Genomic DNA, 115,343 nt, shown 5'->3' on the forward strand with positions numbered 1-115,343 from the left:
GGCGCGATGGCGTCGAGCGGTCGGCCGACGGCGTCGATCGCATTCACGCCGAGCATGCCGGCCATCGACGCATTGATCGCCTCCACCCGGCCATCGAGGTCGACGGCGGCCACGCCTTCGTGCAGATGTCGGAGCACGGTGTCGAGACGCTCGCGCCGCTGCGCTTCGATGCGTCCGAAGCGCGCGACTTCCAGCGCCGTGTCGAACGCCGCGCGCACCGAGTCCTGCGAATAGAGAAACACGCCCGTGAGCCCCGCGCGCTCGGCCAGTTCGGTCACCAGGCCGGGGCCGACGATGACTTCCATGCCTTCGTCGCGCAGTCGATGCACGAGGTCTTCGGCGTCATGCGCGTCGTGATAGGCATGCTGCGGGATATCGAGATGAAACGCGCTCTTGAAGCGTTCGAATTCGGCGGCCGGGCGTGCATACGACACCAACGCGATGCGCGACGCAGGCGATGGCGAGGGCAGTGCGCGGCGCGCCCGGGCGAGCGCGTGCATGACATCGAAGCCGGTGACTTTCACGAGCACGACGGGCAGTGCGACGCGCTCGCGCAGGAATGCGCCATTCGAGCCCGCCGCGACGATACCGTCGACGCTGCCCGCGGGCAGCCGCGCCAGCGCGTCGATCACGGCTTCGTAGCCTTTGTCGATGATCTGGACGTCGGCGACGGCCGTGTAATCGGGCACGATGTCGCGATAGAGTTCGCCGAGCTTGCTGATGCCCACCGCCCAGATCACCGGCTTCCTGACGGCGGTGACGGTCGACTGCGCAAGCGCCGTGCGCAACAATCCGCCGGAGGCGGGCAGTGGCATCGGCACACGGGCGGACAGGTCGGTAGCGTTGGGTTTCGGCATGGCGCGGCTTGTGGAAAAGCGAGGGCGACGCGTCAGTCTGGGCGCGTGGAACAGCAATGATCGTAGCATATTGCGACAACGCGTTTCATATTTCGTTTCAAATTGAAATGTTTTGCGACGTGGTCGCAGCGCGGCGCACGGGGTTCGCCTTGACGTAAACGTCAGGTGCGCGAAGAATTTCCTTTGATAAATGAACGCGTTACGCATTGGTGCGCCGCGTGCGACGCCCGGTGCGATCAGCCTGCTCCGGCGTCTGGCACGCTCATTGCTATAACAAGCCACTGCATTTCAACCCAGCGCGATCCGGCGATTTCCGACCGTTCGTCGCGCGTGACACGACCGAGGGATTCACGTGACGCAAACCATTCGTTCGGCCGGCGCCGCCTTCCGCGAGGCCGTCAAGACCGAGCAACCGTTGCAGGTTGTCGGTGCGATCAACGCCAACCACGCCCTGCTGGCCAAGGCGGCCGGCTTCAAGGCGATTTATCTGTCCGGCGGCGGCGTCGCGGCCGGCTCGCTCGGGTTGCCCGATCTGGGCATCTCCACGCTCGACGATGTGCTGACCGATGTGCGCCGCATTACGGACGTCTGCGACCTGCCGCTGCTGGTCGATGTCGACACCGGGTTCGGTCCGTCGGCGTTCAACATTGCACGTACGGTGCAGTCGCTCATCAAATTCGGCGCCGGCGCCATGCACATCGAGGATCAGGTCGGCGCGAAGCGTTGCGGCCACCGTCCGGGCAAGGCGATCGTGACACAGCAGGAGATGGTCGATCGCATCAAGGCCGCGGTCGACGCGCGCACCGACGAGAACTTCGTCATCATGGCGCGTACGGACGCGTTGGCCGTGGAAGGTCTGCAGGCGGCCATCGACCGCGCTTGCGCGTGCGTGGAAGCGGGCGCCGACATGATCTTCCCGGAAGCGATGACCGAACTGCCGATGTACCGCCAGTTCGCCGATGCGGTGAAGGTGCCGGTGCTCGCCAACATCACCGAGTTCGGCTCGACCCCGTTGTTCACCGTGGAAGAGCTCAGGAGCGCGCAGGTCGGGTTGGTGCTGTATCCGCTGTCGGCGTTCCGCGCGATGAACAAGGCGGCCGAGAACGTGTACCACACGATTCGTCGCGACGGCACGCAAAAGGCCGTGCTCGACACCATGCAAACCCGCGCCGAGCTCTATGAGAGCATTGGCTATCACGCGTACGAGCAGAAGCTCGACGCGTTGTTCGCGCAACAGAAATAACCGAATCCCTGATCTGGAGGAATGAGCATGAGCGAGACGACCGCCACCGGCTTCAAGCCCAAGAAATCCGTCGCCCTGTCGGGCGTGACCGCCGGCAACACCGCCTTGTGTACGGTGGGCCGCTCGGGCAACGACCTGCACTATCGCGGCTACGACATCCTGGATCTGGCGCAGACCTCGGAGTTCGAGGAAATCGCGTATCTGCTGGTCTACGGCAAGCTGCCGACGGTGGCTGAACTGCGTGGCTACAAGGCCAAACTCAAGTCGCTGCGTGGCCTGCCGGCCGCGGTGAAGGAAGCCCTCGAGGCCGTGCCCGCCGCCGCGCACCCGATGGACGTGATGCGCACCGGGGTGTCGGTGCTGGGCACCGTGCTGCCCGAAAAGGACGATCACAACATTCCGGGCGCGCGCGACATTGCCGATCGCCTCATGGCGAGCCTGGGCTCGATGCTCCTGTACTGGTTCCACTACAGCCAGAATGGCGTGCGCATCGATGTCGAGACCGACGACGACAGCATCGGCGGCCACTTCCTGCACCTGCTCCACGGTCGGAAGCCGTCGGATCAGTGGGTGCGTGCGATGCACACGTCGCTGATCCTGTACGCCGAGCACGAGTTCAACGCATCGACCTTCACCGCTCGCGTGATCGCGGGCACGGGTTCCGACATGCACTCGGCCATTACCGGCGCCATCGGCGCACTGCGCGGTCCGAAGCATGGCGGCGCCAACGAAGTGGCGTTCGAAGTGCAAAAGCGTTACGACTCGCCGGACGAGGCCGAGGCCGACATCCGCAAGCGTGTCGAGAACAAGGAAGTGATCATCGGCTTCGGTCACCCCGTCTATACCGTGAGCGACCCGCGCAACAAGGTCATCAAGGAAGTCGCGCATCAGTTGTCGAAAGATCAGCAGAACACTGCCATGTACGACATCGCCGAGCGTCTGGAGTCGGTCATGTGGGACGTCAAGAAGATGTTCCCGAACCTCGACTGGTTCAGCGCCGTGAGCTATCACATGATGGGCGTGCCGACCGCGATGTTCACGCCGCTGTTCGTGATCGCCCGTACGTCGGGTTGGAGCGCACACATCATCGAGCAGCGCATCGACAACAAGATCATTCGCCCGAGCGCCAACTACACCGGTCCGGAAGATCGGAAGTTCGTACCGATCGAGCAACGCTGAGCCGTCCATGAACACCGAATACCGTAAATCGCTGCCCGGCACGTCGCTGGATTACTTCGACGCCCGCGCTGCCGTCGAGGCCATCGCGCCGGGCGCCTACGACACCTTGCCCTACACGTCGCGCGTGCTCGCCGAGAACCTCGTGCGCCGGTGCGATCCGGCCACGCTGGCCGAGTCGCTCAGGCAACTGATCGAGCGACGCCGCGACCTCGACTTTCCGTGGTTTCCCGCCCGTGTGGTGTGCCACGACATTCTTGGCCAGACGGCGCTCGTCGACCTCGCCGGTCTGCGTGATGCGATTGCCGCGCAAGGGGGCGATCCGGCGCTCGTGAACCCGGTGGTGCCCACGCAACTTGTGGTCGATCACTCCCTGGCGGTGGAGTGCGGCGGTTTCGATCCGGATGCCTTCGCCAAGAACCGCGCCATCGAAGATCGCCGCAACGAAGACCGCTTCGACTTCATCAACTGGACGAAGAAGGCGTTTCGCAACGTCGACGTGATTCCGCCGGGCAACGGCATTCTTCACCAGATCAACCTGGAGCGCATGAGCCCGGTGATTCAGGTGACGGACGGCGTGGCGTATCCCGACACGCTCGTGGGCACCGATTCGCATACCCCGATGGTCGATGCCCTCGGCGTGATTGCCGTCGGCGTGGGCGGGCTCGAAGCGGAAAGTGTGATGCTTGGGCGTGCCTCGTGGATGCGTTTGCCGGACATCGTCGGCGTGGAGCTCACGGGCAAACCGCAGCCGGGCATCACCGCCACGGACATCGTGCTCGCGCTCACCGAATTCCTGCGCAAGGAAAAGGTGGTCTCGGCCTACCTCGAGTTCTACGGCGAGGGCGCGGCGAATCTCACGTTGGGCGATCGGGCCACGATCTCGAACATGGCCCCCGAGTTCGGCGCCACGGCCGCGATGTTCTACATCGACGCGCAGACCATCAAATATCTGAAGCTCACCGGTCGCGACGACGCGCTCGTCGCGTTGGTCGAGACCTACGCCCGGCAGACCGGCCTGTGGGCCGACAGCCTGAAGACGGCGGTGTACGAGCGCGTGCTCCGGTTCGATCTGTCGAGCGTGGTGCGCAATATTGCGGGGCCGTCGAATCCGCACAAGCGCGTGCCCACGAGCGAGCTGGCAGCACGGGGCATCAGCGGCAAGGTGGAGAACGAGCCGGGGCGCATGCCCGACGGCGCGGTCATCATTGCCGCGATCACGAGCTGCACGAACACCAACAACCCGCGCAACATGATCGCGGCGGGGTTGTTCGCGCGCAATGCGAATCGCGCCGGCCTCGCGCGCAAGCCGTGGGTGAAGAGCTCGCTGGCCCCTGGCTCCAAGGCCGTTACGCTGTATCTCGAAGCGGCGGGGCTGCTGCCTGAGCTGGAAAAGCTCGGCTTCGGCGTGGTCGCGTACGCTTGCACGTCGTGCAACGGCATGTCGGGTGCGCTCGACCCGGCGATCCAGCAGGAGATCATCGAGCGCGACCTTTACGCGACCGCCGTGCTCTCGGGCAATCGCAACTTCGACGGCCGCATCCACCCGTACGCGAAGCAGGCGTTTCTCGCATCGCCGCCGCTGGTGGTGGCCTACGCCATTGCCGGCACGATCCGCTTCGACATCGAAAAAGACGTGCTCGGCGTGGACGCCGACGGCAAGCCGCTGCGGCTGGCCGACCTGTGGCCGACAGACGAGGAGATCGACGCGATCGTCGCCAGCAGCGTCAAGCCGGAGCAGTTCCGGCGCGTGTACGAACCGATGTTCGCCGCGTCGGTGGCGCAGGGCGAGCGCGCCGAGCCGCTGTACGACTGGCGCGAGAAGAGCACCTATATTCGCCGGCCACCATACTGGGAAGGCGCGTTGGCCGGTGAGCGCAAGCTGCGCGGCATGCGGGCGCTGGCCGTGCTGGGCGACAACATCACGACCGACCACCTCTCGCCGTCGAACGCCATCATGGCCGACAGTGCGGCGGGCGAGTACCTGGCGAAGATGGGCCTGCCGGAAGAGGACTTCAATTCGTACGCCACACATCGCGGCGATCACCTGACGGCGCAACGCGCCACGTTCGCCAACCCGACGCTCAAGAACGAGATGGTCGTGGTCGACGGTCAGGTCAAGGCGGGCTCGCTCGCGCGCATCGAGCCGGAAGGCAAGATCACGCGCATGTGGGAAGCCATCGAGACCTATATGGCGCGCAAGCAGCCGCTCATCGTGATCGCCGGGGCCGACTACGGTCAGGGCTCGTCACGGGACTGGGCGGCCAAGGGCGTGCGTCTGGCCGGCACCGAGGCGATCGTTGCGGAAGGCTTCGAGCGTATTCACCGCACCAACCTCGTGGGCATGGGCGTGTTGCCGCTCGAGTTCAAACCGGGTACCAATCGCAAGACGCTCGGCATCGACGGCAGCGAGACGTTCGACGTGATCGGCGAGCGCACGCCGCGCGCCGAGCTGACGCTGGTGATCCACCGCCGCAACGGCGAGCGCGTGGAGGTGCCCGTGACCTGCCGTCTCGATACGGCGGAGGAAGTCTCGATTTATGAGGCGGGCGGGGTGCTGCAGCGCTTCGCTCAGGACTTTCTGGAATCGTCGCAAGCGGCGGCCTGAGGAGAGACGTGATGGCGCATCAGCCACAAATCCGCATCCCCGCCACGTATATGCGCGGCGGCACCAGCAAGGGCGTGTTTTTCCGGCTTCAGGACCTGCCGCCCGCGGCGCAGACGCCGGGCGCGGCGCGCGACGCGCTGCTCATGCGTGTGATCGGCAGCCCCGACCCGTACGGCAAGCAGATCGACGGCATGGGCGGCGCCACGTCGAGCACGAGCAAGACGGTCATCATCGCGAAGAGCGAGCGCCCCGGGCACGATGTGGACTACCTGTTCGGGCAGGTCTCGATCGACTCGAAGTTCGTCGACTGGAGCGGCAATTGCGGCAACCTGTCGGCGGCCGTCGGCCCGTTCGCCATCAGCGGCGGGCTGGTCGATCCGGCGCGGGTGCCGTGCGATGGCGTGGCCGTCGTGCGTATCTGGCAGGCGAACATCGGCAAGACGATCGTTGCGCACGTGCCGATGACCGACGGTGCGGTGCAGGAGACGGGGGATTTCGAGCTCGACGGCGTGACCTTTCCCGCCGCGGAGGTGCAGCTGGAATTTCTCGACCCGGCCGCCGAGGAAGACGGTGACGGCGGCGGGGCGATGTTCCCGACAGGCCATCTCGTCGACGACCTCGAAGTGCCCGGCGTGGGCACGTTCAAGGCCACGATGATCAATGCCGGCATTCCGACCATCTTCCTCAACGCGGAGGATATCGGCTACCGCGGCACGGAATTGCAGGACGCGATCAACGGCGACCCCAAGGCGCTCGCGATGTTCGAGACGATCCGCGCGCACGGGGCGATTCGCATGGGACTGATCAAGGACGTGTCGGAGGCGGCCATCCGCCAGCACACGCCCAAGGTCGCGTTCGTGGCAAAGCCGGCGAGCTACACCGCGTCGAGCGGCAAGGCCGTCGACGCGGGCGACATCGACTTGCTGGTGCGCGCGTTGTCGATGGGCAAGCTGCACCACGCGATGATGGGCACGGCGGCGGTCTGCATCGGGGCCGCGGCCTCGATTCCGGGCACGCTCGTCAATCTGGCGGCCGGCGGCGGGGCGCGTAACGCCGTGCGCTTCGGGCATCCGTCGGGTACGCTGCGCGTGGGTGCCGAGGCGAAGGAAGTCGGTGGCGAATGGACGGTCACGAAGGCCATCATGAGCCGCAGCGCGCGCGTGTTGATGGAAGGATGGGTGCGCGTTCCGGGGGACGCGTTCTGAAGGTGAACCGCTGATGTGTTGACGGAGGTGGACAATGTCCTCAGGCATCTCGAACGTGCGCCCCGCACCCGACAAGGTTCTCACGGATATTGTCGACTACGTCCTCTCCTACGAGATCCGCAGCGATCTGGCCTTCGAGACCGCTCGCTATTGTCTGATCGACACGCTCGGCTGCGGCTTCGAGGCGCTCTCCTATCCCGCCTGCACCAAATTGCTCGGGCCCATCGTGCCGGGGACGGTCGTGCCCAACGGCGCGAAGGTGCCCGGCACGCCCTATCAGCTCGATCCGGTACAGGCGGCGTTCAGCCTCGGGGCGATGATTCGCTGGCTCGACTTCAACGACACCTGGCTGGCGGCCGAGTGGGGACATCCGTCCGATAACCTGGGCGGCATTCTGATGACCGCCGACTGGCTGTCGCGCACGGCCGTGGCGCAGGGGCTGCCCGCGCTCACGATGCGCCATGTACTCACCGCCATGATCAAGGCGCACGAAATCCAGGGCTGTCTCGCACTGGAAAACGCGTTCAACCAGGTCGGACTCGATCACGTCGTGCTGGTGAAGGTGGCGTCGACAGCGGTCGTTGGGGAAATGCTCGGCCTGTCGCGAGACGAAATGATCAATGCGCTGTCGCTCGCGTTCGTCGACGGTCAGAGCCTGCGCACCTATCGACATGCCCCGAACACCGGCAGCCGGAAGTCCTGGGCGGCAGGCGATGCGACCAGCCGCGCGGTGCGTCTCGCGCTCATGGCCCGCACCGGGGAGATGGGGTATCCGTCGGTGCTCACGGCCAAGCCATGGGGCTTCTACGACGTGCTGTTCAGGGGGCGGCCGTTTGCGTTCCAGCGACCGTACGGGACCTACGTCATGGAGAACGTGCTGTTCAAGATCTCGTTTCCCGCCGAATTCCATGCGCAAACGGCCGCCGAGGCGGCGATGACGCTGCATGGTCGCCTGCAGGCGATGGGGCGCAGTGCGCAGGACATCGCTTCGGTTGTCATTCGCACGCATGCGGCGGCGATTCGCATCATCGACAAGCAGGGGCCGCTTGCCAATCCTGCCGACCGCGATCACTGCATCCAGTACATGGTGGCGGTGCCGCTGTTGTTCGGGCGGCTCACGGCCGATGACTACGAAGACGGGGTCGCGGCCGATCCGCGTATCGACGCGTTGCGTGCGAAGATCGTCTGCCAGGAAGACCCGCGGTTCACGCGCGACTACCACGATCCGGACAAGCGCTCGATCGCCAACGGATTGACGGTGACGCTCGCCGACGGTACCCGGCTCGACGAAGTGCTGGTGGAGTATCCGATTGGCCACAGGCGCCGTCGGGCGCAGGGCATGCCGCTGCTGGTGGAGAAATTCAAGACGAACCTCGCGCGGCGCTTCGCCGCGCGACAGCAGACGCGTATTCTCGACGTTGCGCTCGATCAGCAGCGACTCGAGGCCATGCCCGTGCACCAGTTCGTTGATTTGCTGGTGTGACCGCCGAGCGCGACAGCGTGCCGCCGCGCCGCCGTCGAAGCGAGGCGCGATGAACGGCGCGACAAGAAGCGGCGCGCGATGTGCCCGATGTGCGCCGCGGGGACTCAGGCCTTGTGCGAGTAGCGCAGGCGGGCCATTTGCTCGGCGCTGTCGGTCAGCAGGCCGGCGGCATCGGCGATGGCCTTTTCCAGCGTGGTCGGCCCGAACGTCAGCGAGAAGCAACCGGAGAATACGCGCGACAGGTTCTCGAGCGCGCCGCGGTCGATGGCGCCGGACAGCAGCGAGGCCGTCGCCCCCGCCTTGATCGCGATTTGTGCGGCGATCATCGGGGTCTTGCCGGAGAGTGTCTGGCCGTCGCTGCGACCTTCGCCGGTGATGAGCCAGTCGGCACCTTCCACCGCCTGCGGCAGGCCGACGCGCTCGGCCACGACCTCGGCGCCGGAACGGAACTGCGCGCCCAGCAGATGCAGAGCGAAGCCCAGTCCGCCCGCTGCACCGGCGCCAGCACGGCTGGCCGCCTCGTTGGCATTGAACGCGCGATGCGCATGTCCGGCGAAGTGCGCGATGGCGCGGTCGAGCGGTTCGATCTGCGCTTGGCTTACGCCCTTCTGCGGCCCGAAGATCGCCGTGGCGCCCTGCGTGCCGTTGAGCGGATTGTTCACATCGGACATGGCGATCAGTTCGCAGTCCTTCAGACGTGCGTCGAGACCGTTCAGATCGATGGAGGCGACCCGGTGCAGGGCGGCCGGCACCGGCGGCACCACCTCGCCCGCATCGTCGAGAAGTCGCGCACCGAGGCCGACGAGCAGGCCGGCGCCGCCGTCGTTCGTGCTGCTGCCGCCCAGGCCGATGAGCACGCGGCGCGCACCGGTGTCGAGCAGGGCGCGCAGCAATTCGCCAAGGCCCACGGTCGAGCGTTCCGCCACGGGCGTCTGCATGCCGACCGGATCGGTAATGCTCACCACGTTGGCGCTCTCGAGCACACCGGTGCCGTCGGGCATGACGCCGTACTCGGCCGTCACCGACGCCTGACCCGCGCCACGCACCGACAGCGGCACGCGGCGTCCGCCGGCCGAGAGCAGGGCGTCGAGCGTACCCTCGCCGCCGTCGGCCATGGGGCGCAGCCGCAAATCGGCCTGCGGCAACGCACGCGCGATGCCTGCGGCAATGGCGCGCGCCACTTCCGGCGCACTCAACGAACCTTTGAACGAATCGGGGGCGATGACGATGATCGGGGCTTGCGCGTTGCTGGACATGGAAATCGGGACAGTCGCAAAAATGGATACGGATTGGCGGCGCTCGCGCGCCCCACGGGTGCCAACATTCGGCCCGCGCGTCGTTGTCGCTTTTGGCGTACCGGCCGGACGGTCAATCCGGGGCCCGGTGGGCGGGGTGCACTTCGGCTCGCGGCAGGATCGTGCGCGAGGCGCAGCGGCGCAGTGTGACAGAAACCAGCAATATACGCGATTCGGGCCAGCGCGCATTGCGCGAATTGCCATGCTATGAATAACACGGGTAAGATGAGCGCCAACTGGCGGTGCGTGGCAGGCGATACACCGGCGGCGCCAGTGCCGAATTCGGCAGCACTAACGAACATGACGGCGTGCGTTGCGGCCTGACACGGATGCATCAAGACATCGCGTGGCCGCAGCCATCGGGCGCCGCGACCAGATACCAGGTTGTCGTCACCACGGCGCCCGCCCGCGCGGCCGGCGCCGCACAAGGCGCGTGCGGCAACCGTTTGCGAGCGTGGAGCAGGGCATGAACCGGGGAATGGGCAGGATTTCCATGACGATGCGCGGGGCAACGCGCAATGTTGCAGGGGCGCTGGCGCTGGCCATGTGGCTGACCGGTTGCGCACCGACGGCACCCGTCGTGGCGAAGGAAGAACCGCCGCTGGGCAGCGTCGCCGACGTTGCACCGGAAAATGTAAAAGTCGAGACGTTGCCGGCCTATCGCGACACGGTCGAGGATGCCCGCGCGAACGGCGCGGTCTGGCAGGGATCGTCCAAAAAGACGTATGTACGCGTGAGTGCCTGCACGGCGAGGCTGTGGAAGAAGCAACTGCCGTACGCGCGTTTGCAGCGCAGCAAGGCGGGTGCCGGCCAGACGCTGCAACTCTCTTCGTCCGAAGACGGCGTACTCGCCATTCTCGACCTGGCGCCGCACCGACCGGGCAGCGAAGGCTCGCTCTATCTGGGCGCCACGGGCCCGCAATCGCTTGCCGACGCCGTGCGTCAGTGCCTCTGAGTTGGTCCTCGCGAGTCGCCGGGGGATTCCGGCCCGGCGCGCGCGACACGCCACCCCTCACCCGGTCGCGCGATATCGCGCCATATTGAGCTAGCCTCCCGGACCACGCCGATGGCCGCGCCGGCTGTCACGGTGCCGTCACCGACATGCCATACAACGGCGGGGTATCATGACGGCAAACGCGCGGCCGCCCGGGCCGTGCGAAGGCTTTTACTGCGTGTGTTCCGATGTCCCATACCGAATCCGCCGAAACTGTCGCGCCCACCGGTGCCTCCGAGGCGCTCGCTGTCGGCGGCGACACCGCGCCCGCTTCGCTGAACCCGCGTCAGGAAGCGCTCTTCGATGCGGTTCGCCGTGACGGTTTTCTCACGGTCGACGAGCTCGCGGTGCGTTTCGACGTCACGCCGCAAACGATCCGTCGCGATATCAATTTCCTGGCCGAGCGCAAGTGGGTGCGGCGCTATCACGGTGGCGTGGGGTTGCCGGGCGGCGCGGAAAACGACGCCTACGACGCCCGCCAAACGCAACTCGCCGACGAAAAGCGCCGCATCGCCGTGCGCCTTGCCGAACAGATTCCCGATCACGCTTCGCTGTTCATCAACCTCGGTACCACGACCGAAGCGGTCGCGCGCGCGCTCTCGCGCCATCGCGGCTTGCGTGTCATCACCAACAACCTGCACGTGGCGGCCATGATGAGCAGCTACGCGGATGCCGAGGTCATCATTACCGGTGGTGTCGTTCGCGCCCGTGACCAGGGCGTGACCGGCGAAGCGACGCTCGATTTCATCCGACAGTTCAAAGTCGACTTTGGCATTGTGGGCATCTCGGCCATCGATGCCGACGGCACGCTGCGTGACTTCGATTACCGCGAAGTGCGTGTTGCCGAGGCCATCATCGCGCATTCGCGGACGGTGTTTCTGGCCGCGGATCACAGCAAGTTCGGCCGCCCCGCGCTCGTCCGCCTGGGCCATTTGTCGCAAATCGATGCGCTTTTCACCGACCGCCCGGTGCCACCCGGCATGGCGCAGGTGATTGCCGAGGCCGGCACCCTGGTCCACGTGGCAGACGACGCCTGACCCCCCGGCGCGAACTCGCGCATCGGTACCGCAAAATGCGCGAATCCGAAACTCAAGTCGCGTGATCTGTTAGAATTCGAACATTGATGTTCGTAAGTGAACGTAATTGAGCACAAAACGAACGCAAAACGAACATCAATCGAACATTTTCGAACTTTCACAGATTTGACGCCCATTTCCCGGGAGTGACGCCGTGCAGACACCTGCCCAATCGCCATCGGACAACCCGCTCGCGCCCTACGACCTGTTGATCGTGGGCGGAGGCATCAACGGCACGGGCATCGCGCGCGACGCGGCCGGGCGCGGCCTTCGCGTGCTGCTCGTCGAGCAGGACGATCTCGCCTCGCACACGTCGTCGGCCAGCACCAAGCTGATTCACGGCGGGCTGCGCTATCTCGAGTATTACGAATTCGGTCTGGTGCGCAAGGCGTTGCAAGAGCGTGAGGTATTGCTGCGCGCGGCGCCGCACATCATGTGGCCATTGCGCTTTGTCATGCCGCACATGCCGAATCTGCGCCCGGCGTGGCTGATTCGCGCGGGCCTGTTCCTGTACGATCATCTGGCGCGACGCGAAATCCTGCCCGGCTCGCGCGGCATCGATCTGCGCCGGCATCCGGCCGGCGCGCCGCTGCGACGCGATCTGACGCGCGGTTTCGTATACTCCGACGGCTGGGTGCAGGACGCGCGCCTGGTCGTACTCAATGCGCAGGATGCCGCCGAGCGTGGTGCGACCATTCTCACGCGCACGCGACTCATCGGCGCCGAGCGCGGCGACACGCTGTGGATCGCCCAGTTGGAAACCCCGGAAGGCACGCATCAGACCGTGCGCGCGAGGGCCATCGTCAATGCGGCGGGGCCGTGGGTCGGACATTTGCTGGGCGATGTGCTTCACCAGCAGGCAACGCACCGCGTGCGCATGGTCAAGGGCAGCCACATCGTCACGCGCAGACTGTTCGATCACGATCACGCCTACATCTTCCAGAACCCCGACAAGCGCATCATCTTTGCGATTCCGTACGAGGGCGAGTTCACGCTGATCGGCACGACCGATATCGAATACCACGGCGACCCGGCGAAGGTGGCGATCGACGATGAAGAGATCGCTTACCTCTGCAAGTCGGCGAGCGAATATTTCACCAAGGCAATCGCGCCGGCCGACGTCGTATGGACCTACGCGGGCGTGCGGCCGCTGATGGAGGAGGAAGTCTCGAATCCGTCGGCGGTCACGCGCGACTACAAGCTCGAACTCGACGCCCCGGTCAGTCGCGCGCCCCTGCTCTCGGTCTTCGGGGGCAAGATCACGACATACCGGCGCCTGGCCGAGGAGGCCATGTCGCACTTGCGAGGCCCCCTCGGGTTCACGCACGGCGACTGGACGGCGGCGGCACCGTTGCCAGGCGGCGACATGGCACAGCCGGACGCCGGCGCCTTCGCGGCGTCGCTACAGGCGCAACTGCCGTGGTTGCCGCGGACGCTCGCGCAGCGCTATGCACGCACGTACGGCACGCGCACGCACGTCCTCGTCGGTGAAGCCAATTCGCTCGACGGTCTGGGCGAGTGTGTCTGCGGCGATCTCTACGACGCCGAGCTGCGCTATCTTGTGCAGTACGAATGGGCTTGCACCGCGCAGGACGTGCTATGGCGTCGCACCAAGCTGGGACTGCATGTCGGTCCGCAAGGCGAGGCCCGCGTGCGGGAATGGTTCGCGCAACACAGGGAAATGGCCGCCTGAGTGCCGTTACCAGCGAAGAGACAGGAGGCAAGCACGATGGCAGGGGGCAAGTACATCCTCGCGTTCGATCAGGGCACCACCAGCTCACGGGCGTTGCTGTTCGATCGCGACGGACGTGTCGTGTCGACCGCGCAGAAGGAGTTTCGCCAGATTTATCCGCATCCGGGCTGGGTCGAACACGACCCGCGCGAGATCTGGGCAACGCAAGCCGGCGTCGCCGCCGAGGCGCTCACGCACGCCGGCGTCGGCGGGATCGACATCGCCGCCATCGGGATCACCAACCAGCGAGAGACGACCATCGTGTGGGATCGTCGGACCGGCGAGCCCGTCTACAACGCCATCGTCTGGCAGGACCGGCGCACCGCGGACTTCTGCGACGGTTTGCGCGCGGGCGGCCACGAGGCGCTCGTCTCGAGCCGCACGGGTCTTCGGATCGACGCCTACTTCTCGGGCAGCAAGGTGCGCTGGATTCTCGATAACGTCGACGGTGCGCGCGACGCGGCCGAGGCCGGGCATCTCGCGTTCGGCACGGTCGACAGCTGGCTCGTGTGGCATCTCACGGGCGGTGCACTGCATGCAACCGACGTATCGAATGCGTCGCGCACCATGCTTTTCAACATTCACTCGCTCGAATGGGACGACGAACTGCTTGCGCTGCTCGGCGTGCCGCGCAGCATGTTGCCGGACGTGCGTTCGTCGAGCGAAGTCTACGGCCATACGGCGACGCCGCTGTTCTCCGCGCCGGTGCCGATTGCCGGCATCGCGGGCGATCAGCAGGCGGCGCTCTTCGGGCAGATGTGTCTCGCGCCGGGCATGGTGAAGAACACATACGGCACCGGTTGCTTCATGGTGATGAACACCGGCGACAAGCCCCAAGTGTCGAGCCATAACCTGCTCACGACCGTGGCCTGGAAGATCGGCGACCGTGTGGACTACGCGCTGGAGGGCAGCATCTTCATTGGCGGCGCGGTGGTTCAGTGGCTGCGCGACGGACTGGGCATCATCCGGCATTCGCGCGACGTCGAGGCGCTCGCGACCAGCGTGCCCGACGCCGACGGCGTGGTACTCGTTCCCGCCTTCGCCGGTCTTGGCGCACCGCACTGGCAGCCGCGCGCGCGCGGCACGCTGTTCGGCGCCACGCGCGGCACGACGGCCGCGCATGTGGCGCGTGCGGCACTCGACAGCATCGCCTTCCAGACGCTCGACGTGCTGCGCGCCATGGAGGCGGACGCTGGCATGCAGGTGGCCGAGCTGCGCGTGGACGGCGGGGCGGCCGCGAACGATCTGCTCATGCAGTGGCAGGCGGACCTGCTCGGCGCGGATGTCGTGCGGCCGGAGGTCATCGAAACGACGGCCGCCGGGGCCGCCTATCTGGCGGGGCTGGCGGTCGGCTTCTGGCCCGATATCGACACGCTCGAGCGTCAGTGGAAACTCCAGCGACGCTTCTCGCGCCATTTGTCCGAGGACGAGATTGCGCGGGCGGTGAGCCGTTGGCAGCGCGCGGTACGCGCGGCGAAGTCCTGGGCGGAAGACGCCTGAGCAAGCGCCGTCGTCAGCGCAGCGCCCGGCCCGGTGCGACGTGGCGGCGGTCGCCGGCGGCATCGTGACGCCGGTGCCGCCAGCTCGCGCATCGTTCGCGCGGATGGCGTCGGTCCGATTTCGCTGATTTCGCCGATCTCGCCGGGCTCGCCGGTGAGAGCGAGCGGGCGCAGGGACTCAGGGCGCAAGGCCCGGTTCGGCGCATTTGCATGATCCCCTCCCTGACGGTGTCGGCCGTCGATTTCCAGCACGAGGTGCAATCCGTCCGCGCTCGGGGCGCTCCCGGCGAAGGATAGGCATCGGGCGTGCCGGGGCCATGTGGCGTTCATGGCTTGATTCCCGAGACAGTCGACTCAGCGAAGAGGCTTCCCCGAGAGCGGACGGCTTGCCCCATGCTTTATGCGAGAAGCATGCCAATCGATGCAAGCCGATGAATTCAATGGGGAATTCACCATTCGAAACGCGTGGGTCGTCAGTGTGCGCGCGAAAACGTTTCAGGATTGAAAGGCTGCCTGAGCGGCTCGCGGAAGATGTTGCATCGCAGGGATTCGATTGCCGAAGGGACGAGCGGCGAGAAGGGCAATACCGTATCGGTGACGGCAAATTAGGCAATGGACTTGACAGTCAATGCCGGCGGGCATTTGCGACGTCGGAAGGTGACTTATGCAAAGGGTTATCAACAGATGTTGTGGATATCCTTGACGGTCCCGCGCGGCAGGCCCGCCCCGGCCACGAGACCGGAGCGGGCCGTGCGGCACCGCGGCACCGCGGCATCGCGGCATCGCGGTGTCAGGCGGCCGGTGCCTTGCCGATCGTGAAGGCGATCTCACCGACGCCGGCAACGCCCGCGCTCACCTTGTCGCCGGGTTCGAGCGGTCCCACGCCGGCCGGCGTGCCCGTGAAGATCAGATCGCCCGGTGCCAGTCTGACGCTGCGCGAGATCTCGGCAATGAGATCGGGCACGGACCAGATCAGTTCGTTGAGGTCGCCCGTCTGACGATTCTCGCCGTTCACGTCCAGCCACACGCGGCCTTCCTTCGGATGACCGACCTGCGCGACAGCGTGCAAGGGGCCGCACGGCGCCGAGGCGTCGAACGCCTTGCCCCAGTCCCATGGGCGGCGCGTGTCCTTGGCCTGCTGCTGCAAGTCGCGGCGGGTGAGATCCACGCCAACGCCATATCCCCACACCAGCGACAGCGCCTGGTTCGCGTCGACGTTCTCGCCCGGGGCGCCAATGGCCACCACCAGTTCGATTTCGTGATGCAGCTCGCGGGTGAGCGGCGGGTAGGGCAGCGTGCCGCTGGCGGGCACCACGGCGTCGGCCGGCTTCATGAAGAAGAAGGGCGGCTCGCGGTCCGGATTGCTGCCCATCTCGCGCGCGTGGGCGGCGTAGTTACGGCCGACGCAGAACACGCGGCGCACGGGAAAGCGGGCATCGCTGCCCGCCACGGCGACCGACGCCTGGGGCGGCGCCGAAATGACGAATTGGCTCATGAGAAGACTCGGGTCCGGTATGCAACAAAAGCGGAAACAACAACCAATGAAACAGCATGGGCGCTGCCGATCGACAGCGCCCCGAATTACTTGGCAAAAACCTGCGACATGTCCGCAAACGCCTTGAACTCCAATGCGTTGCCTGCCGGATCGTAAAAGAACAGCGTGGCCTGCTCGCCCACCTGGCCGGCGAAGCGGATGTGCGGCTCGATCACGAAGCGCGTGCCTGCCGCGCGAAGCCGGTCGGCGAGCGCGTGCCATGCGGGCATGTCAAGGATAACGCCGAAATGCGGCACCGGCACTTCGTCGCCGTCGACCGGATTGGTGATGCGCTTGCCGGCATCCTCCGGCGAAAGATGGGCGACCAGTTGATGGCCGAAGAAGTCGAAGTCGATCCAGTGGTCCGAGCTGCGACCTTCCTCGCAGCCCATCACGCCGCCATAGAAGCGGCGCGCGGCTTCGAGGTCGTCGACCGGGAACGCAAGGTGAAAGAGCGGTGTTGCCATGAAGGACTCCCGTGCAATGTAGGGTTGGATCGCAAACGCGCCGCGGGGGCCGAAGCGGGTCATCCCCACCGGCTTCGTCGCGAAACGTGGTTTTGCGGTAAATTCTATCCATCGATAAAAATAATAAAAAACGAATAATTCGGCGACTCAGTCACAAAATTTTCGATCAATGATCCGATATCTCAAAACCTTCGTCACGGCCGCCGAAACCGCGTCGTTTTCGGCGGCGGGGGCGCGTCTGGGGTTGACGCAGTCGGCGGTCAGCGCCCAGATCCAGCGTCTGGAAGACGATCTCGGCGTTGCGCTGTTCGAACGCACCGGTCGCGCGGTATCGCTGTCCGATGACGGCCGCCGATTGCTCGCACAGGCGCAAGGCGTGATCGCGGGCTATCAGGCCATGCGTGGCGAGGCAGGCGCGCGCGACGCGCAGGCGACGCTCGCGCCCATTCACGTCGGCGCGATCCTGACGGTGCAGCTCGGGCTGTTGCCGGGCGCCGTGCAGCGATGGACGGCACTGGGGGCGATGCCGCACCTGAACATCGTGCCGGGCATGTCGGTGCAGTTGCTCGCGCAACTCGACGCCCGGGAACTGGATCTGGCGGTCATGATCCGGCCGCGCATCGGCGTGCCCGCCGACATGAAGTGGCTCATGCTGATGCGCGAGCCGTACGTGGCGATCGCCCCGAAGGGCACACGTGGCGACGTCGCGCATTGGGCCGGGTCATTGCCGTTCGTGCGCTACAACCGACGCTCGTACGGTGGCGATCTTGTGGAGCGTTACCTGAAGCGTCACCGGCTGTGGGTGCGCGAGGGAGTGGAACTCGACGAGCCTGAAGTGATTCTTCGGATGGTGCGTGCGCGACTCGGGTGGTCGATCGTGCCGGCCACGCTCATTGGCCTGCCCTCGCACGGCAACGCGGCGGACAAGCCGACGCGAACCGGTGTTCAGGTGTTGCCGCTCGCGGGTGAGCCGCTCACGCGAGAACTGGGGGTGCTCGCGCGTCAGTCGGCACTCAAGCGCGCACCGGTCGCCACGCTGATGAAATGCCTCACCGAGGCCGCGCACTCGCTGGGCTAGACGGACGGGCGGGCTCGGGGGCCGCGACTGCCGCATCGTCGGCTGCCGTGGTGATCGGTGCGCCGCCCAGGGCCTGCCACAACGCCGCCGTGTCGCTCAGGCGTGCGCCCTGGGCGTCGAGCCGGGCGCGTGTGGCATCGAGCGCCTGACGCTGGGCGTCGAGCAGCGCGAGATGACTGATGCCGCCAGCCCGGTAGCGCTCGCGTGCGATCCGGTAGGCGGTCTCCGCGCGCTGTGCCGCGTCTGCGCGTGCGGCGAGCGTGGCCGCATCGGCTTCGAGCGCCCGCATCGCGTCGGCTACCTGCGCGAGGCCGAGTAGCACGGTGTCCTGATACGACGCGAGCGCGGCGTCGTAGGCCGCCACGGCCGCGCGCCGCTGGGCGCGCAACTCGCCGCCGCGAAAGAGCGGCTGCAGCAGGTTCATGCCGATATTCCAGATGTTGATACCGTCGCCCAGATCGGCCGTGCGCATGCGCTGCGTGCCGAAGCTGCCCGATAGCGTGAACTGAGGATACAGGTTGGCGGTGGCCACGCCGACATCGGCGCTGGCCTTGTGCAGCATCGCCTCGGATGCCCGGATGTCGGGCCGTCGCCGCGCGAGCGTCGAAGGCAGGCCAACGGGCACCGTCCGCGGCAACTGCAGCGTTGCGAGGTCGATGGTGGGTGAGGTGAATGCCCCTGGCGGCTGGCCGAGCCACCGAGCGAGTTGATGATCGTACTGGGCGATCTGCGCGCTCAGGGCGGGGAGTTGAGCTTCCGTTTGCGCGACGAGCGCCGCTTGATTCTGCACATCGAGCGTGGCTACGCCGCCGGCGCGCTCACGCGCTTGCGTGATGTCGAGCTGGACCCGTTGCGCGGCCAGCATGCCTTCGAGCGCGGCGCGTTGCGCACGGGCGCTGGCCTGCCGCAATGCGGTGGTGACCACGTTGCCGGCGAGCGAGAGGCGCGCCGCTTCGAGTTCGAATCGCTGATAGTCGACCTGCGCGGCGAGCGATTCGAGGGCGCGTCGGTTGCCGCCGAAGACATCGAGCGTATACGAGATGTTCACGCTCGCGTTGTAAAGCGTGAATGGGCCGGGGCTCGGTACGCTCGTGATGCCAAATGACGCAAGATCGACCTGTTCACGCGTGCCGGAGAGTTTCAGGTCCGCCGACGGCAGCAAGCGTGCTCCCGCCTGCGCGCGGTAGTTCTCCTGCGCCTCGCGCAGCTTCGCCTCGGCCTGCCGGAGCGTGGGACTGTCGGCAAGCGCCTGCGCGACGAGTGCGTTCAGCGGGGGCGAGCCGAAGCGCGTCCACCAGTCTGCCGGCACGTCGACATCGGTGGCGAACGTCTGCGCTTCGCCCTGGGAGGTGGGCAGGGCGCGCGCCTGCGCCGTTGCCGTGGGTTGCCTCTCGCTCGTGTATTGCGCCGTGGCGGGCGCGTCGGGCACGCGGAAGTCGGGGCCAACCGCACAGGCCGACAGGGCCGCGCTCAATCCGAGCGCGAGGGTACCGATGCGCGGGCGGCGCGGTATGGGCCATCGGCAAGCGCGTGTGACTCGCATACGGGCCTCAGTCGAGCGTTCGTTTGTAGAACTTCACGGCCACCGCCATGAGCAGTGCGGAGAACACCAGCAGCGGCCACAGGTCGTGCCAGGCGTCGCCCCAGCCGTTCCCTTTGAGCAAAATGCCGCGAACGAGCCGGTTGAAGTAGGTGAGCGGCAGCAGGTTGCCGATCGCCTGCGCCCACGCTGGCATGCCGCCGAACGGGAACATGAAACCCGAGAGCAGCATGCTGGGCAGGAAGTAGAACACGGTGAGCTGCATGGCCTGCAACTGGTTGTCTGCGAACGACGAGAGGGCGATGCCGACGGTCAGATTCGCCGCGATGAACACGAGCGCGGACAGGTAGATCGCGATCACGCTGCCTTCGAACGGCACATGAAAGACAAAGCGCGCGGCAATGAGGATGATGCTCGCCTGAATCAGCCCGATGGCGATGTACGGCACGATCTTGCCGGTCATGACCTCGATGGGCAGCACGGGCGTGGCGAGCAGATTCTCCATGGTGCCGCGCTCGCGCTCGCGCACGATGGCCAGGCCGGTCATCATCGCGAGCGTCATGGTGAGAATCACACCCATCAGGCCCGGAATGATGTTGTACTGGGTAATGCCCTCGGCGTTGTACATGCGGTGCACCTGCACGTCGAAACCGCCCGGCGTGCCCGCCAGCGGCGCCAGCGCGCCGGTCAGGTCCTTCTGCGCGACGGATTGCGCGATCGCCGGCAGCGCGCCGAGCGCGGAGGCCATGGCCATCGGATCGGTCGCGTCGGCTTCGACGAGCACCGCGGGCCGCTCGCCTCGCAACAGCCGCCGCGTGAAATCGGCCGGGACATTGAGCACGAACTGCACGCGGCCCTGCGCCAGCGCCGTGCGTCCGGCGGCCTCGTCGGTCAGCGTCTCGGTGAAACGGAAGTATCCAGAGTGCTCCATCGCGGCCACGAGGCTGCGCGTGAATTCGCTCTGGTCCTGAAGGATGACGGCCGTGGGCATGTGTTTCGGATCGGAGTTGATGGCAAAGCCAAACAACGCCAGTTGCACGAGCGGCACGCCCACGATCATGGCGAACGTGACGCGGTCGCGCCGCAATTGCAGGAACTCCTTGCACACGATGCTCCACCAGCGCGCGATGGAAAATCCCAGCGGCGTACTCATGTCCCGTCCCCGAAGTTGTCCCTGGCGTGACTCATCAGAAAGATGAAGACATCCTCCAGGCTCGTGTCGATCGGGGCGGCGTGCAGGCCGCGCTCACGCGCGAGACCCTGCAGCAACCGCGCAAGCGCGTCGGCGTCCTGTCCGCTCACATGCAGGGCATTGCCGAAGGCAACAGTCTGTGCCACGGCGGGCTGCTCGCGCAGTTCGCGCGACAACTCGACGAGGTTCTCGCCATGCACCGTCCACGTGGTCAGATGCTGCGCGGCGATGACCTCCTCGGCCGTGCCTTGCGCGAGCAGCTCGCCGTAGGAGATGTAGGCAAGTTTGTGACAGCGCTCGGCCTCGTCCATGTAGTGCGTGCTGACGAGTACCGAGATGCCGCGCGCGGCGAGCGCGTGCAGTTCTTCCCAGAAGTCGCGTCTCGCGGTGGGGTCGACGCCCGCGGTCGGCTCGTCGAGCAGCAGCACCCGAGGCTCATGCAGCATGCATGCGGCCAGGGCCAGGCGTTGCTTCCATCCGCCCGAGAGCGAACCGGTCAGTTGCTTCGCGCGCGCCTTGAGCCCGAGTCCTTCGATGGCGCGATCGACGGCTTCGCGGCGGTTTGCCATACCGTAGACGCGCGCGACGAAGTCGAGATTCTCGCGAATCGTCAGGTCTTCCCAATACGAAAAGCGTTGCGTCATGTAGCCCACGTGTCGCTTGATCTGGGCGCTCTCGCGCACGATGTCGTAGCCGAGACACGTACCGCTGCCGCCGTCGGGCGTGAGCAGGCCGCACATCATGCGGATGCAGGTCGTCTTGCCGCTGCCGTTCGGCCCGAGAAAGCCGAAGATCTCTCCGCGCCTGACTTGCAGCGAGACGTTTTTCACCACGTGCTTGTCGCCGAAATGCTTGTCGAGGCCGCGAACGTCGATGGCGAGGTCGTGCCCGCCATGCCTGTCCGGCGATTCCCGCATGTCCGGCATGTCCGGCATGCCCCGTGAACCGGTGTTCGGATTCATGGGCGGCTCACCTGTACCGGCTGGCCGGGGTTGAGCTTCGCGGCGTCGGGCACGGCGGGGCGGGCTTCGATCATGTACACGAGCTTTTCGCGCGTGTCATTGCTGTAGATGACGGGCGGCGTGTATTCGGCTTGCGCGGCGATGTACGTGATATGCGCGTCGATGCCGCCGCCGCATCCGTCACAGGCGACGTGCACTGTCTGCCCGGCGCGTAACGTGCCGAGCGAGGCTTCGGGCACGAAGAAGCGCACCTTGATGTTGCCCGGCGGCAGCAGGCGCACGACGGGGCTGCCGGCGCCGACCCATTCGCCCACACGATACAGCGTGTCGTATACGCGCGCCGCGGCACCAGCCACCGGATGCTTCTGCGCGAGCTGCCAGTCGGCCTGTGCGAGCGAGGCACGCGCGGCGTCCACCTGTGCCGCTTGCGCCTGACGCTGGGCCTCGCGTCCGGGCAGGTGTGCCACGGCCAGGCTGCTCTGCAATTCCTGAACGCGCGCGATGCTGCTGCGCGCGTCGGCCCGGCTCGCGTCGAGCTGCTCGCGGGAAATGCCGCCGGCGGCGTATTGCGACTGATCGCGGTCGAATTGCGCGACCGACTTGTCTCGCACGGCGACGGCCTGTTTGAGTTGAGCGCTCGACACGGCGATTTCGTCGGGTCGCTTGCCGGTCGCGAGATCGCGCAATTGTGCTTCGGCATTGGCGAGCGTATCGCGCGCGTGGGATTGCGCGGCCTGCTCATAGGTGGATTCGAGCGCGAAGAGCGGATCGCCGGCCTTCACCTGCTGGCCGCGCGATACGGCAAGGGTCTGCAAGGTGCCAGCCTGCGACGAGGCGACGTTGACGAACTCGCCTTCGACGTAGCCCTGCCACGGCTTGTTGCCCGGATCGCCGCAGCCGGCGAGCACAGCGAGCGCGGACAGCGCGGCAAGGCGGATCGTGAGATTGCCCGGGATAGTGCACATGCGGGGGATGGCCGGCATGACGCGCCTCATGCGTTGCGGTTCGTTGCGAAGTGGGATTGCAAGGTTGCGATGGTTCGATGTCACATTAGCGCAAAATCGGCGGCGACGGCAATCCGTGGCGACGCAGGCATGTCGCAGCGAGCGCCTTGCGCGCCGTGGGGGCATCGATGCGCGTGCCGGGACTCTCTGCTATTGTGCGCACATGTCCGGCAGCGCACGGGGCGCGCGAGCGGCAGCGGCGCAGCGCACCGGACCTCATGCAAGGAGCTTGATTCATATGTCTCACGACACGTTCGACGAAAACGACTGGAAGCGATTCCTCAAACACATCGGCGAAGACCCGAACCGCCCCGGGCTTCACGAGACTCCGGCGCGGGTGCAAAAGGCGTGGCGTCAATGGACGGCGGGGTACGCGCAGGATCCGGCCGAAGTGCTCAAGGTCTTCGAGGATGGTGCCGAACAGTACAACGAGCTGATCGTCGTGCGAGGCATTCCCGTGTACAGCCACTGCGAACATCACCTCGCCCCGTTCTTCGGCAAGGCCACCATCGGTTACCTGCCCAATGGCAAGATCGTCGGACTCTCGAAGCTCACGCGTCTGGTCGACTGCTTCGCGCGCCGTTTGCAAGTCCAGGAGCGCCTGACCACGCAGGTCGCCGAAGCGCTCATGACCCATCTGCAACCCAAGGCGGTGGGGGTGGTGGTGTCGTGCCGTCACATGTGCATGGAAAGCCGGGGCATTCGCACGGCCGGCGAGGAAACGGTAACTTCGGCCATGCTTGGCGAGTTGCAGCCGAACCTGGCATTGCGCACCGAATTTCTCGCGCTCGCTCGCGACAAGTAATCGCCGCGCACCGACGACCTCGACAAGACAAAGCGCCGGCCGCCTGTGTGCGCCGGCGCTTTGTTTCATGTGTCGATGCGACTCGCCGGTGTTCGCCTATCGGCTGCGACTATCGGCCATAGCGCGCGACGATGGTCGAGCCGTTGAGGGTGTGTCCGGCGAGCGCCACGGAGAGCCCGGACGCGTCCAGTCCGGGCGGCAGACGTCCCGGATCGAGATCGGTCGCCGTCACGGTGATGATGTAGTGATGCGGCGAATCGCCGACCGGCGGGCAGGCCCCGCGATAAATCGTCGCACCGCTCACGTTCTTGCCCACGGTGATGTGATCGCCCGACTGGTTGCCCGCACCGGCGGCGAGCGACGCGACGGTCGCCGGAATGTTGTAGGCAACCCAATGCACCACGCCGCCACCTTTTGCCCCGTCGGGGTCTTTCATCGTGACAACCACGCTCCGGGTGGCCTGCGGAAGGTTTTTCCACTCGATCGGCGGGCTGACGTTCTGACCGCCGCAATCGCCGAGGCCAGCATGAATCGCCGGCAGCATGCCGCCGTCGGCGAACGCGGGGGACGAAACACTCATTCCCTCGGCACGTGCCACGCCGGCGCCCGCGGCGAACGTCGCGACCAGGACCGCGGCGGCGACGTTCAGGCGTCGTACACCGCGCGTCGGATGCGCAGAGCAAAGTCCATTCATTAGCATGCCTCCTATTTGGCAGATGCGATGATGAGCTTGAATGGTAGTGCAAGCAGGGCGGTCCCGGCCACCCCCGCGCACCACAGGACAACGAACCATCCCCAGCGAATCATGGCGAGTTGCCAGGCGCTGCGCGCGACGCTTCGCTCGCGCTGCCTGCGCACGTCGGGGCGCACGAGATCAGTGATAGTGCGCATCGTGAGCCACCTTGCCGCGAAAGACCCAGTACGCCAGCATCGTATAGCCGAGGATCACGGGAATGATGAACGCCGCACCCCACATCGTGAACGACAGACTCGAGTGCGGTGCCGCCGCATCCCACAGGGTGACGCCCGGCAGGATCGCGTACGGATAGGCGCTGATGAGCAACCCGCTGTAGCCGAGAAACACCAGCCCGATCGCGAGCCAGAAGGGCGTGGCGTCGTGCGCGCGGCGCAGCACACGTCGCATGACGAGCGCGGCGCCGGCCACGAGGAAGGGTACCGGCAGGCAACGCCAGAACCACTGGCCGTCGAACCAGCGTTGCGCGACCATGGGCACCCGCAGCGGCGTCCACAGCGAGACGACGGCCATGACGGCGACCAGCGTCATCGTCAGCGGCCACGCAAGCTGGCGCAGGCGGCGTTGCAGGTCGCCTTCGGTCTTGCCGATGAGCCAGCATGCACCGAGCAGCGCGTACGTCACCAGCAGGCCGAGACCCGTGAAGAGGTTGAATGCGGTGAGCCATCCGAAGGCGTCGCCCGAAAACTGGCCGTTCTCCACCGGGATACCGGACAGATAGGCGCCGAGCGCGACACCCTGAAAGAGCGTGGCGCCGGCCGACCCGCCGATGAACGCCAGATCCCACCACTGTCGCGTGCGGCGTGACTTGCCGCGAATCTCGAATGCCACGCCCCGGAAGATCAGGCACACCAGCATGAGCACGAGTGGCAGGTACAGGGCGGAGAGCAGCACCGAATACACCATGGGAAACGCGGCGAGCAGGCCGGCGCCGCCCAGTACGAGCCAGGTTTCGTTGCCGTCCCACACCGGCGCGACCGAGTTCATCATCGTGTCGCGCTCGCGTGCGTCGGGGAAGAACGGGAAGAGAATGCCGATGCCGAGGTCGAAGCCGTCGAGCACGACATAGAGAAAGAGGCCGAGCGCGATGATGGCGGCCCAGGCTAAGGTCAGATCCATGAGAGGTCTCGCAAGGTTCAGTGTCGTCGGTGGTGCGAAGCGCGGTCAAAGCGCGCGGGCCGTGTCGGTATCCAGGCGTGCGGACAAGCCTGACATCGCCGGCGCGGCCATCACGGCCTGCGGCACGTGGCGCTCGTCGTGCGCGGCGCCGGACTGGCTTGATTCGTTCGATGCATCGCCGGACAGTGCCGGGCCGCCACGCAGAATCTTCAGCAGGTAGTACACGCCGGTGCCGAACACGAGGAAGTACGCGAGCACAAGCACGAGCAATGAGACCTGCACCTGCTGCGCGCTCACCGGCGACATGGCGTTTGCGGTGCGCATCACGCCATACACGACCCATGGCTGGCGTCCGGCCTCGGTGGTGACCCAGCCCGCGAGCAGGGCGACGAAGCCGGTGGGCGAGAGCAGCAGCATGGTGCGGGCGAAGCCGCGCGAGGCGAAGAGCGTGCCGCGACGGCGCAGCCACAGGGCGGCGAGCGCCGCGGCGATCATGGCCACGCCGAGGCCGACCATGATTCGGAAGCTCCAGAACACGAGCGGCACGTTGGGGCGTTCATCCTTCGGGAATTCCTTCAGGCCGCGAATTTCGCCATCCCAACTATGCGTGAGGATCAAGCTGGCCAGATGCGGCACCTCGACGGCGTAGCGGGTCGTCTCGGCCTGCATGTCGGGCCAGCCGAACAGGTTGAGCGGCGTGCCGCCGGACTTCGTCTCCCAGAGGCCTTCCATCGCGGCGAGCTTCGCGGGCTGATGCTCTCGGGTGTTGAGTCCGTGAAGGTCGCCGACGAAAGCCTGCAGCGGCGCGAAGATCAGCAGCAGCCACATGGCCATTGAGAACATGGTCTTCACGGCCGGATCGCGACGTCCGCGAAGCAGGTGCCAGGCGCCCGTGCCGGCCACGACGAGGGCGGCAACCACGAATGCGGCGATACTCATGTGCGCAAGACGGTAAGGAAAGGACGGATTGAAAATCACGTCCCACCAGGAGAGCACCACGACACGGCCGTCGACGATCTCGAAGCCTTGCGGCGTTTGCATCCAGCTGTTCGACGCTAGGATCCAGAACGTGGAGATCAGCGTGCCGAGCGCCACACACAGCGTGGCGGCGAAGTGCGCGCGAGGACTCACGCGGTTCCAGCCGAACAGCATGATGCCGAGAAAGCCGGCTTCGAGGAAGAACGCGGTCATGACCTCATAAGTCAGCAGCGGACCGGTCACCGCCCCTGCGAAGCTCGAGAAGCCCGACCAGTTCGTGCCGAACTGATACGCCATGACCACGCCCGAGACCACGCCCATGCCGAAGCACACGGCGAAGGCCTTCGACCAGAAGCGGCACAGCTCGAGATAGTGCTGTCGACGTGTTTTCAGCCAAAGCCCTTCGAGCACGGCGATGAAGCTCGCAAGGCCAATGGAGACGGCGGGGAAAACGATGTGAAACGAGACCGTGAACGCGAATTGCAGGCGCGCGAGGTCGAGGGCTTCCGAAACGGCAGTCATGTTGCGCTCTATGTATGCAAATAAACCCTGTCTTGTATGGTGTCGATGTCATCCAAACACCATTTGTTTGCTTGCATATTAGGGGTTGCTGCGGTGCAGCACGCGTGACAAGTCGTCACATGTGGCGCATTGACGCGCCACCGTCTGCGACGATCGGCGGCGATACATGTATGTTTTTGAAAGGAATTATGTGCGCGTCGGATGCGACGTCATGTCACATGGCGGCGGGCAGGGCGAGGCGGCGCTTTAGCTGAGCAACCCGGCGGCGATATTGATCGACAGGCCCAGCACGGCGAGATTGAAGAAAAACGAGAGGATGGCCTGCGCGAGCGCCGCGCGTCGCATGCGGCGCGACTTGAGCGAGACGTCGGCAGTTTGGGACGCGACCGCGATGGTGAACGAGAAGTACAGGAAGTCCCAGTAATCGGGGTCGCAGTCGCGGTCGGGCCAGCCGAGCGCGTAGGGCGTTTCGGTATCGGTGAAGTAAAGGCGCGCGTAATGCAGCGTATAGATCGTCGGCACCAGGAACCATCCGGCGATGAGCGTGGCGGCGGCAAACAGCACGTGCTCGGAGGCGTGTTGCGAGCCGCCTGCCTTGGCGCTCGCGAGAATATGGACGATCGCCGCCACACTGGCGATGGCCGACACGCTGACCAGCGTGAGCACGAGGGCGGCGCTCTGGTCTTCCTGCTCGGCAAAGCGCTCGATGCTGCGTCTGGGCGACGTGACCATCATGAACCAGATCATCGCGAGATAAGACCAGGCGCCAGCGTTCCATCCGATCAGGGTGCGCGTGATGGGCGTGAATTCGCCGCTCACGGCCACCTGGACGAACAGTCCGGCGATCACGCCGATGACGATGGCGATCAGCAGGCGGGGATGAAAGCGCAGCAAATGCGGAAAGAACTTGGCGTTCATGGGCAGCGCCGGAGCGAAAAGGTGCGAACGTTTCGATTATCCACGAAGGTCACGTCGAGCAGGACTTGCGACGGTACTTTCGTGAGTCAGAAGGCTGCATGGATCGTCGCGTGAGGCGCGATGGCGGCGGACAGCCAGCGCGCCACGAGATCGCGCAGACGCCGAAATCCGGCATGAAAGATCGGCATCGATGGCGCACGCAATTGGTGCGCCGCCGCATCGAGATGCGGCACGACACCCTCAAGCGGAACACGAATGCCGCCTTGCCTCGTGCCCCGGGACGCGCGGCGGCAGGTCCGGCTCAGGGGCGACCATGTCGCGAAGACCGGCGTGGACAGGGCCGCAACGCCATTTGGGACGCCCGCCCGTCGCAGCGCTGGCACGCCACTTGCTAGTCCATGTGCAAGGCCAAAGGCGGCCGAGTGAAGACAAGCGAATTTTCTGCACCGCACGCATGACCCTGCGAGAGCGGGGATTTCGGGGCAACGGCGTCCCGAAGCCAAAGGCCTGTTCGTCAGGCGCTCGGCTTCGGGACGCTTTTTTTTTGGCACACGAACACGAGGGTTCCCATGAGCACGCTCACGCAATCGTTGAAAAGTGGCAACTGGCGCGCGCTGGTTGCGTGTTTTCTGTACTTCGACACCGGCTTCACGGTCTGGGTGATGCTCGGCCCGCTGGCCCCGTTCATCGGCAAGGACATTGCGATGACCCCGGCGCAAACCGGCTTTCTCGTGGCGGTCCCGGTGCTGGGTGCGGCGATTCTGCGCGTCACGCTCGGCAACCTCTACCAGGCGTGCGACGGTCGCAAGATCGCCCTGATGGGCCTGGCGCTTTCGGCGATTCCATCGGTGGTGCTGCTGCTCATGCCGGGTACGCCGTCGTACACACTGCTGCTCGTGCTCGGCGTGTTTCTCGGCGTGGGTGGTGCCAGCTTCGCGGTGGCGCTGCCCATGGCGGGCAGTAACTATCCGCCCAAGGTGCAGGGGCTGGTGCTGGGGCTTGCCGCCGCCGGCAACGTCGGCGCCGTGCTCGACGGGTTCATGTTCCCGGGACTGGCCGAGCACTTCGGCTGGGCACGCGCCGCCGGCGCGGCACTGCCGCTGCTTGCGCTCGCCGCGCTGGCGCTGGTGTTCTGGGCGAAGGATCAGGGCGTGAAGTCGGGGAGTGCTCCGCGTGCGTTCACCAGCTTCTTCATTACGGTATTCGGCCTGATCGCGCTCGTGCTCTGCGTGCACGCCGGTGCGTTCGGCGAAGGCAAGGCCGGCGTGCTGCTGCTGCCCGTGCTCGGGGCGCTGCTCGCCATCGCCGTGCTGCCGCGCCACTATCGCGGCGTGCTCACCGAGCGCGACACGTGGGTGATCATGCTGGTCTACAGCATCACGTTCGGCGGCTTCGTGGGCATGTCCTCCTACGTCACGACGCTGCTCATCTCGCTGTACGGCATGCCGCGCATCGAAGCTGGCCTGTTCATGTCTTTGCTGGCCTTCCTCGGTGCCCTGGTGCGTCCGATCGGCGGACTCGTCGCCGACCGGATCTCCGGCGTGCGCGCGCTCGTGCTGCTGCTCGCGGCGATCTCCGTGATCGACTTCGTATTTGCTGCATGGATGCCGCCGCAGGGCGCCGGGATCGCCCTGCTCGTGCTCGTCTACCTGTGCTTCGGGTTGGGTAACGGCGCGACGTTCCAGCTCGTGCCGCAACGCTGGCAAGGCAAGACCGGGCTCATGTCGGGCATTATCGGCGCGGCCGGTGGCATCGGAGGCTTCTATCTGCCGGTGATCATGGGCATTGCGAAGGAATCGACCGGTAGCTACCAGATGGGCTTTGCGACCTTTGGTGCCCTGGCGGCGCTTGCCTTCGTGCTGGTCGTGGCGCTGCGCACGCACTGGATGTCGTGGGCGCTGCCGAAGGAGGTCGCCGGTGGGGCGGTGCTCGCGGGCGGCGTGGCGCACGTGGAGTAAGGCGCACGCGTGGCAGCCGGCGCGGCCCGTCGATCCCCCGCCAGGGGTGCGACGGGCCGGTCCGTGGGCGATAGATGGATTCTGGATGGCGCGGGGCGCTTCGCATAGACTGTCGGGCAACATCGAAATCCCGCAGGAGTCATCATGCGTCTGGGCGTCCCCAGCCTCTCGGCGTTGCAGGCCTTCGAGGCCAGCGCCCGTCATCAGAACTTCGCCCAGGCCGCACTGGAACTCGCACTCACGCACGGCGCGGTTTGCAAGCGCGTGGGAGAACTGGAGAAGCACCTGGGTGTGGCACTGTTCGAGCGCGTCAAGCAGCGGCTCGTGCTCACGCCCGCCGGCGCCGAATACGCCAAGCGCATTCGCGTGCACCTCGACCAGATCCGGCGCGACACGCTCGACGTGGTGCAGCAGGGCCGCGAGACGGCGCTGGAAATCGCCGTCGGGGTGACGTTCGCCGCGCAATGGCTCATTCCCCGGCTCGACGACTTTTACGCAAACACGCGCGACGTCCGCCTGCATATCCTCGGACGCGATCAACCCGTGTTCTTCGACGACTGCGCGTTCGACGCGACGATCTACTTCAGCACACGCCTGTGGCCCGGCATGCCCGGCAATGCGCTCATCACCGACGATTCGCTGCTGCTCGTGGCCGCGCCGCGTCTGCTCGACGGCCGCTCGTCGCTATCGCTCGAGGACATCGCCGCCGCGTCGTGGATCTGTGCGCGCGATCTGCCGCGCGTATGGGATGACTGGCTCGCGTCGCTATGTCCGCCGCAGGCCGCCGAGGTTCGGCCGCAACGCAGTGCGCAGCGCTACGACATGTTCATCATGGCCATCAACGCCGCGGTTGCCGGTCTCGGCGTGGCATTGCTGCCGCGCGTGCTGATCGAGCGGGAACTGGCCAGCGGCGCGTTGGTGCAGGCGCACGCGCACACGCTCGCCAATCCGCAGACGATCTACTTTTCCCATCCCGCGCAGCGCAGCGACTGGGCGCCGCTGCGCCAGTTCGATGCGTGGCTGCGTCGCGCGGTGGCGTCCTATCGGGCCAGTCGCGTTGCGTACGCCGACAATTCGGGGCTTTCGCGCAACACCTGTTCGTAGAGCCCCTGGAAGCCGAGCCATGCCACATAGTCCGAGCCGAGCAGGCGGAAGACCTCGCGGGCCTCGGCATCGGGCAGCACTTCGAGCGGTCCTGACGCTTCCGCGAGCAACTGCACCTGCGCGCATCGCTCCATCGCGAGAAAGCGGTAGGCCGCGGCATCGACCGACGAGCCGACGGTGAGCAGCCCGTGGTTGAGCAATACCGCGGCGCGCTTGTGCCCCATGGTCTGCGCAATGCGACGCCCCTCCTCGGCGCCCAGCACGAGCACGTCGCCGCGAAACAGCACGTGGTCGTCATGGAACAGGCAGGCCTCCTGATTGATCGGCGCCAGTGCGCGAGCGCGCGCGGAGAATGCGCGGCCGTGGGTCGTATGGGTATGAGCGGCGGCGGTGACATGGGGCAGCGTGGCGTGAATCCCGGCGTGGATCGCCATGGCGGCGGCGTTGACGGGACCTTCGCCGTGGTGCAGGCCACCGGCTTCGTCGACCAGGATCAGGTCGTCCGGGTGGATCGAGGAGAAGTGCTGCGCGTAGCGATTGACCCAGAAGCGGTCGGCGAACTCGGGGTCGCGCACGGTGATGTGTCCCGCGATGCCTTCGGCCAGTCCAAAGCGCGCGAAGATCCGGAATGCAACGGCCAGACGCAGCTTCCGGTCGGCGCGCGTCTCGTCGAACGTCTCGAAGATGCGCGGCTTGGGCAGCGCGGCACCGAGCGGTGTGGGAATGGCAAAGGCATCGTGCGGCGGGGTCATGGTCACTCCGTGGGGTCTGGGCGCCGAGTCACGTGTGCCATCGACGGCGACGCGGTGCATCGGCAGGGCAACCCATTGTCTCCGGGCGATGAACACGCCGTCCATCGACGAAAAGTCACTGGTCATGCACCGCGCGCCAGACCGCGCCCCCGCGTCTTTACCGGCCCGGCTGGAACAATCCGTTGAGTGTGGCCCCGCTGGCCGCGCCGTCGAAACCGTCGAAGCGACCCTCGGCGAGCGCCTGTGCCGCGTGCATGAAGCCTCCCCAGGCCGCACGGGCGAGGGCGCCGCCCACGCTGACACGCCTCACGCCGAGATCGGCCAGGTCCTGCAACGTGAACGGCGAGGTCGCGCCCACCAGGACATTGACCGGTTTGGGCGCGACGGCCGTCACCACCGTGCGAATCTGTTCGGCTGACTGAATACCTGGCGCATAGAGACAGTCGGCGCCCGCGTCGGCATAGGCCTTCAGTCGGGCGACGGTATCGTCCAGGTCCGGTACGCCGGCGAAGAAATTCTCCGCGCGTCCGACGAGCAGCGTGTCGCCGCCGGTCTCGTCGATCGCGCGTCGCGCTGCCCTCAGCCGTGCCACGGCCTCGTCGATGGGGAAAAGCGGGGCGTTGGCGTCGCCGGTCGAGTCTTCGATGGACAAGCCCGCGACGCCAGTCGCCACGGCCATCTTCACGCTGTGCGCCACCTCGTCGGGCGTGCTGCCGAAGCCGCTCTCGAAGTCCGCGTTTACCGGCAGGTCGGTGGCCTCCACGAGCGTGCGAAAATGCGCCAGCACGCTGTCGCGCGTCACACCATTGTCGGGACGGCCTGTCGACCAGGCGAATCCGGAGCTGGTCGTGGCAATCGCCTGGAAACCGGCGTGTTCGAGATACCGGGCACTGCCCACGTCCCACGGATTGGGGATGACAAAGCAACCGGCCAGATGAAGTTCGCGAAACAAGGCGCGTTTTTCGGCAATGCTGCGAGGCATGATGGGTCTCCTTGGAGGGGCGCAATGCCGTTCGGGCTGCGCTCGAGATGCCCGATCATCGCGGTTTTCCGGCGCACTCGCAAGGCAAGCCCCGACGCGATTCCGGCAATGGTGACCGTCGGTTGGTATTGTGAATGGCGCCGACGCTGGGGCGTTCAGGTGCGACGAGGTATCCTGTCGGGCGAATGCGGGACGTCGGTGTCCCGCGACAACTCAATTCCCGATTAGCGTTTCGAACCTGTATTTCCCGATGATTGGATCCCTGAAGTGGTGGACGACGGTGGGCGCGCTCGGCGGCCTGTTGAGCGCGGCCGGGTGCGGCACGCCCGTGCGCATGCGGCCCGGGCCGGATTACGCGGCAATGGGTGGCGCGGCGGAAGTGCGTGGCGACTGGGACACCGCGCGCCGCGACTTCGGGCAGGCAGTGCTCGTTGCGGACCAATCCGGATGGCCGGCCTCGCAGCGCGCGGCCATGCATTACGACTATGGGCGCGCGCTGGGCGTGACGTGCTTTTACACGGAAGCCGAGCGCGAACTGAGTCTCGCCTACGATCTCGACATTCTCACGAACCGTTATCGGTATCCGGCGCTCATCGAGCTGGCGCGTCTGTCGCTGACTCAGCGACGGTTCGCGCAGTCCGCGAAATATTTCGGACGGGCGCTCGCGACGCTCGATCGCATCGACGCGTCGCGCCATGCACCGTTCGCATACGTCGAAATGCTCGACGACTACGCGCTGGCGCTCGGCGGCGCGGGCGACGCCGAGGGCGCGGCGCGCATCATCGACCGGGCCGCGAAGGTGCGTGCGCGTCTCGACGCCGCGGACCAGCGGCAGGCAACTTCGCGCACGCCGTACGGTACCCGCTGTGGGAAGGTGGCCGGGGCTGACGAATCGACGCCGGCGGCAGGGCGTACACGATGAACCACTTGCGCGTTTCGCTGGAGCACCTGAACGAGTTCGACGAAATCGTCGACGTGCGCACACCGCTCGAATTCGACGACGACCACATTCCCGGTGCGATCAACACGCCGGTACTCAGCAACGAGGAGCGCGTCACCGTCGGCACCCTGTACAAGCAGGTCTCGCCGTTCGACGCCTCGCGGGTCGGCGCGGCCATGGTCGCACGCAATATCGCTCACCATCTCGATACGACGTTCTCGGGACGGCCGCGCAACTGGCGGCCGCTCATCTATTGCTGGCGCGGTGGAACGCGCTCGGCGTCGATGACCTTGATGATGAACATGATCGGCTGGCGCGCCCGTCAGCTCGAAGGCGGTTACAAGACCTACCGGCGCGATGTGGTGGCTTCGCTCGATGCGCTGCCGCCCCGGCTCGACTATGTTGTCCTTGCCGGGCACACCGGTAGCGGCAAGACGCGTCTGCTGCATGCACTGGCGGATGCCGGGGCGCAGACGCTCGATCTCGAGGGGTTGGCGCGGCATCGCGGTTCGTTGCTCGGCGCCGTGCCCGACCGGCCACAGCCGTCGCAGAAATCGTTCGATACGGCATTGGTTTCGGCGTTGCGCGGCTTCGATCCCGCACGGCCGGTGTTCGTCGAGGCGGAAAGCCGGCGCATCGGTCTGATTTCGCTGCCGGAATCGCTGATGACCGCGCTGCGCACCACGGCGGCGTGCATCGAGGTGAACGTCGCGCGCGACGAACGCGTGGATCTCCTGATGCAGGAATATGGCCATCTGCTCGCGCAGCCGGACTACTTTCGTGCACAGTTGCTGCGGCTGGTGCCTTTGCATGGGCGTGCCGTGATCGACCAGTGGCTGACGCTGCTCGATCGGGGGGACCATCGTGCCCTGTCGGAGGCGCTCATTGTCAGGCACTACGACCCGGCGTATTCCCGGAGCTCGCGCAAGATGTTGCAGGGCCTCGCGCAGGCGGTACCGTTCGCGTTCCACCCATCGGCGCAAGACCTGCGTGCGCAGGCGCAGGCCTTGCTGGCGATCACTTTGCCGACAGGCAGAGCCGAGCCTGCAACCGCGCCGGCGGCGTCGAGCGGGGAGCGTTGAGCGACCGCTCGAATATCCGGAAGCCGGCGGTCTCCCGTCCGCTTGCCGGTGGCCATGGCGAGAACGGTCACTGATCGAGGAACATCCTTTTTCGAATGATGGCGTGCACGCCCCAGTTACCGTTCACGACCTGCGTCACGCCGAAATCGACGGCGATCGAGAGGATCGCGGTAGCTTCGTCTTCGGTGAGGCGCTTGACCTGCATGAGGAATCGGCGCGCCTTCAGGAAGGCGTCGCGCAGCGCGCTGTCCAGCGTCGATTTCATGTAGATCTGGCTCTGGGCCTTCTGGCCGAGTTCGGCCAGGTGGTTGGGCGAGCTGAAGCCGTGAATGATCCACTCCGTGGGCGTTTCGACGAGCGGGTAGGTCAGGTCGGCATACGGCGCGCTCGCCTCGATGGCGGCCTTCTTGTGAAGGATCAACTGGACGTTGCCCGTCAATGAGCATTCGATGGCGGTGCCGCCCAGTTCGGCGTCGCCCTGCGACGCGTGCGGGTCGCCGATCGACAGCAGCGCGCCGGGCACGGCGACCTTGAGGAACACGCTTGCGCCGCGCGTCACGCGCCAATTGTCGAGATTGCCCGCGTAGCTCGAAGGCGGGATCGAATCGATCAGGCCGTCCTGCGCCGGTGCCACGGCCAGCACGCCAAAGTGTGGGCGCAGCGGAATTTCCACGTTCCTGAGCGTGCGGTGGTTCTTTGTGATGCGGGTGTGATCGACCGGCACCCCGGGGTAATCGATGGTCGGATGCACGACGCCAAACGGGTCTTGCTGCGGTGTCCAGCGAAAGCTGTAGAGGGCGCGGGCCACATCGCCGTCGCCGTCTTCGTGACAGTCGATCTCGAACACGGTCACGACTTCGCGCTCGCGCGGCAGCGTGAGCATGTCCTGATAGTGAAAGCCCCACCAAGTCGACGCATGACTGCCGAACGCCTTGCCCGCGTAGTCAGGGTTGGCGCTCGGCCGTGGGCGCAGATCGAGGATGCGGACCTCCAGCACGTCGCCCGGCATGGCGTCCTCCACGGCGATCGGGCCGGTGCAGATGTGCACGCCGAACCCTTCGCCGGCGCCGCGTCCGTACACGGAGGCATCCATCGGGCCGGCGCCGCGACGATCCACATTCTTCTGCGTGGCGGTCCAGTGGAACACGCTCTGCGCGCCCGGATCGCCCTGGATCATGCGCTCCCAGTCGTCCGTCGCGTGCTGCGTCAGCGTTTCTACGGTCACCGTGTCCCCGGAGCGCACGGTCAGTACGGGCGGCAGGTCGTGGCTCAGATAACCCCAATGCACGGTGTCGCACGTGGCGCGCAGGTAATGGTGCCGACCGTCGTCGTGCGGCACGGCACGGTATGGGTCGATATCGGCCGCGCAAGACGCTTCGACGTCTTCGCCTTCGTCGTTGCCGACACGTTGTTCGGCACGCGCGACAGCCTGCGCGCGTTGGGCGATTCCGGCCGGCACGTCGGGATGCCCGCGTGAGATGCGCGCACGTTGCGGCAGCGCCCGCGCGCGCATCGCCTGGTCGCGGCTGGCTTTCGGCGAGAGTCCGAACCGCTCGCGAAACGCCTGGCTGAAATACGATGGATCGTTGAATCCCCACCGGTAGCAGATGTCGGAGACCGACAACTGATCGTAGGCCGGGTTGTGCAAGTCGGCAAAACAGCGCTGCAACCGGCTGTGCCGCAGATACGACGAGAAGCTGTGGCCGGACCCTTCGAACAGCTTGCGCAGATATCGATCCGAGACGTGTTCGTCCCTTGCGATGGCGCACAGCGAGAGATCGGGTTCGGCAAGGCGCGCCTGAATGCGATGGCAGATGCGCTCGAACGCGATGGCACGGGAAGTCGAAAGTCCCGGAGCGGCCTGCGGCTTGACGGCGGCCAACGCCGACGCAAGGCATTCGAGGATGACGCTCTCGACCGGCGCGAGCACATGCGGGTCGGCGTCCTGCATCGATTCGAGCCTGGCGGCCAGTCCGCCGAGCAGTCCGCCGAACAGCGGCGCAACGCCCGCGGGCAGCTTGCACGTGTGCACGGGCGGCGCGCTGCCCAGGCGCGGCGCGATCAGCGCGTGCCGCACGTGTACCGAGACGAGACGAAACGGTGTGCTCGCCACCAGGTCGGCGCTTTCGTTACCGGGGATGCAGGCGATGTCGCCGGCCGCGAGCCGCTCGCCGTCACGGGTGCCTGGTCCGGACAACTCGGCCTGTCCGTCGAGCAGCATGATAAGCAGGAAGCCACGTTCTCCGCCCGCGCGCGCGGTGACGATCTGCGGCGTTGACGCAATGACGGACAGCTCGATACCAGCCGGCGTGCGATGCGTGAGCAACGTGCCATGCAGCGGCTGCCCCGGTGTGGGCGAGCGAAAGTGCAGGCGCGCGTCGAGCAGACGTGCCTGCCATGCCGGCCCGCGCTGATCGTGGGCGTAGGACTCGGTGGAAAAGTGCGCGCGATCCAAAACCCGGCCTCCTTCGGAAAGTGCCGGCGACGCGGCCCCGGCGCCGACGTCCTGCAATCACACATCGGGCGCCGGGGACGTCGCTCAGGCGTCAATAGTGCAAGGGTGTCAGCCGATGTGCAACTGCCCCCGCATGGCGGCGACGAAAACGAAGCCGACGAATGTGCCGACGATGGCGAAGATGCCCCCGAGTACGTTCGGCGCCGGAATCGGTGCGCGCACGCTCGTGTAGAGCACCCCCGTCACCAGTCCCACGGCCGCGGCTTGCAGTTCGGTGGCGCCCAGCGTGATTTCGACCATGGCAGCCTCCTCACGAAGCACGCGCCGAACCGACGCCGGGCGAGCCGTCGGCCGGCGGGCGTCCGAAGGTGACCGAGCGGCGCCGCGCGTTCACGATCAGATAACCCAGGTACGTGAAGATGATGGCGAAAATGCCGCCGAGTACGTTCGGCGCGGGAATCGGCAAATCGAGCCACGAATAGAGCGTGCCGGTCACCAGTCCGACGATCAGGGCCACAAGCTCGTTGCGCCCGACATAGACATATTGCATGGAAGGACCTCCTGTTGCCGCGGGCGGGGATGGGCCGCCCGCGACGTTCATGACTTCGACGATTTGGGCGGGAACATGCTGCGCGGCATGGTGCAGTGCACCCCCTGGGTGCCGTCGACCACCTGCGTGACCCCGAAATCCGCCGCCACGCTCATGAGCGAATAGGCGTCGTCGCGCGACAGGCCCTGTTGGTCCGTGAGCAGATGGATCATGTCGCGCGCGGCGTTCTTGCCCGCTTCGTCAAGATCCTGGTGGAAGCCGTGCACGATCCAGACGTCGGGTGTTTCCAGCAGGGGCGACGGGAACTCGAAGTCCTTGCGCAGCACGACCTGGAACAACACGTTGAGCGACGCCTCGATGGCGGTGCCGCTGATCTCTCCGTCGCCCTGCGAGATGTGGGGGTCACCGATGGAGAAGAGGCCACCGTCGACCTGGACCTTGTAATACATGGTCGCGCCGGCGCCGATACGCCAGTTGTCGATATTGCCGCCATGCAGGCCGGGCTCGACGGTCGAGACGCGGCCCTGAGCGTCGGGTGCGACGCCCGCCGTACCCAAGTGCGGGCGCACCGGCACGCGCACGCCGGCGAGCGCCGGTTCCTTGCAGCATTCGCGATGATCGACGACCTTGCCCGGCGTGGTGAGCTTGCCCGGATAGTCGAACGCGAACAACGCATGGGCGGTGTTCGAGCTGTTGTCGAGCTCGTAGATCGTCACGCGCTCCTTCTTGAAGTCCTCGTACAACTGCCCCCAGTGCGCCGCGACGTTGGCGCCGAAGCGAAAGCGCGGGATCATCTGGAGGTAGCGCACTTCGAGCATGTCGCCCGGCTTGGCGCCTTCCACGTAGATCGGACCGGTCATGATGTGCACGCCGGGATTGCGATCCTCGTGGGGAATCTTGTCGTAGATGGCGCGAACGGCGTCGTCCATCATCAGATCGGGCGCGTCGCCCGCATGATGGGTGACCGCCTCGGCGCGGATGAAGTCCCCGCTCTTGATGGTCAGTGCCGGTTTCTGAGTCGCGTTGAAGTAGCCCCAGTGCACTGTCTCGGGCGTTGCGCGAAGGTCGTGAAGCATGCCGTGTCTCCTGAGAATTTTTGTCTGACTGCCGCAAACCGTGTTCACGGTGAAGTCATGGTAGTGCCCGACAAAATGCACAATTAGGAGCGTTTGACATCTTCTCTGTTGCTGGGAGGAACTAACGTTTACCCCCGATACCACTGATGTCCCGATCGGCAAAGGCAACGCCGCGGCGGATCGACCGTCGGTCTCAGGTGCCGAACTGGGCGATCATGCGCTGCTTCGTGTACGCCACGAAGGCCGTCGCCAGTTGCGATGGCGGGTGCTGGTTCGACGTGACGAGCGAGAAGCCCGAGTGCACCGTGGGCTCGAACGGTTTGACGACCACGCGGCGCGCCGCATAAGTGGCGGTGATCTGATCGATGATCGCCACGCCGGCGCCGTGCTCCACGAGCACGCAAATCGCCGCCGACAACTGCGACTCCGCCGACATCACCCGGTCGATCTGGCGCTCGGCGAAGATCCGGTCGATGTACATGCGCCCGTCGAACTCCTTCGGATAGGAGACGAACGACTCGTTGTGCAGGTCCTCCGGGTAAATCACGTCGCGGGACGCCAACCGATGCCCGCGCGGCAGGATGCAGCGCATGGGCGCGCGGTGCAGCGGCTCGATGTCCACGCCCGCGTGCGTGAGCGGATGGGCGATGAAGCCCACGTCGCACCGCCGCCCGACCACCATGTCCACCACGATGCTCGACGCGTGGATGAGCAGCGTCGTGCTGATGCCGGGGTGCTCGCGCATGAACCCGGTGAGCGTGGTCGGCAAGAACTCGAGCGCGAGCGCCGGCGCCCCGGCGATGTGCAGCGAGCCGCGCCGCAACGACTTGATCTGCTCGGCCGTTTGCGCAATGCGATCGATCCCGGCGAACGAACGCTCCACCTCTTCGAATAACACCATCGCCTCGGGTGTCGGATTCAACCGGCCGTTGATCCGGTCGAATAAGGAAAACCCTACGTCGGTCTCCAGATCGTTGATCAGACGCGTGACCGCCGGCTGCGAGATATGAAGCATGTCAGCCGCGCGCGTGACCGTCTGGCGCAGGATCAGCGCACGAAATGCCTCCAGTTGCCGAATCTTCATCGAATCCTCGCAAGGCTCGCCCATAACATTTGCGTATGGGTGGGTAAAAAAATGTGATTTGACCGTGGGCGAGTCGAAAATGACCCTACGAAAACAACGCAACAGTTTGAGTTTTTCTCGTAATACCGGCCCATAACATCACATAACACCGCTTCACGCAAGGAGCCTCTCGATGAAGACTGTCGTTCCCCAAACCCTTCGCAAACTCCGTCGCACCGCCGTCCTGTCGGCTGGCGTGGCTGCATTCGTATTCGGCGCTTGCCCCGCCCACGCCGACACCACGCTTTACGTCGGCGCCTACGGCGGCTCGTTCGAGCAGATGCTCAAGAAGGACATCATTCCGGGCTTTGAAAAGGCGAACCCCGGCACGAAGGTGGTGATCGTGCCCGGCGATTCGACAACGACACTCGCGAAGCTTCAGGCACAGAAGGGCAAGGCCGGCATGGACGTGGTTTTCCTCGATGACGGTCCGATGTATCAGGCGATCCAGATGGGGTTCTGCGGCAAGCTCGCCGACGCGCCGATCTATCACGATCTGTACGACATCGCGAAGTTCAAGAGCGGCAACGCGGTGGCCGCGGGCCTGATCGCCACGGGCATCGCCTACAACACGCGTCTGTTCCAGGCCAAGGGCTGGCCCGCGCCGACCTCGTGGAAGGAACTGTCCGACCCGAAGTACAAGGGCAAGCTCGTGATGCCGAGCATCAAGAACACCTATGGCCTGCATGCGCTGATCGTCGAGTCGAAGCTCAACGGCGGCAGCGACGCCAACATCGAGCCGGGTTTCCGCGAGATGGAGAAGATCGCGCCGAACGTGCTGTCTTTCGATCCGTCGCCGGGCAAGATCGCCGAGCTGTTCCAGTCTGACGAGGTTGCGATCGCGGTGTGGGGCAACGGCCGTGTCCAGGCCTTGCGCCAGCAGGGCATTCCGGTGGAGTTCGTCTACCCGAAGGAGGGCGCCGTCGCGCTCGCCATGGGGATGTGCGTGGTGGACAAGTCGGCCAACGACGCGCTCGCGCAGAAGTTCGTGCAGATGATTCTCACCCCGCAGACCCAGGCGCTGCTCGCCGAGAGCCAGGGCGTGGCGCCGTCCAACAAGAAGACGCAGTTGTCGATGGCGGTGGCCGCGCGCGTGCCCTCGCCGGCGCAGATCGACAAGCTCGTGCGCGTGGACTGGGACGTCGTGAACGCCAAGCGCGCGGAATGGACGCAGCGCTGGAACCGTCAGATCGAGCGCTGAGCGCAAGGAGACCCCAGGCGTCATGAGCACCTGCACCCCATATTTGCGTCTCGAGCAACTCGGCAAGCGTTACGGTGAAACGGCGGCGGTCGAAGGCGTCGACCTGTCGATCGCGCAGGGGGAGTTCATCTCCCTGCTCGGGCCGTCCGGCTGCGGCAAGACGACCACGCTGCAGATGATCGCGGGCTTCGTGGCACCGAGCACCGGTCGCATTCTGCTCGAAGGTCGCGATCTCACGCCGGTGCCGCCGGAAAAGCGCGGGCTCGGCATCGTGTTTCAGAGCTACGCGCTGTTCCCGCACATGACGGTGGCGCAGAACGTGGCGTTCGGTCTGGACATGCGCCGCGTGGACCCGGGCGAGAAGCGGCGTCGCGTGCAGGACGCGCTGGATCTGGTGCATCTCGGTGCGCACGCGGGCCGCTATCCGCGCGAGCTATCGGGCGGGCAGCGTCAGCGCGTGGCGCTGGCGCGTGCGCTGGTCATCGCGCCGCCGGTGCTGCTGCTCGACGAGCCTCTGTCCAATCTCGACGCGAAGCTGCGCGAACAGATGCAGGACGAGTTGCGCGCCATTCAGCGCCAGGTCGGCACGACCACCATCATGGTGACGCACGATCAGGCGGAGGCGCTGGCGATCAGCGATCGGGTAGTGCTGCTCAATGCCGGCCGGGTCGTTCGCATCGACACGCCGCATGACGTCTACGAAGACCCGCGCGCCACATTCGCCGCGCATTTCATCGGGCAGACCAATCTCATCACTGGCCAGCTCGACGTGCGCGGCGACGTGGCGGTGCTCGACGCTCAGGGGCATCGGCTTGCCGTCACGGCCGCGCATGCGACGGCCGCGGGCGGACCGGCGACGTTCAGCCTGCGTCCCGAGCGCATCCGTCTCACGTCGGCGACGGCGGGGCGGGTGGCCGGACGCGTGGGCCAGCGCAGCTTCCATGGCAATCACTGGGTCATCACGGTGGCAACGGCGCTTGGCGAGTTGCGTGTGCTCGTGTCCAACGACGGCGTGGCGGCGGCCAACGATGGCGACGCCGTCGGGCTCGACTGGGCCGACGACGCGCTGCGTCTCGTGAGGGAGGGCGCATGAACGCCGCAACCTCCACGCCTCCGGGCACGCCCGCCGTGCGGCAAGGAAAGGCGTCGCCGACGGTTTCGCCCGAGGCCGCCGGTCAGCGTCGCGCCGCATGGTCGCTGGTCATGCCCGCCACCCTGTACTTTCTCGTGCTGCTGGCGGTGCCGCTGGTGCTCACGTTCGTGTTGAGCCTGCACGGCTTCGATCCGAACAGCGGCGGCATCCTGCCCACGGTGTCGCTGCAGCATTACGTCGACATTCTCACCGACAGCTACTTCTACGAAATCTTCCTGCGCACGTTGCTCCTGTCGGTGGGCGTGACGCTGCTTTGCGTGCTGATCGGCGTGCCGGAGGCGTACTTCCTCTTTCGCATGCGCGATCCGTGGCGCTCGCTGTGCCTGGTGCTGGTGCTCGGGCCGCTGCTGATCTCCGTCGTGGTGCGCACGCTGGGCTGGTCGATCCTGCTGGGCCGCGAGGGGCTGGTGAACCTGGTGCTCACCAAGCTCGGACTGATCGCGCATCCCTTGCAGATGCTGTTCACGATGGGCGCGGTCACGGTGGCGCTCGTGCATGTGCTCGTACCGCTCATGGTGTTGTCGGTATGGACCTCGCTCACGCGGCTGGACCCCGCGGTCTCGCACGCGGCGCGTTCGTTGGGGGCGGGGCGGGCGACCGTGATGTGGCGCGTCGTGTTGCCGCAGATCACGCCGGGCATCCTGTCGGGCAGTCTCATCGTGTTCGCCCTGACGGCCAGCGCATTTGCCACGCCGGCACTCATCGGCGGACGTCGCCTCAAGGTCGTGGCGACCACGGCGTACGACGAGTTCCTCGGCACGCTGAACTGGCCGCTTGGGGCCGCCATCGCGATCGTGCTGCTGATCGTCAACGTGGCGATCATCAGCGGCTACAACCGTGCGCTCGAAAAGCGCTTCACGCGCCGGCTCGGCTGAGGGAGGGACGATGAACCGACAAGATCCTCAGTACGACCGCAATGGTCTCGGGGCCATGGTGTTCCATGGGCTGTTCCTGCTTTTCATTCTGGCGCCGCTGGTCGTGGTTTGCCTGGTCGCCTTCACGCCCGACAACTTCCTCTCGATCCCGACACAGCACTTCTCGTTGCGCTGGTTCGCGTCGCTCATGGACGACGAGGACTTCCAGTCGGCGTTGCGCACGAGCCTTTGGCTCGGGGTGGCGTCGGCGAGCGTGTCGACCGCGCTGGCCGTGCCCGCGGCGATGGGGCTTGCACGCTACCGTTTCCCGGGGCGCGATGCGATCAATTCGTTCCTGCTCTCGCCGCTGATGATTCCGCCGGTGGTGCTGGGCATCGCGTTCCTGCGACTGTTCACGTTGCTCGACATGGGCGGATCGTTCGTGAGCCTGGTGGCGTGCCATGCGTTGCTCATCTTCCCTTACGCGTTGCGGCTGATCATGGCGGCGCTGGTGGGGCAGGCGGACGAAGCCGAACGCGCGGCGCGCTCGCTCGGCGCCGGGCGCTGGACCACGTTCCGTCGCGTCACGCTGCCGGCGATCCTGCCGGGGGTCGCGGGCGGGTGGGTACTGGCGTTCATCAACAGCTTCGACGAGTTGACGGCCACGATCTTCGTGACGTCGCCCACGACGATCACGCTGCCGGTGCGCATCTACATGAACATGAGCGAGACGGTCGATCCGAGCGTGGCGGCGATCTCCACGCTGCTCATCGGACTGACGCTGGCGGTGATGCTGGTGCTCGACCGTATCTACGGATTGAACAAGGTTCTGGTTGGAAATCACTAAAACATGCAAAAGACATACGATATCGCCGTCATCGGCGGCGGCCTCGTCGGCATGGCGATAGCCTACGGACTCGTCAAGCGCGGACAACGCGTGGTCGTGTGCGATGGCGAAGACAATTCGCTGCGCGCCGCGCGAGGCAACTTCGGGCTTGTCTGGGTGCAGGGCAAGGGCGCCACGTGCACCGATTACGCCCGCTGGTCGCTGCACTCCGCCAACACATGGCAGGGGTTCGCCGACGAGTTGTTCGCCCGCACCGGCGTGTCCGTCGGGTTCGAGCGGCCCGGAGGCTTCAATATCGCGCAAACGCCCGAAGAGCTGGCGATCAAGGTCGAGAGCATGCGCAAGCTGCAGGAGTCGGAGCCCGCGCTCGCGTACGACGTGCTCGATCACGAGGCGCTGGCCGAGCGGCTGCCGGCGATCGGCGCGGACGTGGCGGGCGCCATCTATTCGCCCAACGACGGTCACGTGAGCCCGCTCTATACACTGCGTGCGCTGTTCGACGCGTTCGAGCAGGCCGGCGGAGAGTATGCGCCGAACGTGCGTGTGACCGATATTCGCCAGGTGGGCAGTGCGTTTCGCGTGAGCATGGGCGACATGTCGCTGGAGGCCGGGCGCGTGGTACTCGCCGCCGGGCTCGGCAATCGCGACCTCGCCCCGATGGTGGGGCTCTCGGCGCCCGTCAAGCCGCTGCGCGGACAGATTCTCGTCACCGAGCGGGTCAAGCGATTTCTCGACTACCCCACGATCTATGTGCGTCAGACGGTCGAGGGCTCGGTCATGCTGGGCGACTCCGCCGAAGACGTCGGCTTCAACGACGGTGTAACACCGGATGTGCTCGCCGACATCGCCCGCCGCGGCATCGCACCCTTTCCGATTCTCAAGGACGTGCGCGTGGTGCGCGCGTGGGGAGCCCTGCGTGTCATGACGGCCGACGGTCTGCCGATCTACGAGGCCTCCGAGGCTTGCCCCGGTGCCTATCTCGCGACCTGCCATAGCGGCGTGACGCTGGCCGCTGCTCACTGTGAAACCATCGCGCCGTGGATTCTCGGCGCCGAGCGCCCTGCGCTTCTGGATCATTTCTATGCCAAACGTTTCGCTGCTTAAGTCGCTGGCGCGCAAGGATGGCGCGACCGTGCGAATGTTTATCGAAGGCACGCCGCTCGACGTGCCGGCCGACATGAACGTGGCCGCCGCGTTGCTGTTCGCGGGCGTGACGGCGTGCCGTACCACGCCCGTGAGCGGTAGCGATCGTGCACCGTTCTGCATGATGGGGGTGTGCTTCGATTGTCTCGTCGAGATCGACGGCGTGCCGAACCGGCAGGGCTGCATGACGCCCGTGCGTGAAGGCATGCAGGTGCGCCGCATGGATGGCGCGAGGAGTGTCGCATGAGCGTGAAACTTGTGGATTTGTTGGTCATCGGGGCGGGACCGGCGGGACTGGCGGCTGCGCTCGAAGCGAAGCGTCACGGACTCTCGCCGCTCGTCGTCGATGAAAATGCGCTGCCCGGCGGCCAGATCTACCGCAGTGTCAGTCGCTCGCCGCTGGCCGACCCCGGGGTGCTCGGGCCCGACTATCTGCACGGGCGTGCGCTCGTCGATGCATTCATGGCGGCGGGCATCGACTATTGGCCGCAAACGCTCGCCTGGCAGATCGGCGCGGACAAGCGGGTGTCGGTCACGCGCCAGAGCGCGGGCGGCGGCACGTTGCAGATCGAGGCGGGCGCCATCGTGCTCGCCGGCGGTGCGCAGGAGCGGCCGTTCCCGATTCCCGGCTGGACGCTGCCCGGCGTGATGGGCGTCGGGGCTGCGCAAACGCTGCTCAAGGCCTCGGCACTCGTGCCGGACACGCCTGCCGTACTGGCGGGATGCGGGCCGCTCCTTTACCTGTTCGCGTGGCAACTGATCAACGCGGGCGTGCCCGTGCGGGCCATTCTCGACACGGCGCAGGCCGGCGGCCGACGCGAGGCGCTGCGTCATGCCGGCGGTGCGCTCAAGGCGCCGTCGTACCTCATGAAGGGCTTCAAACTGCTGCGCGCGATCCGCGCGGCGGGCGTGCAGCACGTGAAGCATGTCGAGTCGCTGCGCGTGAACGGAACGCAGCGGGCCGAGAGCATCGAGTATGTCGCGGGCGGGCGAACGCTGCGAATCGACACCTCGCTGGTGCTGTTGCATCAGGGCGTGATTCCGAACACGCAGGTCACCCGTTCCATCGGTTGCGAACACCTGTGGGACGAGGCGCAGTTGTGCTGGCGTCCGGAGACGGACGCCTGGGGCGAGACGAGCCTGCCGGGCATTTTCGTGGCAGGCGACGGCGCGGGCATCTCGGGCGCGCTGGCCGCGGAGCCGTCCGGGCGACTGGCCGCGATCCAGGCCGCCGTGAAGCTCGGCAAGCTCGACGGGGCGAAGCGCGACTCGCGTGCGCTGACCCTGCGTCGCGAGCTGGCCTCGCACACCGCCATTCGCCCGTTCCTCGACGCGCTTTATCGTCCGGCAGACAGCTTCCGTGTGCCGCCCGACGACAGCACGATCGTGTGCCGATGCGAGGAGGTGACGGCGGGCGACGTGCGGCGAATGGCGAAGCTCGGCTGCGTTGGCCCGAATCAGACGAAGACATTCTCGCGATGCGGCATGGGACCGTGCCAGGGCCGCTTCTGCGGTCTGACAGTGGCCGAATTGCTGGCGCAGTCGCAGGGATGCGCGGTGCCCGACGTGGGCTATTACCGCATTCGTCCGCCGATCAAGCCGGTAACGCTCGGCGAGCTGGCCGTGGCGGTCGACGCGCCCGAGTTCCTGAGCGAGCGGGCAGGTTTCCCCAAGTAAGCGATGCGGCGTGGCCGCCGCGCGCTTACGCTTTTTATTCTTTCTGGAGATGTAGTCAATGAGCGATATTCAGCGCCATCATACGAACGCACGGATGAGCCGTGTCGTGGTGCATAACGGTACGGTGTACATCGGCGGCCAGACGGCGGACGATCGCAACCAGGACATCACGGGCCAGACGCAACAGGTGCTGGCGAAGATCGACGGCTATCTGAAGGACGCGGGCATCGACAAGTCGCGTCTGCTCTCGGCGCAGGTGTGGCTCAAGGATATCGAATCGGACTTCGCGGGCATGAACGCCGTGTGGGACGCGTGGACGAGCCCCGGCAATACGCCCACACGTGCGACGGTGGAGTCGCGTCTCGCGGCACCGGACCTGCTGGTCGAAATTGCCGTGATCGCCGCGGCGAAGTAAGAGGGCAGACGCATCATCGATGCGTTGCCGGGCCCGCAGCCACCTGCGGGCTTTTTTTCGCATGGTGCCGCGCGGCGCCGGGGCGAGCGCGCCGTCGGCGGCGCCCGAAGGGCAGGCAAGAAGCGCTGGGGCGAGGCCTCGTCCGCTACATCCCGAATTCGCGAAGGCCTTCCAGGTCGAGAATCGTCAGGACACCGTAATCCACCTTCACGAGCCCGGCCTGCTCCAGCACCTTGAGCGCGAGGTTGACCCGCTGGCGCGACACCCCCGCCAGATAGCTAAGCTCCTCCTGTGAAATCTGGACCGTATTGTCGTCGGACGGATACAGGTTCGGGTTGAACATCGACGACAGCGAGCGCGCCACGCGCGCGTCGGTGTCGAGCAGGCGCTCGTGTTCCACGGCCGCGATGAACTGGCCGAGGCGCTCGTTGAGTTGAAGCGTCAGGAAACGGTTGAACGGGATGCTCGTGTCGAGCAGCCAGTCGAACGTGGCAATCGGCATGTGCGCCACGACCGAGTCGCGCAACGCCATCACGTCGTACTTGCGGTTCTCGCGCTTGAGCACCGACCCTTCGCCGAACCACGCACCGGCCGGCACGCCGGTGAACGTCACGGACTTGCCGCTCGCGGAGGCCGTCGCAATCTTCACCAGTCCTTCGATGACACCGAACCAGGCGTGCGACGGGTCACCCTTGCGACACACATACGCACCGCTCTCCACCGGCCGCACCTGAATTTCGGCGACCACGCGCCGGCGCTGCTCCGGTGTCAGTCCTTGCGCCCATGCGCTGCGCTGCAGCAGGGTTTCGAGTGACATATAGGGACTTTCCCTTGATTGTCGTCCTGGTGACAAATCCGCCGTGGGTCATGAGGTATCTTCGCCTTGCCCGATGACGGCCTGGCCCACCCTCATGACGCTGCCGTACGGCGCCGAGGCACCAGTATAGAAGCTGCCCGCCGCCGGGCATAGCCGTCGCCGAAATCGCAGTCTGCGTCAGATCAATTCGAATCGAAGAGGTGTCGACCACAGACGCCCACAGCGTTAGGGATGCGTGCCTGAAAGCCTCACATGCACGCGCGCCGACCGAGCCACGCCACTCCCCCTCGACGAGCGTCGAATGGTGGCGAGACACAGGAGACAGGCATGCAGGAGCGGACCACCTTTCCGCGGTTGTTGCTGGCGCACGCCGCAACGCGCGGCACCCGCACGGCGTATCGGGAAAAAGATCTGGGAATCTGGCAGTGTTGGAGCTGGCAGGAAGCCGCACACGAAGTTCGCATGCTGGCGTGCGCGCTGGCCGCCGCCGGCTTCCGTCGCGGCGACAATCTCGCCATCGTGGGCAACAATCGCGTGCGTTTGTACTGGGCCATGACGGCCGCGCAAGCGCTCGGCGGTGTGGCCGTACCGCTGTACCAGGACGCGGTCGCCGCCGAAATGGTGCACGTCCTCCAGGATGCCGAGATCGATTTCGCCATCGTCGAAGATCAGGAGCAGGTCGACAAGTTGCTGGAACTGCGCGATCAGGTGCCGCGGCTGTCGAACATCATCTACGAAGACCCGCGAGGCCTGCGCGGCTATGACGCCCCGGGTTTGCGCGCCTACGAAGCCGCGCTCGAGCAGGGGCGCGAGTTCAACGCGCGGCATCCCCGCTTTTTCGACGACGCGGTGGCCGCCGGCGATCCCGACGACACCGCCACCATCCTTTACACCTCGGGCACGACCGGCAAGCCCAAGGGGGTGTGCCATTCGCATGCGGGGCTCATCGGTGCGGCGTATCACGGCAGCACCTTCGATCGGCTCGGCCCGGGCGACGAAGTGCTGTCCTATCTGCCGATGGCGTGGGTCGGGGATCATCTCTTCTCGTATGCGCAGGCGCTCGTGGCGGGTTTCACCGTCAATTGCCCCGAGTCGCCCGACACGATCGCCACCGACATGCGCGAGATCGGCCCGACCTACTACTTCGCGCCGCCGCGGGTCTATGAGAACGTGCTCACGCAAGTGATGATCCGCATGGAAGACGCGAGTGGCCTCAAGCGCAGGATGTTCTCGCACTTCATGGACGTGGCCAACCGTTGCGGCGCGGCGGTGCTCGACCGCCGTCCGGTCGCGCTGCTCGATCGCGTTCAGTACGCGATCGGCAATCTCTGCGTGTATGGCCCGCTTCGCAACACGCTCGGCATGAGCCGGATTCGCACCGCCTACACGGCGGGCGAGGCCATCGGCCCCGATCTGTTTCGCTTCTATCGCGCCATCGGCGTGAACCTCAAGCAGTTCTACGGGCAGACGGAGACGTGCGCATACGTCTGCCTGCAACCGGATCGTCAGGTGCGATTCGACAGCGTCGGCCCGGTCGCCCCGGGCATGGAAATCAGGATCGGGGAGAGCGGCGAGGTGCTGGTGCGCGGCGTGGGACTGCTCAAGGCGTACTACAAGCGCCCCGACGCCACGCGCGAGGCGCTGGACGACGACGGCTATTTCCGCACGGGCGATGCCGGCATCATCGACGACGACGGCCACCTGCGCATCATCGATCGCGCCAAGGACGTCGGCAAGCTCGCCTGCGGCTCGCTCTTCGCACCGAAGTACATCGAGAACAAGCTCAAGTTCTTCTCCTACATCAAGGAGGCGGTGGCGTTCGGCGACGGACGCGACGGCGTTTGCGCCTTCATCAATATCGACTTTGACGCCGTGGGCAACTGGGCGGAGCGGCAGAACCTCGCTTACGCCGGCTACATCGACCTGGCTACCCATGCCCGCGTGGCCGAGCTGATCCTCGGTTGCGTGGAATCCGTGAACGCCGATCTCGCCCGGGAAGCCGCCTTTTCATCCGCGCAGATTCAGCGCTTCGTGATCCTGCATAAGGAACTCGATCCCGATGACGACGAGCTCACTCGCACGCGCAAGGTGCGACGCGCATTCATCGCCCAGAAGTACGAGGTACTGGTCGATGCGTTCTATTCCGGCAAGTCGACGCAGTTCATCGAAACGCGCGTGAAGTTCGAGGACGGACGCGAGGGCAGCGTGAGCGCCACGCTCGCGATTCATCCGGCGCGCGTGATCGGCGCCCGGGCCCCCGTCGACGATCCTGCGCCTGTGAAGTTGCGCTGCGCGGCCTGACGCTTTCGCGATGTCGCATCGACCGAACCCGCTCCGGTTTCATCCCGGCACACTGCAGGAGATGGCATGAAGGACAACCGCAAGACCGGCGACGTATTGCTCGATTTGCAGCACATCAGCCTGTCGTTTGGTGGCGTCAAGGCGCTCACGGACATTTCGTTCGACGTTCGCGAGCACGAGATCCGCGCGATCATCGGCCCGAACGGCGCGGGCAAGAGCTCGATGCTCAATGTGATCAACGGCGTGTATCACCCGCAGCAAGGCGCGATCGTCTTTCGCGGCAAGCCGCGCCAGCGCATGCACCCAACCTCGGCGGCCCGCCACGGCGTGGCCCGCACTTTCCAGAACATCGCCCTGTTCAAGGGCATGACCGTGCTCGACAACATCATGACGGGGCGAAACACCCGCATGCGCGCCGGGTTGCTCGCCAGCGCCATCTGGTGGGGCAAGGCGCGCGAGGAAGAGATGGCGAACCGCGCCAAGGTCGAAGAGATCATCGACTTTCTCGAGATCCAGCACATCCGCAAGACCCCGGTGGGGCGTCTGCCGTACGGCCTGCAAAAGCGCGTAGAACTGGCGCGCGCGTTGGCCGCCGAGCCCGAATTGCTGCTGCTCGACGAGCCCATGGCGGGCATGAACCTCGAAGAGAAGCGAGACATGTGCCGCTTCATTCTGGAAGTCAACGAAGAGTTCGGCACGACCATTGTGCTGATCGAGCACGACATGGGCGTGGTGATGGATATCTCGGATCGCGTGGTGGTGCTCGACTACGGGAAGAAGATCGGTGACGGCTCGCCCGACGAGGTGCGGTCGGATCCTGAAGTCATTCGCGCCTATCTCGGTGCCGCGCACGGCCAGCCGGCCGCCGCCTGAGACGAATCGGGAAAAGTGGCGCCAAGCGCAAGCGGGGGGGAATCCGGAAGCAACGAAGCAGGAGCCAGGCAGGAGCCAAGCGGGTACCGCCCGCGTTGGGTGACGGCGCCGGGTGTGGGTAAATGGGGAGACATCGATGCAGTTCTTTCTGGAAATTCTGATCGGCGGGTTGCTCTCCGGGGTGATGTACTCCCTGGTGGCGCTCGGCTTCGTGCTGATCTTCAAGGCGTCGGGCGTATTCAACTTCGCGCAGGGCGCGATGGTGTACTTCGCGGCGCTGTCCGTGGTCGGCCTCATGGAGCGCGGGCTGCCACTGTGGGCCGCGGCCGTCGGGGCGTTTGCGGTGATGGTGCTCATGAGCGTGGCCACGGAGCGCTTTGTGCTGCGCAAGCTGGTGAACCAGTCGCCCATTACGCTCTTCATGGCGACCATCGGCCTGTCGTTCTTCCTCGAGGGGCTCGCACCGCTGCTGTGGGGCAACGAGGTGCGTCCGCTCTCGCTGGGCATCGTGGACGAGCCGATCGCGTCGATCCTGGATTCGACCGGCATCCTCGTGAGCCGCTTCGATCTGGCGGCCGCCGCGATCGCGGCGGTGCTCGTGGCGTTGCTCGCGCTGTTCTTCCGGGCCACCAGTATTGGCCGGGCGCTGCGCGCGGTGGCGGACGATCATCAGGCGGCGCTCTCGCTCGGCATTCCGCTGCAACGCATCTGGGTGGTGGTATGGAGCGTGTCGGGCTTCGTCGCGCTGGTCGCCGGCATGCTCTGGGGGTCGCGCAACGGCGTGCAGTTCGCGCTCACGATGACGGCGCTCAAGGCCTTGCCCGTGCTGATTCTCGGCGGATTCACCTCGATTCCGGGCGCGATTGTCGGCGGGTTGATCATCGGTGCGGCCGAGAAGCTTGCCGAGATCTACGTGCCGCAACTGCTGCAAAGCCAGTTCGGCGGGAACTTCGGCGGCATCGAGGGCTGGTTCCCGTACGTGTTCGCGCTGCTGTTCCTGCTCGTTCGCCCGGAAGGGTTGTTCGGGGAGCGGCACATCGATCGCGTTTGATCGCCGACATCGACCACGCATCAGCCAATATCGCAGGGGCCAGACATGTTTTATCGCGAAGCGGGGCAGTTCAAGACCTCATATGAAGCGGATAGCCAGATTTTCCCGATCCGGCAGGACCGGCTGACCGTCGGCGCGTTGCTGGCGGTGGCGTTTGGCGTGCTGCCGTGGATTGCCTCGGAATATTGGCTCACGGCCATTCTCGTGCCCTTCCTCGTGTTCTCGCTCGCGGCGCTGGGGCTGAACATCCTCACCGGGTATGCGGGACAGTTGTCGCTCGGCACGGCGGCGTTCATGGCGGTGGGGGCTTACGCGTCGTATAACTTCCAGTTGCGTATCGAGGGCATGCCGATTCTGGCCTCGTTCGCGCTGGGCGGGGTCTGCGCGGCGCTGGTGGGCATTGCGTTCGGCCTGCCGTCGCTGCGCATCAAGGGGTTCTATCTGGCCGTCGCCACGCTCGCCGCGCAGTTCTTCGTGCTCTGGGTGCTGACGAAATTCCCCTGGCTTTCCAACAACAGCTCGTCGGGGGTGATCACCGCGCAGAAGATCTCTGTGTTCGGGTTCGACGTGGACACGCCGGTGCGCAAATACCTCTTCGTGCTGGGCGTGGTCACGCTCATGGCGCTCGTGGCGAAGAATCTGGTGCGCTCGCACATCGGTCGCGCCTGGATGGCGGTGCGCGACATGGACGTGGCGGCCGAGGTCATCGGCATTCCGCTCATGCGGGTGAAACTGCTGGCGTTCGCCGTGAGCTCGTTCTACTGCGGCGTGGCCGGCGCGCTCTACGCCTATTGCTATCTGGGCTCGGTCGAGCCGGATGGCTTTTCCCTCGACCTGTCGTTTCGCATCCTGTTCATGATCATCATCGGCGGGGTGGGGAGCATTCTCGGCAGCTTTCTTGGCGCGGCCTTCATTCTGCTGCTGCCCATTCTGCTCGACAGCACCTTGCCTCCCGTTGCCGCATTCCTGCACTTGCCCTTTACCAACGCCACCGTCTCGCACATCCAGTTGATGATGTTCGGCGGTCTCATCATCTTTTTCCTGATCGTCGAGCCGCACGGGCTGGCGCGGCTTTGGCAAATCGCCAAGGAGAAGCTGCGCATCTGGCCTTTCCCGCACTGAAGTCCACCCGGACGGCGCGCGAGACATCGCGTGTTGCCGGCGCACGTTTTGCCACAGATAAAACCACAGACGGAGACACAGCATGAACACGAAACAGTTGACGGCATCGTTGGGCGTGGCGCTCGCGCTCGGCATGGGCGCGGCGGGCACGTCGCTCGCCCAGTCGAATGACCAGTTCATCGCACTCGCGGATTACCGCGTCGGTCCGTATGGCGCGAACGGTCAGTCGTTCTACGGCGGGTTCATCGACTATCTGCAGTACGTGAATATGAAAAACGGCGGTGTGAACGGTGTGAAGCTCACGTGGGAAGAGTGCGAGACCGAGTACAACAACGCCAAGGGCGTGGAGTGCTACGAGCGCCTCAAGGGCAAGAATCCGGTCACCAAGGGCACCGCATATCACACCATGGCCACCGGGATCTCATATGCGCTGATCGACAAGACGGCCACCGACCAGGTGCCGCTCGTGATGATGGGCTACGGCCGCACCGACGCCGTGGACGGCTCCGTGTTCCCGTGGGCTTTCCCGCTGGTCACGACCTATCAGATGCAGGCGTCGGCCATCATCAAGTTCCTCGCCGACAAGAACGGCGGCTCGCTCGCCGGCAAGAAGATCGTCTACCTGTATCACGACTCGGCTTACGGCAAGGAGCCGATCGTGGCGATGCAGGCCGAATCGAAGATCCACAAATTCACCTTGGTGGAGATTCCGGTGGCGCATCCGGGCAATGAGCAGGGGGCGCAGTGGCTGCGCATTCGTCAGGAGAACCCCGACTACGTGGTCTTCTGGGGGTGGGGCGTAATGAACCAGACGGCGCTCAAGGCCGCGCAGAAGGTCGGCTATCCGCGCGAGAAGATCATCGGCAGCTGGTGGGCTGGCTCGGAGGAAGACACGATTCCCGCCGGTCCGGCCGCCAAGGGCTACATGAGCGCCACGTGGAACGTGGCGGGCAAGCAGGTGCCGTTGATCGCCGACATCGAGAAGGTGGTCTACGGCGCGGGCAAGGGCAACATGCAGGACCCGTCGAAGGTGGGCTCGGTACTCTATAACCGGGGCGTGTCCGCCGCGGTCGCCACCGTCGAGGCGCTCAATACGGCGCAGAACAAGTTCGGCAAAGGCAAGGTGATGACGCCCGTGCAAGTGCGCTGGGCGTTCGAAAACCTGAATATCGACGCCGCCCGGCTCAAGGCGATCGGTGCGACCGGCCTGCTGCCCGACATCAAGACGAGCTGCGAGGATCACGAGGGCTCCGGGAAGGTTCGCATCCAGCAATGGGACGGCGCCAAGTGGGTCATGGTGTCCGACTGGATCGAGGGCAACCGCCGTCTGATTCACCCGCTGTTCGAGGCGTCGGCCAAGCAATATGCCAAGGAGAAGGGCATTACGCCGGCCTGCTACAAGATGTGATCGACGTCGTCGCCCGCGCCGGCAGCGGGGCTGTGCACCACGGCGTGGGCGACGTGCGCGCGACAGGCAGGGTCGCCATCATCGGGACCCGGTGGCAACGATTTCGGAGTCAGGCATGGAAGCGAGTTTGCGCGTCAACAATATCGAAGTCATCTACGACCACGTGATTCTGGTGCTCAAGGGCGTTTCGCTGACCGTGCCCGCGGGCAAGATCGTGGCGCTGCTCGGCGCCAACGGCGCGGGCAAGAGCACGACGCTCAAGGCGATTTCCAACCTGCTGCATGCCGAGCGCGGCGAGGTGACGAAGGGCACCATCGACTATCGCGGTGAACGGGTCGAGAAGCTCACGCCCAACGGGCTGGTCAAGCGCGGCGTGATTCAGGTGATGGAAGGGCGTCACTGCTTCGGGCATTTGACGATCGAGGAAAACCTGCTCACGGGCGCCTATGTCAGGCACGCGTCGCGCAGTGCGCAGCAACAGGCGCTGGAGCGCATCTACGCGTACTTTCCGCGTCTCAAAACGCGCCGCAAGTCGCAAGCCGGTTACACGTCGGGCGGGGAACAGCAGATGTGCGCGATCGGGCGCGCCATGATGGCGCAGCCGTCGATGATTCTGCTCGATGAGCCATCGATGGGACTCGCGCCGCAGATCGTCGAAGAGATCTTCACGATCGTGCGCGACCTGAATCAGCGCGAGAACGTGAGCTTCCTGTTGGCCGAGCAGAACACCATGGCGGCGCTGCGTTATGCGGACTACGGCTACATCCTCGAAAACGGGCGCGTGGTGATGGACGGCGACGCGGCGTCGCTGCGCGACAACGAGGACGTGAAGGAATTCTATCTGGGCATCGCCAAGGACGGCGCCAACAGCGCGGGCAGCTTCCGCAACGTCAAGAGCTACCGTCGACGCAAGCGCTGGATTGCCTAGGCAGCCCGGCAAGCGGCGCGATGCACACGACAGACCGTTAATCCCCAACGAATTTCCGTCTCTATGAACGACTACTTCGACACGCTGGAAACCCGTGCGCCGGAGGTTCGCGAGAAGGCGCTGCTGGCGGCGTTGCCGGCGCAGGTCTCGCACGCGCGTGCGAACGCGGCGTATTTTTCCCAAGTGCTCGGCGATGTCGATCCGGCGGCGATCGGCTCGCGCGCCGCGCTCGCCGCGCTGCCCGTCACACGTAAATCGGATTTGTCGGCGTTCCAGCGACGTCATCCGCCGCTGGGTGGACTGAATGCGACCCCGATCGGCGCGCTCGCGCACGTCTACCAATCGCCGGGCCCGATCTACGAACCGGACGGTCGGGGCAGCGACTGGTGGCGCTTCGCGCGTGCCATGTTTGCTGCGGGGCTGCGCCCGGGCGACCTCGTCTACAACACGTATTCCTATCACTTCACCCCCGCGGGCATGATGATCGAGACGGGCGCGACGAGGCTGGGGTGTTGTGTATTCCCGGCCGGCGTCGGGCAGACGGAGTTGCAGCTCGAGGCAATCCGCCATCTGATGCCGGTGGCCTATGCTGGCACGCCGTCATTCCTGAAGATCCTGATCGAGAAGAGCGAGGCCGCCGGCGTCGACATCGGTTGCATCCGTCGCGCAACCCTTTCTGGCGAGGCCTTGCCGCCGTCGTTGCGTGCGTGGTTCAACGGCCGGGGCATTACGGCGCGTCAGTTGTACGGCACGGCGGATCTGGGCCTGATCGCTTTCGAGAGCGACGCGCAGGCCGGGCTGATCGTCGACGAGAACGTGTTGGTCGAGCTGGTCGAGCCGGGCGGAACGAAGCCGGTGCCGGACGGTGAGATCGGCGAAGTGGTCGTGACGAACTTCAATCCCGACTACCCGTTGATTCGGTTTGCCACCGGCGATCTCTCCGCGATAGCGCCTGGCGTCAGCCCGTGCGGGCGCACGAATATGCGTTTGACGGGATGGTTGGGACGGGCCGACCAGACGGTCAAGGTGCGGGGCATGTTCGTGCATCCCGGCCAGGTCGGCGAGATCGGGAAGCGGTACCCGGAGCTGGGGCGCGTTCGCTTGCGCGTGGAGGGGCGCGTCGGCGAGGATCGCATGCGGCTGCTGTGCGAGACGAGCGAGGCCCCGCCGGAGGGGTTGGCGGCGCGCGTCCAGGAGACGCTGCGCGACGTGACCCGCCTGCGCGGCGAAGTCGACTTCGTGGCATTGGGCTCGCTGCCGGCCGACGGCAAGCTCGTGGAGGACGCCCGGGCCTACGATTGACCCGTCCGGCGGGGACCGTCGACCGATACCCGGGGGCTCGCGCAAGGCGCGATTCGACGGCATCTCGCCCATCCGAATGATTGGCTGTGCGCCGGAGGGGATTTCGTTAGAATCTGCTTTCGATGTTCGTATTCGCCAATTATCGGAGGCTGACGTGCCAGGACTACTTCCCGATGTCGACCGCGAGGGACTCCTCGAATATTCGGTCGTGTACACCGACCGGTCGATCAACCACATGTCGCAGCGCTTTCAGGGCGTCATGCGCGACATTTCCGATGGCCTGAAACGGGTCTACAACGCGAATTCGGTCATCGTCGTGCCGGGCAGCGGGACTTTCGGCATGGAGGCCGTTGCCCGCCAGTTCGCGACGAACAAGAAGTGCCTCGTCATTCGAAACGGCTGGTTCAGCTTCCGCTGGTCGCAGATTTTCGACATGGGCGGTATTCCTTCCGAGACCCTCGTGCTCAAGGCGCGGCCGGTCGAGTCGGGCAGACAGGCGGCCTACGCGCCCGCGCCGATCGACGAGGTCGTGGCCGCGATCAGGGCGAACAAGCCGGACCTGGTGTTCGCCCCGCACGTGGAAACCGCCTCGGGCATGATGTTGCCCGACGACTATCTGCGCGCCGTCGCCGATGCCGTGCATGCCGTTGGCGGCATGTTCGTCCTCGATTGCATCGCATCGGGCACCGTGTGGGTCGACATGAAAGCGGTTGGCGTGGACGTGCTGATCAGCGCGCCGCAAAAGGGTTGGAGCGCTTCTCCCTGTTGCGCGCTGGTGATGCTCAGTGCCCTGGCGCGCGAGCGCATCGAGGGCACGACGAGCACGAGCTTCGCCTGCGATCTTCGACAGTGGCTGCAGATCATGGAAGCCTACGAGAAGGGCGGCTTCGCATACCACGCCACCATGCCCACGGACAGCCTCGCGGTATTGCGCGACGTGATCAAGGAAACCGAGGCTTACGGATTGGAAAAGGTGCGTGCCGAGCAGTTGGAACTCGGCAGGCGCATTCGCACATTGCTCGCGGCCAAGGGCTTCCGGAGCGTGGCCGCCGAAGGTTTTCAGGCGCCGGGGGTCGTGGTCAGCTACACCGACGACGATGGCATCCGCACCGGCAAGAAGTTCGCCGACGCCGGCTTGCAGATTGCCGCGGGCGTACCACTTCGCGTCGATGAGCCGGAGGACTTCAAGACGTTCCGCATCGGCCTGTTCGGTCTGGACAAGCTCCATGACGTGGAAGGCGCGGTGGCGCGATTCGCCAAGGCGTTGGACAGCGTCGCGTGATTGCCGGCGGGCGCGCAAACCTGTGCGCCTGAATCGAATGTCGTACAACCTCACGGAGCGGCAACGATGTCCTGGAAGCCCGAAAGCTATCCCTCGATGAGCCCTTACCTGATCTGTCCGGATGCCGAGGCATTGATCCGGTTCGTCGAGACTGCGTTCGGCGGTGTGCTGCTGCGCCGCTTCGACCGGCCCGACGGTTCGCTCATGCATGCGGAAGTCAGGATCGACGACAGCGTATTGATGCTCGGCGGCGGGGTGACCGAGATTGTCGCGACCGCGCCGCACATTCACCTCTATGTGCCGGACGTATCGGCCGTTTTCGCGCGGGCTGTGGCCGCAGGAGCGACGGTCGTGCAGGCGCCGCTGCGCAAGCGGGAAGACGACGATCTTCGCGGCGGTGTTCAGGACGCCTCCGGCACCACTTGGTGGATCGCTTCGCAGTAGCCGTCGCCAGGCGCTCACGCAGGACAGTCGAGCGCTTTGTCTGCTCCCTCCCATGCCCGCCGACTGGCGGGCATTTTCTTTGGCGCCGCGCCGATGCTTTATTTTTTTCCTTTTGACACTTTATTTTCGTTTACATAGTTTACTGAAACATAAGTTCCAAAAGCAGGATGCCCCGTGATAAGCGCGACGCAAACAGCGCAAGCGGCGCAGACGATGGCAGCATGCTGGGACCCGCAACTTTGCGCCCGCCGGAAACGGATGGGCCGATTGGAAAACACCATGAACGGCACGCTTCAAGACCGCATCCTGCAACTGCAAGACGACTTCACGCCCAGCGAGAAACGTCTTGCGGATGTGACGCTCGCGCACTTGTCGCAATTGGCGTCGTATTCCGCGACCGAGCTCGCGGAGATGGCGGAAGTCTCGAAGGCTTCGGCGGCGCGCTTCTTCAAGCGTCTGGGCTACGAGACATTCAACGAATTGCGCACCCGCATGCGCGAGGACGCCGACCACGGGTCGCCGCTCTTCGCGCTGGCGGGCATCTCCACGCCCGAGACGGCGGGCGACACGCCGGAAGGCGCCATGGGCGCGCATCTGGCGGCCGACCTTCAGAACCTCGCGCACACGTTCGAGCGCATTGCCGCGGCCGACCTGGACCGCGCGGCGGAGATCGGCGCGAATGCGCGGCGCGTCTTCATCGCGGGCTTTCGCAACGGCCGCGTGCTCGCCCAGTACATGTGGGCATTGCTTACGCAGGTGCGAGACGGCGTGCTGCTGGTGCCGGGCGCGGGCCTGAACCTGGCGGAAGACCTGGCCGACATGTCCGCCGACGACGTGCTCGTCGTCATGGACTTTCGCCGCCGCGTCACGCTGCTGCGCCCGATGGTCGAACACGCCAACCGCGTTGGCGCTCGCGTGGTGATCCTCACCGATCCGACCGCCACGGAGCTGCCGGCGCGCAGCGACATCGTGCTGCGCTGCGTGAATCGCACCGCAGGCATGTTCGATTCCTACGTTGCGGCGATGAGCGTCATCAACCACCTTTGCACGCGCCTTGGGCTGGCCCTTGGCGATGCGGCGCGCGAGCGGCTTGCCCACATCGAGCGCCTGCATGACGACTACGGCGACTTGCGCCGCTAGCCGGTATCGACACCGACAGATCCATTCAGAAACCGAGGAGCACATATGACCCACCCCCTTCCCAATCTGCGCCTGCAGTGTTTCGCGAACCCGGCCGTCGAGCCTGGGGCGCGTTATGGCGACGCGCGCCGTGCCATTCTGGGAGGTGACGCGTTTGCCACCGCCGCGCGTGAAATCACGCGCTGGCCGGGCTACGCCGAGACGCCGCTCGTCGCACTCGACGGGCTGGCGCGCGCGGCGGGCGTGGCGCAGATCCGTTACAAGGACGAGGCGGGACGCTTCGGCCTGGGAAGCTTCAAGGCGCTGGGTGGGGCGTACGCCGTGAGTCGCCTGCTGATCCGCGAAATCGAAGCCCGCACGGGGCAACAGGGCGTGAGCGTGGCCGACCTGCTCTCGGGACGCTTCGCCGATCTGACCCGCACGCTGTGCGTGACGTGCGCCACCGATGGCAACCACGGGCGCTCGGTGGCATGGGGGGCGCAGCGCTTCGGCTGCCAGTGCGTGATCTACGTGCACGCGACGGTCAGCCAGGGGCGCGTCGACGCCATTGCGCATTACGGCGCCGAGGTCGTGCGCACGGCGGGCAACTACGACGACGCGGTGCGCCAGGCCGCCGACGACGCTTCGCGCCTGGGCCGCTTCGTGGTATCGGACACGTCGTACCCCGGCTACATGGAGGTGCCCAAGGACGTGATGCAGGGCTACGCTGTCATGGCCGACGAAGCGCTGCGCCAGTTCCGCGACGCGACGGGGCAGCTGCCGACGCACGTATTCCTGCAAGGCGGCGTGGGCGGCCTGGCCGCTGCCGTGCTCGCCCATTTCTGGGAAACGCTCGAAGTGCGCGGCGAGGCACGTCCGAGATTCGTCGTGGTCGAGCCGGACAAGGCCGCATGTCTTTACGAGAGCGCGCGCGCCGGGGAACCGGTGGCCGTGCATGGCGAGCTCGATACGGTGATGGCCGGGTTGGCCTGTGGCGAGGTGTCGTTGCTGGCGTGGGAGATCCTGCGCCCGGGCGCGCACGCGTTTCTGACCATCGACGACGCCTCTGCGCTGGAGACGATGCGCATGCTCGCGCAAGGCCGCTTCGGCGACGCGCCGATGGTCGCCGGCGAATCGGCCGTGGCCGGGCTGGCCGGGTGCCTGGGCGCTGCCGCCGATGCGCACGCGCGGGCCGAACTGGGGCTCGATGCCTCGAGCCGCGTGCTGGTCTTCGGCAGCGAAGGCGCCACGGATCCGGTGCTGTTCGAGACGATCGTCGGCATGCCTGCCGAAGCCGTGACAGCGGCTGCCGTCAAGCGGGCCGCATAGCCGCATAAAGGCACAAGCGCATCAACGCATCAACGCATCAGCGAATTCAGGGCACGAACGCATCATGAGCATGCTTTTCAACACTTCCGGGGCTGGCGCAGTGGCGGCGGACCCGAATATGCCGCCGGTCCCCCGTATCGACTTGCCGCGCCTGCTCGGGCGTATCGCCGCGCTGGCGCAAGTCGGCGCGATCGACGGAGGCGGTTGCTGCCGCCTGGCACTGAGCGACGCCGACGGCGAAGGTCGCCGTCTCGTCGAGGGCTGGATGCGCGAGCTCGGGCTCGCGGTGAGCGTGGACGCCATCGGCAATGTCGTGGGTGTGCGCGCGGGAAGCGAGGCCGGCCCGCCTGTGATGACCGGCTCGCACATCGACACCGTTCGAACGGGCGGGCGATACGACGGCAACCTCGGCGTGCTTGCCGGCCTGGAGGTCATTGCGTCGCTCAACGATGCAGGCATCGTCACGCGTCGCCCGCTCGCGGTGGCCTTCTTCACGAACGAGGAGGGTGCCCGTTTCTCGCCGGACATGATGGGCAGTCTCGTCTACGTGGGCGGCATGCCGCTCGACGAAGCGCTCGACACGGTGGGGATCGACGGCACGTCCGTGCGCGAGAACCTCACGCGCATCGGGTTCGACGGCACGCATGCGGTCGGCGCGCCCGACGTCCACGCGTTCGTTGAACTGCATGTGGAGCAGGGGCCGGTGCTGGAGCACGAGGGCGTCACGATCGGCGCGGTCACGGGCGTGCAGGGCATTCACTGGACCGAGTTCACGGTCGAGGGCGTGTCGAATCATGCCGGCACCACGCCGATGCGCATGCGTCATGACGCGGGCCACGCCGCCTACGCGATCGCCGCGTACGCACGCGACGTGGCCCGCGAACTGGGGGGCGCGCAGCTGGCGACCGTTGGCCATGTCACGGTGTCGCCCAATCTGGTCAACGTGATTCCGAACCGGGCCGTCTTCACTGTCGACCTGCGCAACACCGACGGCGATGCGCTCGCCGAGGCCGTGCGCCGTGTCTTCGCGAAGGCCGACGCCGTGGCCGAGGCCGAAGGCGTTCGCATCACACGACGCTCGCTGGCGGATTTCGCTCCGGTGCAGTTCGACGAACGCATCGTCGAGCGGGTGGAGGCGCTCGCACGAGAGCGCGGCCACTCGGTGCGCCGCATGCCCAGCGGTGCGGGGCACGACGCGCAGATGCTCGCGCGGGTCTGCCCTGCCGGGATGATTTTCGTGCCGAGCGTGAAGGGCCTGTCGCACAACGTTGCCGAATTCACCCACGACGCCGATATCGACGCCGGGGCCAATCTGCTGCTCGCGCTCATGACGGAACTTGCCGCCTGAACCCGCCGCAGCCGCACCACCCCTGGAGGAGGCGTCCGGTACGCCGGACGCGCAGGGTTTCGAAGAGATTCATCAAGGAGATAACGTCATGTCCCGTATCGTCAACGTCGCCGCCGCGCAGCTCGGACCCATCCAGCGCGCCGATTCCCGTGCCGACGTGATGGAGCGCCTGCTCGCTCACCTGCACAACGCGCACGCGATGGGCTGCCATCTCGTCGTCTTCCCCGAACTGGCGCTCACGACCTTCTTCCCGCGCTGGTACATGGAAGATCCGGCCGAGATCGATGCCTTCTACGAGCGCGAAATGCCTGGCCCGCAAACGCAGGTGCTATTCGACACGGCCAGACGCCTGGGCATCGGGTTCTATCTCGGCTACGCCGAAATCGCGCTCGACGACGCCGGTTGTCCGCATCGCTTCAATACGTCGATCCTGGTCGGCGCCGACGGCGGCATCATCGGCAGGTATCGCAAGGTGCACCTGCCGGGCCATGCGGAGAACGAGCCGTGGCGCGCGTTCCAGCACCTGGAGAAGTACTACTTTGAACCGGGCGATGCGTTCGGTGTGTGGCGCGGCTTCGGCGGCGTGATGGGCATGGCCCTGTGCAATGACCGTCGCTGGTCGGAGACCTATCGCGTGATGGGCCTGCAGGGCGTGGAGATGATCCTGCTCGGCTATAACACGCCGGTTCACAATCCGCCCGCGCCGGAACACGACGATCTGTCGATGTTCCACAACCAGTTGGTCATGCAGGCCGGCGCGTACCAGAACGGCACGTGGGTGGTCGGTGTGGCCAAGGCGGGCAAGGAAGAGGACTGCGAGATGATCGGCGGGAGCTGCATCATCGCGCCCTCGGGCGAAGTGGTGGCCGCCTGTTCGACCAAGGGCGACGAGCTGGCCATCGCGCGCTGCGACCTCGACCTGTGCAACTCGTACAAGAGCACGACCTTCAATTTTGCAAAGCACCGCCGTCCCGAGGCGTATCGCATGATCGTCGAACGACGCGGCGCCGTGGTTCCGCAGGCGTGAGCGCCCGCGCCCAGGGCGCAGGACGCGCAGGCGTCTGACACGGAGGCACGCGGCAGGCACCGCGACGTCTCCCGGTTCATCCCAACCCCCATCACAGCCATGCAGGCCGCGAGGCCCGCAGGGGAACGTGTTGCCCGAAGCTTATGCCGAAGTCTTCGTGCGCATCACGCCTGGCCAACAGTTCGTCACGATATTTTTCGCGCTGGAGCCTATGATGAAAAACGCACCGTCCCCTGCATCACTTGCGGGCAACTCGCCCGGCCAACCCATGCATGCCGATTCCCGTGTCCTGAGCGACGCCGCCGACAATGCCCTGTACCGCCGCGTCGCATGGCGGCTGGTGCCGTTCCTGATGCTCTGCTACGTCGCCGCGTTCCTTGACCGGGTCAACGTCGGCTTCGCCAAGCTGCAGATGCTCGACGATCTCGGCTTCTCCGAGACGGTGTACGGCCTCGGCGCCGGCATCTTCTTCATCGGCTACTTCCTGTTCGAAGTGCCGAGCAACGTGCTGATGCATCGCATCGGCGCCAAGAAGACCCTTGCACGCATCATGATCCTCTGGGGGCTCATTTCCGCGGCCATGGCTTTCACGCAGACGCCGACCCAGTTCTACGTGCTGCGCTTCCTGCTCGGCGCGGCCGAGGCGGGCTTCTATCCCGGCATCATCCTGTACCTCACGTACTGGTTTCCGTCGGCGCGTCGCGGCCAGATCGTGGCGATCTTCATGACTGCCGTGCCGTTCGCGGGCATTCTCGGCGGACCGCTCTCGGGCTGGATCATGCAGTCGTTCCACATGGGCCATGGCTTTGCGGGCTGGCAGTGGATGTTCGTCATCGAGGCCGTGCCGTCGATGGTGCTGGGCGCCGCCGTGTTGTTCTACCTGGACGACCGCATTGCCGATGCACGTTGGCTCTCCGACGCGGAGAAAGCGCGCCTGGCGCACAACGTCGCCGCCGAAACGTGCGAGAAGACCGAACACGTGTCGCTGTGGAAGCTGCTGCAGGATCGTCGCGTACTGCACATGGCGCTGATCTGCTACTGCACGGTATCGAGCCTGTCGGGCCTGGCCTTCTGGATTCCCTCGGTGATCAAGTCGACCGGCGTGAAGTCCTTGCTCGAGATCGGCCTGCTGACCGCGGTACCCAACGCGTGTGCGGTCGTGTCGATGGTGCTGGTTTGCCGTCATTCCGACAAGACGCGCGAGCGCCGCTGGCACATGGTGATTCCGTTCGTCGTGGGCGGCGTCGGGCTCATCCTGTCGACACTGTTCGGCCATAACCCGCCGGTCGCCGTGGCGATGCTCTCGGTGGCCGCGGCCGGTTGCATGGTCTGCTCGCCGCTCTTCTGGAGTCTGCCGACGGCCTTCCTCGAGGGGCGCAGTGCGGCCGCGGGCATTGCCGGCATCAACGCCTTCGCCGGACTGGCCGCCTTTGTCAGCCCGTACGTCATCGGCTGGATCAAGGACACGACCGGCTCGACGGATTGGGGTATGTACTTCCTTGCGAGCTTCGCGTTCATCGGTGCCATCCTGGTGTTGCGCGTGCCGGCCCGGCTGGTCAATCGCTGAGACGAAGGAGACGCTAGGTCATGACGATCGATGTCATTGCGTTGACGCAGGAGATGGTGCGCACGCCGAGTTTCTCGGGTGACGAGGCAGGCATGGCGGCGCTGGTCGAAGCGCGTATGCGCGAGCTCGGCTTCGACGAGATCCATCGCGACGAGAACGGGTCGGTGCTCGGGCTGATCGGCCCGGCGGGCGCGGACGTCGCCGTGCTCTTCGACGGCCACATGGATGTGGTGCCGGTAGTCGGCGAATGGTCAGTCGCGCCGTTCGGCGGCGAAATCCGCGATGGACGCCTCTATGGGCGTGGCAGCACCGACATGAAGGGGGGCGTCGCGGCCGCCATGTGCGGCGCGGCGCAAGCCGCGGCGACGGGGCGACTCACCCGCCGGGTGGCGGTATCGGCAAGCGTGATGGAAGAGGTGATCGAAGGCTTCGCGCTGGCGCCGGTGCTCGACCGATGCGCACCCGCCGCCGTGATCATCTGCGAGCCGTCGAAGCTCCAGATCAAGTCGGGGCAGAAGGGACGCATGGAGATACTGCTGACGTTCGAGGGCACGCCCGCACATGCGGCGTCGCCCGAGGTCGGCGTCAATCCGTTGCACGCGGCGGCTCGCGCCCTGATCGCCTTGCAGGATCTGCCGTTGCCCACGCATGCGTCGCTGGGGGACGCCCTGCTGGTGCCCACCGACATCGTCTCCACGCCGTACCCGTCGATATCGATGATACCGACGGCGACGACGATTCGTTTCGACCGCCGCACGCTCCCGGGCGAAACGTCGCAGGACGTGCTCTCGGCGATCGAGGCGCGCTTGCGCGCCGAGGGGCTGACGCGCTTCACGCTCGCGGTCACGGGCGACAAGGTGAGGACGTTCACGGGGTGCTGCGCGCGACCGTTCCGCTGGCTGCCTGCGTGGCAGATCGCCGATGACCATGCGCTGGTCTCGGCGGCCGGCCGCGCGGCGCAGGCGGCGGGGCGCGTGGCCACGCTCGGTACGTGGCGCTTTTGCACCAACGGATCGGAATCGGCCGGGCGACGCGGTATTCCCACCATCGGGCTCGGGCCGGGCAACGAAGAGGATGCGCACACCATCGACGAGTCGATCGCTCTGGAGCAACTCGAAGGGGCGCGCGACATCTACCGGGAGCTCGCGCTCGAACTGGCGACGGGGTGAGGTCCGGCGATGGGGGGCGCGCCGCATGCCCCGCTGCATGCCCCGCCGATGGTGCGGGGCATGCGGTTGCCGCTCAGCGGGTGCCGGATGCGATGGGGTGGTCGAGATCGAAGCAGCAAATCTCGCCATCGCGACGCACCCAGGGTTCCAGCGACTTGGGCACGAACTGGCAGCGGCCCGCGAAGCGTGTCGCGCGCTTAGCACGCAGCAATCGTTCCAATCGCCCTTCGCCCTGAAGATCGATGCCGAACCCGGGCGTGAAGATGTAATCCGGCTCGAGCGGCTCCCGAAGCCCGGTAAATGCACCCAGGGCGATCGGGTCGACCAGCATGCGCTGTCCCCCGGTTGGCGAAATCCCGCACTGTGCCGCCACACGGCGAATGTCGGTGCGCGCGGCGGCGTATCGAAACGTCGGCACGGAGAACGGCTGAGCGCGCAATGTCGGGTCCGCGTGCAATGCCACGTCAAGCATGCGCGGTGCAACCGGATTTGCCAGTACCACGGCACTCGCCAGCAGCACGCCGAAGGCGGCGCAGGCACAGATGCCGGCCACGTATTTCGCGCATTCCCGCCAGGGCCACAGGGAAACGCTCATGACGACCAGCGCCGCGGCCAGGAACATCATCGGCACGCCCGTGTAAAAGTTCCACAAGCGAAATAGCGACGCCTGCCCGAGGAAGGCCGCCCAAAGCGAGAGCAGCAGCCAGCCCCGCGGGTCGCGAGCACGGGCGATCAGCCAGCGCACGAGCGCGATGGCCGGCAATGCGCACGCCATGACGAAGACGATCCGCGCGGCACCGTCGATAGCGGCGTTCGTCAACTGGACGAACGGCCTGTCGGTCAGGCCGGGCATGTCCGCGAGCCAGGCCGATTGATAGGCGTTCTGGAACAGACCGTGTCGCCAGATCTGCGCCGAGGTGACGCTGAGATTGGCCCACACGGCATTGACGAAGTCGATGGGCGACGTCAGCAAGAGCGATGGCGCGACGGTTTGCCTGGCGAGATAGTCGGCGAGGAGCGGGGCTCCCGGGCACCGTGTCATGGAGGTGAAGAAAAGCAGGCTCTGCGCGGTGCAGGCAATCACGAATGCCGCCGTGATCCAGCAAAGCACGCGATGACGGCGCCCGAACGTCAGGCATGCGCTCGCTACCGCGAGCGGAAAGAAGAACAGCGCTTTCGGGTGCAGGTAAAAGAGAAAACTGGTTGCCGCCATGAAGCCGATGGCGACCGCCAGCGCGTGACGCGGACGCGTCAGAGACGACGAGAGGGCGGGCGCGCAGCAATAGGCCGCAGCCATCAGGATCACGATCTGTTCAGCGCGAACCATGGGGATGATCAGCCCCTGAACCCCCATGGTTCCCACACTGACGACGAACACGAAGCCGATACGGCGAGCCCATGGCGACGTCAGCCATGCGCACATCCAGCGCCAGATCGCCCACAGGCATAGCGCCCAGGTCACTATGCCGATCATCCGCAGAACCCAGGGCTCGAGCACGTGATAGACCACGCCCGACACCACGGCACCCGGATACAGTGACCAGGGGACGGGAAACAGAAACGTGTCGCCGCATTGCGGCAGGAGCGTGTTGAGACGCTTGGCGTTGACGAAGAACATACCGCGCATCATGACCGATGCACTTTCGTCGCCGTATATCGGCACAAGGGCGGCCAGCACGAGCACCAGCACGGCGATGGCGACGGCGAGCAAAAACAGGACGCGCGTCGCCCCGCCGAAGAGCGGGTGCGCGTCATGCTGAACTGAACTCATTGGCACATTGGGCAAGGATTGGAGCAGGCGCCCCCAAGGGAGATGAGGACGCGGCGGGGCCGGGCGTTGCTACTGGCGCAGCAATCGATCCAGATCGGCGACGATCTCGCCCTGGGTCTCGGCATCCAACCCGATCCAGAGCGGCAATCGAACCAGTTGTCCGGCCCGTTGCTCCGTCGTCGTCAATTCGCCATGAGTGCGTGCGTAACGGCGCCCGGCCGGCGAGTCATGCAGGGGCACATAGTGAAAAACGGCGCTCGTGTTTCGCTTCGCGAGCCCGTCGATGACACGTTGGCGCTGTTCGATATCGCTCAGCAGCACGTAATACATGTGCGCGTTGTGTTGGCAGGCCTCCGGCACCACGGGCCGGCGCAGATAGCCTTGACGCTCAAGCGGCGCAAGAAGCGAATGATACCGATCCCAGATGCGCAGTCGTTCCGCCGTGATTTCCTCCGCGTGCTCGAGCTGGGCCCACAAGAAAGCCGATACCAGTTCGCCCGGCAGATAGGACGATCCCACTTCCTGCCATGTGTATTTGTCGACCTCGCCTCTGAAGAAGCGGCTGCGGTCGGTGCCTTTTTCCCGAATGATCTCGGCGCGCACGCCAAGGGCGGCGTCACGAACGAGCAAGGCACCGCCTTCGCCCGAAATGACATTCTTGGTCTCGTGAAAACTGAAAGCGCCGATGTCGCCGATAGCGCCGAGCGCCCGACCCTTGTAGGAGGCAAGCACTCCCTGTGCCGCGTCTTCGACCACCATGAGGCCATGGCGTTTTGCGATATCGAGAATGGCGTCCATCTCACACGCCACGCCGGCGTAATGCACGGCCACGATGGCTCGGGTACGAGGTGTAATGGCCGCTTCGATCAGGCGCTCGTCGAGATTCAGCGTGTCCTCGCGAATGTCGACGAACACGGGAACGCCACCGCGCAACACGAAGGCATTGGCCGTCGAGACGAAGGTGTACGAGGGCATGATGATCTCGTCGCCAGGCGCGATATCGAGCAGCAGGGCCGCCATTTCGAGCGCCGCGGTGCACGAGTGCGTCAACAGGGCCTTGGCGCACAGCGTCCTGGCTTCGATCCAGCGATGGCATTGCTTGGTGAACGGGCCATCACCGGCGAGGCGCCCGTTCTGATGTGCCTGCCCGATGTATTCCATTTCGCGGCCGGTCAGATGGGGCCAATTGAATGGGGTTTTCTTACCCGCTTCCATTTGTTGACATTCCTTCGTCAAGACGTATGGCTCAACCCTTGGCGGCGATGAGCGTGCCACAGGCAATCAGGGCGATACCCAGCAACTTTTGCGTCGAAATCGGCTCGCTCAGCAACCATGCGCTGAGAATGAGTACCACCGCGAAATTCAGGCTCGTAAACGGGTAAGCGTAGCTGAGCTCGAATTTCGTCATCGCCGCCATCCAGGCCAGCGCGGCAAGAAAGGCCGCGATGAATCCCGAGAGAATAAACGGATCGAGGAAAAGCGAGAACAGAAAACGAACTTTCTCGAACGTCTCGGCGGGAAGACTTCCGAACTTGGCGATACGCCATTTGAGCACTACCTGGCCGTAGGCCGTCAGTATGATCGTCGCAAAAATATAGACGTAATCGAATGCGCGGTTCATGTCCAGGACTCCATCACAGCGAGTCCGAAGCCAGTCAGCCCGTAGCCGTCGCCATTGAAAAGCATATATCTGCGCCCCCGATGGTCGAATACGTGGGGGTACTCGATCATCTCCGCATCCCATTCGCCCGGGGAGGGCGAAAGGTCGACGCACCCGTCGTGGCGCGTCCACCGAATTCCGTCGGCGGAGCGCGCGTAACCTATCCGGTAGCGTTGGCCGCGGCAAGAGTACCACATGTGCCAGACGTCTCCCTCACGTATGACGCTGGGACGCGAAATCGCATATTCGGAGGTGTCGGCGTAGTCGATCGCTATCGTGCCGTCACGCCGCCAGTTCACGCCATCGGGAGATTCCGCGTATTTGATGTGATACCTGTGCTCGGGCTTTCCCTGCCGGATGCGCCACTCGGTGCAGGACAGGTACCACATGCGCCAGACATCATCGCCCGGCATGACGCAGCAGCTCGCCACAAAGTGCGGCTCATGCATCGACCGGTCCACGACGGGGCCCGCGAATCTGCGCTGAAACGCCGTATGTTCCCCAGCTGGCGCGGTCGCCAGTCCGATGGCATTGCGAAAAGGGACGGTGACGCCGAGATTCCAGCCTATGTAATAGAGATACCGCTGGCCTTGCCAGGTCGCGAGCCAGGTCGCCATGGCGCCGCTGTCGTCGAATTCGCCCGTCGCCCCCGGTGTCAACACGGGGGTACGCCCGATATCGAGCACCCGTTGCGGGTGCTCGGGGTCGAAAACGAGAAACCCTGTATGACTGCGATTATCGCGATCACGACTGCTGAAATACACGCGAACATTGCCGTCCGGCAGGGGTTCTGCGATGGGTACCGCGGCGTGAGACGCCATCCAGTCCGTTTGGCCGTCGGGAACGAAAACGCGCCCGAGCTTGCGCCATCGTTGCAGGGGAGGGCTCATATTTTGCGCAACCGAGAGCTTGGCACGCGGGAGCGCTCCGTCGCATTACCGATGTAGACGCCTTCGGGTGCCGCATCTTCGAGCAGCAACGCCTGTGCGCCGATCACGCAACGGTCGCCAATGCGAATGTGGTCGCGCAGGGTCGCGTTCACACCGATGAAACACTGCTCGCCGATGACCACGCCGCCCGAAACCACAACGTGCGATGCCAGGAAGCTGTGACTGCCGATACGGGAGTGGTGCCCGATGTGATTGCCGCTCCAGAGAGTGACGTTGTCTCCAATCTCGACGAACGGCTGGATGGTATTGTCCTCCAGCACAAAGCAGTTCTCGCCGATGCGGTCGTCGTTAAGTACCGTTGCGCGCGAACTCACATAAGATGCCAACCGGTAGCCGACGGCCTTGGCAAGCTCGTAGCGGGCTTTGCGCAGGCCGTTGAGCTTTGCGTAGCTCAATGCGACGAACAGGTCGAACTGCGCCGGCGGATGCGTATGCGCGATGGTCTCGAAGTCGACCACTGGCAGACCGCAAAAGACATCGCTGGTCCGGTAGGCTGCGTCCACGGCGAATGCGGCAATCTCACGGTCGGAGTCCGACGTGAAGTAGTAGTGGGCCAACTGTGCGATGTCGCCGGTGCCGAAAATAACGAGCGGCTTGTTCATGTTCTCACCAGCATCGTGAATTCGTATAGGTCGTAGTCGTGCAGCAAGGCAACGTTGCGCGAGAACCGGCGTTTGCACAGATCGAACAGCCAGCACGGGTCCGCGTAATACAGGTCGGGCCGCATATGGTCGGCGTCGGAGTACGACGTCAGGCAGTTGAACGCGAACCCCTTGCGGCTCGTCGCGGCCATCTGTTCCAGCGTCCTGACGATGTATTCGCGCCAATCGGCATCGGATTGGTCCAGCCGCACATTGAAGATGCCGCTCGCCACGCTGTAGTCGGCGATACAGCCATCGCTCACGTCTGCGAGGAGTTCGACGTTCGGCGCGTGCGCGAGGCGGCCCGCCGCGGCATCGAGCATGGCCTGGGAGACGTCGATGCCGCGATAGAAAAAGTCGTCTCGCCGAGCCGCGAGAAAGTCGTAGAGCGCGCCGTAACCGCACCCGATGTCGTGAATCAGATAGGCGCCTTCGTTCGGCAGGATCCGGCAGAGTTGCTCGAATCGGTGCACTTGCCCGGCCTCGCTATTCCAGTCCACCCCGCGAGGCGTGTCGCCATGCTCGGTGATCTTGCGCGAGTAATATGCCGAGACTTCGTCGAGCAGTTTAGTGTTTGGCGCCATGAATTTCTCTGATGATCGTGTACGGCCGGCGTTTCGTTTCCGAGAATATCTTGGACAGGTAGATGCCGACCACACCGATGAAGGAAATGATCATGCCCCCGAGCAGCCAGATGGAGGCCATGACGGACGTCCAGCCGCTCAGCGGGCGCGAGAGCATCGACCACTGCACCAACAGCACGATGATGTAGATCGTGGCAAGACATGAAATTGCGAGACCGCAATAGAAGATGGCCACGAGCGGTACGTTGGAGAACGAGGTGACCGAATTCACCAGCAGCGCCAGCTTGCGACGCAACGTATAGGTGGTTTCGCTCGTGCTGTGCTTTCGGAGCATCAGCGGGTGCTGCACGAAGCCCGTGATGTGCCACAGGCCGGCGATGAAGACCTCGCGCTCGTCGTGCAGAACCAGGGCGTCGACGTATCGGCGCGTCATCAGGCGCGCGGTCAGCACGTCCTCGGGCAGCGCCATTCGGGTCAGCATTTTGAACAACCGGTAGAAAAGTCGTCCGCTCCATCGCTCGAACCGCCCGCCTTTGCGCTGCGCCTGAACGCCGTAGACGACGTCGCACGGCTGCGACGCCATCGCCTCCCAGAAGCGGGCCAGGTCCTCTGGCTCCTCTTCGAGGTCGATATCGATCAGGAACACGCGGTCGCCGCGCGCTTGCTGCAAGCCGGTCATCATGGCCTTGTGATGGCCGAAATTGCGCGACAGATCCACCACGACAAGATGAGGATTGTCCCGAGTCAGGGCAACGGCGACATCGCAACTGTTGTCAGGCGAACCGTCGTTGACGAGCACGATTTCAAAGTCTTCCCCGACGAGGCGCCGCGCCGCGTCGCCGATACGCTCGCAGAATTCGGCGACGTACGCAGACGATTGATACATGGTGCTCACGATGGAGAGTTTCATGGGCGCACGTACCTCATGTAGGTCTTGGCGGACGGTCCACAATTGAACAGCAGATCGACGATGGACACGGTGTGTGTGAAGTCGCCCCAGAGCTGCGGGTAGGCGGGGTAGCCGGCGTAATCGAACCAGGTCAGGGCAATGCCCCGCGCCTCGAACAGGCTGGCATCGACATAATCCTTGGCGGACGGTCCCGAAACGTACTCGCTCGCGCCAAGCTGGGCGCACAGATCCACCAGGCGCTCGGTCTTCCCGTCCGCGAGGGTGTAATCGGACGAACTTGTGATGTGCGTGGAAATCCCGAGGTAATCGCAAACCCCGGTCAGCAGATCGCGGTTCAGCGGTGACAGATGGGTGTATGACCGCTCCAGGTAGATGGGGCGAAGCCACTCGGCGATGGCGTCGAAATGCGTAGCGCGCCGGTAGTTCTGTTCAATGGTGCGCCAGTGTCGCGCGGCTCAGTCGCTCCCGTCGATCTCGGTTTCCAGGATGGTCTGGTGGTATCGGCCCTTCACGACGACGGGAACGGTCAGCCACTGCAGCCCCTGGGGCGTTTTGATCTGGTTCCGATTGCGCCAGTCGCGACGTGTGTACTGCATGTCGTCATAGAGCACAAACTCGTCCACGGCCGCGATGAGGTCGAAGTACCCTTTCCATGGCAGATAGTTGGACTGAATGATGGCAACTTTCTTCATTTCACCCGCAGTATTCCCTGATTTTGTCGCCGCAGGCTGATTCGCCCAATCCCCGGGCATCTCGCAGACGGCTGTACTCACGGGTCACGCGACCCGTTGTTGCCGACATTATCCAATAAATCGTTTGCCTGACGGCGGGCGGCGCGCGCAGGGGCCATCGCCGCGGACGCCAATGACGCAAGTTCACTGGTGTTCGACGGAACGCGAACCGGGAGCTGGACAAGCAAATGGCGCCGCGAACGTTCTGTTCGCGGCGCCATTTGCTTTGGCTACGGGGTGGCAGCGGCCTGACGCGGCGGCGTGGAACCCACGCCGCGCATCAGCCTCGTGCTCAGGCCTGCACCGTGTCGGCGACGGCCTTGAAGTCCTCGATCTGATCGAAGTTCATGTACTTGTAGATCTTGTCGCCATTGGTGTTGATCACGCCGATGTCGGCCATGTACTCTTCCCTGGACGGGATCTTGCCAAGACGCGAGCAGATCGCCGCCAGCTCCGCCGAGCCGAGATACACATTCGTGTTCTTGCCCAGGCGGTTGGGGAAGTTGCGGGTCGAGGTCGACATTACGGTCGCGCCTTCGCGCACTTGTGCCTGATTACCCATGCAAAGCGAGCAGCCCGGCATTTCCGTGCGTGCACCGGCCGTGCCGAACACCCCGTAGTGACCTTCTTCCGTCAGTTGCTTCTGGTCCATCTTCGTCGGCGGCGCGACCCACAGCTTGACCGGAATGTCGCGCTTGCCTTCGAGCAGCTTTGACGCGGCGCGGAAGTGACCGATGTTGGTCATGCACGAGCCGATGAACACCTCGTCGATCTTGGCGCCGGCGACGTCGGACAGCGTCTTCACGTCGTCCGGGTCGTTCGGGCAGGCCACGATCGGCTCATGGATGTCGGCCAGATCGATTTCGATCACCGCGGCGTACTCGGCGTCGGCATCCGGCGAGAGCAGCTTCGGATCGGCCAGCCACTGCTCCATTGCCGTGATACGGCGTTGCAGGCTGCGCGGATCCTGGTAGCCCTGCGCGATCATCCACTTCAGCAGCGTGACGTTGCTGTTGAGGTACTCGATGATCGGCTCCTTGTTCAGATGCACCGTGCAACCGGCGGCCGAGCGCTCTGCCGAGGCGTCCGACAGCTCGAACGCTTGCTCGACCTTCAGGTCGGGCAGGCCTTCGATCTCGAGGATGCGGCCCGAGAAGATGTTCTTCTTGCCTTGCTTGGCAACGGTCAGAAGCCCCTGCTTGATGGCATACAGCGGAATCGCGTTGACGAGATCGCGCAGCGTAACGCCCGGCTGCATCTTGCCCTTGAAGCGCACCAGTACCGATTCCGGCATGTCCAGCGGCATGGTGCCGGTGGCGGCCGCGAAGGCGACCAGGCCCGAACCGGCCGGGAAGCTGATGCCGATCGGGAAGCGGGTGTGCGAGTCGCCGCCCGTGCCGACGGTGTCGGGCAGCAGCATACGGTTCAGCCACGAGTGAATCACGCCGTCGCCCGGGCGCAGCGCGATACCGCCGCGCGTGGCGATGAAGTTCGGCAGCGTCTGGTGCGTCTTCACGTCGACCGGCTTCGGATACGCGGCGGTGTGGCAGAACGACTGCATCACCAGGTCGGCCGAGAAGCCGAGGCACGCCAGATCCTTGAGTTCGTCGCGAGTCATCGGACCGGTGGTGTCCTGCGAGCCCACCGACGTCATCTTCGGCTCGCAATAGGTCCCCGGACGGACCCCTTGCCCTTCGGGCAGACCGCAGGCACGGCCGACCATCTTTTGCGCGAGCGAGAAGCCCTTGCCGCTATCGGCCGGTTGCTGCGCCAGACGGAACAGCGTGGACGGCGGCAGACCCAGCGCTTCGCGGGCCTTGGCCGTCAGGCCGCGACCGATGATCAGGGGAATACGGCCGCCGGCGCGCACTTCGTCGAACAGCACGTCGGACTTGACCTGGAATTCGGCGATCACTTCGCCGTTCTTCAGGGCCTTGCCCTCGTACGGACGCAGCTCGACCACATCGCCCATTTCCATCTTCGACACGTCGAGCTCGATCGGCAGCGCGCCGGCGTCTTCCATCGTGTTGTAGAAGATCGGAGCGATCTTGCTGCCCAGGCACACGCCGCCAAAGCGCTTGTTCGGAATGAACGGGATGTCCTGGCCCGTGAACCACAGCACCGAGTTGGTGGCGGACTTGCGCGAGGAACCCGTGCCGACCACGTCACCCACATAGGCGACGAGATGGCCCTTTTCCTTGAGCGATTCGATGAACTTGACCGGGCCGCGCTTGCCGTCTTCTTCCGGGGTGATGCCCGGACGCGCGTTCTTGAGCATGGCGAGCGCGTGCAGCGGGATGTCCGGGCGGGTCGTGGCGTCCGGGGCCGGAGAGAGGTCGTCGGTGTTGGTTTCGCCCGGCACCTTGAACACGGTGATGGTCAGGCTTTGCGGCACTTCCGGGCGGCTCGTGAACCACTCGGCGTCGGCCCAGCTTTGCAGCACGGCGCGGGCGTTGGCATTGCCCTTGTCGGCCAGCTCCTTCACGTCATGGAACTGATCGAACATCAGCAGGGTGTTCTTCAGCGCGTCGGCCGCGACCGTGCCGACTTCGGCATCGGACAGCAGTTCGATCAGCGGCTGGATGTTGTAGCCGCCCAGCATGGTGCCGAGCAGTTCGGTGGCGCGGGCGCGCGAGATGAGCGAGCAGGCGGTTTCGCCCTTGGCCACGGCGGCCAGGAAACCGGCCTTCACGCGGGCGGCTTCGTCCACGCCGGCGGGCACGCGATGGGTGATGAGATCAAGCAGCGTTTGCGCTTCGCCGGCCGGCGGATTGGTCAGCAGCTCGACCAGTTCAGCGGTCTGCTGCGCCGTCAGCGGCAAGGGGGGAATACCAAGCGCGGCGCGGGCGGCCACGTGAGCACGATAGTTTTCGAGCATGAGAAGACCTGCTGGTGGTGCGTTTCGGGGGAGGGTGTCAGACCTCCAAGGCTTTTTCCAATACTGCTTTTGCCCGAGATTTTAGTCCCTATGCCAGGTGCGGTCAAATGTCTTATGTCTTATATAAGAGTTGAGGCTGTGGTGGAAGGCGCGATGAGCTTCGACAGAAACCGTTCGCATCGGGCGATCTCGGCCAGCGCCACGAATTCGTCGGGCTGATGGGCCTGTTCGATGCTGCCGGGGCCGCAGACCACCGTCGGGATGCCGGCGCGCTGGAAGAAGCCGGCCTCCGTGCCGTAGGAGACCTTGCGGGCGGCGGTGTCGCGCGTGAGGGCGTGCATCAACTGCACGAAGGGCGCCGACGCGGGCGCTTGCATCGACGGCGGGGCGGCGATCTTCGTGAACCGGATCGTGGCGTTCGGATGCACCCGTGCCATCTCCGGAATGAGGGTCTGCGCGGCGAACGCCTCGATCCGGGCGAACACGGCGTCGGCGTCGACACCGGGCAGATTCCGGTATTCGAAGACAAATTCGCACGCGGCGGGAATCGTGTTCAGGGCGATCCCCCCTGAGATCGTGCCGGTCTGCGCCGTGCTGAACGGGACATCGAAACCGTCGTCGTAGGGACCGTTGGCCGCAAAGGCGTCCGCAACATCGCGAATGTGGCAAATCAGTCGCGCCGCATACTCGATGGCGTTGACTCCGCGCGGTGTGAGCGAGGAGTGCGCCGCATGCCCGTGAACGCAGCAACGGTAGATATTGATGCCCTTGTGCGCGACGATCACGCGCATGCCGGTCGGCTCGCCCACCACGCAGCCTTGCGGCCGGATATTGCGGCGCGCCATGGCGGCGAGCATGGGCGAGACGCCGAGGCACCCGACCTCCTCGTCGTACGAGAAGGCGAGATGGACCGGCACCCCGGGTGGCGTTGCGCACCACGCCGGCACCCGACTCATGACGGTGCCGATGAAGCCCTTCATGTCGCACGCCCCGCGCCCGTAAAGGCGACCGTTTCGCACTGTCGGCGAGAACGGCGGGCTGTGCCAGTCCTGGCCGTCGACCGGTACCACGTCGGTATGCCCGGACAGTACGATGCCGCCTTGCGTGCGGCCGTCGCTCGCCGGCAGGGTGGCGAAGAGGTTGGCCTTGGCGCCGCTCGCGTCGTAGTCGAGCCAGGCATGCACCCCGTGGGATCGGAGGTCGTCGCGAACCGCTTCGATCAGGCCGAGATTGGACTGGCGGCTTGTCGTATCGATCGCGATCAGGCGCGAGATCCATTCGATGGCGGCGCTCGACGCCGGTTGCCCGGGCTCGTCGCGACATGAGGCGGAGACGGTGTCGTTGTCGGTGGACGGGGGGATGGGTTTGGACGATGCCATGGGGGGAGTTCCTGTCGCGGGCGTCAGATCAATGCCGAGTGCGCCGTCTCGTGCGAGAGCCGCGATGCGACGAGGCTTGCGAGCGCCCCGGCGGCGATGTACCAGGTGAGCGAGAGCACATTGCCGGTGGTCCCGATGAGCCATGTCGCGACGAACGGGGCGAAGCCGCCGAAGATCGTGACGGACACGTTGTAACTCAGCGAGATGGAAGTGGTGCGCACCGCGGCCGGATACAACTCGACCTGCCAGGCCGGGGCGGGTCCCGTCATCATCGCCATGAAGGTGGCGAGCAGGCACAGCGCACCGAGCACCGGCAGCGTGTGCGGATGGGCCGACATGAAGGCGAACAGCGGGTATGTGCCGACGAGAACGCACAGTGCGCCGGCGCTCATGAGCGGACGACGGCCCCACCGATCGGATAGTCGCCCCATCACCGGTGACAGGACCATGAAGCAGGCGATCTGCAGGCTCACGGCGGCCAGCGCCTCGCTCGCGGGCAGTCCCAGCGTGCGCGTCAGGTAGATGGGCATGTACAACAGGTAGAGATAGTTGGTGACGGTCCAGCCGATCGTGAAGAGGCTGCCGATGCCAAGGGCGCGGCGCTGCTCGCGCAGTGCGGTGCGAATGGGCGATGACGGAGACGTCCCGGCTTGCGCGCCGCCGCGCGGCGGCTCGTCGACGTTGCGCCGCAGCCAGAAGCCGAAGGTGCCGATGACGACCGCGCCCAGCACGAACGGCACGCGCCATCCCCAGTCATTCAGGGCCTGTGTCGACATGAACCAGGTCATGACGCCAGCGGTGAGCGAGCCCAGCAGCAGCGCGACGGCAAGGCTGGCCTGCTGCCAGCTGCCGTACAGGCCGCGACGGTGCGCAGGTGCGTATTCGACGATGAAGCTCGTGGCGCCGCCCCATTCGCCGCCGGACGCGAAGCCCTGCAATACGCGCGCGATCACGATCGATATCGAGGCATACACGCCCGCCGTGTCGAACGCGGGCGTGAGGCCGATCATCGCCGTGCCGATCGCCATGAGCAGGATCACGACCAGCAGGGCGGCCTTGCGTCCCGCACGGTCGCCGTACGCCCCGAGAACGGCGGCACCCACCGGGCGCGCAACGAAACCCACGCCGAACGTGGCGATCGCGACGAGAAATGACGTCGATTCGCTGGCCGCCGGGAAAAAGTGATGGGCGATTTGTGGCGAGAAGTAGGCGTAGAGCACAAAGTCGTACCACTCGAGGATGTTGCCGAGCGAGGCGGCCACGACTGCGCGTCTGGCCTGTGTCCGTGTCGTGCGGCGGGTGCCTGTCGGACATGGCCTATCGGCGGCGCTACCCGGGATGTCGGTGACGGCGGCAGGAAGATGGGTGTCGGCCGGCGCGGCGGCGTGTGGCCAGTTGTCATGCGCTTGCGAAGGGTTCGAGTTCATGAGGCAACCTGATGAGTGGACAGGGAAGTACGCCCGTGAAGGGACAGGCCGCGTCCGAGGCTCGGACCGGCGCTGGCGACGACGGGAGGGGAATGCGGCCGGCCTTGTGGCCGCTGGTGCGCGAGGGGCCCGATGGCCGCCGATGGCGCGCGAACGCTTCCGCGGTGCTAGTGGCGCATCGAGCGGAACGCGTCCACGACCCGGTCGAGGTCGCCGTCGGACAGCGCGAGTGACGCCTGCAGCCGCAAACGGGCCTGACCCTCGGGAACGACCGGGTACGAGAACGCTTGCGCCAGAATGCCGTGCTGCGCGAGCGCCGACGCGGCGGCCTGAGCACGTGCCGACGTTCCGAAGCGGACCGGCACGATCGGATGGTCGCCAGGGATGACATCGAAGCCTGCCGCTGTCAGGCGCTCGCGCAAATAGATGCTCATCGCTCGCAGGCGCGCGAAGTCGATCTGACCTTGTTCGATCAGGTCCAGGACGCGAAGCGCGGCGGCGGCGATCGCGGGCATCAGGGCATTGGAGAACAGATAGGGGCGTCCGAACTGGCGCAGCGTATCGACCACGGCCTGCGGCCCCGCCACGAATCCGCCTGCCGCGCCACCCAGTGCCTTGCCGAGCGTGCCGACGAAAACGTCGACCGCGGCGGACTGCGCCTGCGCCTGGGCGGTTCCGCGCCCCGTCTCGCCGATGACCCCAATGCCATGCGAGTCATCCACGACGAAGAGTGCCTGGCGCTCTCGACACAGCGCGGCCAGGGCCTGGAGCGGTGCCTGCGTGCCATCCATGGAGAACACGCCGTCGCTCACCAGCAGACGTGCGCGGGCGTCGTTCGCTTCGTCGAAGGCCCGCGCGGCGCTGTCGACATCGCGATGCGCGTAACGAAAGCGGGCGGCCCGGCTCAGGCGTATGCCGTCGATGATGCTCGCATGATTGAGCGCGTCGGAGAACACGGCGTCCTCATCGCTCAACAGCGCCTCGAAGAGCGCGCCGTTGGCGTCGAAAGCCGAAGGGAACAGCGCGCATACCTCGGTGCCGAGAAAGTCGGCCAGCCGTTGCTCCAGTTCCCAATGCAGCGCATGCGTGCCGCTGATGAAGCGAACCGAGGCCATGCCCAGGCCGAAGCGCGAAATGGCTTCCGTCGCCGCCTCGACGATGCGGGCGTCGCCAGCCAACCCGAGGTAATTGTTGGCGCACAGATTGAGATACCCGCGTGGCGCCTCGGCGGCGCTCGTGTGCGCGGTGATGCGGCCGCCCTGCGGCGAGCCGATCGCGATCTCGCGCTTGAGGGCGTGCCGCTCGACGAGCGCTTGCCGGCGGGCTTCGAGACGGGAGCGCAGCGCCTCAGCGAACACGATCCGCCCCGTCGTAGTCGACCGCCAGCGTCCAGGCCGGATCGTCGTGCCAATCCCAGTAGGTGCGAAAGATCGTCCGGGTCAGCTCGCCCGGCATGCCATCGCCGACGGCGACGTCGTTCAGGCGCGTGACCGGCATGATGCCGCCTGCCGTCGACGTGATGAAGATCTCGTCGGCGTGACGCAGTTGTGCTTCGCTCACGTTGCCCGCGTGCACTTCGATGCCGAGTCGTTCGGCAATGTCGAACACCGTACGGCGGGTGATGCCATGCAGCACACCGCGCTCGGGCGTGTACAGGGCGCCTTCCTTGACTGCGAAGATGTTGAAGCCCGGGCCTTCGGCAACGTTGCCGTCCATGTCCTTGATGACGACGGTCTCCGCCCCGGCGTCGAACCCCTGGAATTGGGCGGTGACCAGATCGAGCCAGTGGTAGTTCTTGATCTGCGGGTCCACCGACTCCGGCGGGATCCGACGTACGGTATCGATCAGGTGCAGATGCAATCCTTCCTTGAGTTGCCGGGCGTTGGCCACCGAACCGTAGGGCACGGCGAACGCGACGAACTGGTTCGCGGCGTCGCGCGGGTCGCGGCTGAATGTCGGCGAGAGGCCGCGCGTGCACAGCATCTCGACGTACGCGTTGCGCAGCCCGGAGCGTCGGACGCACTCGACGAGGATGTCGCGCAGCGCGTCGTCGTCGTACGCCACTCGCAAGCGCAGCTTCTCGAGCGAGCGGCGGAATCTCGCGATATGCAAATCCAGCCGGAAGAACCTGCCATTCCAGACGTGCACGGTGTCGTAGGTCACGTCGGAGTGCAGCAACCCCCAGTCGAGCACGGAGATGCGGGCCTCGGACATGGGAAGGTATTGGCCGGCCATGAAGGCCGTGCCCGGGGGGTAGGTCAGACCGTCGATGCGGCCAACGTCGGGGCGGGTCATCACGTCTCTCACAGAGGTTGAGGAAAGTAGTCGACTTGTGCGGCGAAGGCCGCGCGGTGCGCCTCGAAGACCGTGCGGTGCACGACGGCGTTTTCGCCGACGGCGCGATCGAACGAGAGCTTGCCGTCGAGATGGTCGATCTCGTGTTGCAGCAGTTCGGATTCCGGGCGGCCGAGCGCCTGCCGGAGATGCCGCTCGCCGCGCATGTCCAGAAAGTCCACGGAGATCGACGCGAAGCGCGCCACCCGCACGAGCATGTCCGGAAAGCACATGCAGTCGTCCCAGAGCGTCATGCGTTCGCTGCTGGTCCACACGATCTGCGGATTGACGATGACGTCGGGCCATCCCGGCATGGCCAGTCCGATCATGCGTTTGCGAATGCCGATTTGCGGCGCGGCGATGGCGCGTCCGAAACCGTGTTCCGCCCGGAACGCCCGGATCGCCTCGCCCAGCGCGTTGGCTTCACGCACGACGACGGGGTCGTCCAGACGCGTGACCTCGGCGGCCACTTCGCGCAGGCCGGGCGATCCGACCCGGAGAATGTCGAGACTCATTTCGATACCTCGGTCAAAGCCATTTTCTTGCCTTCCTTGTAGGTGGAGATGGTGGCGGCCGGCTGGCGCAGATCGCCGCGCTCGTCAAATGCGATCTGCCCTGTGACACCGCTGAACGAAACGTGATGTAGCGCTTGCACGATCTTGTCGGGGTCCGTGGATTGCGCGGCGACGGCGGCGCGATAAATTGCGGTCATGGCGTCGTAGGCATAGGGGGCATAGAGCTGGACCGGCTCGCCGTACTTCTGGCGGAACTTCGCGGCGAACGCCGCGCCGCCCGGCATCTTGGCGAGGCTGCGTCCCCCGTCGGCACAGAAGAGATTGCCGTCGAGCGCGGCGCCCGCCAGCCGGATCATTTCAGCGGTGCAAAGTCCGTCGCCGCCGACCAGTGGCGCGGCAATCGAATATTGACGCATCTGCTTGAGCATCGGCCCGCCCTGGGCATCCATGCCGCCGAAGAAAATGGCGTCCGGATTTTCACGTTTGACGCGGGTCAGCACGGCCGAGAAGTCGAATGCCTTGTCGGTGGAATACTCGCGCGCCACGATCTTCGCCCCGGCCTTCTCGGCCTGGCGGGCAAAGACTTCGGCGATGCCCTGTCCGTAGGCGGTACGGTCGTCGATGACGGCGATGCGCCGCGCACGCAACTGCGTGGCGACGTATTGCGAGAGGGCCTGCCCGAGGTAATCGTCGTTGGCCAGCATGCGGAACGTCGTGTCGAAACCGAGGCGCGTGAACTCTGGGTTGGTGGCCGACGGCGTGAGTTCGGCGATGTGCTGTTGGGCGTAGATACGCGCCACGGCGATGGAGGTACCGGAGTTCTGATGGCCGATCACGGCACTCACGCGGTTGTCGGCGAAGCGTTGGGCCACGGTGGTGGCGATGCGCGGGTCGGCGCCGTCGTCCTGCGCGTCGAGCGCGAACTGGACCGGCTTGCCGCCGATGACCGGATGCGTGGCATTGATCTCGTCCATTGCCAGGCGAATGCCGCGCTCGCTGTCCTTGCCGAAGTGCGCCTGAGCGCCTGTGAGTGCGCCGGCATAGCCGATGGTCACCACCGTTTGCGCGTGCACGCTCAGGGTGCAAAGCATGGCCGCGGCGGCGGCGGCAAGGGCTTTCGGGAACATGATTTTCTCCATGGAATCGATCGGGTGGCGATGCTACGATTCTAGGGACCGGTCGCGAAATTCAATATTCGCGCGGATCATGTTTGCTTAACCGGATTTCTTTTTTCAGGGTGTTTGCGAAATATGAGTCAGAACCCCGCCACGCCACTCGACGAATACGACCTGCGTATTCTTTCTCTGCTGCAAGTCGATAACCAGATCAGCAACCAGGCGCTGGCCGCCGAGGTGAATCTGAGTCCGCCAGCCTGCCTGAGGCGGGTGAGGCGGCTGCGCGAAGAGAAGTACATCCAGAAGGACATCTCGGTCGTGGATCCCAACAAGGTGGGGCTGCCTATCATGATGTGGGTGTTGGTCCAGGTCGAGCGCGAGCGGCTCGACCTGCTCGACGAGTTCAAGCGGTTCCTTCAGTCCGTGCCGGAAGTGATGCAGTGTTATGTCGTCACGGGGCGCGCGGATTTCGCGATGATGATCGCCGTGCGCGACATCGACCATTACGAAGCGTTTGCGACGCGCGTCTTTCGTCAGAATCCGAATATTCGGCACTTCGAGACAATGGTGGTGATGTCACGCGTGAAGTTCGGCATGTCGCTTCCGCTTGACGAGGCGCGCGAGTGAGCGGCACGTCGGGCCGTAACCGAACGTGTGCCGATCGCGGCCGGCGTGGGGTAGGCGTGGATTAGTACGATTTTCTGGATGATCCATCCAGACTCAAGTTGTTTATGCAAGTGCGCCGAGTGTCTACATTGGAGTCTCCCCTTCAGCAAGGAGCATTTCATGGCAGACCACGCAATTCAGGGCAAGGTGGTATTGATTGCCGGCGGCGCGAAGAATCTCGGCGGGCTGATCGCCCGCGATCTGGCACGGCACGGCGCCAGGGCCATTGCGATCCATTACAACAGCGCGGCGAGCGCGGCGTCGGCACAGGAGACGGTTGCCGAGGTCGAAGCCCTGGGGGCCAGGGCGGTGGCGTTTCAGGCGGATTTGAGTGCGGCTTCGGCCGTCGAGACCCTGTTTCGCGATGCCACCGATGCGGTCGGACGGCCGGATATCGCCATCAACACGGTGGGCAAGGTGCTCAAGAAGCCCCTCGTCGAGATCACCGAAGCGGAATACGACGAGATGAGCGCGGTCAACGCGAAGGCCGCCTTTTTCTTCCTGAAGGAAGCGGGCAAGCATGTAAACGATCATGGCAAGATCGTCACGTTGGTGACCTCGCTGCTCGGCGCATTCACGCCGTTCTATGCGTCGTACGCCGGAACCAAGGCGCCGGTGGAGCATTTCACCCGCGCGGCGGCCAAGGAGTTCGGTGCGCGCGGCATTTCGGTGACTGCCGTGGGACCGGGGCCGATGGACACGCCGTTCTTCTACCCCGCCGAGGGCGAGGATGCCGTGGCGTATCACAAGACGGCGGCCGCGTTGTCACCGTTCAGCAAGACAGGACTGACCGACATCGAGGACGTCGTGCCGTTCATTCGCCACCTGGTAAGCGATGGATGGTGGATCACCGGTCAGACGATCCTCATCAACGGCGGCTACACGACCAAGTGAGTGCGCGCCCGGTCCGTGATCGCGGGACCCACACGACGGCGGCGCGAACTGACGTTCGGGCACGAGCCGTCGTGCCGGCGCTCATTCGGGGTCGGGGCGGATCGATTGGGGCGTGATAAAAGGCGGACATGGATAGATTCGATCGATACCGGATCTTCGTGAAAGTGGCGGAGATGGGCAGCTTCATCAAGGCGGCGCACGCATTGGAGGTGCCGCGCGCGTCCGTGTCCGCCGCGATTGCGCAGTTGGAGGCGCAGGTCGGCACACGCGTGCTGCATCGAACCACTCGGCGGGTCACGCTCACCGCCGACGGCACGCAACTGCTCGAGCGCGTACGGGGATTGCTGGCCGACGCCGAGGAAATCGACCTGTTGTTTCACGCCAGCCAGCGCCAGGTATCCGGCCAGTTGCAGATCGACGTTCCCAGCCGGATCGCGCGTCGGCTCATCGCGCCGGCGCTGCCGACGCTGCTGCGCCGGCATCCGCGCCTGCGCCTGATGCTGCGATCGAGCGATCGTGCCGTCGATCTGGTCCAGGAGGGCGTGGACTGTGCGGTACGCGTGGGCCTGTTGCACGACAGCAGTCTGGTCGTGCGGGCGCTGGGCGCGATTTCGCTGATCAACTGTGCAAGTCCCGGCTATCTCGAGGAATTCGGCACCCCCCGTCGCCCGGAGGACCTGCTCGCCGGGCATTGCGCCGTCGGGTACGCGTCGCCGACAACCGGGCGCGAGTTGCCGTGGGAGTATCGCGACGAAGGCGGCGTGGCGCGTGCCCTCGACGTTCCCAGTCAGGTGGTGACCAACAATGCCGAAAACTACATCGCATGTTGTCGCGCGGGCCTGGGGCTGATCCAGATTCCGCGTTTCGATGTGCAATATCTGCTTGATTCCGGCGAACTTGTCGAGGTCATGCCCGAAGCTCGCGCGGCGCCCATGCCGGTCTCGTTGCTTTACCCGCACCGCCGCCAACGCTCGCGACGCCTGACCGTGTTTCTAGACTGGTTCGAGGCACTGATGCAACCGCATCTGGAGGCGTGACCTTCGCGCCCGTCAAGGGGGCGGCGAACCCGGGCGAGCGAGGGTGGCGAATTACCTTCCTTTGTATTACATTCGGTGTCCGATGCGCCCGTCTACGCGGTCGCGTCGTCCCAGCGCTCGACAATTTCAATTCGAACGGCATCTCAGAGCACTGGTGTTCGAGAACTGCCGTACTGCGGGGGAAAGGCCGAATCTTCTCGGTCGCCGGTCGCCATGCACGGCGCAAAACGAGAGGATATCCGTGGTCTCACGCAAACCCAGGCGCGTATCGCGCCGTGTCAAATCCGCCCAGCCTCCGTCCGCGACGCCCGCGCTGCACGACGTTCGCCATCCATTGTCGCGGCCGACGCGGCATGCCATGGGGGCACGAATTGTTCGCACTGCAACCAGTACGGCGGTCGCACTGGCGCTCGCGGGCACCGCGCCGTCCCTATGGGCCGCCGGGACTTGTACCGTCAGCGACATCAGCGGCTGTGGTGCGGCGGGCGGCGACGGAGCCTCGGGACGCGGCGGACCGGGCGGCGCGGGCAATGGCCAGGGGGGCGGTTCGAGTACGATTGATTCGAACAGCGTGACGGTACAGGTCCCCGGAGGCTGGGCGCCACAGGGGACGGGCGGCACGGGGGCTTCCGGCGACGGCGGCACGTCTTCGGGCGGAGCGCCTGCACAGGTCGTCTTCTCCAGCGGCTTTGTGGTCAACGGGCCGGTTGTCGGCCCTGGAGGCCTCGCCGGGGCCGATGGCACCAATTTTGCATCCGGCGGGAACGGCGGCGGCGCAGGACTCTATTACCTGGGTGACGACATCACCGTCTCGTCGGCGGGCGCGATCGTCGGCGGCGCGGGTGGTCAGGGCGGCAACGCCTCGGCAGGCGTCGGCAACGGCGGCGGCGGCGGTGGCGGCGGGGCCGGGATGATCTCTGCCGGCGTCGTGACATCGATCAGCAATTCGGGGACGATTTCGGGCGGCGCTGGCGGTAACGGCGGCGCCGGCGGCTTCAGCGGCGGCGGTGGCGCTGGCGGGGATGGGATATTGTCGCTCCAGGGAAGCGCCAACATTTTCAATATCGGAACGATCTCGGGCGGTGCTGGAGGCGCTGCGGGTAGTGCCACGTTCGCTGGAGGCACGGCGGGTAGCGGCGGTATCGGCGTCAATCTCGCAGGAACACGCAACTCGGTCGCCAACATCGGGACGATCTCGGGCGGTGCCGGTCTGGTGGGCGGCGTTGGCGTGCGCACGCGCGGCATGGACATCATCACCAACGCTGGCGTCATCATGGGTGGGATGTCCAACGGCGGCGCGCCGCGAGCCGCGGCAATCGAGTTTGGCGGCCTGAACAACGGTCTGAACCTGCTGACCGGCTCGGCGATTCTCGGCGACCTGCTGTTCGATGCGGGTGCGAGCGCGACCATCAGCGCCAGCAATGCGGGGCTGACGTTGAACAATGCCGTCGTGCTCAGCGACGCGGCGTCGAATGTGATCTTCTCCACCGCGACGAACAGCCTGACGATGTCGGGCGTGGTCTCCGGCGCGGGCGCACTGACGCTCGGGGGGATCGCCTCGAAGGCGTTGACGCTCACGTCGGCCAACACTTACACCGGCGCCACCACGATCAACAGCGGCACGCTGGCCCTGTCGGGCAGCGGCAGTGTCGCCGCTTCGGCAGGGGTCACCGTCGTCGGCGTTGGCGGCGTGGGGGCGTGTTCGACATTTCGGGCGTGAGCGCCGGTGCGTCGATCCAGGCGCTTTCCGGGGGGGCGCCGTGCAGCTCGGCAGCCAGACGCTATCGCTCACGAACGCGGCTGGAACCTTCGACGGTGTCATCGGCGGCACCGGTGGCATACGTCTTGCCGGCGGCACACAGACGCTCACTGGCGTGAACACCTACTCGGGCGCCACCACGATCAACAACGGGGCGGCGCTGGCACTGAGCGGCGGCGCGAGCATCGCGTCGTCGAGCGGTGTGGCCAACAATGGCACGCTCGATATTTCCGCCACGACGAATGGTGCCTCGCTGACGGCCCTGACCGGGCCTGGCTCGGTCGCGCTCGGGGCGCGCACGCTGACGCTCACGAATGCGTCGGGTGTATTCTCCGGCGCGATCGGCGGCACGGGCGGATTGACGCTGAACGGCGGCACGCAGACGCTGGCCGGCGCCAACAGCTACACCGGCGCGACCACGATCAACGGCGGCACGCTGGCACTGGCGGCGGGCGGACAGTTGTCGTCGGCCACGACCCTCTCCCTGGTCGGCAGCGGTGCGACATTCGACGCGTCCGGCGCGGGCGCGCAGACGCTCTCCGGCCTGTCCGGAGGGGCAGGCACAAGCGTCGCCATAGGCACGAGCACCCTGACGCTCGAGACGGCCACCAACACAACGTATGCCGGCGCACTCACCGGCAGCGGCGCCTTCGTCAAACAGGGGGCCGGCATGCTCGTGCTCAATGGCGCGAGCAATGCATTTACCGGGGCGACCACCGTGGGTGCGGGCACGCTCGAGGTCGGCGATGCCGCTCACGAGAGCGCGGTACTGGGCGGCAACGTGGCGGTCGGTTCGCAGGGCACACTGCGCGGTCACGGCACGATTCTGGGCAGCGTGACCAACAGCGGGATCGTGGCGCCGGGCGGTTCCATCGGTACGCTGAGTGTGGGCGGCAACTACACCCAGGCGTCGAACGCGACGATGGCCATCGAGGTCAGTCCGACAGCGGCGTCGCTGCTCAAGGTGTCGGGCAGCGCAACGTTGAATGGCGTACTTGCCATCACGTACGATCCGGGCACCTACCGGTCGACGCGCTACACCGTGCTGAGCGCCGCGAACGGTGTGAGCGGACGCTTCTCGTCGGTAACCGAAGCGTTGTCGGCCGGTGCCGACCTCGGTAATTTGCGCTCCGCCCTGAGCTACGGCGCGAACGACGTGACGCTCGCGCTCAACGCGCCGGGGACCGCGGACCCCGGGGCCGTCGATCCGTCAGGAGGCGTTGTCATCGCGCCGAAGAACACCAGCATTTTCACGGCCTTGGGGACCGCTTCGCTGATGAACGCCCAGTCGGCGACGGCGGCGGTGCTCGACCAGGCCACGCGCCGCACTGTGGAGACGGGATTGGCCACCGGTGATGCGGCATCTGGCGGCCCTTCGGTCTGGGCGAACGCGACAGGACTTCACGGCCGTCTGTCGGGTTCCGACGGTCAGCCCGGTTTTCAGGAGAACCGTTACGGCTTCCTTGCGGGCGCGCACAAGCGCGTGGAGCGCAACACGTTCGGGCTGGCTGGCGGCTATTCGCACGCCGATCTCTCGGAGACGGGGACGGCGAACTCGGGCACGATCGACACGCTTCGGCTGGCCGCGTACGCCAGTCGCGAAATGGGACCGATCGATGTTGCGGCAACGGTAGGCTACGGGCTCGATTTCCTGTCGCAAAAGCGCCCCTTCGCAGGCATCGGAACCGCGCAAGGGGACCATGTCGGACAGGAGTTCACGGCGGCGGCGCAGGTGAGCGCGCCGATGTCGATTGCCGGGATAGTCGTCACGCCGCGCGCCGGCCTGCGCTACGCCTATTTTCATGCGAACGGTTTCGACGAAAGCGATGCGGGCGGGCAGAATCTGCGCGTGGGCACGGACAATACCCGCAGCCTTCAGCCGTTCGTTGGCGTGACGCTCGACAAGGCGTTCGGAGATGCGCTGCGGCCGATGCACGTGCAGGTTCGCGCGGCGTATGCACATGAGTTGCTCGATGCCGGTCGGGCGATTACCGTGGCGTCGCAGGACGGCACGATCTTCGTCGCACCGGGCACGCATCTGGCGCGCGGCTATCTGACGCTCGGCGCCAGCTTCGGTGTAACGCTCGCCAGACACCTGGACGTCTCGCTCGCGTACGACGCCCTCGTCAACACCGCACGGGCGTCAGCGCAGGCGGGAAGCTTGAAGGTGACCTACCGGTTCTGATCGCAAGCGGTCGATCAAGGGGCGGCGAACCGACGTCAGGCGCCGCCCCAGTGTCGCCGCGCGGAGCGACAGACTCTCCAGCGTCGGCGGGAAGATCGGGCAACGTCGTTCTCACGACGCGCACCGCCCGAATCATGCGAATCGCGGGAAGCGCCGGAATCGCCGGAAGCGCCGGAATCGGAGGAAGGGCCGGCTCAATCGACGATGAATAGCCTTGCGCCCGATTTCGTATACGACTGATGCGCTTCCGCCCCGTCTCCTACCTGGTAGCTCATGCCCGGCGTCAGGACGAACTTGCGTCCGTCTTCCAGCGTGGTTTCCAGCTCGCCATCGAGGCAAAAGAGAATGTGCCCCTTGTGGCACCAGTGATCCGCCAGATAGCCCGGCGAGTATTCCACCATCCGTACGCGGATTTGATTCGGCGCCTCACCAAAATGACGGGTGCGCCAGTAGGCGACGCCGGTTTCCCCACGGTGTTCGGTTTTCTCGACGTCCGCCCATTGCGTCGTGCCGAACGCAAATGCATCCATTTTCATTCTGTAGCCTCCGGTTGATGTCGCGAGCGCGTGCGTTCGTGCGTGAGCGAACGCGTCGCGCGGACGTCACGCTGCGATTCATTCGATCGATTCGCGACGACAGAGATTACTACACGAATGCTGCGCCGGCTCTCGGCCGGGTCGGCGAATACGCACGATCTTGCGAGATAACGATGTTGCGTTGTCCGACGGTCTTGCCAATGGGCGAATGTCGTAGCGCGTAGTCGGTGAGTGCCCGCCGAGGATGTCGTCGAACGGCGGGCGCTCACGCAAACTCAGACGTACGGTGCCAGGCCGTTGCCGAGCGACCAATTGGCCTTTTCCACCTCGATGAGGCTCACGAAAACGTCCTCCGGCCGAATGCCGGGGCTTTGGCTGAGCAACTCCGCGGTCCGTTTGAACAGCGCCAACTTCTGGTCGAGGGTTCTCGTGTTGTTGGCGGTGATCTGGATGAAGACGAGATCGTCGCTTCGGGCGATGCCGAGATACGACGGGCTGTAGCGGAAGTTTGGGGCATCGTGCTCCGTGATAGTCATGAATTGATCGTCTTCGGGCACGTTGAACGTTTCGTGCATTGCGCGACAAACGTTGTCGAGGATGGCCTGTCTGTAGGCTTCCGACTTTCCGGCGCGTAATGCGACATGGGCGAGTGGCATCGGGGGCTCCTTTTTGCGTGAGGGGTCAGCGGGAAGCCAAAGATTAAGGGCTATCTGTTATATTGAAAATCTATTAATTCTAATTTCAAAGATAAGAATTGGAAATGATTCAACGTCCTCTCGATCTTGATGCCGTCCAGGCTTTTGTTCACATTGCGGAGCTCGGCAGCTTTACGCGTGCGGCGGAAGCGATGGGGGCGACGCAGGCCGCCGTCAGTTTGAAGCTGCAACGACTGGAGGAAAGGCTCGGCTGCCGGTTGGTCGAGCGCACGCCGCGGCATGTCGAGTTGTCGTCGCAGGGGCTTTCGTTCCTCGAAAATGCCCGAGAACTGCTGGAGGTTCACAATCGCGCGCTTGCCGGGTTTGCGCAGCGTCGGCAGCGTCTTGTTATCGGAATCAGCGACCATGTCGCGGGGCCGGATCTTCCGTCGTTGATCGCGCGCATGAATGCGCAGAATCCGCAGTTGCTGATTGAGATTCGGATTGGTTCGTCGGGTGATTTGCTTCAACGGTTCGACCGGCGGGAGCTCGACGCGGTGATCGTTCGTTTTCACGCGGATCGAAGCGACGGAGAAACGTTGGCGGACGAGACATTCGGATGGTTCGCTGCGCCGACGTGGGAGCCTCGTGCCGGCGAGCCCTTGCCGCTCGTCACGCTGGCCGAGCCGTGCGGCGTGCGCGCGATGGCAGGTCAGGCGCTCGATGCGGCGGGGGTGCCGTGGACCGAGGCGTTCGTTGGCGGCGGCGTTGCAGCCGCTGCGGCGGCCGTCGTGGCCGGGCTTGGCGTTGCGGCATTGGCGCCTCGGATGTTGCCTTTGGGCGCCGTGGACGTGGGCGCGAGGCTTGGGCTTCCGGATCTGCCGCGGTTGCCGGTGGTGCTTCACTCCCGGGTGAGCGACAGCCGACAGCGCGACGCCCTCGCCACGCTCGCCGCGGCGTTCAGGAGCGTGGCGCGGAGGTGAGGGACGGGGCGGCGCGCACGCCGTTCGGACCGAAACCGGTGGTGGCGCAAACGTATGCGACGATCAATGACCGCGAATGTCAGTGAGGGCTACCGTTAAAACCAGGAAATTCTGGCGGAGGCGGTGAGATTCGAACTCACGGAAGGGTTACCCCTTCGCTGGTTTTCAAGACCAGTCCATTAAACCACTCTGGCACGCCTCCGAGGCGTTGCGCACGACGGGCTGTCGCGGCACAGGCGCCGTCCGACGGGACGGCTGGGGATGCGTGCGGTCCGGGAAGATTCGGCGTCGGGTGCCCAACGCAGACCGGTACCGCACGGCAGCCGGCATTATACCCGCTCATCACGTCGTGTGGAGCTACCTTCTCACCGAAATCACCTCGCACCCCGCTCAAATCCTAGTGTTTCCCCCGGACACCCCTTGTTTTGTCCGCCTCCGGCATGCATCATGCTTCAAGACGTGCGGTGAACGCCCTTCGCGTTCCCGTGCGAGGCCAGACATGACCCGGAGACAGCGCATGGATGCCGACACCTCCCGCGCCCACGCCAAAGAGACGTCGAATGACGCCAGCGGTGAACGCGCGACCGACGGGCAAACCGCCCAGACCGCACAGCCTTTCGCGTGGCAGATTCCCACGCTCTACAACATCGGCGTCGACGTATGCGACAAGTGGGCCGATGGCACGAATCGCCTGGCCCTCATTCACGAAAGCGCCGACGGCTCGCACGTGCGCCTCACGTTCGATACCCTCAGGCAACTCTCGAATCAACTCGCCAACGAATGGCGCGCCAACGGCGTCAAGACCGGTGACCGCATCGGCATCTTCCTGCCACAGTCGCCCGCCACGCTCGTCGCCCACGTTGCCGCCTACAAGCTCGGCGCCATCGCCGTGCCGCTCTTCACGCTCTTCGGTCCCGAAGCGCTGGCCTATCGGCTACAGAACTCCGGCGCAACCGTGCTCGTGACCGACCTCGCGAGCGTCGGCAAGATCGACGACATCCGCGCCGAATTGCCCGATCTGCGCCTGGTCTATGTCGTGCACGACGACCTTCCCGAAGCGCACCATCACGTGACGGACGATCAGGACTGGGGCGTGGCCGAAGACGGCCTGCTCGCACTCTGGCCGGCCATCGCCTCGCGTGACGCGCAATTCGAACCCGTCCAGACCCGCGCCGACGCGCCGGCGCTGATCATCTACACCTCCGGCACGACCGGCAAGCCCAAGGGCGCACTGCACGCGCATCGGGTCCTGCTCGGCCACCTGCCCGGCGTCGAAACGTCGCACAACGGGTTTCCTCAGGCGGGCGACCTCATCTGGACGCCCGCCGACTGGGCCTGGATCGGCGGACTGCTCGACGTGCTGCTGCCCGCGCTGCACCACGGCGTGCCGGTGCTCTCGCGCCGCTTCGAGAAGTTCGATCCCGTCGCCGCCTTCGACCTCATGGCGCGCCACGGTGTGCGCAACACATTCCTCCCGCCCACGGCGCTCAAAATGCTGCGCACCGTGGCGTCACCGCGCGAGCACTGGCCCCTGCAACTGCGCTCGGTCGCCAGCGGCGGCGAGTCGCTCGGCCCTGAACTGCTGGCCTGGGGGCGCGAGCATCTCGGCGTCGAGATCAACGAGTTCTACGGCCAGACGGAATGCAACATGGTGGTGTCGTCGTGCGCAGCGGAATTCCCGGCGCTGCCCGGCGCCATCGGACGCGCAGTCCGCGGCCACGACGTCACAATCGTCGACGACGACGGCAAGCCGCTGCCCGTGGGCGCCGTCGGCAACATCGCAATCGCACGCCCCAACCCGGTCATGTTCCTCGGCTACTGGCACAACCCCGACGCCACGATGGAAAAGTATCGCGGCGACTACCTGCTCACAGGCGATTCGGGATTCGTCGACGAACAGGGATACATCACCTTCACCGGGCGCTCGGACGACGTGATCACCAGCGCCGGATATCGAATCGGTCCCGGGCCGATCGAGGACTGCCTGATCCGCCATCCGTCGGTGCAGTTCGCCGCCGTGATCGGCGAGCCCGACGCGCTTCGCACGGAAATCGTGAAGGCCTTCATCGTGCTGCGCGAAGGCTACGAGCCGTCCGACACGCTCGCCAGGGAAATCCAGGACTTCGTGAAGCACCGCCTCGCGGCGCACGAATACCCGCGCAAGGTCGTCTTCCTGCCGGAGCTGCCGATGACCGTCACCGGCAAGATCATTCGAAAGGCATTGCGGGAGATGAGGACGGCACCGGGTTGAATCCGGCGCCGGCGAGGATCACGCCGGGTCGCGATCGAGGAACATGCCCTGCAGGTCGTTCAGGAAACGCTGTCCGAGCTCGGTCGGCGCGATGCGCTGCGGATCGTCGACGATCAATCCCTTCGCGACCGCCTCGCTCAGCGCCTTCGCGATGCGCGCCATCGGCAGCCCGGTGCGATCGGCGAACAGCTCGCTCTTCACGCCGTCGGTCAGTCGTAACGCGTTGAGCATGAACTCGAAGGGCAGGTCGCGCGCGTCGACCTCCCGTTCTTCCTGAATCGCGTTGCCGGCGGCCGCCGCTTCCATGAACCGCTGAGGATGCTTGTGCCGGATCTGGCGCAACACGCGGTGCGGGAACGAGATCTTGCTGTGCGCCCCCGCGCCGATGCCGAGATAATCGCCGAATTCCCAGTAATTCACGTTGTGCTTCGCGCGCCGATGCGCCCGCGCATACGCCGACACCTCATAGTGCCCGTAGCCGGCCGCGGCCGTGCGCTCGGCGATCCAGTCCTGCATGTCCGCGGCGGTGTCGTCGTCGGGCACGGTCGGCGGATACTTGTGGAATTGTGTATTCGGCTCGAGCGTCAGGTGATAGAGCGACAGATGCGGCGGCGCGAACGAGAGCGCCGTCTCCACATCCTGCCGACACTGCGCCAGCGTCTGGTTCGGCAGCGCGAACATCAGATCGAGGTTGAAGTTTTCGAAGTTCGCCTGCGCGATCTCGATGGCGTGGCGCGCTTCGTCGCCATCGTGAATGCGCCCGAGCGCCTTCAGATGCTCGCTGTTGAAACTCTGGATGCCGATCGACAGGCGATTGACGCCGCTCGCGCGGAAGCTGCGGAACTTGTCCGCCTCGAACGTGCCGGGATTCGCCTCCATCGTGATTTCGGCGTCGGCGTCGAGCGGGAGCAGGGCGCGCAGGTCCGAGAGCAGCCGGTCGAGGCCGGCTGCCGAGAGCAGGCTCGGTGTGCCCCCGCCGATAAAGACGGTGTGCACCGGACGTCCCCACACCAGCGGCAGCGCCTGCTCCAGATCCTGGCGCAGGGCGTCGAGATAGGCTTGCTCCGGAAACGCCTGCGCACCCCCGTCGCCGCGCCATTCATGCGAGTTGAAGTCGCAATACGGACACTTGCGCACGCACCACGGAAAATGCACGTACAACGACATCGGCGGCAATGCCGGAAGACTGATCTGGCCGGGCCGCAGGAAGGTCTGCACGGGCAACGTGGAGTGACTCATACCGCTTACGCCTCCCGGCCCAGCTTCTCGAGCAGCACGCGCAGGGCGCGGGCACGATGGCTATGGGCGTTTTTCACGGCGGGGTCGAGTTCGGCGGCGGTCTGATCCAGCGAGCGAATGAGGAAGTGCGGGTCGTAGCCGAAACCGTGCGCGCCGCGCGGCGTGTCGACAATCTCGCCGTCCCAGCGCCCCTCGGCAATGATCGGCTGCGGGTCGTTCGCGTGACGCACGAGCACCAGTGCGGCGAAGTAATACGCGTCGCGATAGCCGGGCGTGTCCGCGTGCGGGGCGAGTTGCTCGATCAGGTGACGATTGTTCGCGGCGTCGGATTTCTCGCGCCCGGCGCGAGCCGCATAACGCGCGGAATACACGCCGGGCGCACCGCCCAGAATCGGCACGCACAGGCCGGAGTCGTCGGCCAGCGCGGGCAGGCCGGTTGCCGCGGACGCGTGTCGAGCCTTCGCGAGCGCGTTTTCGATGAAGGTGACGTGCGGCTCCTCTGCCTCGGAAACGCCTAGCATGCCCTGCGGAATCAGCTCGATACCCAGCGGCTCGAACAACGACGCGAATTCGCGCAGCTTGCCCGGGTTGTTCGACGCCAGCACGATCTTCTGCATCGCCATCGTCAGGCTCCCAGCGCGCGCTTCTGCGCGTCGATCAACTGACGAATGCCGGCGTCGGCCAGATCGAGCAGGGCGTTGCTCTGCGCGCGTGTGAAGGGCTCGCCCTCGGCCGTTCCCTGGATTTCGACGAAGCCGCCTTCGCTCGTCATGATGACGTTCATGTCGGTGTCGCAGGCGGAGTCTTCCGCGTAGTTCAGGTCCAGCACCGGGTGCCCCTGGTACAAACCGACCGACACGGCGGCGACGTGCGCGCGAATGGGCGACGATTCGAGCTTGCCCTCGGCAATGAGTTTCGAGACGGCGTCGTGCGCCGCCACGAAGGCGCCGGTGATCGACGCGCAACGCGTGCCGCCGTCGGCCTGGATCACGTCGCAATCGATCTGGAGGGTGCGCGGGCCGAACTTCTCGAGATCGAACACGGCGCGCAGCGAGCGGCCGATCAGGCGCTGGATTTCCTGTGTGCGTCCGCTTTGCTTGCCGCGTGCGGCCTCACGGTCGCCGCGCGTGTGCGTGGCGCGCGGCAACATGCCGTACTCCGCGGTGAGCCAGCCCTGTCCGGAGTCGCGCAGGAATCCCGGCACTTTCTCTTCCACGCTGGCCGTGCAGATGACCTTCGTCTCGCCACATTCGATGAGCACCGAGCCTTCGGCGTAGCGGGTGTATTGGCGGGTGATGCGCACGGGGCGCAATGCGTCGAGCGCACGGCCGTCCGGTCGGGTGATGGGCGTCATGTGTGGGTGTCCTGCGAGGTGAATGGATGCGGCAATACCCGAATGGTATCGCTAAACGCCGCAACCTTGGCGGCACGCGCCGCCGCCGCGCGCCGATTCCTGAGCGAAGGGCCGGAAAATGCGATAATCGCGGTTCATCCATTGCATGCGAATCCGGTCGCCGCCTTGCCCCGTTGAGAATCCGTCACGCGGCCGTGGCACCGGTCACCCCGATGAAAGACAACAACATCTACAGTATGACCGGCTACGCCAGCGTCACGCGCGACATTGCGCATGCCGATGGAGCCGCAGGCGCGAGCGTGTCGGTCGAATTGCGCACGGTCAATTCGCGCTTTCTCGATCTGGCATTTCGCATGCCCGAGGAAGCGCGTGCGTGCGAGCCCGTGCTGCGCGAATCGCTCACCGCCAAGCTCTCGCGCGGCAAGGTCGACATCCGCATCAACGTGCAGCGCCCGGAGAGCGGCACGAGCGGCGCGCTCAACCTCGACGCCGTGAAGCAACTCGCCGATCTCGAGCAACAGGTGCTCAAGCTTTTCCCGGATGCGGAGCGCATGCGCACCGGCGAAATCCTCCGCTGGCCCGGGGTGCTCGGTGAGGAGTCGGTGACGGCCGAAGCGCTGCGCGACGCCGTAATCGATGCCGGGCGCGCCGCCATCGGCGAGCTCGTCGAAGTGCGCAGGCGCGAAGGCGCCCAGCTCAAGGTCAGCCTGATCGAGCGCATCGAGAAAATGGAGACGATTCTCGTCGACCTCCAGCCGATGGTGCCCGATTTGATCGCGCGTCACCAGCAGAAGATCGTCGATCGCTTGCAGGAAGCGCTGGGCGTCGTGGTGCCGGAAGGATCGGCCGCGCCCGGCAAGGACGAAATCGCCGAGCGCATCCGTCAGGAAGTGACCATGTACGGCGTGCGCATCGACGTCGCGGAAGAACTCACGCGGCTCGACGCTCACCTGAAGGAAACCCGTCATGTTCTCGAGAAGGGGGGACTGGTCGGAAAACGGCTCGACTTCATGATGCAGGAGCTCAATCGCGAAGCGAATACGCTCGGCTCGAAGGCGGCCTCGAAGGAACTTGCCGATGCGTCGATGGAGCTCAAGCTCTACATCGAGCAGATGCGAGAGCAAGTGCAGAATCTGGAGTAACCCGCATGTCCTCGCCATCCCAAGCCCCGCAAACCCCGATGCACGCCGTGTATCCCGGCAACCTGTTCATGGTGGTCGCCCCCTCTGGCGCGGGCAAGTCGACACTCGTGAACGCGCTGCTCGCGCAGGACGATGAAATTCGCCTGTCGATCTCGTGCACGACGCGCGCACCGCGTGCGAACGAGGAAGAGGGCGTGCATTACAACTTCATTTCGGTCGAACAGTTTCTCGAGCGTCGCAAGCGCGGCGAGTTTCTCGAAAGCGCGGAAGTGCATGGCAACTATTACGGCACGTCGCGCGTGTGGATCGAAGACCAGATGCGCGAAGGCCGCGACGTGCTGCTGGAGATCGATTGGCAGGGCGCGCAGCAGGTGCGCAAGCGCTTCTCGAACGCGGTCGGCATCTTCATTCTTCCGCCGTCGATCGCCGCGCTCGAGGAGCGCCTGAAAAAGCGCGGCACCGACGAGCCCAACGTGATCGCGCGACGCCTGCTCGCTGCCGGCGGCGAGATCGCCCACGCGCCCGAAGCGGACTTCATCATCATCAACGACGACTTCCAGCGCGCGCTCGCGCAGTTGCAGTCGGTATTCACCGCGACACGACTGCGTTTCCCGTCGCAATATGCGCGGCACAAGACACTGTTCACCGACCTGGACATCCACGCACCGAACGAGCCCCAGTAACCCCTTCGCATTCATCGGCGGCGCTTGCGTTTTGCGCGGGTGTTCGCCGGCTGCGATAGAATACGCCCTATATCTAGAAGGAACCTCCTTATGGCCCGAATTACCGTTGAAGACTGCCTGAAAAAGATCCCGAACCGCTTCGAGCTGGCGCTCGCCGCGACGTATCGCGCCCGCCAACTGGCGCAGGGTCATACGCCCAAGCTCGAGAACAACAAGGACAAGCCGACCGTTGTCGCGCTGCGTGAAATCGCAGCGGGTCAGGTGGGCATCGAGATGCTCAAGAAAGTGCCGGTCTGATCGGGAGACCGCACTGATGCGATGTGACGTTCCGGGCCGCTCGACGATGCAGGTACACGTATGAGTCATGCGAAATCTCCGGCCGCGTCCATCGCTGCGGATGAACCCAAAGCGGGGGAGCCGAAGCCCGAACGCAAGAAAAAGAAGGGCGAAAGCGCCACGCGGCAGTACATCGACGCGCTGCTCGAGCAGTCGTACCGGCATCTTTTCGGTCCGACGGCCACGCCCGAGCAGCCGCGCAAGCACGAGGTCGTCTCGATCGCCCGTCTGAAGGGCATGCTTGGGGAATACCTCAAGGAAAGCGACCTCGCGCAGATCAAGGAGGCATTCCAGTTCAGCGATGAAGCCCACCTGGGCCAGTATCGCCAGAGCGGACAGCCTTACATCACCCATCCCGTCGCCGTTGCCGAAATCTGTGCCGAGTGGAAACTCGACGCGCAGTCGATCATGGCCGCGCTGTTGCACGACGTGATGGAAGACCAGGGCGTGACGAAGGCCGAACTCGCCGAGCGATTCGGGCCGAAGGTCGCGGAGCTGGTCGACGGTCTGTCGAAACTCGACAAGATGGAGTTTCGCAGCCGGGAAGAGGCGCAGGCCGAGAGCTTTCGCAAGATGCTGCTGGCGATGTCGCGCGACGTTCGCGTGATCCTCGTCAAGCTTGCCGATCGGCTGCACAACATGCGCACGCTGGGCGTGACCTCGACGGAGAAGCAGCGCCGTGTGGCGCGCGAAACGCTCGACATCTACGCGCCCATCGCCCATCGTCTGGGCCTGAACAACACCTATCGCGAGCTGCAGGACCTGAGCTTCGCGAACTATTACCCGCGTCGCTACGCCGTGCTCGACAAGGCCGTGAAGGCCGCGCGCGGCAATCGGCGCGAGGTCGTGAGCAAGATTCTCGACGCCGTCGAGAAAGCCCTGAAGGACGGCGGCGTGAGCGCCGACGTCTTCGGACGCGAGAAGACGCTCTTCAGCATCTACAACAAGATGCAGGAAAAGCAGCTGTCGTTCTCGCAGGTGCTGGATGTCTACGGTTTCCGTGTCGTGGTCGAGTCCAACGCGCAGTGCTACCTGGCGCTGGGCGTGTTGCACGCGCTGTACAAGCCGGTGCCGGGCAAGTTCAAGGACTACATCGCCATCCCGAAGGTCAACGGCTACCAGTCGCTGCATACCACGCTGGTCGGCCCGTTCGGGACCCCCATCGAATTCCAGATTCGCACGCGCCGCATGCACGAGATCGCGGAAGCGGGCGTGGCGGCGCATTGGCTGTACAAGAACGGCGGCGCCGACATGAACGACGTGCAGAAGCACGCGCATCAATGGCTGCAGTCGCTGCTCGACATTCAGAGCGAGACGGGCGATTCCACAGAATTTCTCGAACACGTCAAGGTCGACCTGTTCCCCGACGCCGTCTACGTCTTCACGCCCAAGGCGCGCATCATGGCGCTGCCGCGCGGCGCCACCGCGCTCGACTTCGCCTACTCGGTGCACAGCGATCTGGGCAACCAGTGCGTGGCCGTGAAGATCAACAACGAGTTGCTGCCGCTGCGCACGGAGCTCAAGAACGGCGATATCGTGGAAGTCATCACCGCGCCTTATTCGAAGCCGAACCCGGTGTGGCTCGGTTTCGTTCGCACCGGCAAGGCGCGCTCGGCCATTCGCCATTACCTCAAGACGATGCGCTTTGCCGAATCGGTGCAGCTGGGCGAACGCCTGGTCGAGCAGGCGCTCAAGGGGTACGGCCTGACGATGGCAGAGATTACCCCGGAGATCTGGGACAAGCTCGCGCAGTGGACGGGCAACAAGGATCGACAGGACATTTTTGCCGACATCGGTCTCGGACGCCGTGTGGCCGCCGTGCTGGCCAAGCGCCTCGCGGTGCTTTCGTCGGGCAAGGAAAGCGAGAACGACACCGACAGCCCGGACGATGCGGACTCGCCGCGCAACGGCGAGGAGACCGTCGGGCCGCCAGTGCTCATTACCGGCACGGAAGGCATGTCGGTGCAGTTCTCGTCATGCTGTCGTCCGATTCCGGGTGACGCCATCATGGGCTACATCGGCATCGGGCTGGGCATGGCGATTCATACGACCGAATGCCCCGTGGCGCGTCGCATCCATCGCAAGGACCCCACGCGCTGGATCGACGTGGCATGGGCGCCGCAGCCTGGTCGACTGTTCGACGTGGGCATCAAGGTGCTGGTGCGTCACAACCGTGGCGTGTTTTCTCGGGTCGCGGCCGATATCACGGCATCGGACGCCAACATCGTGCACATTGGAATGGACGAAGTGGTGCCCGACGAATCCGCCACGCTGCGATTCCTCATTCAGGTCAGCGACCGGGTGCATCTGGCCAACGTGATGCGGCGCGTGCGCGTGAACCCGGATGTCATGCGCGTGGCGCGCGAGCGGCCGAGCGAGCGTCATCAGGAAGAGGTGCGAGCCAATCACGCCATGCGCATCACGCGCGAGCGCGGCGACTACTGACCGACGGCGGTCGTCACTCGGACGGCGGCGGATAGCGCACGTCGAGAATCTCGATCTGATCGAGTCCGGCCGGCGTGCGAAGCGGTACGGTGTCGCCGACCTTCGCCTTGGTGATGGCGCGAGCGATCGGCGAAATCCAACTCACGTGACCCCGTTCGAGATCGACCTCGTCGATGCCGACGATCATGATCGTGTGCTCGTCTCCCTTGCCGTCGGCGTACGTGACTTCCGCGCCGAAGAACACCTGATCGACATTCTCCTGACGACGCGTGTCCACCACTTCGGCGTTGTCCAGCCGACGTGTCAGGAAGCGGATGCGCCGGTCGATTTCCCGCAGGCGCCGCTTGCCGTAGATGTAATCGCCATTTTCCGAGCGGTCGCCGTTGGACGCCGCCCAGGACACGATCTTCACCACCTCCGGGCGCTGATTGTCGATGAGGTCGAGCAACTCGTCCTTCAGGCGGCGGTAGCCCGTCGGCGTGATGTAATTCTTGGTGCCCGGTGGAATCGGCGGTGCGCCGGCGTCGAGATCGTCGTCGTCGTCGCCGGTGTCTTCCTTGACGAAGGCCTTGTTCATAAGCGGATGCACGCGTCACGCGTGCGGGTAATGTCATGGGATTCCTGCATTATAGGATCGATGGGCGCGGCGCATGTGCGCAGCATGCGCCGCGTCGCGGCAATCATGCGCAGGTGTCATGGAGCCGGCCCGCAATGTCCTCTACAATCGCTTCACCCAGTCCCCCAAGACCGCAGGAGAAATGCGCCATGACCGATTCCACGAGCCCCTTCCTTGCCGTACTCAAGCCGCACACGAGCGACATCGGCGCCTTCACCGTGCAGCGCAGTCTGCCGAGCCTGCCGTTCAAGACGGTCGGGCCATTCATCTTTTTCGATCACATGGGGCCGGCCACGCTCGCGCCGGGGCAGGGCATGGACGTTCGCCCGCATCCGCACATCGGTCTTGCCACGGTCACGTATCTTTTCGACGGCGAAATCTGGCACCGCGACAGTCTCGGCAGCGATCAACGCATCACGCCGGGCGCCGTGAACTGGATGACCGCCGGGCGGGGCATCGTGCATTCCGAGCGTACCCCGGACGACGTGCGCGAGCGCGGCGGCGACGTGCACGGCATCCAGACGTGGGTGGCGCTGCCGCAGGCCGACGAAGAGGCCGAACCCACGTTTGCGCACCACGAGGCGTCGTCGTTGCCCGACATCTTCCAGCCGGGCGTGCACATGCGTCTGATTCTGGGAACGGCCTTCGGTGAGACTTCGCCGGTGAAAGTGTTTTCGCCGATCTTCTACCTGGCCGTCGACATGGCTCCCTGTGCCGCGTTCGTGCTGCCGCCCGAGTATGCCGAGCGCGCGGTCTATACCGTCGAGGGCGAAGTGACGGTCAACGACGAAGTGCTGCCCGAGCAGCGCATGGGCGTACTCGCGCCCGGGACCGACGCGCGCATCGTGGCGGGCGATCGACCGGCGCGGCTGATGCTGCTCGGCGGCGCGCCCCTCGACGGCGATCGCTTCATCTTCTGGAACTTCGTGTCATCGAGCCGTGAGCGGATCGAACAGGCCAAGGCCGCATGGACGGCCCAGCAGATGGGCAAGGTCCCGGGCGAGACGGAGTGGATCCCGCTGCCAGAGCGCAAGCCGGCGGCATCCTGAGGCTTCCCGGGGAATCGCTAGCCAGCGTGCGCGTCGTATTGTCGGAAGCGAAACGCCTGCCGCCGAATCGTTCGGCGGCAGGCGTTTTTCATGACGGCGCTCGCACCGCCGGCATGCGGATCATGCACTGAGCACGATCACCGAACAGCGGCGCTCCTCGAGCAGGCGGTGCGAGACGGCACCGAAGTTCAGGCGATCGCCGAAACGCGGCTGCACGCCGAGTACCAGCAGATTGTGTTTGCCGTGGTGAATCTGGTGCAGCACGGCGTCGTCGACCTTGCCGCCCGCGAGCAGACGCGTGCGCAGTTTCACGCCGTTTCGCTTGGCGAGCGCGTGCAGATTCTCGAGCATGGCCGCCTCCGCGGCGTCCGGGCGCAACACGCGAGGCCGCCAGCGCCGATGCAGCATGCCCGGCGCCACTCGCGCCGAGACGTGCAGGGCGGTCACCGGTGCGTTGGCGGCTCGCGCCAGCGTGATGGCGAGTTCGGCGGCATGCCGTGAGTCGTCCGTGCCCGAAACCGGCACGAGGATATTAAGCGGCGCATCGGGCTTGCGCGCGTGGTCGCCGTGGGCGAGCACGATGCCGATGGCACCGTCGAACGCCTTGGTGAGGGGCAGCACGCCCTTGGGCAACGGCAATGGCGGAACGTCGGAATCCGACTCCGACGCCTGCCCCGGCGTGTCGAATCCGGTGATGACGAAGCCGTAACCCTTGGCGATTTCGTCCGAGATGCGTGCGGCTTCGTGGCTGAGGTCCGGCTGTGCCGCCGCCTCCTCGCGCACCGCGTCCGACGGGTCGCTCGCGACGAATTCACCGGTCTCGCTGGCCTCGCTCACGCGCTTGTCGTCATGCGCTTCGCCAACAGGTTCGTGTTTCGGCACGTCTGTCGACTTGCCACGGCGGCTGGCGTCGCCAGCGTTCTCGTCGCCGGCCTGGCCGTCGTCGCTTTCCTTGACGGGGCCGTGGGGCAGGTCCGGCGTCTTCGGCGGCGCCTTGCCGGTGCGCTCGCGTAGCACGAGGCGAGCGGCCTCGCGCGACGGATTGGTGCCGGTGTCGTCCTTGACGCCGGGGGTCCCCGGTGCGCGGGGGATAGCGATTTGCGCAGCGGCCAATGCGATGTCGTAGGCGTCACGACCGGCGCCTTCCTCGTCGGCACCGATCGCCGACTTGTCCTTCGCCGGCCGCGCGGGCGAGCGTGCCGGTTCGGCGACTTCACGGGCGGTCCTGCCGCCGTCCGTGGGCGCCGCCGACGGGGCGAGCACTGTGGTGAGCGTGCCGCGAACCCCGGCCGTCAGTCCGGCGATCCAGGCGGCGAAGCGCCCATTGGCGCTGCCGTCGACGGCGACGAGAATGCGCTCGACATTCGGCAGGAAGTCCTTTTCCTCGGCCGCCTCCTTCTCGAGTCGTGCCTTCTCCTGCGCCGAGAGTGGAATGCGCACCAGCGCGCGTCGCAGCACCGGCGGCATGATGAGGGTGGTGATGAGCGCCATGATGACGATCATCGTGAACAGATCCTGGCTGAGCACGCCGAGCGACAGGCCGATGCTTGCCACGATGATCTCGGTCGAGCCGCGCGCGTTCATGCCGGTGGCCAACGCGAGTGCCTCGGCCGAGGACATCCCGCCAAGGCGCCCGCCCGCAAAGCAGCCGGTGAACTTGCCGACGCTCGCGATCAGGATCAGGCCCGCAACGAGCCCGAGCATGCGCCAATCGAGCAGAATCGTCAGGTCGACGGACAGCCCCGCCACGCCGAAGAAAACCGGGGCGAACAGGGCGACGATCAGACCGCGCAACTGTGCTTCGATCTGCTCGGAGAGAATGGGGGACTGCCCGATCATCACGCCGGCCATGAATGCACCGAGCGCGGTATGCACGCCGAGGCGGTCGGTGGCAAGCGCGAGCACGAAGGTGATCACGAGAATCGCGCTGAGTACCGGCATCTCGACGGTGAAACGGTCGTTCGTCCAGCGAATCGCCACGGCCACCGCGCGCTTGCCGACGGTGAAGCACAGCACGATGAACAACAGTGTGCCGCCCAGGCTGAACGCCAGATGCCCGAGGTCGATCGTGCCGCTCGCGCCCAGGCCGGCAATGACCGCGATGATGATCCACCCGGTGGTGTCGTCCAGAATGGCCGCCGCGAGAATGATCTGCCCGATGTTGCGGCGCAGGTAGTCGACCTCGCGGATGACCATCGCCACGACCTTGACCGAAGAGATCGAGAGCGCGGTGCCGAGGAACAGCGATGTGACGAGACGGGCCTCGGGGTGCGGCAGCAAGCTGTCGGGCAGATGCCAGCCGAGTGCGAAGCCGCAGGCGAACGGAATCACCATGCCGCCCGCCGAGGCGAAAATCGCCATGCGCTTCATGCGCCGGACCAGCCCCAGATCGGTCTCGAGCCCGGTGGAGAGCAGCAGCAACAGCACGCCCAGCTCGGAGACGGCATCGAGCATCTTCTTCTGGGTATCGCTGTCGGGAAAGACGGCATGCTGCCAGGCGGGCAGCAGCGCACCGAAGATCGACGGGCCGAGCAATACGCCGGCGAGCAACTGTCCCATGACCGCCGGCTGGCGCAGGCGCTGCATGAGCTCGCCGAGCAAGCGGCCGACGAGAACGAGCAACAGCAGTTGGGTGAAGAAAATTGCCGTGCCGTGGCTTGCGTGCATGTGCCTCCTTGCGTGTCGTGAACCCCGCCGGCGACCTGCGATCGGAGCGGGAACCCGGAGCGCCGAAGCGCGTCCGTAACGATTTGCCCAGTTTTGCGATTACCATGCTTCAAGCTGACGGCCGTTTGCCATGCGTTTTTCCATGGGTAACGGCTGCCGTCCACGCAATTTACCACGCTCGACAGACCCTATGATCGATACCAATCTCGCCAGTTTCGACGCCGACGTACTGGCCGTCTCGCATCAGGTGCCCGTGCTGGCCGACTTCTGGGCGCCTTGGTGCGGCCCATGCAATGTGCTCGGGCCGTTGCTCGAAAAGCTCGAGGCCGAAGCGCAGGGCCGTATCCGTCTCGTGAAGATCAATGCCGACGAGAACGCGCAGCTTTGCGCGGAATACGGTGTGCGCAGCCTGCCGACGGTGGTGGCCTTTGTCGACGGCGAACCCGTCGACCAGTTCGTCGGGGCGCTGCCGGAAGGGCAGCTTCGCGAGTTCATCGACCGCATCGTGCCGAACCCGGCCGACATGGCGCGTCGTGTGGCGCGCGACGCGTTGGCCGAGGGCAGGCCGGAGGTGGCGCGCGACGCCTTGCAGGCGGCGCTGGCGCTCGACCCTGCGCACGACGACGTGCGTCTCGATCTGGTCGACGTGCTGCTCGGCATGGGCGACGCGGGCGCCGCGCGCGCCGAGCTCGCATTGCTCTCGCCGCGCACGGCTGCGAGCGGCGACGCCCGGATTGCCGCACTCGGCACGCGCATCGCGGCGGCCGAGCAGGCCAGCCATCTGCCACCCGCGCCGGAGCTGCTCGCGCGGGTGCAAAGCGAGCCGGACAACCTCCAGGCGCGGCTCGATCTCGCAAATCGTTATCTGGCCGATCGTGCGTACGAACCGGCATTGCAGGCACTGCTCGATCTGGTGCGGCGCGATCGCTCGTTCGGTGACGACGCGGCACGCAAGTCGATGTTGGCCATCTTCGATGCGCTCGCCGAGACGGATCCGGCCACGGTGTCGGCGTGGCGGCGCAAGCTGAGCGCCGCGCTCAACTGATGTGCCCGGCGTTTCGACGTCTGGCGCTCCCGTGCTTCGCACTTCGTCACTTCGCGTATTGGGTACACAGATGACTGCACCTTCGCTTATCACTTTCGCTCCCGCGCAGGCGGGGGAAGCCATCTTCGATCATCCGGCCGAGGCGCGCCGCGTGCGCGGCAATCCGCAGCGTATGACGCGGCCGTTCTATACCGACGCGCTCGGCGAATTCGATTGCGGCGAATGGACGTGCGAGCCCGGTGCCTGGCGCATCGCGTTCGGCGCGCATCGCCAGGAGTTCTTCTCGGTGATCGAAGGCCGGATTCGTATCAGCGATCTCGATGGCAACGCGTCGGAATTCGGCCCGGGCGACGCCTGTGTGATCCCGGCCGGCTTCGAGGGCGTGTTCGAGGTGCTCGAACCGGTGCGCAAGCACTTCGTGATGTTCGAGCGCAAGGCGGCCGCATGACGCGCCTCATCTTTTTCTGCGGCCATGCCGGGGCGGGAAAGACCACGCTCGCCAAGCGTCTGATCCGTCCCCTCATCTCGCGCAGCGGCGAGGCGTTCTGCCTGCTCGACAAGGATACCCTGTACGGCGCCTACAGCGCCGCTGTCATGGGGGCGCTCACCGGCAATCCGAACGACCGCGACAGCCCGCTCTACCTGGAGACCCTGCGCGAGCCGGAATACGCCGGTTTGCTGGAGACCGCCCGAGAGAACTTGCGACTCGGTGTGAACGTGCTCGTCGTGGGGCCGCTCTCGCGCGAACTGCGCGAAGGGCTGCTGTTCGACCGCGGCTGGCTTGGCGTGGACGATGACGTGGGCGTGCACGTGGTGTGGGTCGATCTTGACGAGGCGCGCGCGAAGGCCCGCATCGAAAGCCGGGGCAATCCGAACGACGCCTACAAGCTCGAGCATTGGGAGGAGTATCGTTTGCGGCGCTTTCTCCCCCCGGCAGCGGCATTTCCCGGCCTGGTTCGTTTCGACAACACCGCACCCTCGCCGGAAGACGACGAGCAGTTGTTGCAGTCGCTGTTGGCGCACACGCGTTGATCGCCGCTGCTGTGCGGCCGGTGTCATACGCAAAGTGGGTTGGTCGGGAATTGTCCGAAAAGTCGCGCGTGGCGTGCGGGCGGGTGAGCCGACATTGCTAAGGTGTGGGCACTTTCCCCTTCAGGTGTCTGCGTCGACCATGTCCCTGCCGCCTTGTCTGCTTTTCCTCTCGTCTTTTCTCTCTCTCGTCTCCGGTTCGTCGAGCCATTTGTGTCGCGTTGTACGTATTGCGAACGTGCCTCGCTTTGCGAGTCTTAGGCGGCGCCTGTTGGCTGCGGGGCTGGCCGCGGTCGCGCTGACGGCACACGCCGGTGAGCCAACGCTGCCGGGAATGCCGAGGTTGTCCCATCCGCCCGAGGAGATAGCGGTGCAATGGCCTGCGCAGACGTCAGGGCCGGATGCTTCCGCCGACAGCCCGACCCTGTCGCGCATCGCACAGCGCGAACGCATCGTGCTGGGGTTTCGCCAGACGGCGGTGCCTTTCTCGTATGTGGACGCGCACGACGCCCCGACCGGGCTCGCATGGGCACTTTGCGCACGCGTCGTGGCCGCCTTGCAGCGTTCGTTGAATCTGCCCACGTTGCGTATCACGCCGGTACGCGTGATCGAGCAGATGCGTGCACCGATGGTCAAGGGCGAGGCGATCGACATCGACTGCGCGCCGTCGACGGTCACGGCCGAGCGTTCCCGGCAGGTGGCGTTCAGCCTGCCGTACTATGCCAGCGACGTTCGGCTGCTGGTGCGCCGGGGCAGCGGCATCGACGGCATCGCGCAGCTTCGCGGGCTGCGTCTCGCGGTGGTGCAGGGCACGACAGCCGAACGACTCGTGCGCGCGCGGCACGCCCAGTCCGGGTTCCAACTGTTGATGGCGCGCGATTACGACGACGCATTTCGCATGCTCGGCGCGCACCGCGCCCAGGCGCTGGCTCTGGACGAGGTGTTGCTCGAAGGCTTGCGCGCGACGAGCAAGACGCCGGGCGCGTTCGAGATCGTCGGGTCGCCGCTCGCCGACCCGCCTGAACGTTACGCGCTGGTGCTCCCGAACGACGACCCCGTTTTCAAGGCACATGTCGATGCCGCGCTCGCAGAGCTGTTTCGCAGCGGCGACATGGCGCATCTGCAAAAGACCTGGCTTCAGACCCGCGTACCGCCGCACGGTCACGAGCTCCATGTGGAACCGTCGGAGGACGTACTCGCGCTCTGGCAGGAGGGCGGTGATCTCGTCGAGTAATGGCCCGGCAGGTGCACATAAGCTAATGACAAACGCGTCTTTGCTTCGCATCAGCGATATCTGTAAATTCCTATCGTGCTGTCATTTCGATAGGAATTTGCTGTGAACGGTTTCAACGAAGTCAACAACTGGAAGGCTGCACCCAAACGCCTCGCCGCGGGCGTGTCGTTCTCGATCGCCGCTTTGGGCATCGCTTTGGGTGCCATGTCGGCAGCCTCGGCAGCCACGCCGGCCAACCCCGCCAAAGCGAACGCGTCAGTGGTGCCGCTGCCCTCGGTGAACGGCGAGCTGACCGGCACCCTCAAGAAAATTCACGATACCGGCCTGATCACGCTTGGCTATCGCGAAGCGGCGATTCCGTTTGCCTACGTTACCGACAAGGGCAAGCCGGTCGGGTACGCGATGGACCTTTGCCATGCGGTGGTCGATGCGGTGAAGTCGGCGCTCCACATGCCGAATCTGCGCGTGCGCGAGATGTCGATCACGCCGCAGAACCGAATTCCGCTCGTCAAGAACGGCACGGTCGATCTGGACTGCGCACCGAACACCATCACGCCGGAGCGTGCCGAGCAGGTCGGCTTCAGCCATCCCTACTACGTGTCGGAAGTGCGGTTGCTGGTCAACACGAAAGACAACATCCGTTCGCTGGAAGACCTCAAGGGGCAGAACCTCGTGGCGTCGGCCGGCTCGACTGGCGAGCGCCTGGCGCGCATGCAGGCCGACAAGATCGGCTACCGCGTGATTCCGGCCCGCGACCATGGCGAGTCGATGCTCACGCTCGAGACGGGGCGTGCCAAGGCGTTCGCGCTCGACGACGTGCTCCTCGCGGGGTTCCGCGCCAACGCACGCGACCCGGGGGCGCTCGCCATCGTGGGGGCGCCGCTGGAGACGGAGCTCAACGCGCTGATCCTGCGTCGCGACGATCCGCAGTTCAAGCGCTTTGTCGACACCACGCTCGCGCATCTGTTCAGCTCGGGCGAAATTCGCCGGATTCAGCGTACGTGGTTCCAGCAACCGATCCCGCCGCGCAACGTGAATCTGAATCTCGAACCGAGCAAGGAAGTCCTCGAGGTCTGGCGCCAGGGGGCGCAAGTGAGCGAGTAACGTCCGATGGACGTCGGTTCGACGCCGGTTCGACGCCGGTTAGAGGCCGGTTAGCGGCCGGTTAGCGGCCGACCGGTGCGAGCCTCGCTCGCCCCCGAGTCAGTCCGGGCCGAAGCCCGCCGATAGCGATATCGGCGGGCTTTTTGTCGTCTGCCCGTGTTTACTCGCTGTTTACACCTCCTTTCCCCCTTTTGTCCCCTTCTTTACGCGCCGATCCGTATCGTTCAGGGCACGGTCGGCATGCGCATGCAAGGGCGCGTCGCGCCAGTGGTGTGCCGGCCGCCACACGAAAGGGAATTGTCATGGACTGGATATATCTCGGCGTCCTGGGGGTGTTCGTCGCCACGACCGTCGGCTTTGTCGCGTTTTGCGCGTCGGTAGGGGGCAAGCAATGACAGCCATGTACTGGCTGAGCGGCGGACTGACGCTTGCGCTGCTCGCTTATCTCATCTACGCGCTGTTCAAGCCGGAGGACCTCGCATGACGCTCAACGCATGGATTCAGCTCGGCGTGTTCCTCGCCGCGCTGCTGGTGCTGGCGCGTCCGCTCGGCCGTTTCATGGCCGACGTGCTTGCCGGCGAATCGCGCGTGAACCGCTGGTTCGCGCCGCTCGAGCGCACACTCTATCGACTGTGCGGAATCGATCCCGACAAGGAAATGCACTGGCGGGCCTACGCCGTGGCGCTGCTCGGCTTCAACGCGCTTGGCGCGCTCGCCGTGTATGCGCTGCAGCGATGGCAGGTCTGGCTGCCGCTCAACCCGCAAGGGTTTGGCGCGGTCACGCCCGACTCGTCGCTGAACACTGCCGTGAGTTTCGTGGCCAACACGAACTGGCAGGGGTACGCTGGCGAGTCGACGATGAGCTATCTCACGCAGATGCTTGGCCTGGCGGTGCAGAACTTCCTGTCGGCAGCCACGGGCATTGCGGTCGTCATCGCCCTGATTCGCGGGTTTGCGCGTCATACGGCGCAGACCATCGGTAATTTCTGGGTCGACATGACGCGCATCACGCTCTACATCCTGATGCCGCTGTGCGTGGTGTTGGCCGCCGCGTTGATGAGCCAGGGCGTGATTCAGAACTTTGACGCCTACAAGGACGTCACGACGCTTCAGGTCACTCACTACGACAACCCGGTGCTCGGCGCCGACGGCCAGCCGAAGACCGATGCCGCGGGCAAGCCGGTGACGGTGCCGGCGCTCACGCACACGCAAACCCTGCCGATGGGCCCGGTGGCTTCGCAGGAAGCGATCAAGATGCTCGGCACCAACGGGGGCGGCTTTTTCAACGCGAACTCGGCGCACCCCTACGAGAACCCGACGCCGTTGTCGAACTTCCTCGAGATCCTCGCCATCTTCCTGATTCCGGCCGCGCTTTGCCACACGTTCGGGCGCATGGTCGGCGACCGTCGCCAGGGGCTGGCGATTCTCGCAGCCATGACCATCGCCTTCTCGATCGCGGCGGTGGCGACCGTGTCGGCCGAACAGGCGGGCAATCCGGTGCTCGCTCCGCTCGGTGTCGATCAGCAGGCCAGCGCCACCCAGCCGGGCGGCAACATGGAAGGCAAGGAAACGCGCTTCGGTATTGTTGCATCGGGCATTTTCGCCACGGTCACGACGGCAGCGTCGTGCGGCGCGGTCAACGCCATGCACGATTCGCTCACGCCGCTGGGCGGCCTCGTGCCGATGCTGCTGATGCAACTCGGCGAAGTGATCTTCGGCGGGGTGGGCTCGGGCCTGTACGGCATGCTCGTCTTCGCCATGCTCGCGGTCTTCGTGGCGGGTCTCATGATCGGCCGCACCCCGGAGTACCTGGGCAAGAAGATCGAGGCGTTCGAGATGAAGATGGTGGCCGTGGCCGTGCTCATGACGCCGCTGCTCGTGCTGTGCGGCACCGCGCTCGCCGTGCTCTTGCCGATGGGGCAGGCGGGTGTGGCGAACCCGGCAACGCATGGCTTCTCGGAAATTCTCTACGCCTACAGCTCGGCCGCGAACAACAACGGCAGCGCGTTCGCCGGTCTGTCGGCCAACACGCCGTTCTACAACACCACGCTCGCCATAGCGATGTGGTTCGGCAGGTTCTGGGTGATCGTGCCGGTCCTGGCGATTGCCGGCGGGCTGGCTCGCAAGAAGCGTATCGCCGCAACGTCGGGCACGTTGCCCACGCATGGACCGCTGTTTGTCGTGCTGCTGCTCGGCACGGTGCTGCTGGTGGGCGCGCTCACCTACGTGCCGGCGCTTGCGCTGGGTCCGGTCGCCGAACATCTGGCGATGATCGGTGCGCATTGAATATTGAAGCGAGGCATTCGAGGCACTCATGAATCAAACCTCAGGAAATACCGTCACCCGGCCGGTGGGCGAAGGGCATGCGTCGGCCGTGAAGTCGATGTTCGATCCCGCGATTGTCACCCCGGCCATCGTCGACGCGTTGCGCAAGCTGCATCCGCTCACTCAGGCGAAGAACCCGGTGATGTTCGTGGTCTACGTCGGCAGTCTGCTCACGACCGTGCTCTTCGGCATGGCCCTCGCGGGCCACGCCGAGACGCGCGCGGCGTTCATCCTCGCCATCGCGCTGTGGCTGTGGTTCACGGTCTTGTTCGCGAACTTTGCCGAAGCGCTGGCCGAGGGGCGCAGCAAGGCGCAGGCGGCATCGCTGCGACAGGCCAAGAAGAATGTGCCGGCCAAGCAATTGCGCGCCGCGCGCCGCGATGCCCCGTGCCTGGTGATCGACGGCGCGAGCCTGCGCCGCGGCGACTTTGTGCTCGTCGAGGCCGGCGACGTGGTGCCGGCCGACGGCGAAGTGATCGAAGGCGTGGCTTCGGTCGACGAATCGGCGATCACCGGCGAATCCGCACCGGTCATTCGCGAGTCGGGCGGCGACTTCTCGGCTGTGACCGGCGGCACGCGCGTACTCTCCGACTGGATCGTCATGAAGGTGACGGTCAATCCCGGCGAGGCGTTTCTCGATCGCATGATCGCGATGGTGGAAGGGGCCAAGCGCAAGAAAACGCCGAACGAAATCGCGCTCACGATCCTGCTCGTCGCGCTTACGCTGGTGCTGCTGCTCGCCACGGCCACGCTGCTGCCTTACTCGATCTACAGCGTACTCGTCACGCACGCCGGGCAGCCGGTGACGATCACTGTCCTCGTGGCATTGCTGGTCTGCCTGATCCCGACGACCATCGGCGGGTTGCTCTCGGCGATCGGGGTGGCGGGCATGAGCCGCATGATGCAGGCCAACGTGATTGCCACGTCCGGGCGCGCTGTCGAGGCCGCGGGCGACGTGGACGTGCTGTTGCTCGACAAAACCGGCACGATCACGCTCGGCAATCGTCAGGCCTCGCAATTCGTGCCCGCGCCGGGCGTGGACGAGCGCGCGCTGGCCGATGCCGCACAGCTCGCGTCGCTCGCCGACGAGACGCCGGAAGGCCGCAGCATCGCGGTGCTTGCCAAGCAGCGCTTCAATCTGCGCGAGCGCGAGATGAGCGGTCTGCATGCGTCGTTCATCCCGTTCTCCGCCCAAACGCGCATGAGCGGCGTTGACCTGACCGACCGGCAGATTCGCAAGGGCGCCGCCGACGCCGTCAAGCGCTATGTGGAAGCGGCCGGCGGCGTGTGGCCTTCGGTGCTGGCCACGGCGGTCGACGACATCGCGCGCCGTGGCAGTACGCCACTGGTGGTGGCCGAACAGGACCCGCAGGGCACACGCGTCCTCGGCGTGATCGAACTGAAGGACGTGGTCAAGGGCGGCATCAAGGAGCGTTTTGCCGAACTGCGTCAAATGGGTATCACGACGCTCATGGTGACGGGCGACAACCGTCTCACAGCCGCTGCCATCGCGGCCGAAGCGGGCGTCGACGACTTCCTCGCGGAAGCCACGCCGGAAGCGAAGCTCGAGACGATTCGCAAATACCAGGCAGAGGGCAAGCTGGTGGCCATGACCGGCGACGGCACGAACGATGCGCCGGCCCTCGCGCAGGCCGACGTGGCCGTGGCGATGAACTCGGGAACGCAGGCGGCAAAGGAAGCCGGCAACATGGTCGATCTGGACTCGAACCCGACCAAGCTCATCGAGATTGTCGAGATCGGCAAGCAGATGCTCATGACGCGCGGCAGTCTGACCACGTTCTCGATCGCCAACGACGTGGCGAAGTACTTCGCGATCATTCCGGCCGCGTTCGCCACGACGTATCCGCAGCTCGACGCGCTGAACGTGATGCGACTTGCGAGCCCGTCGTCGGCCATCCTGTCCGCGGTGATCTTCAACGCGCTCATCATCGTGGTGCTGATTCCGCTCGCGCTCAAGGGCGTGAGATACCGTCCGCTCGGCGCCGCGACGCTACTGCGCCGCAACCTCGTGATCTACGGTCTGGGCGGGATTCTGGTGCCGTTCGTCGGCATCAAGGCGATCGACCTGCTCATCGCCGCGATGGGCTGGGCCTGATCTCGCGGCGCCCGGGCACGCGGTGCCCGGGCCACTTGCTCATACTTCAAGGAATCGATGTCATGAAAACCCTCTTGCGACCGATGTTGAGCCTGTTCGTGGTGCTCTCGGTCATCACGGGTCTGGTGTATCCGCTGGTCGTCACCGGTATCGGGCGCGCGGCGTTCTCGCACGAAGCGGCCGGCAGCCTCGTCTTCGACGGGCGCGGGAAGGCCGTGGGCTCGTCGCTGATCGGCCAGAATTTCGACGCGCCGAATTACTTCTGGGGACGCCTCTCGGCCACGGCGCCCAACCCGGACAATGGCACGGCATCCGGCGGCTCGAACTATGGTCCGCTCAATCCGGCACTGGCCGACGCCGTCAAGGCGCGCATCGCCGCGCTGCGCGACGCCGATCCCGACGCCACGTTGCCGGTGCCCGCCGATCTGGTGACGGCGTCGGCAAGCGGGCTCGACCCGGACATCAGCCCGGCCGCCGCCGCGTACCAGATCGCGCGTGTGGCCAAGGCCCGTAACATGGCGCCGGAAGCCGTGCAGGCACTCGTGGCGCGTCACACGTCGGGTCGCCAGTGGGGAATTTTCGGAGAGCCCCGGGTGAATGTTCTGAGACTCAACATGGCGTTGGACGAGTCCGCGCGAGGCGGCGTCCGATAAGCGCGCCGACGGCGGCCGTGGACCG

The 115,343-nt window shown here is 65.5% G+C and carries 102 protein-coding genes, 1 tRNA gene and 1 pseudogene (1 of these 104 only partly in view); 59 read left to right on the forward strand and 45 right to left on the reverse strand.

What is annotated here, in order from left to right; genetic code table 11:
• Positions 1-857: the 5' portion of a propionate catabolism operon regulatory protein PrpR gene (gene prpR / locus LV28_RS33015; RefSeq protein ID WP_235195521.1), read on the reverse strand. It extends 1,273 nt beyond the left edge of the window; 857 of the gene's 2,130 nt are visible here — the first part of the coding sequence; its start codon is at positions 855-857; its stop codon lies off the left edge, out of view.
• A 352-nt stretch (positions 858-1,209) separates the two neighbouring features.
• Here prpR and prpB point away from each other — a divergent pair, with 352 nt between their 5' ends.
• The 5 genes from prpB to LV28_RS33040 are packed head-to-tail and all read left to right on the forward strand — an operon-like array spanning position 1,210 to position 8,572.
• Positions 1,210-2,100: a methylisocitrate lyase gene (gene prpB, locus LV28_RS33020; protein WP_023595342.1), complete on the forward strand. Its 891-nt coding sequence runs from the start codon at positions 1,210-1,212 to the stop codon at positions 2,098-2,100.
• A 27-nt stretch (positions 2,101-2,127) separates the two neighbouring features.
• Positions 2,128-3,279, forward strand: a complete 1,152-nt coding sequence (prpC, locus tag LV28_RS33025; RefSeq protein ID WP_038621244.1) for a bifunctional 2-methylcitrate synthase/citrate synthase — start codon at positions 2,128-2,130, stop codon at positions 3,277-3,279.
• A 7-nt stretch (positions 3,280-3,286) separates the two neighbouring features.
• On the forward strand, positions 3,287-5,884 hold the full coding sequence (gene acnD, locus LV28_RS33030) for a Fe/S-dependent 2-methylisocitrate dehydratase AcnD (protein WP_038617968.1): 2,598 nt from the start codon (positions 3,287-3,289) through the stop codon (positions 5,882-5,884).
• Positions 5,885-5,895: 11 nt separating this feature from the next.
• The gene (gene prpF, locus LV28_RS33035; protein WP_038617965.1) at positions 5,896-7,089 is read left to right on the forward strand and encodes a 2-methylaconitate cis-trans isomerase PrpF; all 1,194 of its coding nucleotides are present in this window, start codon (positions 5,896-5,898) and stop codon (positions 7,087-7,089) included.
• Between the two features lie 34 nt (positions 7,090-7,123).
• On the forward strand, positions 7,124-8,572 hold the full coding sequence (locus LV28_RS33040; protein ID WP_038617962.1) for a bifunctional 2-methylcitrate dehydratase/aconitate hydratase: 1,449 nt from the start codon (positions 7,124-7,126) through the stop codon (positions 8,570-8,572).
• 104 nt (positions 8,573-8,676) lie between these two features.
• On the opposite strand, the gene LV28_RS33045 is transcribed toward LV28_RS33040, so the two are convergent.
• Positions 8,677-9,828 carry a glycerate kinase gene (locus tag LV28_RS33045; RefSeq protein ID WP_023595347.1) on the reverse strand — a complete coding sequence of 384 codons (1,152 nt, stop codon included), beginning with the start codon at positions 9,826-9,828 and terminating at the stop codon, positions 8,677-8,679.
• Between the two features lie 505 nt (positions 9,829-10,333).
• Between LV28_RS33045 and LV28_RS33050 the strand changes: the two genes are divergently transcribed.
• From LV28_RS33050 to glpK, 4 genes are all read left to right on the forward strand, one after another.
• The gene (locus LV28_RS33050) at positions 10,334-10,822 is read left to right on the forward strand and encodes a hypothetical protein (protein WP_147291572.1); all 489 of its coding nucleotides are present in this window, start codon (positions 10,334-10,336) and stop codon (positions 10,820-10,822) included.
• Positions 10,823-11,049: 227 nt separating this feature from the next.
• On the forward strand, positions 11,050-11,898 hold the full coding sequence (locus LV28_RS33055) for a DeoR/GlpR family DNA-binding transcription regulator (protein ID WP_023595349.1): 849 nt from the start codon (positions 11,050-11,052) through the stop codon (positions 11,896-11,898).
• Positions 11,899-12,091: 193 nt separating this feature from the next.
• Positions 12,092-13,630 carry a glycerol-3-phosphate dehydrogenase gene (glpD, locus tag LV28_RS33060; protein ID WP_023595350.1) on the forward strand — a complete coding sequence of 513 codons (1,539 nt, stop codon included), beginning with the start codon at positions 12,092-12,094 and terminating at the stop codon, positions 13,628-13,630.
• Positions 13,631-13,666: 36 nt separating this feature from the next.
• A complete protein-coding gene (glpK, locus tag LV28_RS33065) occupies positions 13,667-15,169 on the forward strand; it encodes a glycerol kinase GlpK (RefSeq protein WP_023595351.1) in 1,503 nt (500 codons plus the stop codon).
• A 789-nt stretch (positions 15,170-15,958) separates the two neighbouring features.
• Here glpK and LV28_RS33070 read toward each other — a convergent pair.
• Together LV28_RS33070 and LV28_RS33075 are read right to left on the reverse strand one after the other, a co-directional pair.
• On the reverse strand, positions 15,959-16,663 hold the full coding sequence (locus LV28_RS33070; protein ID WP_023595353.1) for a fumarylacetoacetate hydrolase family protein: 705 nt from the start codon (positions 16,661-16,663) through the stop codon (positions 15,959-15,961).
• An 86-nt stretch (positions 16,664-16,749) separates the two neighbouring features.
• Positions 16,750-17,169: a VOC family protein gene (locus LV28_RS33075; RefSeq protein ID WP_024788764.1), complete on the reverse strand. Its 420-nt coding sequence runs from the start codon at positions 17,167-17,169 to the stop codon at positions 16,750-16,752.
• A gap of 169 nt (positions 17,170-17,338) precedes the next feature.
• On the opposite strand from LV28_RS33075, the gene LV28_RS33080 reads away from it, so the two are divergent.
• Positions 17,339-18,247, forward strand: coding sequence for a LysR family transcriptional regulator (locus LV28_RS33080; protein WP_023871696.1), 909 nt, complete (start codon positions 17,339-17,341; stop codon positions 18,245-18,247).
• On the opposite strand, the gene LV28_RS33085 is transcribed toward LV28_RS33080, so the two are convergent.
• From LV28_RS33085 to LV28_RS33100, 4 genes are read right to left on the reverse strand one after another with little or no spacing between them, the layout of a single operon-like run.
• Positions 18,219-19,790, reverse strand: a complete 1,572-nt coding sequence (locus LV28_RS33085) for an efflux transporter outer membrane subunit (protein ID WP_048806386.1) — start codon at positions 19,788-19,790, stop codon at positions 18,219-18,221. The two genes, LV28_RS33080 and LV28_RS33085, sit on opposite strands and share 29 nt — an antisense overlap.
• Before the next feature lie 7 nt (positions 19,791-19,797).
• Positions 19,798-20,940 (reverse strand): ABC transporter permease, encoded by a 1,143-nt coding sequence (locus LV28_RS33090; RefSeq protein ID WP_023595357.1) that lies wholly within the window; start codon positions 20,938-20,940, stop codon positions 19,798-19,800.
• On the reverse strand, positions 20,937-21,896 hold the full coding sequence (locus LV28_RS33095; protein WP_174234930.1) for an ABC transporter ATP-binding protein: 960 nt from the start codon (positions 21,894-21,896) through the stop codon (positions 20,937-20,939). Before LV28_RS33095 ends, LV28_RS33090 begins: the two co-directional genes overlap by 4 nt.
• A gap of 41 nt (positions 21,897-21,937) precedes the next feature.
• Entirely contained in the window at positions 21,938-22,924 is a 987-nt protein-coding gene (locus LV28_RS33100) for an HlyD family secretion protein (protein ID WP_080738841.1), read from the reverse strand.
• Positions 22,925-23,183: 259 nt separating this feature from the next.
• Between LV28_RS33100 and folE the strand changes: the two genes are divergently transcribed.
• Positions 23,184-23,750: a GTP cyclohydrolase I FolE gene (gene folE / locus LV28_RS33105; RefSeq protein WP_023595360.1), complete on the forward strand. Its 567-nt coding sequence runs from the start codon at positions 23,184-23,186 to the stop codon at positions 23,748-23,750.
• Positions 23,751-23,859: 109 nt separating this feature from the next.
• On the opposite strand, the gene LV28_RS33110 is transcribed toward folE, so the two are convergent.
• The 6 genes from LV28_RS33110 to LV28_RS48725 all read right to left on the reverse strand — a co-directional run bounded on the left by LV28_RS33110 (position 23,860) and on the right by LV28_RS48725 (position 28,274).
• Positions 23,860-24,444, reverse strand: a complete 585-nt coding sequence (locus tag LV28_RS33110; RefSeq protein WP_052408609.1) for a YbhB/YbcL family Raf kinase inhibitor-like protein — start codon at positions 24,442-24,444, stop codon at positions 23,860-23,862.
• 11 nt (positions 24,445-24,455) lie between these two features.
• A complete protein-coding gene (locus LV28_RS48720; protein WP_023595362.1) occupies positions 24,456-24,641 on the reverse strand; it encodes a hypothetical protein in 186 nt (61 codons plus the stop codon).
• Positions 24,625-25,623 (reverse strand): cytochrome d ubiquinol oxidase subunit II, encoded by a 999-nt coding sequence (gene cydB, locus LV28_RS33115; RefSeq protein WP_038617952.1) that lies wholly within the window; start codon positions 25,621-25,623, stop codon positions 24,625-24,627. Before cydB ends, LV28_RS48720 begins: the two co-directional genes overlap by 17 nt.
• A gap of 45 nt (positions 25,624-25,668) precedes the next feature.
• Positions 25,669-27,123, reverse strand: a complete 1,455-nt coding sequence (locus tag LV28_RS33120) for a cytochrome ubiquinol oxidase subunit I (RefSeq protein ID WP_038617949.1) — start codon at positions 27,121-27,123, stop codon at positions 25,669-25,671.
• A 246-nt stretch (positions 27,124-27,369) separates the two neighbouring features.
• The gene (locus LV28_RS33125) at positions 27,370-28,041 is read right to left on the reverse strand and encodes a DUF1345 domain-containing protein (RefSeq protein ID WP_023595365.1); all 672 of its coding nucleotides are present in this window, start codon (positions 28,039-28,041) and stop codon (positions 27,370-27,372) included.
• Positions 28,042-28,127: 86 nt separating this feature from the next.
• Positions 28,128-28,274 carry a hypothetical protein gene (locus LV28_RS48725; RefSeq protein ID WP_023871690.1) on the reverse strand — a complete coding sequence of 49 codons (147 nt, stop codon included), beginning with the start codon at positions 28,272-28,274 and terminating at the stop codon, positions 28,128-28,130.
• Positions 28,275-28,610: 336 nt separating this feature from the next.
• On the opposite strand from LV28_RS48725, the gene LV28_RS33130 reads away from it, so the two are divergent.
• Together LV28_RS33130 and LV28_RS33135 are read left to right on the forward strand one after the other, a co-directional pair.
• Positions 28,611-29,999: an MFS transporter gene (locus LV28_RS33130; protein ID WP_038617946.1), complete on the forward strand. Its 1,389-nt coding sequence runs from the start codon at positions 28,611-28,613 to the stop codon at positions 29,997-29,999.
• Positions 30,000-30,143: 144 nt separating this feature from the next.
• Entirely contained in the window at positions 30,144-31,103 is a 960-nt protein-coding gene (locus LV28_RS33135) for a LysR substrate-binding domain-containing protein (protein WP_023871688.1), read from the forward strand.
• Here LV28_RS33135 and LV28_RS33140 read toward each other — a convergent pair.
• On the reverse strand, positions 31,040-31,855 hold the full coding sequence (locus LV28_RS33140; protein ID WP_023595369.1) for a class II aldolase/adducin family protein: 816 nt from the start codon (positions 31,853-31,855) through the stop codon (positions 31,040-31,042). The genes LV28_RS33135 and LV28_RS33140 overlap by 64 nt on opposite strands.
• 157 nt (positions 31,856-32,012) lie before the next feature.
• Entirely contained in the window at positions 32,013-32,837 is an 825-nt protein-coding gene (locus tag LV28_RS33145; protein WP_038617943.1) for an isocitrate lyase/PEP mutase family protein, read from the reverse strand.
• A 250-nt stretch (positions 32,838-33,087) separates the two neighbouring features.
• Here LV28_RS33145 and LV28_RS33150 point away from each other — a divergent pair, with 250 nt between their 5' ends.
• Together LV28_RS33150 and mnmH are read left to right on the forward strand one after the other, a co-directional pair.
• Positions 33,088-33,759, forward strand: coding sequence for a hypothetical protein (locus tag LV28_RS33150; protein WP_048806385.1), 672 nt, complete (start codon positions 33,088-33,090; stop codon positions 33,757-33,759).
• Positions 33,756-34,859 carry a tRNA 2-selenouridine(34) synthase MnmH gene (gene mnmH, locus LV28_RS33155; RefSeq protein ID WP_023595375.1) on the forward strand — a complete coding sequence of 368 codons (1,104 nt, stop codon included), beginning with the start codon at positions 33,756-33,758 and terminating at the stop codon, positions 34,857-34,859. The genes LV28_RS33150 and mnmH overlap by 4 nt, the downstream gene beginning before the upstream one ends.
• Positions 34,860-34,926: 67 nt before the next feature.
• On the opposite strand, the gene LV28_RS33160 is transcribed toward mnmH, so the two are convergent.
• The 5 genes from LV28_RS33160 to LV28_RS33180 form a co-directional block, all read right to left on the reverse strand.
• Complete coding sequence (locus LV28_RS33160) at positions 34,927-37,314, reverse strand: acetamidase/formamidase family protein (RefSeq protein ID WP_038617940.1); 2,388 nt, start codon at positions 37,312-37,314, stop codon at positions 34,927-34,929.
• A gap of 108 nt (positions 37,315-37,422) precedes the next feature.
• Positions 37,423-37,614, reverse strand: a complete 192-nt coding sequence (locus tag LV28_RS33165; protein WP_023595377.1) for a XapX domain-containing protein — start codon at positions 37,612-37,614, stop codon at positions 37,423-37,425.
• A gap of 10 nt (positions 37,615-37,624) precedes the next feature.
• Complete coding sequence (locus LV28_RS33170) at positions 37,625-37,864, reverse strand: XapX domain-containing protein (RefSeq protein WP_048806384.1); 240 nt, start codon at positions 37,862-37,864, stop codon at positions 37,625-37,627.
• 47 nt (positions 37,865-37,911) lie between these two features.
• A complete protein-coding gene (locus LV28_RS33175) occupies positions 37,912-38,940 on the reverse strand; it encodes an acetamidase/formamidase family protein (RefSeq protein ID WP_023595379.1) in 1,029 nt (342 codons plus the stop codon).
• Between the two features lie 193 nt (positions 38,941-39,133).
• On the reverse strand, positions 39,134-40,024 hold the full coding sequence (locus LV28_RS33180) for a LysR substrate-binding domain-containing protein (protein WP_160117955.1): 891 nt from the start codon (positions 40,022-40,024) through the stop codon (positions 39,134-39,136).
• Positions 40,025-40,196: 172 nt separating this feature from the next.
• On the opposite strand from LV28_RS33180, the gene LV28_RS33185 reads away from it, so the two are divergent.
• From LV28_RS33185 to LV28_RS33220, 8 genes are read left to right on the forward strand one after another with little or no spacing between them, the layout of a single operon-like run.
• The gene (locus tag LV28_RS33185) at positions 40,197-41,264 is read left to right on the forward strand and encodes an ABC transporter substrate-binding protein (RefSeq protein WP_023871682.1); all 1,068 of its coding nucleotides are present in this window, start codon (positions 40,197-40,199) and stop codon (positions 41,262-41,264) included.
• Positions 41,265-41,286: 22 nt separating this feature from the next.
• Positions 41,287-42,357, forward strand: coding sequence for an ABC transporter ATP-binding protein (locus tag LV28_RS33190; RefSeq protein ID WP_038617937.1), 1,071 nt, complete (start codon positions 41,287-41,289; stop codon positions 42,355-42,357).
• Positions 42,354-43,292 (forward strand): ABC transporter permease, encoded by a 939-nt coding sequence (locus LV28_RS33195; RefSeq protein ID WP_023595383.1) that lies wholly within the window; start codon positions 42,354-42,356, stop codon positions 43,290-43,292. The genes LV28_RS33190 and LV28_RS33195 overlap by 4 nt, the downstream gene beginning before the upstream one ends.
• 10 nt (positions 43,293-43,302) lie before the next feature.
• Entirely contained in the window at positions 43,303-44,118 is an 816-nt protein-coding gene (locus LV28_RS33200) for an ABC transporter permease (RefSeq protein WP_023595384.1), read from the forward strand.
• A 3-nt stretch (positions 44,119-44,121) separates the two neighbouring features.
• A complete protein-coding gene (locus tag LV28_RS33205) occupies positions 44,122-45,222 on the forward strand; it encodes an NAD(P)/FAD-dependent oxidoreductase (RefSeq protein ID WP_038617934.1) in 1,101 nt (366 codons plus the stop codon).
• A complete protein-coding gene (locus LV28_RS33210) occupies positions 45,200-45,508 on the forward strand; it encodes a (2Fe-2S)-binding protein (protein ID WP_023595386.1) in 309 nt (102 codons plus the stop codon). Before LV28_RS33205 ends, LV28_RS33210 begins: the two co-directional genes overlap by 23 nt.
• Positions 45,505-46,938, forward strand: coding sequence for an FAD/NAD(P)-dependent oxidoreductase (locus tag LV28_RS33215; protein ID WP_023595387.1), 1,434 nt, complete (start codon positions 45,505-45,507; stop codon positions 46,936-46,938). The genes LV28_RS33210 and LV28_RS33215 overlap by 4 nt, the downstream gene beginning before the upstream one ends.
• Before the next feature lie 58 nt (positions 46,939-46,996).
• Positions 46,997-47,353, forward strand: a complete 357-nt coding sequence (locus LV28_RS33220; RefSeq protein ID WP_023595388.1) for a RidA family protein — start codon at positions 46,997-46,999, stop codon at positions 47,351-47,353.
• 145 nt (positions 47,354-47,498) lie between these two features.
• On the opposite strand, the gene panV is transcribed toward LV28_RS33220, so the two are convergent.
• Positions 47,499-48,170 carry a pandorabactin biosynthesis transcriptional regulator PanV gene (panV, locus tag LV28_RS33225; protein ID WP_023595389.1) on the reverse strand — a complete coding sequence of 224 codons (672 nt, stop codon included), beginning with the start codon at positions 48,168-48,170 and terminating at the stop codon, positions 47,499-47,501.
• 327 nt (positions 48,171-48,497) lie between these two features.
• Between panV and LV28_RS33230 the strand changes: the two genes are divergently transcribed.
• The 15 genes from LV28_RS33230 (at position 48,498) to LV28_RS33300 (ending at position 66,440) form a co-directional block, all read left to right on the forward strand.
• Positions 48,498-50,471, forward strand: a complete 1,974-nt coding sequence (locus tag LV28_RS33230) for an AMP-dependent synthetase/ligase (RefSeq protein WP_023871679.1) — start codon at positions 48,498-48,500, stop codon at positions 50,469-50,471.
• A gap of 66 nt (positions 50,472-50,537) precedes the next feature.
• The gene (locus tag LV28_RS33235; RefSeq protein WP_023871678.1) at positions 50,538-51,344 is read left to right on the forward strand and encodes an ABC transporter ATP-binding protein; all 807 of its coding nucleotides are present in this window, start codon (positions 50,538-50,540) and stop codon (positions 51,342-51,344) included.
• A gap of 136 nt (positions 51,345-51,480) precedes the next feature.
• Entirely contained in the window at positions 51,481-52,395 is a 915-nt protein-coding gene (locus tag LV28_RS33240; RefSeq protein ID WP_023595392.1) for a branched-chain amino acid ABC transporter permease, read from the forward strand.
• Positions 52,396-52,440: 45 nt separating this feature from the next.
• Positions 52,441-53,517 carry a branched-chain amino acid ABC transporter permease gene (locus LV28_RS33245; RefSeq protein ID WP_023871677.1) on the forward strand — a complete coding sequence of 359 codons (1,077 nt, stop codon included), beginning with the start codon at positions 52,441-52,443 and terminating at the stop codon, positions 53,515-53,517.
• A gap of 133 nt (positions 53,518-53,650) precedes the next feature.
• Positions 53,651-54,925, forward strand: coding sequence for an ABC transporter substrate-binding protein (locus LV28_RS33250; RefSeq protein WP_223272240.1), 1,275 nt, complete (start codon positions 53,651-53,653; stop codon positions 54,923-54,925).
• 115 nt (positions 54,926-55,040) lie between these two features.
• On the forward strand, positions 55,041-55,853 hold the full coding sequence (locus LV28_RS33255) for an ABC transporter ATP-binding protein (protein WP_038617928.1): 813 nt from the start codon (positions 55,041-55,043) through the stop codon (positions 55,851-55,853).
• A gap of 63 nt (positions 55,854-55,916) precedes the next feature.
• Complete coding sequence (locus tag LV28_RS33260) at positions 55,917-57,155, forward strand: phenylacetate--CoA ligase family protein (protein WP_023871675.1); 1,239 nt, start codon at positions 55,917-55,919, stop codon at positions 57,153-57,155.
• Between the two features lie 154 nt (positions 57,156-57,309).
• Complete coding sequence (locus tag LV28_RS33265; protein WP_038617925.1) at positions 57,310-58,437, forward strand: aminotransferase class V-fold PLP-dependent enzyme; 1,128 nt, start codon at positions 57,310-57,312, stop codon at positions 58,435-58,437.
• Positions 58,438-58,503: 66 nt separating this feature from the next.
• A complete protein-coding gene (locus tag LV28_RS33270; RefSeq protein ID WP_023595398.1) occupies positions 58,504-58,881 on the forward strand; it encodes a VOC family protein in 378 nt (125 codons plus the stop codon).
• A gap of 279 nt (positions 58,882-59,160) precedes the next feature.
• Positions 59,161-60,021, forward strand: a complete 861-nt coding sequence (locus LV28_RS33275) for a MurR/RpiR family transcriptional regulator (RefSeq protein WP_024788616.1) — start codon at positions 59,161-59,163, stop codon at positions 60,019-60,021.
• Between the two features lie 45 nt (positions 60,022-60,066).
• Positions 60,067-61,329 carry a diaminopropionate ammonia-lyase gene (locus LV28_RS33280; protein ID WP_025248966.1) on the forward strand — a complete coding sequence of 421 codons (1,263 nt, stop codon included), beginning with the start codon at positions 60,067-60,069 and terminating at the stop codon, positions 61,327-61,329.
• Between the two features lie 118 nt (positions 61,330-61,447).
• On the forward strand, positions 61,448-62,677 hold the full coding sequence (locus LV28_RS33285) for a Zn-dependent hydrolase (protein WP_023871672.1): 1,230 nt from the start codon (positions 61,448-61,450) through the stop codon (positions 62,675-62,677).
• An 88-nt stretch (positions 62,678-62,765) separates the two neighbouring features.
• Positions 62,766-63,704, forward strand: a complete 939-nt coding sequence (locus LV28_RS33290) for an N-carbamoyl-D-amino-acid hydrolase (protein ID WP_038617922.1) — start codon at positions 62,766-62,768, stop codon at positions 63,702-63,704.
• Positions 63,705-63,972: 268 nt separating this feature from the next.
• Positions 63,973-65,271, forward strand: a complete 1,299-nt coding sequence (locus LV28_RS33295; RefSeq protein ID WP_038621224.1) for an MFS transporter — start codon at positions 63,973-63,975, stop codon at positions 65,269-65,271.
• Positions 65,272-65,291: 20 nt separating this feature from the next.
• The gene (locus tag LV28_RS33300) at positions 65,292-66,440 is read left to right on the forward strand and encodes a YgeY family selenium metabolism-linked hydrolase (RefSeq protein WP_038617919.1); all 1,149 of its coding nucleotides are present in this window, start codon (positions 65,292-65,294) and stop codon (positions 66,438-66,440) included.
• A gap of 73 nt (positions 66,441-66,513) precedes the next feature.
• Here the strand turns inward: LV28_RS33300 and LV28_RS33305 are convergent, their stop codons facing one another.
• From LV28_RS33305 to LV28_RS33375, 15 genes and pseudogenes are all read right to left on the reverse strand, one after another.
• The gene (locus tag LV28_RS33305) at positions 66,514-68,211 is read right to left on the reverse strand and encodes a hypothetical protein (protein WP_038617916.1); all 1,698 of its coding nucleotides are present in this window, start codon (positions 68,209-68,211) and stop codon (positions 66,514-66,516) included.
• A 69-nt stretch (positions 68,212-68,280) separates the two neighbouring features.
• Positions 68,281-69,426, reverse strand: coding sequence for a dTDP-4-amino-4,6-dideoxygalactose transaminase (rffA, locus tag LV28_RS33310; protein WP_025248970.1), 1,146 nt, complete (start codon positions 69,424-69,426; stop codon positions 68,281-68,283).
• Between the two features lie 31 nt (positions 69,427-69,457).
• Entirely contained in the window at positions 69,458-69,832 is a 375-nt protein-coding gene (locus LV28_RS33315; protein WP_025248971.1) for an EamA family transporter, read from the reverse strand.
• Positions 69,829-70,761: a glycoside hydrolase family protein gene (locus LV28_RS33320; RefSeq protein WP_029753856.1), complete on the reverse strand. Its 933-nt coding sequence runs from the start codon at positions 70,759-70,761 to the stop codon at positions 69,829-69,831. Before LV28_RS33320 ends, LV28_RS33315 begins: the two co-directional genes overlap by 4 nt.
• Positions 70,758-71,423: an acetyltransferase gene (locus LV28_RS33325; RefSeq protein ID WP_038617913.1), complete on the reverse strand. Its 666-nt coding sequence runs from the start codon at positions 71,421-71,423 to the stop codon at positions 70,758-70,760. Before LV28_RS33325 ends, LV28_RS33320 begins: the two co-directional genes overlap by 4 nt.
• The gene (locus LV28_RS33330; RefSeq protein ID WP_025248974.1) at positions 71,420-72,046 is read right to left on the reverse strand and encodes a class I SAM-dependent methyltransferase; all 627 of its coding nucleotides are present in this window, start codon (positions 72,044-72,046) and stop codon (positions 71,420-71,422) included. Before LV28_RS33330 ends, LV28_RS33325 begins: the two co-directional genes overlap by 4 nt.
• The gene (locus LV28_RS33335) at positions 72,030-72,956 is read right to left on the reverse strand and encodes a glycosyltransferase family 2 protein (RefSeq protein WP_025248975.1); all 927 of its coding nucleotides are present in this window, start codon (positions 72,954-72,956) and stop codon (positions 72,030-72,032) included. The genes LV28_RS33330 and LV28_RS33335 overlap by 17 nt, the downstream gene beginning before the upstream one ends.
• Positions 72,953-73,708, reverse strand: a pseudogene (locus tag LV28_RS33340) (WbqC family protein). The gene LV28_RS33335 and the pseudogene LV28_RS33340 overlap by 4 nt, the downstream one beginning before the upstream one ends.
• A gap of 271 nt (positions 73,709-73,979) precedes the next feature.
• Complete coding sequence (acnB, locus tag LV28_RS33345; protein WP_023595405.1) at positions 73,980-76,565, reverse strand: bifunctional aconitate hydratase 2/2-methylisocitrate dehydratase; 2,586 nt, start codon at positions 76,563-76,565, stop codon at positions 73,980-73,982.
• 119 nt (positions 76,566-76,684) lie between these two features.
• A complete protein-coding gene (argE, locus tag LV28_RS33350) occupies positions 76,685-77,944 on the reverse strand; it encodes an acetylornithine deacetylase (protein WP_038617908.1) in 1,260 nt (419 codons plus the stop codon).
• Between the two features lie 23 nt (positions 77,945-77,967).
• Positions 77,968-79,371, reverse strand: coding sequence for an MFS transporter (locus tag LV28_RS33355; protein WP_081326849.1), 1,404 nt, complete (start codon positions 79,369-79,371; stop codon positions 77,968-77,970).
• Between the two features lie 167 nt (positions 79,372-79,538).
• Positions 79,539-80,729 carry a glycine C-acetyltransferase gene (locus LV28_RS33360; protein WP_038617905.1) on the reverse strand — a complete coding sequence of 397 codons (1,191 nt, stop codon included), beginning with the start codon at positions 80,727-80,729 and terminating at the stop codon, positions 79,539-79,541.
• Complete coding sequence (locus LV28_RS49295) at positions 80,719-81,666, reverse strand: aminotransferase class IV (protein ID WP_023871665.1); 948 nt, start codon at positions 81,664-81,666, stop codon at positions 80,719-80,721. The genes LV28_RS33360 and LV28_RS49295 overlap by 11 nt, the downstream gene beginning before the upstream one ends.
• A gap of 8 nt (positions 81,667-81,674) precedes the next feature.
• The gene (locus LV28_RS49300; protein WP_028730914.1) at positions 81,675-82,220 is read right to left on the reverse strand and encodes a peptide deformylase; all 546 of its coding nucleotides are present in this window, start codon (positions 82,218-82,220) and stop codon (positions 81,675-81,677) included.
• Positions 82,217-83,347, reverse strand: coding sequence for a branched-chain amino acid ABC transporter substrate-binding protein (locus LV28_RS33375; protein ID WP_023595409.1), 1,131 nt, complete (start codon positions 83,345-83,347; stop codon positions 82,217-82,219). Before LV28_RS33375 ends, LV28_RS49300 begins: the two co-directional genes overlap by 4 nt.
• 123 nt (positions 83,348-83,470) lie before the next feature.
• Between LV28_RS33375 and LV28_RS33380 the strand changes: the two genes are divergently transcribed.
• From LV28_RS33380 to LV28_RS49315, 5 genes are all read left to right on the forward strand, one after another.
• The gene (locus tag LV28_RS33380; protein WP_023595410.1) at positions 83,471-83,962 is read left to right on the forward strand and encodes an Lrp/AsnC family transcriptional regulator; all 492 of its coding nucleotides are present in this window, start codon (positions 83,471-83,473) and stop codon (positions 83,960-83,962) included.
• A 159-nt stretch (positions 83,963-84,121) separates the two neighbouring features.
• On the forward strand, positions 84,122-84,895 hold the full coding sequence (locus LV28_RS33385) for an SDR family oxidoreductase (protein ID WP_023595411.1): 774 nt from the start codon (positions 84,122-84,124) through the stop codon (positions 84,893-84,895).
• Between the two features lie 128 nt (positions 84,896-85,023).
• Positions 85,024-85,932 (forward strand): LysR family transcriptional regulator, encoded by a 909-nt coding sequence (locus tag LV28_RS33390; protein WP_023595412.1) that lies wholly within the window; start codon positions 85,024-85,026, stop codon positions 85,930-85,932.
• 358 nt (positions 85,933-86,290) lie between these two features.
• On the forward strand, positions 86,291-87,652 hold the full coding sequence (locus LV28_RS49490) for an autotransporter-associated beta strand repeat-containing protein (protein WP_058371635.1): 1,362 nt from the start codon (positions 86,291-86,293) through the stop codon (positions 87,650-87,652).
• A 40-nt stretch (positions 87,653-87,692) separates the two neighbouring features.
• Positions 87,693-89,876 carry an autotransporter outer membrane beta-barrel domain-containing protein gene (locus tag LV28_RS49315; RefSeq protein WP_058371636.1) on the forward strand — a complete coding sequence of 728 codons (2,184 nt, stop codon included), beginning with the start codon at positions 87,693-87,695 and terminating at the stop codon, positions 89,874-89,876.
• Between the two features lie 194 nt (positions 89,877-90,070).
• Here the strand turns inward: LV28_RS49315 and LV28_RS33405 are convergent, their stop codons facing one another.
• Complete coding sequence (locus LV28_RS33405; RefSeq protein ID WP_023871662.1) at positions 90,071-90,412, reverse strand: DHCW motif cupin fold protein; 342 nt, start codon at positions 90,410-90,412, stop codon at positions 90,071-90,073.
• A gap of 275 nt (positions 90,413-90,687) precedes the next feature.
• Positions 90,688-91,068: a tautomerase family protein gene (locus tag LV28_RS33410; RefSeq protein WP_023871661.1), complete on the reverse strand. Its 381-nt coding sequence runs from the start codon at positions 91,066-91,068 to the stop codon at positions 90,688-90,690.
• Positions 91,069-91,172: 104 nt separating this feature from the next.
• Here LV28_RS33410 and LV28_RS33415 point away from each other — a divergent pair, with 104 nt between their 5' ends.
• Entirely contained in the window at positions 91,173-92,030 is an 858-nt protein-coding gene (locus LV28_RS33415; RefSeq protein WP_038617901.1) for a LysR family transcriptional regulator, read from the forward strand.
• A gap of 112 nt (positions 92,031-92,142) precedes the next feature.
• On the opposite strand, the gene LV28_RS33420 is transcribed toward LV28_RS33415, so the two are convergent.
• Positions 92,143-92,232: transfer RNA gene (locus tag LV28_RS33420), tRNA-Ser, on the reverse strand.
• Between the two features lie 315 nt (positions 92,233-92,547).
• Here LV28_RS33420 and LV28_RS33425 point away from each other — a divergent pair.
• A complete protein-coding gene (locus LV28_RS33425) occupies positions 92,548-94,281 on the forward strand; it encodes an acyl-CoA synthetase (RefSeq protein WP_023595423.1) in 1,734 nt (577 codons plus the stop codon).
• An 18-nt stretch (positions 94,282-94,299) separates the two neighbouring features.
• Here LV28_RS33425 and hemW read toward each other — a convergent pair whose 3' ends face one another.
• From hemW to rph, 3 genes are read right to left on the reverse strand one after another with little or no spacing between them, the layout of a single operon-like run.
• Positions 94,300-95,520 carry a radical SAM family heme chaperone HemW gene (gene hemW / locus LV28_RS33430; RefSeq protein ID WP_023595424.1) on the reverse strand — a complete coding sequence of 407 codons (1,221 nt, stop codon included), beginning with the start codon at positions 95,518-95,520 and terminating at the stop codon, positions 94,300-94,302.
• Positions 95,521-95,525: 5 nt separating this feature from the next.
• Positions 95,526-96,143 (reverse strand): RdgB/HAM1 family non-canonical purine NTP pyrophosphatase, encoded by a 618-nt coding sequence (rdgB, locus tag LV28_RS33435; RefSeq protein ID WP_023595425.1) that lies wholly within the window; start codon positions 96,141-96,143, stop codon positions 95,526-95,528.
• Positions 96,144-96,145: 2 nt separating this feature from the next.
• Positions 96,146-96,874, reverse strand: a complete 729-nt coding sequence (rph, locus tag LV28_RS33440) for a ribonuclease PH (RefSeq protein ID WP_023871657.1) — start codon at positions 96,872-96,874, stop codon at positions 96,146-96,148.
• 212 nt (positions 96,875-97,086) lie between these two features.
• On the opposite strand from rph, the gene LV28_RS33445 reads away from it, so the two are divergent.
• From LV28_RS33445 to LV28_RS33460, 4 genes are all read left to right on the forward strand, one after another.
• On the forward strand, positions 97,087-98,016 hold the full coding sequence (locus LV28_RS33445; protein ID WP_023595427.1) for a YicC/YloC family endoribonuclease: 930 nt from the start codon (positions 97,087-97,089) through the stop codon (positions 98,014-98,016).
• Positions 98,017-98,021: 5 nt separating this feature from the next.
• Entirely contained in the window at positions 98,022-98,699 is a 678-nt protein-coding gene (gene gmk, locus LV28_RS33450) for a guanylate kinase (RefSeq protein ID WP_023871655.1), read from the forward strand.
• Between the two features lie 90 nt (positions 98,700-98,789).
• A complete protein-coding gene (gene rpoZ / locus LV28_RS33455; protein WP_023595429.1) occupies positions 98,790-98,996 on the forward strand; it encodes a DNA-directed RNA polymerase subunit omega in 207 nt (68 codons plus the stop codon).
• Positions 98,997-99,056: 60 nt separating this feature from the next.
• Positions 99,057-101,480, forward strand: a complete 2,424-nt coding sequence (locus tag LV28_RS33460) for a RelA/SpoT family protein (protein WP_023595430.1) — start codon at positions 99,057-99,059, stop codon at positions 101,478-101,480.
• Between the two features lie 13 nt (positions 101,481-101,493).
• On the opposite strand, the gene greB is transcribed toward LV28_RS33460, so the two are convergent.
• Positions 101,494-102,057: a transcription elongation factor GreB gene (gene greB / locus LV28_RS33465; RefSeq protein WP_023595431.1), complete on the reverse strand. Its 564-nt coding sequence runs from the start codon at positions 102,055-102,057 to the stop codon at positions 101,494-101,496.
• 188 nt (positions 102,058-102,245) lie between these two features.
• Here greB and LV28_RS33470 point away from each other — a divergent pair, with 188 nt between their 5' ends.
• A complete protein-coding gene (locus tag LV28_RS33470) occupies positions 102,246-103,145 on the forward strand; it encodes a pirin family protein (protein ID WP_023595432.1) in 900 nt (299 codons plus the stop codon).
• 120 nt (positions 103,146-103,265) lie between these two features.
• On the opposite strand, the gene LV28_RS33475 is transcribed toward LV28_RS33470, so the two are convergent.
• Positions 103,266-105,812, reverse strand: coding sequence for a cation:proton antiporter domain-containing protein (locus LV28_RS33475; protein ID WP_052408608.1), 2,547 nt, complete (start codon positions 105,810-105,812; stop codon positions 103,266-103,268).
• A 193-nt stretch (positions 105,813-106,005) separates the two neighbouring features.
• Here LV28_RS33475 and trxA point away from each other — a divergent pair, with 193 nt between their 5' ends.
• The 9 genes from trxA to kdpC all read left to right on the forward strand — a co-directional run bounded on the left by trxA (position 106,006) and on the right by kdpC (position 115,318).
• Positions 106,006-106,857 carry a thioredoxin gene (gene trxA / locus LV28_RS33480; protein ID WP_023871652.1) on the forward strand — a complete coding sequence of 284 codons (852 nt, stop codon included), beginning with the start codon at positions 106,006-106,008 and terminating at the stop codon, positions 106,855-106,857.
• Positions 106,858-106,927: 70 nt separating this feature from the next.
• On the forward strand, positions 106,928-107,305 hold the full coding sequence (locus LV28_RS33485) for a cupin domain-containing protein (protein WP_023871651.1): 378 nt from the start codon (positions 106,928-106,930) through the stop codon (positions 107,303-107,305).
• Positions 107,302-107,889 (forward strand): P-loop nucleotide/nucleoside kinase family protein, encoded by a 588-nt coding sequence (locus LV28_RS33490; protein WP_023595436.1) that lies wholly within the window; start codon positions 107,302-107,304, stop codon positions 107,887-107,889. The genes LV28_RS33485 and LV28_RS33490 overlap by 4 nt, the downstream gene beginning before the upstream one ends.
• Positions 107,890-108,256: 367 nt before the next feature.
• Positions 108,257-109,120, forward strand: a complete 864-nt coding sequence (locus LV28_RS33495) for an amino acid ABC transporter substrate-binding protein (RefSeq protein ID WP_038617896.1) — start codon at positions 108,257-108,259, stop codon at positions 109,118-109,120.
• A 102-nt stretch (positions 109,121-109,222) separates the two neighbouring features.
• Positions 109,223-110,224 (forward strand): amino acid ABC transporter substrate-binding protein, encoded by a 1,002-nt coding sequence (locus tag LV28_RS33500; RefSeq protein ID WP_023595438.1) that lies wholly within the window; start codon positions 109,223-109,225, stop codon positions 110,222-110,224.
• A 391-nt stretch (positions 110,225-110,615) separates the two neighbouring features.
• A complete protein-coding gene (gene kdpF, locus LV28_RS33505) occupies positions 110,616-110,708 on the forward strand; it encodes a K(+)-transporting ATPase subunit F (RefSeq protein ID WP_063504882.1) in 93 nt (30 codons plus the stop codon).
• Positions 110,705-112,510, forward strand: a complete 1,806-nt coding sequence (gene kdpA, locus LV28_RS33510) for a potassium-transporting ATPase subunit KdpA (protein ID WP_023595440.1) — start codon at positions 110,705-110,707, stop codon at positions 112,508-112,510. Before kdpF ends, kdpA begins: the two co-directional genes overlap by 4 nt.
• A gap of 28 nt (positions 112,511-112,538) precedes the next feature.
• Positions 112,539-114,665, forward strand: a complete 2,127-nt coding sequence (kdpB, locus tag LV28_RS33515) for a potassium-transporting ATPase subunit KdpB (protein WP_048806383.1) — start codon at positions 112,539-112,541, stop codon at positions 114,663-114,665.
• Positions 114,666-114,727: 62 nt separating this feature from the next.
• Positions 114,728-115,318 carry a potassium-transporting ATPase subunit KdpC gene (gene kdpC / locus LV28_RS33520; protein WP_023871648.1) on the forward strand — a complete coding sequence of 197 codons (591 nt, stop codon included), beginning with the start codon at positions 114,728-114,730 and terminating at the stop codon, positions 115,316-115,318.
• Positions 115,319-115,343: the final 25 nt, after the last annotated feature.

The organism is Pandoraea pnomenusa, from assembly GCF_000767615.3.
GTDB classification, from domain to species: Bacteria; Pseudomonadota; Gammaproteobacteria; order Burkholderiales; family Burkholderiaceae; genus Pandoraea; species Pandoraea pnomenusa.

Coding starts and splice junctions, on each gene's coding strand:
- prpC (WP_038621244.1), top strand. CDS start 2,128: ATGAGCGAGACGACCGCCACCGGCTTCAAGCCCAAGAAATCCGTCGCC.
- acnD (WP_038617968.1), top strand. CDS start 3,287: ATGAACACCGAATACCGTAAATCGCTGCCCGGCACGTCGCTGGATTAC.
- prpF (WP_038617965.1), top strand. CDS start 5,896: ATGGCGCATCAGCCACAAATCCGCATCCCCGCCACGTATATGCGCGGC.
- LV28_RS33040 (WP_038617962.1), top strand. CDS start 7,124: ATGTCCTCAGGCATCTCGAACGTGCGCCCCGCACCCGACAAGGTTCTC.
- LV28_RS33045 (WP_023595347.1), bottom strand. CDS start 9,828: ATGTCCAGCAACGCGCAAGCCCCGATCATCGTCATCGCCCCCGATTCG.
- LV28_RS33050 (WP_147291572.1), top strand. CDS start 10,334: ATGAACCGGGGAATGGGCAGGATTTCCATGACGATGCGCGGGGCAACG.
- LV28_RS33055 (WP_023595349.1), top strand. CDS start 11,050: ATGTCCCATACCGAATCCGCCGAAACTGTCGCGCCCACCGGTGCCTCC.
- glpK (WP_023595351.1), top strand. CDS start 13,667: ATGGCAGGGGGCAAGTACATCCTCGCGTTCGATCAGGGCACCACCAGC.
- LV28_RS33070 (WP_023595353.1), bottom strand. CDS start 16,663: ATGAGCCAATTCGTCATTTCGGCGCCGCCCCAGGCGTCGGTCGCCGTG.
- LV28_RS33075 (WP_024788764.1), bottom strand. CDS start 17,169: ATGGCAACACCGCTCTTTCACCTTGCGTTCCCGGTCGACGACCTCGAA.
- LV28_RS33080 (WP_023871696.1), top strand. CDS start 17,339: ATGATCCGATATCTCAAAACCTTCGTCACGGCCGCCGAAACCGCGTCG.
- LV28_RS33085 (WP_048806386.1), bottom strand. CDS start 19,790: ATGCGAGTCACACGCGCTTGCCGATGGCCCATACCGCGCCGCCCGCGC.
- LV28_RS33090 (WP_023595357.1), bottom strand. CDS start 20,940: ATGAGTACGCCGCTGGGATTTTCCATCGCGCGCTGGTGGAGCATCGTG.
- LV28_RS33095 (WP_174234930.1), bottom strand. CDS start 21,896: ATGCGGGAATCGCCGGACAGGCATGGCGGGCACGACCTCGCCATCGAC.
- LV28_RS33100 (WP_080738841.1), bottom strand. CDS start 22,924: ATGCCGGCCATCCCCCGCATGTGCACTATCCCGGGCAATCTCACGATC.
- folE (WP_023595360.1), top strand. CDS start 23,184: ATGTCTCACGACACGTTCGACGAAAACGACTGGAAGCGATTCCTCAAA.
- LV28_RS33110 (WP_052408609.1), bottom strand. CDS start 24,444: ATGAATGGACTTTGCTCTGCGCATCCGACGCGCGGTGTACGACGCCTG.
- LV28_RS48720 (WP_023595362.1), bottom strand. CDS start 24,641: ATGCGCACTATCACTGATCTCGTGCGCCCCGACGTGCGCAGGCAGCGC.
- cydB (WP_038617952.1), bottom strand. CDS start 25,623: ATGGATCTGACCTTAGCCTGGGCCGCCATCATCGCGCTCGGCCTCTTT.
- LV28_RS33120 (WP_038617949.1), bottom strand. CDS start 27,123: ATGACTGCCGTTTCGGAAGCCCTCGACCTCGCGCGCCTGCAATTCGCG.
- LV28_RS33125 (WP_023595365.1), bottom strand. CDS start 28,041: ATGAACGCCAAGTTCTTTCCGCATTTGCTGCGCTTTCATCCCCGCCTG.
- LV28_RS33130 (WP_038617946.1), top strand. CDS start 28,611: ATGAGCACGCTCACGCAATCGTTGAAAAGTGGCAACTGGCGCGCGCTG.
- LV28_RS33135 (WP_023871688.1), top strand. CDS start 30,144: ATGCGTCTGGGCGTCCCCAGCCTCTCGGCGTTGCAGGCCTTCGAGGCC.
- LV28_RS33140 (WP_023595369.1), bottom strand. CDS start 31,855: ATGACCCCGCCGCACGATGCCTTTGCCATTCCCACACCGCTCGGTGCC.
- LV28_RS33145 (WP_038617943.1), bottom strand. CDS start 32,837: ATGCCTCGCAGCATTGCCGAAAAACGCGCCTTGTTTCGCGAACTTCAT.
- LV28_RS33150 (WP_048806385.1), top strand. CDS start 33,088: ATGATTGGATCCCTGAAGTGGTGGACGACGGTGGGCGCGCTCGGCGGC.
- mnmH (WP_023595375.1), top strand. CDS start 33,756: ATGAACCACTTGCGCGTTTCGCTGGAGCACCTGAACGAGTTCGACGAA.
- LV28_RS33165 (WP_023595377.1), bottom strand. CDS start 37,614: ATGGTCGAAATCACGCTGGGCGCCACCGAACTGCAAGCCGCGGCCGTG.
- LV28_RS33170 (WP_048806384.1), bottom strand. CDS start 37,864: ATGCAATATGTCTATGTCGGGCGCAACGAGCTTGTGGCCCTGATCGTC.
- LV28_RS33175 (WP_023595379.1), bottom strand. CDS start 38,940: ATGCTTCACGACCTTCGCGCAACGCCCGAGACAGTGCACTGGGGCTAC.
- LV28_RS33180 (WP_160117955.1), bottom strand. CDS start 40,024: ATGAAGATTCGGCAACTGGAGGCATTTCGTGCGCTGATCCTGCGCCAG.
- LV28_RS33185 (WP_023871682.1), top strand. CDS start 40,197: ATGAAGACTGTCGTTCCCCAAACCCTTCGCAAACTCCGTCGCACCGCC.
- LV28_RS33190 (WP_038617937.1), top strand. CDS start 41,287: ATGAGCACCTGCACCCCATATTTGCGTCTCGAGCAACTCGGCAAGCGT.
- LV28_RS33195 (WP_023595383.1), top strand. CDS start 42,354: ATGAACGCCGCAACCTCCACGCCTCCGGGCACGCCCGCCGTGCGGCAA.
- LV28_RS33200 (WP_023595384.1), top strand. CDS start 43,303: ATGAACCGACAAGATCCTCAGTACGACCGCAATGGTCTCGGGGCCATG.
- LV28_RS33205 (WP_038617934.1), top strand. CDS start 44,122: ATGCAAAAGACATACGATATCGCCGTCATCGGCGGCGGCCTCGTCGGC.
- LV28_RS33210 (WP_023595386.1), top strand. CDS start 45,200: ATGCCAAACGTTTCGCTGCTTAAGTCGCTGGCGCGCAAGGATGGCGCG.
- LV28_RS33215 (WP_023595387.1), top strand. CDS start 45,505: ATGAGCGTGAAACTTGTGGATTTGTTGGTCATCGGGGCGGGACCGGCG.
- LV28_RS33220 (WP_023595388.1), top strand. CDS start 46,997: ATGAGCGATATTCAGCGCCATCATACGAACGCACGGATGAGCCGTGTC.
- panV (WP_023595389.1), bottom strand. CDS start 48,170: ATGTCACTCGAAACCCTGCTGCAGCGCAGCGCATGGGCGCAAGGACTG.
- LV28_RS33230 (WP_023871679.1), top strand. CDS start 48,498: ATGCAGGAGCGGACCACCTTTCCGCGGTTGTTGCTGGCGCACGCCGCA.
- LV28_RS33235 (WP_023871678.1), top strand. CDS start 50,538: ATGAAGGACAACCGCAAGACCGGCGACGTATTGCTCGATTTGCAGCAC.
- LV28_RS33240 (WP_023595392.1), top strand. CDS start 51,481: ATGCAGTTCTTTCTGGAAATTCTGATCGGCGGGTTGCTCTCCGGGGTG.
- LV28_RS33245 (WP_023871677.1), top strand. CDS start 52,441: ATGTTTTATCGCGAAGCGGGGCAGTTCAAGACCTCATATGAAGCGGAT.
- LV28_RS33250 (WP_223272240.1), top strand. CDS start 53,651: ATGGGCGCGGCGGGCACGTCGCTCGCCCAGTCGAATGACCAGTTCATC.
- LV28_RS33255 (WP_038617928.1), top strand. CDS start 55,041: ATGGAAGCGAGTTTGCGCGTCAACAATATCGAAGTCATCTACGACCAC.
- LV28_RS33260 (WP_023871675.1), top strand. CDS start 55,917: ATGAACGACTACTTCGACACGCTGGAAACCCGTGCGCCGGAGGTTCGC.
- LV28_RS33270 (WP_023595398.1), top strand. CDS start 58,504: ATGTCCTGGAAGCCCGAAAGCTATCCCTCGATGAGCCCTTACCTGATC.
- LV28_RS33275 (WP_024788616.1), top strand. CDS start 59,161: ATGAACGGCACGCTTCAAGACCGCATCCTGCAACTGCAAGACGACTTC.
- LV28_RS33280 (WP_025248966.1), top strand. CDS start 60,067: ATGACCCACCCCCTTCCCAATCTGCGCCTGCAGTGTTTCGCGAACCCG.
- LV28_RS33285 (WP_023871672.1), top strand. CDS start 61,448: ATGCCGCCGGTCCCCCGTATCGACTTGCCGCGCCTGCTCGGGCGTATC.
- LV28_RS33290 (WP_038617922.1), top strand. CDS start 62,766: ATGTCCCGTATCGTCAACGTCGCCGCCGCGCAGCTCGGACCCATCCAG.
- LV28_RS33295 (WP_038621224.1), top strand. CDS start 63,973: ATGCATGCCGATTCCCGTGTCCTGAGCGACGCCGCCGACAATGCCCTG.
- LV28_RS33300 (WP_038617919.1), top strand. CDS start 65,292: ATGACGATCGATGTCATTGCGTTGACGCAGGAGATGGTGCGCACGCCG.
- LV28_RS33305 (WP_038617916.1), bottom strand. CDS start 68,211: ATGAGTTCAGTTCAGCATGACGCGCACCCGCTCTTCGGCGGGGCGACG.
- rffA (WP_025248970.1), bottom strand. CDS start 69,426: ATGGAAGCGGGTAAGAAAACCCCATTCAATTGGCCCCATCTGACCGGC.
- LV28_RS33315 (WP_025248971.1), bottom strand. CDS start 69,832: ATGAACCGCGCATTCGATTACGTCTATATTTTTGCGACGATCATACTG.
- LV28_RS33320 (WP_029753856.1), bottom strand. CDS start 70,761: ATGAGCCCTCCCCTGCAACGATGGCGCAAGCTCGGGCGCGTTTTCGTT.
- LV28_RS33325 (WP_038617913.1), bottom strand. CDS start 71,423: ATGAACAAGCCGCTCGTTATTTTCGGCACCGGCGACATCGCACAGTTG.
- LV28_RS33330 (WP_025248974.1), bottom strand. CDS start 72,046: ATGGCGCCAAACACTAAACTGCTCGACGAAGTCTCGGCATATTACTCG.
- LV28_RS33335 (WP_025248975.1), bottom strand. CDS start 72,956: ATGAAACTCTCCATCGTGAGCACCATGTATCAATCGTCTGCGTACGTC.
- acnB (WP_023595405.1), bottom strand. CDS start 76,565: ATGCTCGAAAACTATCGTGCTCACGTGGCCGCCCGCGCCGCGCTTGGT.
- argE (WP_038617908.1), bottom strand. CDS start 77,944: ATGGCATCGTCCAAACCCATCCCCCCGTCCACCGACAACGACACCGTC.
- LV28_RS33355 (WP_081326849.1), bottom strand. CDS start 79,371: ATGAACTCGAACCCTTCGCAAGCGCATGACAACTGGCCACACGCCGCC.
- LV28_RS49295 (WP_023871665.1), bottom strand. CDS start 81,666: ATGACCCGCCCCGACGTTGGCCGCATCGACGGTCTGACCTACCCCCCG.
- LV28_RS49300 (WP_028730914.1), bottom strand. CDS start 82,220: ATGAGTCTCGACATTCTCCGGGTCGGATCGCCCGGCCTGCGCGAAGTG.
- LV28_RS33375 (WP_023595409.1), bottom strand. CDS start 83,347: ATGTTCCCGAAAGCCCTTGCCGCCGCCGCCGCGGCCATGCTTTGCACC.
- LV28_RS33380 (WP_023595410.1), top strand. CDS start 83,471: ATGAGTCAGAACCCCGCCACGCCACTCGACGAATACGACCTGCGTATT.
- LV28_RS33385 (WP_023595411.1), top strand. CDS start 84,122: ATGGCAGACCACGCAATTCAGGGCAAGGTGGTATTGATTGCCGGCGGC.
- LV28_RS33390 (WP_023595412.1), top strand. CDS start 85,024: ATGGATAGATTCGATCGATACCGGATCTTCGTGAAAGTGGCGGAGATG.
- LV28_RS49490 (WP_058371635.1), top strand. CDS start 86,291: ATGGGGGCACGAATTGTTCGCACTGCAACCAGTACGGCGGTCGCACTG.
- LV28_RS33405 (WP_023871662.1), bottom strand. CDS start 90,412: ATGAAAATGGATGCATTTGCGTTCGGCACGACGCAATGGGCGGACGTC.
- LV28_RS33410 (WP_023871661.1), bottom strand. CDS start 91,068: ATGCCACTCGCCCATGTCGCATTACGCGCCGGAAAGTCGGAAGCCTAC.
- LV28_RS33415 (WP_038617901.1), top strand. CDS start 91,173: ATGATTCAACGTCCTCTCGATCTTGATGCCGTCCAGGCTTTTGTTCAC.
- LV28_RS33425 (WP_023595423.1), top strand. CDS start 92,548: ATGGATGCCGACACCTCCCGCGCCCACGCCAAAGAGACGTCGAATGAC.
- hemW (WP_023595424.1), bottom strand. CDS start 95,520: ATGAGTCACTCCACGTTGCCCGTGCAGACCTTCCTGCGGCCCGGCCAG.
- rdgB (WP_023595425.1), bottom strand. CDS start 96,143: ATGGCGATGCAGAAGATCGTGCTGGCGTCGAACAACCCGGGCAAGCTG.
- rph (WP_023871657.1), bottom strand. CDS start 96,874: ATGACGCCCATCACCCGACCGGACGGCCGTGCGCTCGACGCATTGCGC.
- LV28_RS33445 (WP_023595427.1), top strand. CDS start 97,087: ATGAAAGACAACAACATCTACAGTATGACCGGCTACGCCAGCGTCACG.
- gmk (WP_023871655.1), top strand. CDS start 98,022: ATGTCCTCGCCATCCCAAGCCCCGCAAACCCCGATGCACGCCGTGTAT.
- rpoZ (WP_023595429.1), top strand. CDS start 98,790: ATGGCCCGAATTACCGTTGAAGACTGCCTGAAAAAGATCCCGAACCGC.
- LV28_RS33460 (WP_023595430.1), top strand. CDS start 99,057: ATGAGTCATGCGAAATCTCCGGCCGCGTCCATCGCTGCGGATGAACCC.
- greB (WP_023595431.1), bottom strand. CDS start 102,057: ATGAACAAGGCCTTCGTCAAGGAAGACACCGGCGACGACGACGACGAT.
- LV28_RS33470 (WP_023595432.1), top strand. CDS start 102,246: ATGACCGATTCCACGAGCCCCTTCCTTGCCGTACTCAAGCCGCACACG.
- LV28_RS33475 (WP_052408608.1), bottom strand. CDS start 105,812: ATGCACGCAAGCCACGGCACGGCAATTTTCTTCACCCAACTGCTGTTG.
- LV28_RS33485 (WP_023871651.1), top strand. CDS start 106,928: ATGACTGCACCTTCGCTTATCACTTTCGCTCCCGCGCAGGCGGGGGAA.
- LV28_RS33490 (WP_023595436.1), top strand. CDS start 107,302: ATGACGCGCCTCATCTTTTTCTGCGGCCATGCCGGGGCGGGAAAGACC.
- kdpF (WP_063504882.1), top strand. CDS start 110,616: ATGACAGCCATGTACTGGCTGAGCGGCGGACTGACGCTTGCGCTGCTC.
- kdpA (WP_023595440.1), top strand. CDS start 110,705: ATGACGCTCAACGCATGGATTCAGCTCGGCGTGTTCCTCGCCGCGCTG.
- kdpB (WP_048806383.1), top strand. CDS start 112,539: ATGAATCAAACCTCAGGAAATACCGTCACCCGGCCGGTGGGCGAAGGG.
- kdpC (WP_023871648.1), top strand. CDS start 114,728: ATGAAAACCCTCTTGCGACCGATGTTGAGCCTGTTCGTGGTGCTCTCG.